At 64.4% G+C, this 115,343-nt stretch carries 93 protein-coding genes (2 of these 93 cut by a window edge); 41 read left to right on the plus strand and 52 right to left on the minus strand.

The features are described from left to right. The 3 genes from RAD04_RS26890 to RAD04_RS26900 form a co-directional block, all read right to left on the minus strand. A protein-coding gene (locus RAD04_RS26890) for a Na+/H+ antiporter (RefSeq protein ID WP_461616233.1) crosses the window boundary here: on the minus strand, positions 1-1,430 show its 5' portion. It extends 178 nt beyond the left edge of the window; 1,430 of the gene's 1,608 nt are visible here — the first part of the coding sequence; its start codon is at positions 1,428-1,430; its stop codon lies off the left edge, out of view. 48 nt (positions 1,431-1,478) lie between these two features. Continuing rightward, complete coding sequence (gene bla, locus RAD04_RS26895) at positions 1,479-2,336, minus strand: class A beta-lactamase (protein ID WP_461626198.1); 858 nt, start codon at positions 2,334-2,336, stop codon at positions 1,479-1,481. Positions 2,337-2,522: 186 nt separating this feature from the next. Further along, on the minus strand, positions 2,523-2,897 hold the full coding sequence (locus RAD04_RS26900) for a nuclear transport factor 2 family protein (RefSeq protein ID WP_461626199.1): 375 nt from the start codon (positions 2,895-2,897) through the stop codon (positions 2,523-2,525). Between the two features lie 95 nt (positions 2,898-2,992). On the opposite strand from RAD04_RS26900, the gene RAD04_RS26905 reads away from it, so the two are divergent. Both RAD04_RS26905 and RAD04_RS26910 read left to right on the plus strand, forming a co-directional pair. Beyond that, positions 2,993-3,421 carry a GFA family protein gene (locus tag RAD04_RS26905; RefSeq protein WP_461626200.1) on the plus strand — a complete coding sequence of 143 codons (429 nt, stop codon included), beginning with the start codon at positions 2,993-2,995 and terminating at the stop codon, positions 3,419-3,421. Between the two features lie 183 nt (positions 3,422-3,604). Beyond that, the gene (locus RAD04_RS26910; RefSeq protein ID WP_461626201.1) at positions 3,605-5,419 is read left to right on the plus strand and encodes a caspase family protein; all 1,815 of its coding nucleotides are present in this window, start codon (positions 3,605-3,607) and stop codon (positions 5,417-5,419) included. 148 nt (positions 5,420-5,567) lie between these two features. On the opposite strand, the gene RAD04_RS26915 is transcribed toward RAD04_RS26910, so the two are convergent. After that, positions 5,568-6,260, minus strand: a complete 693-nt coding sequence (locus tag RAD04_RS26915) for a DUF1345 domain-containing protein (RefSeq protein WP_461626202.1) — start codon at positions 6,258-6,260, stop codon at positions 5,568-5,570. Between the two features lie 9 nt (positions 6,261-6,269). Beyond that, entirely contained in the window at positions 6,270-7,193 is a 924-nt protein-coding gene (locus RAD04_RS26920) for a polyprenyl synthetase family protein (RefSeq protein WP_461626203.1), read from the minus strand. Between the two features lie 161 nt (positions 7,194-7,354). Here RAD04_RS26920 and mtgA point away from each other — a divergent pair, with 161 nt between their 5' ends. The 3 genes from mtgA to RAD04_RS26935 all read left to right on the plus strand — a co-directional run bounded on the left by mtgA (position 7,355) and on the right by RAD04_RS26935 (position 9,177). After that, complete coding sequence (gene mtgA / locus RAD04_RS26925) at positions 7,355-8,029, plus strand: monofunctional biosynthetic peptidoglycan transglycosylase (protein ID WP_461626204.1); 675 nt, start codon at positions 7,355-7,357, stop codon at positions 8,027-8,029. Positions 8,030-8,197: 168 nt separating this feature from the next. Then, positions 8,198-8,380, plus strand: coding sequence for a 50S ribosomal protein L32 (gene rpmF / locus RAD04_RS26930; protein WP_007598106.1), 183 nt, complete (start codon positions 8,198-8,200; stop codon positions 8,378-8,380). A 143-nt stretch (positions 8,381-8,523) separates the two neighbouring features. Continuing rightward, the gene (locus RAD04_RS26935; protein WP_461626205.1) at positions 8,524-9,177 is read left to right on the plus strand and encodes a hypothetical protein; all 654 of its coding nucleotides are present in this window, start codon (positions 8,524-8,526) and stop codon (positions 9,175-9,177) included. A gap of 6 nt (positions 9,178-9,183) precedes the next feature. On the opposite strand, the gene RAD04_RS26940 is transcribed toward RAD04_RS26935, so the two are convergent. After that, positions 9,184-9,444 (minus strand): hypothetical protein, encoded by a 261-nt coding sequence (locus RAD04_RS26940; RefSeq protein ID WP_271593997.1) that lies wholly within the window; start codon positions 9,442-9,444, stop codon positions 9,184-9,186. Between the two features lie 223 nt (positions 9,445-9,667). Here RAD04_RS26940 and RAD04_RS26945 point away from each other — a divergent pair, with 223 nt between their 5' ends. After that, entirely contained in the window at positions 9,668-11,362 is a 1,695-nt protein-coding gene (locus tag RAD04_RS26945) for an EAL domain-containing protein (RefSeq protein WP_461626206.1), read from the plus strand. Between the two features lie 135 nt (positions 11,363-11,497). Here the strand turns inward: RAD04_RS26945 and RAD04_RS26950 are convergent, their stop codons facing one another. The 7 genes from RAD04_RS26950 to RAD04_RS26980 all read right to left on the minus strand — a co-directional run bounded on the left by RAD04_RS26950 (position 11,498) and on the right by RAD04_RS26980 (position 21,284). Beyond that, positions 11,498-13,006, minus strand: a complete 1,509-nt coding sequence (locus RAD04_RS26950; protein WP_092251593.1) for a tripartite tricarboxylate transporter permease — start codon at positions 13,004-13,006, stop codon at positions 11,498-11,500. A gap of 4 nt (positions 13,007-13,010) precedes the next feature. Further along, positions 13,011-13,496 (minus strand): tripartite tricarboxylate transporter TctB family protein, encoded by a 486-nt coding sequence (locus tag RAD04_RS26955; protein ID WP_461616223.1) that lies wholly within the window; start codon positions 13,494-13,496, stop codon positions 13,011-13,013. 156 nt (positions 13,497-13,652) lie between these two features. Beyond that, complete coding sequence (locus RAD04_RS26960) at positions 13,653-14,630, minus strand: tripartite tricarboxylate transporter substrate binding protein (protein WP_461626207.1); 978 nt, start codon at positions 14,628-14,630, stop codon at positions 13,653-13,655. 208 nt (positions 14,631-14,838) lie between these two features. Continuing rightward, a complete protein-coding gene (locus RAD04_RS26965) occupies positions 14,839-17,706 on the minus strand; it encodes a PAS-domain containing protein (RefSeq protein WP_461626208.1) in 2,868 nt (955 codons plus the stop codon). A 348-nt stretch (positions 17,707-18,054) separates the two neighbouring features. Next, the gene (locus RAD04_RS26970; protein ID WP_461626209.1) at positions 18,055-18,930 is read right to left on the minus strand and encodes an acyl-CoA acyltransferase; all 876 of its coding nucleotides are present in this window, start codon (positions 18,928-18,930) and stop codon (positions 18,055-18,057) included. Positions 18,931-19,046: 116 nt separating this feature from the next. Then, on the minus strand, positions 19,047-20,027 hold the full coding sequence (locus RAD04_RS26975) for an amino acid--[acyl-carrier-protein] ligase (protein ID WP_461626210.1): 981 nt from the start codon (positions 20,025-20,027) through the stop codon (positions 19,047-19,049). Between the two features lie 39 nt (positions 20,028-20,066). Next, positions 20,067-21,284, minus strand: coding sequence for an acyl-CoA dehydrogenase family protein (locus RAD04_RS26980; protein ID WP_461626211.1), 1,218 nt, complete (start codon positions 21,282-21,284; stop codon positions 20,067-20,069). A gap of 356 nt (positions 21,285-21,640) precedes the next feature. On the opposite strand from RAD04_RS26980, the gene RAD04_RS26985 reads away from it, so the two are divergent. From RAD04_RS26985 to mtnA, 3 genes are all read left to right on the plus strand, one after another. Next, positions 21,641-21,913, plus strand: coding sequence for a phosphopantetheine-binding protein (locus RAD04_RS26985; protein WP_461626212.1), 273 nt, complete (start codon positions 21,641-21,643; stop codon positions 21,911-21,913). Positions 21,914-22,089: 176 nt separating this feature from the next. Beyond that, entirely contained in the window at positions 22,090-22,968 is an 879-nt protein-coding gene (locus RAD04_RS26990; RefSeq protein WP_461626213.1) for an S-methyl-5'-thioadenosine phosphorylase, read from the plus strand. Between the two features lie 13 nt (positions 22,969-22,981). Beyond that, positions 22,982-24,085, plus strand: coding sequence for an S-methyl-5-thioribose-1-phosphate isomerase (gene mtnA, locus RAD04_RS26995; RefSeq protein WP_461626214.1), 1,104 nt, complete (start codon positions 22,982-22,984; stop codon positions 24,083-24,085). A gap of 130 nt (positions 24,086-24,215) precedes the next feature. Here the strand turns inward: mtnA and RAD04_RS27000 are convergent, their stop codons facing one another. Next, the gene (locus tag RAD04_RS27000; protein ID WP_018316768.1) at positions 24,216-24,851 is read right to left on the minus strand and encodes an HAD-IA family hydrolase; all 636 of its coding nucleotides are present in this window, start codon (positions 24,849-24,851) and stop codon (positions 24,216-24,218) included. A gap of 110 nt (positions 24,852-24,961) precedes the next feature. Between RAD04_RS27000 and RAD04_RS27005 the strand changes: the two genes are divergently transcribed. Together RAD04_RS27005 and RAD04_RS27010 are read left to right on the plus strand one after the other, a co-directional pair. Continuing rightward, positions 24,962-25,708 (plus strand): S1 family peptidase, encoded by a 747-nt coding sequence (locus RAD04_RS27005; protein WP_461626215.1) that lies wholly within the window; start codon positions 24,962-24,964, stop codon positions 25,706-25,708. Positions 25,709-25,832: 124 nt separating this feature from the next. Then, on the plus strand, positions 25,833-27,335 hold the full coding sequence (locus tag RAD04_RS27010) for a flavin-containing monooxygenase (RefSeq protein ID WP_461626216.1): 1,503 nt from the start codon (positions 25,833-25,835) through the stop codon (positions 27,333-27,335). A gap of 243 nt (positions 27,336-27,578) precedes the next feature. Here RAD04_RS27010 and RAD04_RS27015 read toward each other — a convergent pair whose 3' ends face one another. Beyond that, the gene (locus RAD04_RS27015; RefSeq protein WP_461626217.1) at positions 27,579-28,505 is read right to left on the minus strand and encodes a response regulator; all 927 of its coding nucleotides are present in this window, start codon (positions 28,503-28,505) and stop codon (positions 27,579-27,581) included. Beyond that, entirely contained in the window at positions 28,489-31,860 is a 3,372-nt protein-coding gene (locus RAD04_RS27020) for a hybrid sensor histidine kinase/response regulator (protein WP_461626218.1), read from the minus strand. Before RAD04_RS27020 ends, RAD04_RS27015 begins: the two co-directional genes overlap by 17 nt. Before the next feature lie 170 nt (positions 31,861-32,030). Here RAD04_RS27020 and urtA point away from each other — a divergent pair, with 170 nt between their 5' ends. The 9 genes from urtA (at position 32,031) to RAD04_RS27065 (ending at position 43,373) form a co-directional block, all read left to right on the plus strand. Further along, a complete protein-coding gene (urtA, locus tag RAD04_RS27025; protein ID WP_271593985.1) occupies positions 32,031-33,290 on the plus strand; it encodes an urea ABC transporter substrate-binding protein in 1,260 nt (419 codons plus the stop codon). 130 nt (positions 33,291-33,420) lie between these two features. Beyond that, positions 33,421-34,347 carry an urea ABC transporter permease subunit UrtB gene (urtB, locus tag RAD04_RS27030; RefSeq protein ID WP_018316774.1) on the plus strand — a complete coding sequence of 309 codons (927 nt, stop codon included), beginning with the start codon at positions 33,421-33,423 and terminating at the stop codon, positions 34,345-34,347. Between the two features lie 17 nt (positions 34,348-34,364). Beyond that, entirely contained in the window at positions 34,365-35,504 is a 1,140-nt protein-coding gene (urtC, locus tag RAD04_RS27035; RefSeq protein ID WP_461626219.1) for an urea ABC transporter permease subunit UrtC, read from the plus strand. 65 nt (positions 35,505-35,569) lie between these two features. Next, positions 35,570-36,325 carry an urea ABC transporter ATP-binding protein UrtD gene (gene urtD, locus RAD04_RS27040; RefSeq protein ID WP_461616210.1) on the plus strand — a complete coding sequence of 252 codons (756 nt, stop codon included), beginning with the start codon at positions 35,570-35,572 and terminating at the stop codon, positions 36,323-36,325. A 227-nt stretch (positions 36,326-36,552) separates the two neighbouring features. Further along, a complete protein-coding gene (gene urtE, locus RAD04_RS27045; protein WP_018316777.1) occupies positions 36,553-37,242 on the plus strand; it encodes an urea ABC transporter ATP-binding subunit UrtE in 690 nt (229 codons plus the stop codon). Positions 37,243-37,269: 27 nt separating this feature from the next. Then, a complete protein-coding gene (gene fmdA / locus RAD04_RS27050) occupies positions 37,270-38,499 on the plus strand; it encodes a formamidase (RefSeq protein WP_461626220.1) in 1,230 nt (409 codons plus the stop codon). Positions 38,500-38,610: 111 nt separating this feature from the next. Continuing rightward, entirely contained in the window at positions 38,611-38,988 is a 378-nt protein-coding gene (locus RAD04_RS27055) for an FmdB family zinc ribbon protein (protein ID WP_461626221.1), read from the plus strand. 42 nt (positions 38,989-39,030) lie between these two features. After that, positions 39,031-40,071, plus strand: coding sequence for an aliphatic amidase (locus RAD04_RS27060; protein WP_461626222.1), 1,041 nt, complete (start codon positions 39,031-39,033; stop codon positions 40,069-40,071). A gap of 311 nt (positions 40,072-40,382) precedes the next feature. Continuing rightward, complete coding sequence (locus RAD04_RS27065; protein ID WP_461626223.1) at positions 40,383-43,373, plus strand: autotransporter outer membrane beta-barrel domain-containing protein; 2,991 nt, start codon at positions 40,383-40,385, stop codon at positions 43,371-43,373. 40 nt (positions 43,374-43,413) lie between these two features. Here RAD04_RS27065 and RAD04_RS27070 read toward each other — a convergent pair whose 3' ends face one another. After that, the gene (locus RAD04_RS27070; protein ID WP_461626224.1) at positions 43,414-44,244 is read right to left on the minus strand and encodes an MlaD family protein; all 831 of its coding nucleotides are present in this window, start codon (positions 44,242-44,244) and stop codon (positions 43,414-43,416) included. Between the two features lie 144 nt (positions 44,245-44,388). Continuing rightward, complete coding sequence (locus RAD04_RS27075; protein WP_461626225.1) at positions 44,389-46,608, minus strand: acetate--CoA ligase family protein; 2,220 nt, start codon at positions 46,606-46,608, stop codon at positions 44,389-44,391. A 199-nt stretch (positions 46,609-46,807) separates the two neighbouring features. Between RAD04_RS27075 and RAD04_RS27080 the strand changes: the two genes are divergently transcribed. Beyond that, on the plus strand, positions 46,808-48,454 hold the full coding sequence (locus RAD04_RS27080; RefSeq protein ID WP_461626226.1) for a glycosyltransferase family 2 protein: 1,647 nt from the start codon (positions 46,808-46,810) through the stop codon (positions 48,452-48,454). A gap of 11 nt (positions 48,455-48,465) precedes the next feature. Here RAD04_RS27080 and RAD04_RS27085 read toward each other — a convergent pair whose 3' ends face one another. The 3 genes from RAD04_RS27085 to RAD04_RS27095 all read right to left on the minus strand — a co-directional run bounded on the left by RAD04_RS27085 (position 48,466) and on the right by RAD04_RS27095 (position 52,580). Then, entirely contained in the window at positions 48,466-49,458 is a 993-nt protein-coding gene (locus RAD04_RS27085) for a glycosyltransferase (protein ID WP_461626227.1), read from the minus strand. Positions 49,459-49,621: 163 nt separating this feature from the next. Then, positions 49,622-50,191: a class GN sortase gene (locus tag RAD04_RS27090; RefSeq protein ID WP_461626228.1), complete on the minus strand. Its 570-nt coding sequence runs from the start codon at positions 50,189-50,191 to the stop codon at positions 49,622-49,624. A gap of 127 nt (positions 50,192-50,318) precedes the next feature. Then, positions 50,319-52,580 carry a marine proteobacterial sortase target protein gene (locus RAD04_RS27095; RefSeq protein WP_461626229.1) on the minus strand — a complete coding sequence of 754 codons (2,262 nt, stop codon included), beginning with the start codon at positions 52,578-52,580 and terminating at the stop codon, positions 50,319-50,321. Positions 52,581-52,765: 185 nt separating this feature from the next. Here RAD04_RS27095 and RAD04_RS27100 point away from each other — a divergent pair, with 185 nt between their 5' ends. Both RAD04_RS27100 and RAD04_RS27105 read left to right on the plus strand, forming a co-directional pair. Further along, positions 52,766-53,536 carry a helix-turn-helix domain-containing protein gene (locus tag RAD04_RS27100; RefSeq protein ID WP_091964371.1) on the plus strand — a complete coding sequence of 257 codons (771 nt, stop codon included), beginning with the start codon at positions 52,766-52,768 and terminating at the stop codon, positions 53,534-53,536. A 48-nt stretch (positions 53,537-53,584) separates the two neighbouring features. Continuing rightward, positions 53,585-55,090, plus strand: coding sequence for a glycosyltransferase family 2 protein (locus RAD04_RS27105; protein ID WP_461626230.1), 1,506 nt, complete (start codon positions 53,585-53,587; stop codon positions 55,088-55,090). A gap of 45 nt (positions 55,091-55,135) precedes the next feature. Here the strand turns inward: RAD04_RS27105 and RAD04_RS27110 are convergent, their stop codons facing one another. Both RAD04_RS27110 and RAD04_RS27115 read right to left on the minus strand, forming a co-directional pair. Beyond that, complete coding sequence (locus RAD04_RS27110; protein ID WP_461626231.1) at positions 55,136-56,359, minus strand: ABC transporter substrate-binding protein; 1,224 nt, start codon at positions 56,357-56,359, stop codon at positions 55,136-55,138. A gap of 75 nt (positions 56,360-56,434) precedes the next feature. After that, complete coding sequence (locus tag RAD04_RS27115) at positions 56,435-57,985, minus strand: acyl-CoA synthetase (RefSeq protein ID WP_461626232.1); 1,551 nt, start codon at positions 57,983-57,985, stop codon at positions 56,435-56,437. Positions 57,986-58,251: 266 nt separating this feature from the next. Between RAD04_RS27115 and RAD04_RS27120 the strand changes: the two genes are divergently transcribed. The 8 genes from RAD04_RS27120 (at position 58,252) to RAD04_RS27155 (ending at position 68,122) form a co-directional block, all read left to right on the plus strand. Continuing rightward, positions 58,252-59,388 carry an acyl-CoA dehydrogenase family protein gene (locus RAD04_RS27120; protein WP_461626233.1) on the plus strand — a complete coding sequence of 379 codons (1,137 nt, stop codon included), beginning with the start codon at positions 58,252-58,254 and terminating at the stop codon, positions 59,386-59,388. Between the two features lie 118 nt (positions 59,389-59,506). Beyond that, positions 59,507-60,670, plus strand: a complete 1,164-nt coding sequence (locus tag RAD04_RS27125; RefSeq protein WP_461626234.1) for an acyl-CoA dehydrogenase family protein — start codon at positions 59,507-59,509, stop codon at positions 60,668-60,670. Next, positions 60,670-61,326 carry a glutathione S-transferase family protein gene (locus tag RAD04_RS27130; protein ID WP_461626235.1) on the plus strand — a complete coding sequence of 219 codons (657 nt, stop codon included), beginning with the start codon at positions 60,670-60,672 and terminating at the stop codon, positions 61,324-61,326. Before RAD04_RS27125 ends, RAD04_RS27130 begins: the two co-directional genes overlap by 1 nt. 169 nt (positions 61,327-61,495) lie before the next feature. Then, entirely contained in the window at positions 61,496-62,296 is an 801-nt protein-coding gene (locus tag RAD04_RS27135) for a helix-turn-helix domain-containing protein (RefSeq protein ID WP_092251622.1), read from the plus strand. A 217-nt stretch (positions 62,297-62,513) separates the two neighbouring features. Then, the gene (locus RAD04_RS27140; protein WP_461626236.1) at positions 62,514-63,380 is read left to right on the plus strand and encodes a beta-keto acid cleavage family enzyme; all 867 of its coding nucleotides are present in this window, start codon (positions 62,514-62,516) and stop codon (positions 63,378-63,380) included. Positions 63,381-63,477: 97 nt separating this feature from the next. Next, on the plus strand, positions 63,478-65,094 hold the full coding sequence (locus RAD04_RS27145; RefSeq protein ID WP_461626237.1) for an acyl-CoA carboxylase subunit beta: 1,617 nt from the start codon (positions 63,478-63,480) through the stop codon (positions 65,092-65,094). Beyond that, entirely contained in the window at positions 65,091-67,067 is a 1,977-nt protein-coding gene (locus RAD04_RS27150; protein ID WP_461626238.1) for an acetyl-CoA carboxylase biotin carboxylase subunit, read from the plus strand. Before RAD04_RS27145 ends, RAD04_RS27150 begins: the two co-directional genes overlap by 4 nt. 242 nt (positions 67,068-67,309) lie before the next feature. Next, complete coding sequence (locus RAD04_RS27155) at positions 67,310-68,122, plus strand: hypothetical protein (RefSeq protein WP_461626239.1); 813 nt, start codon at positions 67,310-67,312, stop codon at positions 68,120-68,122. On the opposite strand, the gene RAD04_RS27160 is transcribed toward RAD04_RS27155, so the two are convergent. The 7 genes from RAD04_RS27160 to RAD04_RS27190 form a co-directional block, all read right to left on the minus strand. Next, the gene (locus RAD04_RS27160) at positions 68,079-69,080 is read right to left on the minus strand and encodes an ABC transporter ATP-binding protein (RefSeq protein ID WP_461626240.1); all 1,002 of its coding nucleotides are present in this window, start codon (positions 69,078-69,080) and stop codon (positions 68,079-68,081) included. The genes RAD04_RS27155 and RAD04_RS27160 overlap by 44 nt on opposite strands. Continuing rightward, positions 69,077-70,084: an ABC transporter ATP-binding protein gene (locus tag RAD04_RS27165; protein ID WP_461626241.1), complete on the minus strand. Its 1,008-nt coding sequence runs from the start codon at positions 70,082-70,084 to the stop codon at positions 69,077-69,079. Before RAD04_RS27165 ends, RAD04_RS27160 begins: the two co-directional genes overlap by 4 nt. Continuing rightward, the gene (locus RAD04_RS27170; protein WP_091964335.1) at positions 70,084-70,977 is read right to left on the minus strand and encodes an ABC transporter permease; all 894 of its coding nucleotides are present in this window, start codon (positions 70,975-70,977) and stop codon (positions 70,084-70,086) included. Before RAD04_RS27170 ends, RAD04_RS27165 begins: the two co-directional genes overlap by 1 nt. Before the next feature lie 9 nt (positions 70,978-70,986). After that, entirely contained in the window at positions 70,987-71,934 is a 948-nt protein-coding gene (locus tag RAD04_RS27175) for an ABC transporter permease (protein WP_028139688.1), read from the minus strand. A 40-nt stretch (positions 71,935-71,974) separates the two neighbouring features. Continuing rightward, positions 71,975-73,573, minus strand: a complete 1,599-nt coding sequence (locus tag RAD04_RS27180; RefSeq protein WP_461626242.1) for an ABC transporter substrate-binding protein — start codon at positions 73,571-73,573, stop codon at positions 71,975-71,977. A 228-nt stretch (positions 73,574-73,801) separates the two neighbouring features. Further along, on the minus strand, positions 73,802-75,352 hold the full coding sequence (locus RAD04_RS27185) for an AMP-binding protein (protein ID WP_461626243.1): 1,551 nt from the start codon (positions 75,350-75,352) through the stop codon (positions 73,802-73,804). 18 nt (positions 75,353-75,370) lie between these two features. Next, the gene (locus RAD04_RS27190) at positions 75,371-76,525 is read right to left on the minus strand and encodes an iron-containing alcohol dehydrogenase (RefSeq protein WP_461626244.1); all 1,155 of its coding nucleotides are present in this window, start codon (positions 76,523-76,525) and stop codon (positions 75,371-75,373) included. Between the two features lie 333 nt (positions 76,526-76,858). Here RAD04_RS27190 and RAD04_RS27195 point away from each other — a divergent pair, with 333 nt between their 5' ends. From RAD04_RS27195 to RAD04_RS27205, 3 genes are all read left to right on the plus strand, one after another. Beyond that, a complete protein-coding gene (locus RAD04_RS27195; protein ID WP_461616184.1) occupies positions 76,859-78,064 on the plus strand; it encodes an efflux RND transporter periplasmic adaptor subunit in 1,206 nt (401 codons plus the stop codon). Further along, on the plus strand, positions 78,061-81,228 hold the full coding sequence (locus RAD04_RS27200; protein WP_461626245.1) for an efflux RND transporter permease subunit: 3,168 nt from the start codon (positions 78,061-78,063) through the stop codon (positions 81,226-81,228). Before RAD04_RS27195 ends, RAD04_RS27200 begins: the two co-directional genes overlap by 4 nt. A 302-nt stretch (positions 81,229-81,530) precedes the next feature. Continuing rightward, positions 81,531-82,724, plus strand: a complete 1,194-nt coding sequence (locus RAD04_RS27205) for an ABC transporter substrate-binding protein (protein WP_104461980.1) — start codon at positions 81,531-81,533, stop codon at positions 82,722-82,724. Between the two features lie 250 nt (positions 82,725-82,974). Here RAD04_RS27205 and RAD04_RS27210 read toward each other — a convergent pair whose 3' ends face one another. Genes RAD04_RS27210 through RAD04_RS27225 form a run of 4 tightly spaced genes read right to left on the minus strand, consistent with a single transcriptional unit; the run spans position 82,975 to position 87,575 of the window. After that, positions 82,975-83,361, minus strand: a complete 387-nt coding sequence (locus RAD04_RS27210) for an MAPEG family protein (RefSeq protein ID WP_461626246.1) — start codon at positions 83,359-83,361, stop codon at positions 82,975-82,977. A gap of 29 nt (positions 83,362-83,390) precedes the next feature. Next, positions 83,391-84,473 (minus strand): lipocalin-like domain-containing protein, encoded by a 1,083-nt coding sequence (locus tag RAD04_RS27215; RefSeq protein ID WP_461626247.1) that lies wholly within the window; start codon positions 84,471-84,473, stop codon positions 83,391-83,393. Beyond that, positions 84,463-86,925, minus strand: coding sequence for an FtsX-like permease family protein (locus RAD04_RS27220; RefSeq protein WP_461626248.1), 2,463 nt, complete (start codon positions 86,923-86,925; stop codon positions 84,463-84,465). The genes RAD04_RS27215 and RAD04_RS27220 overlap by 11 nt, the downstream gene beginning before the upstream one ends. Beyond that, positions 86,922-87,575 (minus strand): ABC transporter ATP-binding protein, encoded by a 654-nt coding sequence (locus tag RAD04_RS27225; protein ID WP_461626249.1) that lies wholly within the window; start codon positions 87,573-87,575, stop codon positions 86,922-86,924. Before RAD04_RS27225 ends, RAD04_RS27220 begins: the two co-directional genes overlap by 4 nt. Before the next feature lie 146 nt (positions 87,576-87,721). Between RAD04_RS27225 and RAD04_RS27230 the strand changes: the two genes are divergently transcribed. Continuing rightward, complete coding sequence (locus tag RAD04_RS27230) at positions 87,722-89,056, plus strand: MFS transporter (protein WP_461626250.1); 1,335 nt, start codon at positions 87,722-87,724, stop codon at positions 89,054-89,056. A gap of 222 nt (positions 89,057-89,278) precedes the next feature. On the opposite strand, the gene RAD04_RS27235 is transcribed toward RAD04_RS27230, so the two are convergent. The 4 genes from RAD04_RS27235 to RAD04_RS27250 all read right to left on the minus strand — a co-directional run bounded on the left by RAD04_RS27235 (position 89,279) and on the right by RAD04_RS27250 (position 94,006). After that, on the minus strand, positions 89,279-90,994 hold the full coding sequence (locus RAD04_RS27235; RefSeq protein WP_461626251.1) for an N-acyl-D-amino-acid deacylase family protein: 1,716 nt from the start codon (positions 90,992-90,994) through the stop codon (positions 89,279-89,281). 223 nt (positions 90,995-91,217) lie between these two features. Further along, the gene (locus RAD04_RS27240; RefSeq protein WP_461626252.1) at positions 91,218-92,426 is read right to left on the minus strand and encodes an MFS transporter; all 1,209 of its coding nucleotides are present in this window, start codon (positions 92,424-92,426) and stop codon (positions 91,218-91,220) included. Between the two features lie 295 nt (positions 92,427-92,721). After that, a complete protein-coding gene (locus RAD04_RS27245; protein ID WP_461626253.1) occupies positions 92,722-92,889 on the minus strand; it encodes a hypothetical protein in 168 nt (55 codons plus the stop codon). Positions 92,890-92,968: 79 nt separating this feature from the next. Then, a complete protein-coding gene (locus RAD04_RS27250) occupies positions 92,969-94,006 on the minus strand; it encodes an MBL fold metallo-hydrolase (RefSeq protein ID WP_461626254.1) in 1,038 nt (345 codons plus the stop codon). Between the two features lie 589 nt (positions 94,007-94,595). On the opposite strand from RAD04_RS27250, the gene RAD04_RS27255 reads away from it, so the two are divergent. After that, positions 94,596-96,845: an ABC transporter substrate-binding protein gene (locus tag RAD04_RS27255; protein ID WP_461626255.1), complete on the plus strand. Its 2,250-nt coding sequence runs from the start codon at positions 94,596-94,598 to the stop codon at positions 96,843-96,845. Positions 96,846-97,021: 176 nt separating this feature from the next. On the opposite strand, the gene RAD04_RS27260 is transcribed toward RAD04_RS27255, so the two are convergent. Genes RAD04_RS27260 through soxX form a run of 7 tightly spaced genes read right to left on the minus strand, consistent with a single transcriptional unit; the run spans position 97,022 to position 101,615 of the window. Then, positions 97,022-97,480 carry a DsrE family protein gene (locus RAD04_RS27260; protein WP_461626256.1) on the minus strand — a complete coding sequence of 153 codons (459 nt, stop codon included), beginning with the start codon at positions 97,478-97,480 and terminating at the stop codon, positions 97,022-97,024. Then, entirely contained in the window at positions 97,477-99,228 is a 1,752-nt protein-coding gene (gene soxB, locus RAD04_RS27265) for a thiosulfohydrolase SoxB (protein ID WP_461626257.1), read from the minus strand. Before soxB ends, RAD04_RS27260 begins: the two co-directional genes overlap by 4 nt. A 53-nt stretch (positions 99,229-99,281) precedes the next feature. Beyond that, on the minus strand, positions 99,282-99,587 hold the full coding sequence (locus RAD04_RS27270) for a hypothetical protein (protein ID WP_461626258.1): 306 nt from the start codon (positions 99,585-99,587) through the stop codon (positions 99,282-99,284). Next, on the minus strand, positions 99,584-100,447 hold the full coding sequence (gene soxA, locus RAD04_RS27275) for a sulfur oxidation c-type cytochrome SoxA (protein WP_461626259.1): 864 nt from the start codon (positions 100,445-100,447) through the stop codon (positions 99,584-99,586). Before soxA ends, RAD04_RS27270 begins: the two co-directional genes overlap by 4 nt. Then, on the minus strand, positions 100,447-100,758 hold the full coding sequence (soxZ, locus tag RAD04_RS27280) for a thiosulfate oxidation carrier complex protein SoxZ (protein ID WP_461626260.1): 312 nt from the start codon (positions 100,756-100,758) through the stop codon (positions 100,447-100,449). The genes soxA and soxZ overlap by 1 nt, the downstream gene beginning before the upstream one ends. Before the next feature lie 13 nt (positions 100,759-100,771). Next, positions 100,772-101,263, minus strand: coding sequence for a thiosulfate oxidation carrier protein SoxY (gene soxY / locus RAD04_RS27285; RefSeq protein WP_461626261.1), 492 nt, complete (start codon positions 101,261-101,263; stop codon positions 100,772-100,774). 25 nt (positions 101,264-101,288) lie between these two features. Next, positions 101,289-101,615 (minus strand): sulfur oxidation c-type cytochrome SoxX, encoded by a 327-nt coding sequence (gene soxX, locus RAD04_RS27290; protein ID WP_461626334.1) that lies wholly within the window; start codon positions 101,613-101,615, stop codon positions 101,289-101,291. A 265-nt stretch (positions 101,616-101,880) separates the two neighbouring features. Here soxX and RAD04_RS27295 point away from each other — a divergent pair, with 265 nt between their 5' ends. Further along, positions 101,881-102,552 carry a DUF938 domain-containing protein gene (locus RAD04_RS27295; protein ID WP_461626262.1) on the plus strand — a complete coding sequence of 224 codons (672 nt, stop codon included), beginning with the start codon at positions 101,881-101,883 and terminating at the stop codon, positions 102,550-102,552. 180 nt (positions 102,553-102,732) lie between these two features. On the opposite strand, the gene RAD04_RS27300 is transcribed toward RAD04_RS27295, so the two are convergent. Continuing rightward, on the minus strand, positions 102,733-104,802 hold the full coding sequence (locus RAD04_RS27300) for a prolyl oligopeptidase family serine peptidase (RefSeq protein WP_461626263.1): 2,070 nt from the start codon (positions 104,800-104,802) through the stop codon (positions 102,733-102,735). Positions 104,803-104,997: 195 nt separating this feature from the next. Between RAD04_RS27300 and RAD04_RS27305 the strand changes: the two genes are divergently transcribed. Both RAD04_RS27305 and RAD04_RS27310 read left to right on the plus strand, forming a co-directional pair. Continuing rightward, on the plus strand, positions 104,998-106,245 hold the full coding sequence (locus RAD04_RS27305; protein ID WP_461616165.1) for an MFS transporter: 1,248 nt from the start codon (positions 104,998-105,000) through the stop codon (positions 106,243-106,245). Positions 106,246-106,409: 164 nt separating this feature from the next. Continuing rightward, on the plus strand, positions 106,410-107,660 hold the full coding sequence (locus RAD04_RS27310; protein WP_461626264.1) for an MFS transporter: 1,251 nt from the start codon (positions 106,410-106,412) through the stop codon (positions 107,658-107,660). A 41-nt stretch (positions 107,661-107,701) separates the two neighbouring features. Here RAD04_RS27310 and RAD04_RS27315 read toward each other — a convergent pair whose 3' ends face one another. Both RAD04_RS27315 and RAD04_RS27320 read right to left on the minus strand, forming a co-directional pair. After that, entirely contained in the window at positions 107,702-108,196 is a 495-nt protein-coding gene (locus RAD04_RS27315) for a VOC family protein (RefSeq protein ID WP_461626265.1), read from the minus strand. Positions 108,197-108,305: 109 nt separating this feature from the next. Further along, a complete protein-coding gene (locus RAD04_RS27320; protein WP_461626266.1) occupies positions 108,306-108,851 on the minus strand; it encodes a carboxymuconolactone decarboxylase family protein in 546 nt (181 codons plus the stop codon). A 136-nt stretch (positions 108,852-108,987) separates the two neighbouring features. Here RAD04_RS27320 and RAD04_RS27325 point away from each other — a divergent pair, with 136 nt between their 5' ends. Together RAD04_RS27325 and RAD04_RS27330 are read left to right on the plus strand one after the other, a co-directional pair. After that, a complete protein-coding gene (locus tag RAD04_RS27325) occupies positions 108,988-110,202 on the plus strand; it encodes an acyl-CoA dehydrogenase family protein (RefSeq protein ID WP_461626267.1) in 1,215 nt (404 codons plus the stop codon). A 98-nt stretch (positions 110,203-110,300) separates the two neighbouring features. Continuing rightward, entirely contained in the window at positions 110,301-111,440 is a 1,140-nt protein-coding gene (locus RAD04_RS27330; protein WP_461626268.1) for an acyl-CoA dehydrogenase family protein, read from the plus strand. Between the two features lie 193 nt (positions 111,441-111,633). Here the strand turns inward: RAD04_RS27330 and RAD04_RS27335 are convergent, their stop codons facing one another. The 4 genes from RAD04_RS27335 to RAD04_RS27350 all read right to left on the minus strand — a co-directional run. Next, the gene (locus RAD04_RS27335; RefSeq protein ID WP_092251959.1) at positions 111,634-112,671 is read right to left on the minus strand and encodes an amino acid ABC transporter substrate-binding protein; all 1,038 of its coding nucleotides are present in this window, start codon (positions 112,669-112,671) and stop codon (positions 111,634-111,636) included. Between the two features lie 87 nt (positions 112,672-112,758). Then, positions 112,759-113,352: a L,D-transpeptidase gene (locus RAD04_RS27340; protein ID WP_461626269.1), complete on the minus strand. Its 594-nt coding sequence runs from the start codon at positions 113,350-113,352 to the stop codon at positions 112,759-112,761. Positions 113,353-113,716: 364 nt separating this feature from the next. Continuing rightward, positions 113,717-114,691, minus strand: a complete 975-nt coding sequence (locus RAD04_RS27345) for a hypothetical protein (protein WP_461626270.1) — start codon at positions 114,689-114,691, stop codon at positions 113,717-113,719. Between the two features lie 102 nt (positions 114,692-114,793). Beyond that, positions 114,794-115,343: the 3' portion of a thioredoxin family protein gene (locus RAD04_RS27350; protein ID WP_461626271.1), read on the minus strand. The gene runs 14 nt beyond the window's last position; only the last 550 of its 564 coding nucleotides appear in the window; the start codon falls outside the window, past its right edge — the gene reads right to left on this strand; it ends in the stop codon at positions 114,794-114,796.

The raw sequence follows: 115,343 nt of genomic DNA on the forward strand, positions 1-115,343 counted from the left end.
TCGTGGCGGGTGGGATCGAGCGAATCCGGGAGCTGGTTGACCCGGATCTCGTGGCGGGCGCGCAGGAGCCGCATCACCTCGTCGGAGATTTCCTTTTCCGCCGTCAACGCATCGAGCGACTTCAGCGCGGCCTCGAGCGCCTGGCGGCGTGCGGCGATTTCGGCCTCGTGCTCGGCGACATGCTCGGTGCGGCCGGCTTCGGCGACGCCGAGCCAGCGCACCACCGGCGGCAGCGTCAGGCCGACGCCGATCAGCGTCACGAAGATGACGCCGAAGGCGACGAACAGGATCAGGTCGCGATACGGGAAGGCCTCGCCGCCCGGCAAGGTGAACGGCAGCGCCAGAGCAGCCGCCAGCGACACCGCGCCCCGCACGCCGGTGAAGGCGAGCACGAACGGCCATTGCCATGGCGGCGACGGATCGCGCTCGCGCAGCGACTTGGAGAGGATTCGCGGCAGATAGGTCGCGGGATAGAGCCACGCGAAGCGCGCGATCACGATGATGGTCAGAACCACGGCGGTCGCAATCAGGATGTCGTCGAGCGGAAAGGTCTTCGACTTCTCGTAGAGCGCGCGCATCTGGAAGCCGGTGAGCAGGAACAGCAGGCCCTCGATCAGGTAGATGATGAGGTCCCAGAAGAAGATGCCTTGCAGCCGCGTCGCCGAGGAGATCAGCAGCGGGCCGTTCCAACTGACATAGAGGCCGCAGGCGACGGTGGCGATTACGCCGGAGCCGCCGACATGCTCGGGCAGCCAGTACGAGACATAGGGCGTGATCAGCGACAGCGTCAGCTCGACCTGCGGATCCCCGGACCATTTGCGGAAGCGCAGGGAGAGCCAGCCGACGCCGATGCCGAAGGCGATCTCGCCGGCGACGATGAGAAGGAACTCGCCCGCCGCCAGCGGCAACGAGAAATGTCCGATCATGATGGCGGCCAGCGCGAAGCGGTAGAGGATCAGCGCCGTGGCGTCATTCGCGAGCCCTTCGCCTTCGAGGATGACGACGAGTCGGCGCGGCAAGTTGAGCCGGCGCGCGATCGCGAGCGGCGCCACCACGTCAGGCGGCGCGACGATGGCGCCGAGCAGGAAGCCGATGGTCCAGGGCAGGCCGATCAGATAATGCGTGGCGGCCGCTACCATTGCTGCGGTGAAGATCACCGCGCCGACCGCGAGCAGCACGATCGGGCGCAAGTTCTTCTTGAACTCGCGCCAGCTCATGGCGACGCTCGCCGAGTAGATCAGCGGCGGCAGCACCATCAGCAGCACCAGTTCCGGCGGCAGCTCAACCGGCGGCATGCCAGGCACGAAGGCGAGGCCGACGCCCGCCAGCATCAGCAGGATGGCGGGGGCGACGTTGAAGCGGCGTGCGGCCAGCGCCACGCCTGCCAGCACGGCGAGCAGGATGAGAAAGGTCTGAAACTTCGCTTCCATGATGGTGTGTCTTGACCCGGAAGCGACGGCTACGTCAATGCGCGCGGCTTACGCCAGCCGCTCGGCCACCATCCGCCCGATGCGTGCAAAGGCGGCTTCGATCTGCGCCGCATTCGGCGTGCCGCCCTGGGTATAGGCCGCGATCAGGATCGGCGTCGCGGGCTTGGGCCAGACGACCGCGATATCACCCGAGGCGTCCTTGCCGTTGTTGCCGGTCTTGTCGCCGATGGTCCAGGTCGCGGGCAGGCCGCCGCGCAACCGGTTCGCGCCGGTCTTGCAGTTCACCATCCAGTCGGTGAGCAGGGCACGCGAGGCCGGCGACAGCACCTCGGCCACCACCAGGCGCCGCAAATTTCCTGCCATCGCTGCCGGCGTCGTGGTGTCGTGGGGATCGCCCGGCGGCGAGCGGTTGAGCTCGGGTTCGTTGTGGTCGAGCCGGGATGTGGTGTCGCCGAGCGATCGCCAGAAGGCGGTGAGCGTGGCGGGGCCGCCGATCCGCGCCAGCAGCAGATTTGCGCAAGTATTGTCGCTGAGCTCGACGATCGCCTTGCACATGTCGCTGACCGACATCGCGCCGGCCGCAAGATTCTGCTTGGCGACCGGCGCGTAGTCCAAGAGGTCGGCCTTGCCGTAAGCGATCATGGCCGCAAGCTGCTCCTCGCCGCGGTCGGCCCGGGCCAGCACGCAAGCCGCAAGCGAGGCCTTGAAGGTCGAGCACATGACGAAGCGCTCGTCGGCGCGCCAGGCGAGCTTTTTGCCGGTCGCAAGGTTCTCTGCATAGACCCCGATCCGTCCACCGCTCTCGCGCTCATAGGTTTCGAGCTCAGGCGAGGCCTCAGCGGCCAAGGCAGGAGAGGCGGCGATCCAGCACAGCGAAGCGAGCAGGGAACGGCGGTCGAGTGGCATGCGGACTTTCAGACAGGTGGGGGCGAGAAATGTGGCGGATGCTGTATCCGCCTCGTCATTGCGAGGCGCGAAGCGACGAAGCAATCCAGTCTGTCTCCGCGGAGGGTCTCTGGATTGCTTCGCTTGCAACGACGGAGGATGGATATCGAGCGCGGCAGATATTGGGCAGCGGAACGTCGAGCAGCCTCACTCCCTCAGGTCGTACCGATACGATTTCGACACGATCTGCCAGCCGTCGGCGAGCTTCATCGCCACCAGATAATCGGTGAAGAAACGCGGCGGCAGCTGGCAACGGACCTTGATGAAGGCGGTCTTGTCGTCCGAACGGTCGACGGTGACGATGAAATCCTCGCGCGGCTTGCCCTCGGCCTTGGCGGAGGCGCGCTTGCGGACGCGGTCGAGCCAGTCGGGTACGGTCAGGACCTGGAGCTCGCCTTTCTCGACCCAGCGCAAGTCAGCGGAGGGATGGAAAATGGTGCCGAGCTTCTCGGCGTCGCCCTCGTAAAGCCCGTCGAAATAGGATTGCACGACGGCTTCGACACTCGAACGGTTCTGGCTCATGGGTCATCCTTTTGCATGATGGCTTGGGCGGAACTTAGTCGTACACATCGAAATGCGCTATGGGTGTCTCTCGCTAATCGCGCGAGGGTGTTGGAATGACCGGATCAGAAACTTCGAACGCTCGTATCCTGATCGGCGAATGCTACTGCCGCGCCATGCGCTTTGAGGTGGCCGATGCGTTCTCCTATGCGATGAACTGCCACTGCTCGAACTGCCGTCGCACTACCGGCTCCGCCTTCAAGCCGTTCGCCGGCATCGCACAGGATAAGCTCCGCATTGTCCGGGGGGAGGACCAGCGGATGATTTTCGGCGACGACACCACCCATGACGCCCATTGTGGGCGATGCGGCTCGCTGCTTTATTCCCGGGTGCGTGAAGGACAATGGGTCCATGTCGCCATGGGAACCCTGGTTGATGCCCCCTCGATCCGGCCTAGCGCCCACATCTTCGTGGCCTCGAAGGCGCCCTGGCACGAGATTACGGACAATCTGCCGCAATATCGGGGGCATATTGGCGATGGCTAGGGGGAATCCCGTCTGCCCGCTGTTTGGCAGCGAACCGCGACCGCGCTGGCGCGACAAACAAAGGGGGACCTTCGGGCTGTCGCCGGCGCGGCCTTGGTGACCTCCATCACAAGCGCCGGCACCGGATCCTGCTAAAGCGGTCCCAAGGGGGACCGAAACGTCCCGAACTTCGGAAGTCGTGTCATGCGCAACCTGCTCAGACTCTGCCCGCTTCTCCTCGCCGCCGTGCTGTTGTTCGGCACGGCTCCCGCCTTTGCCGGCAACCGCGTCGCGCTGGTGATCGCCAATTCGGCCTATCAGCACGCGCCGTCGCTCACCAATCCCGTCAATGACGGTGCGGTGATGGCGAAGACGCTGAAGGAGGCCGGTTTCAACAGCGTCGATTTCCGGCACGACCTGTCGGCCCTGGATACGCGGCGCGTGCTGCGCGATTTTGCCGATGCGACCCGCAATGCCGACATCGCCGTGGTCTACTATGCCGGTCACGGCATCGAGGTCGAGGGCTCGAATTATCTGATCCCCGTCGACGCCAGGCTCGAGCGCGACACCGACGTCTATGACGAGGCGCTCTCGCTCGACCGCGTCCTGGTCGCCGTCGAACCGGCAAAACAGCTTCGGCTGGTGATCCTGGATGCTTGCCGCGACAATCCGTTCGGCAAGACCATGAAGCGCACGGTGGCCGCGCGCGGCATCGGCCGGGGTCTCGCCCAAGTCGAGCCGACCAGCCCCAACACGCTGATCGCCTATTCGGCGAAGGCCGGCTTCACCGCCCAGGACGGCGATGGGGCCAACAGTCCCTTTACGGTCGCGCTGTCGAAGCATCTGACGACACCGGGCCTCGACGTCCGCCGCGCCTTCGGATTCGTGCGCGACGACGTGCTCAAGTCGACCGGTAACAAGCAGGAGCCGTTCGTCTACGGCTCGCTCGGTGGTGAGGACGTGCCGCTGGTTCCGGTCAAGGTGACGGCCGCAGCAACGGTTGCGCCCGCGCCGAACCCGCAGGCCGACATCCGCCGCGACTACGAGCTCGCGCTCCAGGTCGGCAACAAGGCGGCGTGGGCCGCCTTCCTCGCCCAGCATCCCGATGGCTTCTACGCGAGCCTCGCCAAGCTTCAAGTCGAAAAAATTGGTGCCGAGCAGGCCCATGCGGCTGCCACCGAGAAGGCGAAACAGGCCGAGGCAGAACGTGATCGTCTTGCCGCGCTTGGCGCGCAGAAGGATGCGCAGGCCAGAGCCGCGGCCGATGCGAAGGCCGCCGAGCAGGCGCAGCTCGCTGCGCAGAAGGCCAAGGAGCAGGCGCAGCAGCAGGCAGCTGCCGCCGAGCAGCAGCGCGTCAATCTCGCCGTTGCGGCGCCGAGCGCTGCGCCGGCCAGCACGGCGAGCCCCGCCGGCACCAACGTTGCCTCTCTGACACCGGCGACCGCGCCGGTCGATCTCAGCCGTTCGGTGCAGACCGAGCTCGGCCGCGTCGGCTGCTTCTCGGGCGCTGCCGACGGCAATTGGAGCACATCCTCGCAGCGCTCGCTGTCGCAGTTCAACCGCTATGCCGGCACCAAGCTCGACGTGAAGGTGGCGAGCACGGATGCGCTCGATGCGGTCAAGGCCAAGCCGTCACGCGTCTGCCCGGTGGTCTGCGAGCACGGCTTCAAGGCCGATGGCGACAAGTGCACCAAGATCGTCTGCCGTGAGGGCTATGCGGTCAACGACGACAATGAGTGCGAGAAGAAGCGCGCCGCCAAGCCGGCCAGGCCTGCAACGGCGAAGCGCGACGACGGTGATGAACGTCCCGCCCGGCAGCGTCCTCAGGCCGGCGGCGCGGCGGGCGGCTATGGTGCCGCGGCCGGCATTGCTGCTGCTGCCGGCGCCGGTCGTGCCTCCGGTGGCGGGCAAGTCATCTGCAATAGCACTGGCTGCCGCCCGGTCAGCCGCGGTTGCCACCTCGAATATCGCGGCGGCGGCGGCCCCGGCAACGATGCCAATGCCGAGGTGTGTCGTTAGGGTTGTGTCGTCCCTGCGAACGCAGGGACCCATTACCACAGGAAGCAGTTTGGCGAAGACTTCCAGTTAAGAAGCCTTCGCTCGGTACTGCTCTCGTCTCCCAGTGATAGATCACGCGGTAAGGGTCCCTGCGTCCGCCGGGACGACGTCAGGTCGCAATCGCGCTCGCCGCGATGTTGACCGTCAGTGCCAGCAAGGCTGTGTTGTAGATGAACGACACGATCCCATGCGCCGTGGCCGTGCGGCGGATCGTCTTGTCGGTGATGCCGACGTCGGAGACCTGCGCGGTCATGCCGATCACGAACGAGAAATAGACGAAGTCCCAATAGTCGGCGTGGTCTTCCTTGTCGCCGCTCGGGAACTGAAGACCACCCGGCTTGGCGTTCCGATAGTAATCATACGCGTAATGCAGCGCGAAGGTCGTGTGCACGGCGGCCCATGACAGCGCGATGGTGCTGATTGCGATGGTCAGCTCCAACACGCCCCGATGCGGTGTGCCGAGTTCTGAGACGATCGCGGCGATGCTGGCGAAGGCGCCGGTCGCCGTCACCAGCAGGATCACGAAACGGCCGTCGTCCTGCATCGCGGCGGCGCGCCGGATGTGGTGATGGTCGTTGCAAAGCATCATGGCGTAGACCAGCACGAGATAGACCGCGATCAGCGCATCCCAGCCGAACAGGAGCCTAGTCACCAGCCGGTGCGAGCCCGGCAGCAGCAGGCAGACCAGGACGCCAGTCGCGAGCGCGATGAAGGTCCGCGGCCGCGCATAAAGCAGCCGCATCGGCCGCGACATCTGGCGGAAGCGGACGAGGACAGGATCTTCTTTGCCCTCGGCCGCCATCGATGCGTGTCAGCTCTTCCGCTCGGCGACAAACCGCGCGGCGGCCTGCAGCACGGCGGCGCGATCGCCGAAGATCGAGACCGCGCTGTCGGCCCGCGCGAGCAGGTCGCGCACGCGCTGCTTGGCGCCTTCGATGCCGAGCTGGGTGACGAAGGTGGTCTTGCCGAGTGCGGCATCGGCGCCGGCCGGCTTGCCGAGCGCGGCTGCATCGCCTTCGACGTCGAGCAAATCGTCGGCAATCTGGAAGGCTTCGCCGAGCGCGCGGCCGTAATCGTCGAGCGCCTGATATTCCTTCTGCGAGGCCTGGCCGAGGATCGCGCCGGCGATGCAGCCGTAACGCAGAAGCGCGCCGGTCTTCATCTGCTGAATGCGGGCGACATTGATCGGCTCGTTGCCGCCAAAGCGGCCTTCGCCGGCGAGGTCGAGGATCTGGCCGCCGACCATGCCGCCGATGCCGGCGCAGCGCGCCAGCGCGCGCGTCAGCAGCAGCCGCACATTGGCGTCGCGATGGATCTCGTCGCGGGTGACGATGTCGAAGGCGAGCGTCAGCAGACCGTCGCCGGCGAGGATCGCGGTCGCGTCATCGGTCTGCTTGTGCAGGGTCGGGCGGCCGCGGCGCAGGTCCGAATTGTCCATGGCGGGCAGATCGTCGTGGATCAGCGAATAGCAGTGGATGCATTCGAGCGCGGCGCCGACGAGCAGCGCGGCTTCACGGGGAACACCGAACACAGCCGCGCTCTCGACCACCAGGAACGGGCGCAGACGCTTGCCGCCGTTCAGGCTCGAATAGCGCATTGCGTCCATCAGTCGCTTGGGCCGGGCGATCTCATCGTGCAGGATGTCGTCCGACAACAGGCGCCCGAGCAGGGCCTCGGTGTCATCAGCGGTCTTGTCCAGACGCTTGGCGAAATCGGACGGGGACGTGCCGGTCATCAAGAAGGGCTCCAGAACTAAAATTCGGCGGGACAATCCTTTATGCGCCCGCCCCAGTCAATCGTTTGGAAGGCCTAAAAAGTGCTGGAAAAGGCCCGAATTATCACAGACTTAATGGGGAGAGCCGTGGCCGCGTTTCGTTCCATGCCGGAAAGGTCGATTTGCGCATCGTCAAAATCCTGCTGGTAGCGCTCGCGGCCGTCATTCTCGCGCCCTATGTGATCGCGCCCTTCTACCGCGCTGGCCATCCGGTTTCGACGCTGATGGCGTGGCGCTCGCTTCGCGGCGCGCCGATGCAGCGGGAATGGATCGATCTGGCGGCGATGTCGCCCTCGCTGCCGCGATCGGTGGTTGCAGCCGAGGATGCCCATTTCTGCAAGCATCACGGCATCGATTGGGGCGCGTTGCGCGAAGCGATCGACGACGCACAGGAGGATGGTACGCCGTTCCGGGGCGCCTCCACGATCACCCAGCAGGTTGCGAAGAACTTGTTCCTCTGGCAGGGCCGGGATTTCGTCCGCAAGGCGCTCGAATTCCCGCTGGCGCTCTGGATCGATCTCGTCCTGCCCAAGCAGCGGATCCTGGAGATTTACCTCAACATCGCCGAGCTCGGCCCGCAGGGCCAGTTCGGGGTGGGGGCGGCCAGCGCCTATGCCTTCGGCAAATCGGCCGCCGGCCTCTCCCCCCGGGAGGCGGCCCTTCTGGCCTCGATCCTGCCGAATCCGGTCAAACGCAGCGCCAAAACCCCCGGCCCGGGCGTCCGGCGGCTGGCCGGGACCTATGTGGCAAGGGCGCAGGCCGCTTCGCTTGCGACCTGCTGGCGGGAAAATCGCTGATTTTGGGCCCTTTCCGGGCGTATTTTCCGGCCCAAGAGCCTAGCTTTGCGGCCAGCCTTCCTCTATAAGCGCGGCCTTGATCGGCATTCAGCTCGCCTCGGATTGCGGGTGCTGAGCCGTCCCTCGCGGACGATGCCCTGATGACACCAATCCCTAGAGGATATTGAAATGGCCGTTCCGAGAAGAAAAACCTCGCCGTCGCGCCGTGGCATGCGCCGCTCGGCAGACGCCATCAAGAAGCCGACCTATGTGGAAGACAAGGACTCCGGCGAGCTGCGTCGTCCGCACCATCTCGACCTCAAGACCGGCATGTACAAGGGCCGTCAGGTCCTGAAGAAGAAAGAGTCCTGAGTTAAGGACCTTTCTCCAGGCAGGATAATTGGGCCTGCCTGATTTCGGCCAACCCATGAGATATGACAGTGGCGGCGGCGGAGCTAATGCTTCGCCGCCGCATTGTCCTGTCTGGATATCTTGATCGAGAAGGCATTTCGCCGATGGTCGGTTTCCCGCTGCTTTTGATTCCGCTCGCGGTCTACAACATCATCGCCTTCCTGATGCCAACCGTGTCCTTCACGGATGTGCTGTTCAAGGTGCCGATGGTGTCAGGCGAGACCTGGCCGATCACGCTTGCCGACGTGATGCTGGCGCTCGGTATCGTGCTGCTGCTGCTCGAAGTTATTAAGGGCGCGCGGCCCGGCTCGAAATTCCTGATGGATCATCTGCTGTCACTGATCCTGTTCGGCGCGGCCGCGGCCGAATTCGTGATGTGGCCCAAATTCGGCAACTCGACCTTTTTCCTGCTGGTGCTGCTCGCGATGGCCGATTTCCTCGGCGGCATTGCCCAGCGCACGCGCCGCCGCGTCACCTATGTCGCCGAGACAACGGTGCCGGCGCCACGCAAGGCCAAGCGCCAGGTGGACGCTCCGGCGGGAGATGCCGCGGCCGAGCCCAAGTTCGAGCCGGTGTCCGCGCCGATCGCAGCACCGGCGGCACCGCCCGCGCCCTCGGCACAGTCGGTCGCCGAATCCGTGTTGATGGATCCTCCCGCACCGAAGCCGGTACAGAGCACGCCTTCGCCGGAAGTCCCCTCGCCGCATTTGCAGCCGGGTGCCGGCACGTCTCCGTCCCCCGACACGCCGCCGCGCTGATCGATTTCAAGCCACCTGCCGCGTGCGCGCACTGACGCTTTGCAGCGGGCGCTTGCCGCCATAGGCCGTCTGCGCATCTTCGGAGGAGGCGCGACGCAGCCGGCTTGCCTGGGGCAGATGTTCGGCATTGGCGATCAGCTGGGCGACGAAGCTCGGATCGGGGCGCGGCAACGGCGTCTTGTGGACCCATTGCAAAATCGGCAGTACCGGCACCAGGGCCGTGCCTGTGCCGTTATCCGCCGCGTCCGTTCGATCGGTACTCAACATCGCCATCACCGTTGATCCGGCAGAGCCTGTCGCGTTTCGGGACGCTGGCGCCGGGTGCGTGTCAGTACTCGCAAGGCCTATGCCGGACGGGCCGGTTTGGTTCCCCCGGCCTGTAGAAACGTGGTTTCCAAATTGTTTATCAACTTTGCCTAGGGTTGGGGACGAATCTAGCTCTATCCTGTGTCAGCTCAGGACTTTCCCGCTGTCCCGAAACGAGGCGATTTTGATCCCCGCATTACCGCAAGCCTCCGACATCCTGGCCGCCCTCGGCCAGGCCGTGTTTGCCTGGGATATCGGCAGTGATGCGATCGTCTGGGGTGACCAGGTCGCCAGCGTCTTTCCCGGGATTCCCGCCGAGCGGCTGGCGACGGGCGCCGAGTTCGCCAAGCTGATAGAGCCCGCACCATCGCTGCGGACCGCCGCGCTGGCGCAAGCCTATGCCGTGCATGGTGCCGACGGCACGCCCTACCGGGTCGAGTACGGCGTACGCATGAGCGCCGCCGATCCCGTGATCTGGATCGAGGAGACCGGCCGCTGGTTCGCCGGCCCCGACGGCCGCCCGGTGCGCGCGATCGGCTCGGTCCGAATCAACAATGAACGCCACGCCCGCGATGAGGAGCTGACCAAGCTGGCCCGGCTCGATCCGCTGACCGGCGAGCTCAATCGCTCTCATCTGATTGCCGCGCTGGCCGAGGCGATCGAGGAGACGACCCGCTTCCGCTCGACCGCGGCCTTCATGCTGGTCGGCATCGACCATCTTGCCCGCGTCAACGACGCCTTCGGCTTCGACGTTGCCGACGCCGTGATCCTCGACGTCGCCAAGCGCATCCGCTCGCGCCTGCGTGGCGGCGACGTGCTCGGCCGCTTTTCCGGCAACAAGTTCGGCCTGATCCTGAAGAACTGCACCGTCGACGACATGAATGTCGCCGCCGAGCGCTTCCTCGCCGGCATTCGCGACGATGTGGTGCCGACCAAATCCGGTCCGGTCTCGGTCACCGCCTCGATCGGCGCGGTCAGCGTACCGCGCTATGCCCGCAACACCGACGAGGCCGTCAACCGCGCCCATGAGACGCTGGATGCCGCCAAGCGCCGCCGCGTCGGCTCGTTCGCAGCATGGCGTCCGGATGCCACGCGCGACGCCCAGCGCCGCGTCAACATCCGCGTCACCGACGAAATCGTCACCGCGCTGAACGAGCGCCGCATCAAGCTCGCCTATGAGCCGGTGGTGTCGGCCGGCTCGCGCGAGCGCGCATTCCATGAATGCCTGGTGCGGATGGATCAGGGCGACGGCCAGGTGCTGCTCGCGCCCGACATCGTGCCGGTCGCCGAACGGCTCGGCCTGATCCGCCTGGTCGATCACCGTGTGCTCGAGCTCGTGGTGGCCGAGCTCGCCGCCGCGCCCGACATCTGCCTCAGCCTCAACATCTCGCCGGATACGACCATGGATCCGGACTGGTGGGCGGGCATCGAATCGCTGATGCAGGCCCATCCCGGCGTTGCCGAGCGGCTGATCGTCGAGATCACCGAGACGGTCGCGATCCAGGACATCGATGACGTCCGCGCCTTCGTCGGCCGCCTCAAGCATTTCGGCAGCCGTATCGCCATCGACGATTTTGGCGCCGGCTACACCTCATTCCGAAACTTGCGCAAGCTCGGCGTTGATATCGTGAAGATCGATGGCGCGTTCGTGCAGAACATCACCCATTCCGCCGACGACCGCGCCTTCGTGCAGACCCTGATCGATCTCGCCCGCCGCCTCGACATCAAGACCGTCGCCGAATGGGTGCAGGACGAAGAGGCCGCAAGCATGCTGCGCGACTGGGGCTGCGACTACATCCAGGGCCGCCTGATCGGGCTGGCATCTGGCGAGCGTCCGTGGGGGGCTTCAACGGATAGTGCGCTTCCTGCTGCATGCTGAGGTCTCGTAGGGTGGGCAAATGCGCACTTGCGCCGTGCCCACCATTCCTCCGTAATGGATACAGATCGTGGGCACGCTTCCGCCTTCGCTCTTCGAGCTAGGGCGGACAAGTCGCTTTGCCCACCCGACGAAACGTCACGCCCCCTCATCCAGCGCCACCAGCTCGCGCTTCTTGCGCAGCGACGGCAATAGCGGCGCGATCAGCAGCACCAGGGCAAACACGAGACACACCCCCGAGATCGGCCGCTGCACGAAGGTCCAGAGATCGCCCTGCGACAGGATCAGCGACTTGCGCAGATTGTTCTCCATCATCGGTCCCAGCACGAAGGCCAGCACCAGCGGCGCCGGTTCATAGCCGAGCTTGCGCATGAAATAGCCGATGATTCCGAACGCGATCATCACATAGACGTCGAACACATTGTTGCTGGAGCAGTAGACGCCCAGGATCGTGAACAGGATGATCAGGGGGAACAGGATGTTGTAGGGCAGCTTGAGCAGCTGCACCCACATGCCGATCATCGGCAGGTTCAGGATCAGCAGCATGACGTTGCCGATATACATGCTGGCGACGATGCCCCAGAACAGGCCGGGGTTTTGCGTGATCAGCAGCGGCCCCGGCTGCAGGCCGTGAATGACGAACGCGCCGAGCAGCAGCGCCATCACCACATTCGGCGGAATGCCGAGCGTCATCAGCGGAATGAAGGCGCCGCCCGCCGCGGCATTGTTCGCCGATTCCGGCCCGGCGACGCCTTCGATCGCGCCATGGCCGAAACGCTCCGGCGTCTTCGATAGCCGCTTCTCCAGCGCGTAGGAGGCGAAGGACGCCACGACGGCGCCGCCGCCCGGCAGGATGCCGAGGAAAAAGCCGAGGATGGTGCCGCGCCCGACCGGACCTGCGCTGGCCTTCCAGTCCTCCCTGGTGGGCAGCAGATGGGTGATCTTGGTGTTGATGATGTCGCGCTTGATTGCCTGCTCGGTGTTGAGCAGCACCTCGGCAACGCCGAACAGGCCCATCACGACAGGCACGAGCCCGATGCCGTCGATCAGCTCCATGCGGCCGAAGGTCAGGCGCGGCTGCGCCGTGATGCTGTCGAGCCCGATCAGTCCGAGCACGACGCCGATGCACGCCATCAGCAATGCCTTCGGCATCGAGCCCTGGGTCAGGAAGGTGAGCACGACGAGGCCGAGCACCATCAGGCTGAAATATTCGGCCGGGCCGAACGCGATGGCGACGCTGGCAAGCTTCGGCGCCACCAGCATCAAGGCGATCAGCGCGAACGTGCCGGCAATGAAGGAGCCGAAGGCGGAAATGCCGAGTGCAGGGCCAGCGCGTCCCTGCTTCGCCATCTGGTGGCCGTCGATGCAGGTGACGACGGAAGCTGCCTCGCCGGGGATGTTGACCAGGATCGAGGTGGTCGAGCCGCCATACATCGAGCCGTAATAGATCCCAGCCATCATGATGATGCCGGATTCCGGCGTGCCCGACAGCGTCACGGGCAGCAGCAGCGACATCGCCGAGATCGGCCCGATACCCGGCAGCACGCCGACCAGCGTTCCGATGAAGACACCGATGAAGCAGTAGAGCAGGTTGACCGGCAGCAGTGCGACGCCGAACCCATGCGCGACATTGACAAGCGTATCCATAGGGTCAGCCGATCCCGAACAGGCCCGAGGGCAGCTGGATCAACAGCAGCCGCTTGAGCACCCACCACATGCCTGATGGCACCAGCACGGCGATCGGGATCGCCAGCGTCCAACGAACGGGATCGATCAGCCGCAACAGCAGCAGCACCAGGGGGATCGACGACAGCAGGAAGCCGAGTGGTTCCAGCGCAATAGAGAATGCCACGAGACAGGCAATCAGCAGGAGCGGCTTGCTCCAGCGCACATTCTCCCAGCGCGAGGCCAGCGTCGGCGCGCCCTCGGTGACCGCCGAGACGATGATGGCGCCTGCGAACACGCACATCAGGATGCCCGTGTAGAACAGCACGTAGCCGGAGCCGGGATCGTTGATGGTGCCGAGCTTGAGCTTCATGCCGGACCAGATCACGAAGCCGCCGAGCGCGAACCCGATCAGTCCGCCCCAGAGCTCGGAATTGCTGAGGCGGAGTTTGACGTTGGTTGGATTGTTCATCGGCGCTCTCTCGGCCGTTCCCCGGACGCTGCGCAGCGCGAAGCGGTGCGCTGCAGAGCCGGGGCCCATGGGTTCGTGGCAAAGGTGGGTCCCGGCTCTGCGGTGCACCGCTGAAGAAGCGCTGCACCGCGTCCGGGACACGGAAGCGGCTCAGCCCTACTTCTTCGCGAGCCCGAGCGTATCGATCACCTTGCGCTCGGACTCCGTGACCTCGACCACGAACTTCTTGTAGTCCTCGGTGTTCTTGTAGTTCGGCACCATGTCGTATTTTGCGAGCGTAGCCACGACCGCCGGATCCTCGACCGCCTTCTTGAAGGCATCGTGCAGCTTGGCGACGATCTTTGGATCCATGCCTTTCGGGCCGGCGATGCCGAAGGGGGAATCATAGACCATGGGATAGCCGAGCTCCTTCAGCGTCGGCGCATCGGGATAGTTCGGCGAGCGTGCGCCGGTCCACACCATCAGCAGCCGCAGTTTGCCGGCGTCGACCAGCGGCCGCCATCCCGTGGAGTCCGCCTGAAGCATGGTGTGCTGTCCCAGCACCGCGGCGTTGGTCTCCGCGCCGCCCTTGAATGGGACTTGCGTCAACTTGATGCCGGACATTCCGGCGATCTGCTCCATGCCGATGTGCAGCGAGGTGCCGGCGCCCGGCGTGGCATAGGTCACCTTGCCCGGATTTGCCTTGGCGAACTCCACCACGTCCTTCCAGCTCTTGAACTGCGACTCCGCGCTGGTGGTCACGCCGAAGGTGTAGCCGGTGAGATGGATGATGTAGGTGAAATCCTTCGCCGGATCCCACGACACTTCCTGCATCAAGGGCAGGCGGAACACGGTGATCGGAATCTGCGAGATGGTGTAGCCATCCGGCTTCGCGGCCGCCGCCATGGTCGCAGGTCCCACCGTGCCGCCGCCGCCGGCCTTGTTGTCGATCACGATCGGCTGCCCCAGCACCTTCGAGGCGCTGTCGGCGATGGCGCGCATGGAGATATCGGTCGATCCGCCGGCCGGCCATGGCACGATCAGCGTGATCGGCTTGCTGGGATAGTCTTGCGCGCTGGCGGCAGTCGAGAGCAATGCGCCCATGACAGCACGCATCGCGGCAAATGCGATCGTCTTCAGCCCGTATCGCGGCATCGAAACTCCTCCCCTCGCGGCGGCCTCTTTGCGGGCCGCCGTTTCTCGTTCTTGCGCGGCGATTGTTCCTGAAATCGAGGGAGAAGAAAAGCGCATTGCGCGGATCGCGGGTGCCGGGCGGTGGGGGGAGCCCGGTCGAGGCGGCACATGCGACAATTCGTCGTTTGGTCGTGTGCCGAGAGACGGAATTTGAGGAAGCAGAAAGCCGCTACGCCACGCGCCGGACCCTGTTCAGCGTCTCGATGGTGCGGCTGACCTCCGATGCGGGGCACGGCCTGCCGAAATAATAGCCCTGCACGGCGGTGCAGCCGCATTCGCGGACGAAGTCGAGTTGCTCCTCGGTCTCCACGCCCTCCGCGGTCGTTTCGACGCCGAGCACGGAGCCGAGGCTCGCGATGGTGCGGACGATGGCAACGCTCTCCGGACTTTCGCCGAGCGTGCCGACAAAGGAGCGATCGATCTTGATGCGATCGAATGGAAATTTGCGTAAATAGCTCAGCGAGGAATAGCCGACGCCGAAATCGTCGAGGCTGACGCGGACCCCTAACGCGCGAAGCTGGTGCAGGATCTCGATCGTCGCGTCGCTGTCGTCGAGCAGCGCCGTCTCGGTGACCTCGAGCTCGAGCCGTTGCGGCGGCAGGCCGGCTTCGGCAAGTGCGCTCGTGACCATCGCCACCAGCCCGCGCGAGCGGAACTGCACCGGCGACAGATTTACCGCGACGGTGACATCGGGCCAGGACGCGGCGGTCGCACAGGCGCTGCGCAGCACCCATTCGCCGATCGGAACGATCAATCCGGTCTCTTCAGCGATCGGAATGAACTCGGCCGGCGAGACGAAGCCGCGCGAGGGATGTTTCCAGCGCAGCAGCGCCTCGAACCCGGTGAGCTCGGACGAATCGAGCCGCAGCTGCGGCTGGAATACCAGATGGAACTCACTCGCCTCGAGCGCGCCGCGCAGATCGTGCTCCAGCGCGTGCCGACTGCGCGCCTCTTCCTCCATCTCGGGCTCGAACAGCTGATAGGCGCCGCGCCCCTTGGCCTTGGCCTGGTACAGCGCGAGATCGGCGCATTTCATCAGCTCGTCGGCATCGAGCCCGTGATCGGGCGCGATCGCGATGCCGACGGAGACGCCGACATGGATCGACTGGCTTTCCAGCGGCGGCGGATGACCGATGACCTCGACCAGGCGCCGGGCCAGCTTTTCCGCCGATTGCGGCTGCGGTCCGCGCTGGAGGACGGCGAACTCGTCGCCGCCAAGGCGCGCAACGGTGTCGTGCTCGCCGACATTCTCCTTCAGTCGCGCCGCGACCCAGCGCAGCAGCCGGTCGCCGGCGGCGTGGCCGAGGCGGTCGTTGACGGTCTTGAAATTGTCGAGGTCGAAGCACAGCACGGCCATGGCGCCGCCGGCGATCGCGACCTGGTTCAGTCCCTCGCCCATCTTTTCGCGGAACAGCATGCGGTTGGGCAGGTCGGTCAACGAATCGTGCCGCGCCATGTGCGCGACGCGCGCCTGGGCCTTGTGGCGCTCGGTGACGTCCTCGTAGGTGACGACCCAACCGCCATGCTCCATCCGCTTGTGATTGAGCTTGATGATGCGGCCGTCGCTCAAATGGCGATGCAGCGTATGCTCGCCCTCGCGCAGCCGCTCGACGTAATCGGCATAGAGCCGCGCGGCTGTGGTGTTCTGATGGATGCCGAGCTCGCAGCTGTGCTCCATGATTTCGCGCATCGAGATGCCGGGCTTCACGATGTCAGGCGACAGGCCGTACATCTCGATGTAGCGACGATTGCACACGATGACGCGCAGGCTCGCATCGAGCATGCACAGGCCCTGGCCCATGTTGTTCAGCGCCGCGTCGAAGCGGCGATACTGCTCGCTCAGCTCCTCGATCGCGTGCTCGCGTTCGGTGATGTCCTCGTAAGTGGCGACGAAGCCGCCCTGGGCCAGAGCGCAGTACCTGACCGAAATCACGGTGTCGTTCGACATCCGTCGGCGCATCGGGGAGGCGTCGTGATTGGCGATCCTCGCACTGGCGGCTTCCAGCAGCTGTTGCGGGCTGTATTCAGAAGAGAACGCGCCGTTCGCCATCGAGCGCTCGATCAACTCGGCGAGATGCGTGCCGGGCCTGGTCTCCTCCGGCGACAGCAGGTAGATCTTGCGGTAGGTGGCGTTGCAGACGCGAAGGCGCATGTCGCTGTCGTAGAAGGCGAGCCCGTGCGCCATGTTCTCCATCGCGGCATCGAGGATGAAGTTCTGCTGCCGCAGCGTCTCTTCGTATTGCAGCCGCTCGGTGACGTCCTCGTGCACGGTGACCCAGCCGCCGTCGGGCAGGAAGCGGGAGACCGTCTGCACCATGCGTCCGTCATAACGCATCACCAGCAGGGATTTCGCCTTTCTGGTGCGCACGTCCTCCAGCCTGGATTTATGGAATTCGTCTGTCGGCATGCCCGGCAAATTGCCGCGCGATACCCAATGATCGAGCACCTCGCGATGCGAGGCGCCCGGCTTCATGATCTCGGGGTCGAGATTGTAGAGCTTCAGGAGACGTTCGTTGCAGACGACGACACGGCTGTCGGCATCGTACATGATGAGCCCGTGCGACATGTTAGAGAGCGCGTGCTGGCTGCGCTCGGTCTGCACGCGCAACTCCGTCTCGAGCCGGGCGAGGCGCGTGACATCGTCGCAGATCGTCATCCAGCCGCCGCCGGGAAGCGGCTTGAGCTCAAGCGACATGACGAGGCCGGTCGCAAGCTGCTGCTCGGCCCGGAACGGCTTTCCCCCCGCGATCTGCGCGATCCGCGCCGAGTAGAGCGTGTCGAGCTGGTCTTGGGGAAAGTTGCCGCGCATCGCACTATGCGCAAGCACCTCGCGGTAGCTCGTGCCCACGCGCACGACGTCGGCCGACATGTCGAACAGCGACAGGTAACGCTGGTTGACCAGCACGATCCGGTTGTCAGCATCGTAGACGCAGACGCCTTGTTCCATGTGGTCGAGCGCAAGCTGGCTCAGCGCGACCAGGGCCTCCGGGCCCTGCTCGCGGCGTGCACCAAGCTCGTTGTCGCGGGTCGACGTCATGGGATCGGCGGGATCTCGGCGGGCAATAGACTTAACGCAACCTAATTCAGCCGCCGAGGGTAGCGAAGAGGCCGGAAAATTCCCTTAAGCGCAGTAGTTTACGGAGGGTGACTGGCGATGGAGCGCGCGTTCAGATTGCTGAGGTGCCTGCAAGAGTTGGCCGCGAGGGAGCAACATATCAGGTGTCGTCCCTGCAAAAGCAGGGACCCATAACCACAGGGAGATGTTTGGCGAAGGCTCGAAGTAAAGGAGCCCGCGGTACAACTATCGGGGCTTAGAGACAGATCACGCGGTATGGGTCCCTGCGTTCGCAGGGACGACAGCGGTGGTCTGGTCCGACGGCCTTCCCTACGGCCCGTACAACACCAGTTCCGTATCGGTGAGATCGCCGAGCTGCGGCCGATCCGGGCCCTTGAAGTATTTGCGACCGCGCCGCTCGGTATAAATACCGACCAGGCCGGGAATCGGGCCATTGGAATCGATCGCCACCGCGATCTTGCCGAGGCGAAGCAGCAGCCGGCCGATGCGGCCTGCGCAGGCGGCGTATTCCGAGGCGCTGCGGCAATAGATCAGCTTCATCGCAGGAGGCGCGATGAAGCCGCGGCGGATGCGCACCGGTTGCAGGATGAAGGGGAACGTTCCCTTCGGCGTGCGGCAAACCAGGCTGAGGCAATTGTAGCGCGCATGCCGCGTCAGCAGCTCGGTTTCGGCTTCGGAAAGTCCCTCGATCGTCTTGGCGTGAGGCGAGATGACCTCGATCTCGCTCCAGCGCGGGGGCCGTGCCAGGGCGGGAACCGAGAAGAATATGCCGCGGCAATAGGCGCGAAAGCCCTGCGTCTCGATGATCGGCCAGGTCCACGGCGCCGGGCTGATGTTGAAATAGGTCACGTCCTTGTGCCGCTGCGCAATCTTGGTCAGCAGCGGGGCATAGTTGCGGTAGGCCGGATCGACATACCAGCTCGACAGATTGCACTGGATGGCGGTCTCTTCGCCGTTCTTCCGCGCCGTGTAGATCAGCAGCAGCACGCCGACCGGCGTGCCGTCACTCTCGAGCATGTAGCCGAAGCGCGGATAGCCCTCCGGCACGGACCGGAAGGCCTGCCGGCGCAGGCCCTGGATCCAATAGTTCCGCGAGCGGCCGACGAAGCCGCGCGTCAGCAGGTCCGCGACCGCTTCGGCGTCGGACTCGGCGATCTCGCGGCATCGCACCTTGGTGTGAATCACGCTTGTCTTACCCGTGGAAATGACAGGCCTCGTTTGGTCTATTGTTTCAGCATGGTCTTTTCGGAAGACCGCTTCGCACTTTCGCCGACGCGGTCCTTCGGATCCGGATCATGCCGTTAGCGCCAGCCCTCGACATGGGCGTCGGCCGTGCCCCGCGGCTGCAGGCCCAGGACGTCCCGCACCTTGGCGGGCCAGGCGGAAAGGTCGGTGCCGTGGGTGTGGAACATGGCGACCGCCAGCCGGTCCATGCCGAAGGCGACGCAGCCGGTGTGGGCCGGTTCGCCGCCGGCATCCTGGATTCCCCAGGTCGTGCCGAAATGCTCGCGGTGATAGTTGAAGCTCATGCAGGCCGTCGGCTGCTCTTCCGAGCGCAGCGGAATGAGCAGCTCGAACTTGAGCTGTTGCTGCTTCTGGCTCACCGCCTTCATCTGGCCGACGCGACCGAAGAAAGGATCGCTGGCATAGTCGACACGGAAGGTGAGGCCGAGGTCGGTCGCGATCGCCTGCGCGCGCACCATCCAGCGCTCACGGAAATCGGCGACGTCATCGGGGCTGCCGATGCAGACATATTCGCGCATCCGGAACGATTGCAGCCGGTCGAGATGCTTCGACGGCTCGCGGCGGAAGCAATCCGCGGCAACGTCGAAACGCAGACCGCCCTTCGGCAAGGGGCCGCGGCTCGCCGCGATCGGATAGACCGGATAGCAGGCGGCGGGCGACAGCACGAGATCGGCGGGAGACAGCGAGGTGGTCCAGTCGCCGCCGGCGTCGAAGCGGCTCACCGCGGCGTTGATCTCGCGCTCGGTCCCGTGCAGACCGCAAACGCAGCCGAGCAGGTTCGGAAAGCTCTTGAGGTAGCCGGATTTCTCCAGCTGGGCCCGGCTCATCACCGGCGGGAAACGCATCACCTCGGTGCCGCTCTCGCGATGGTTCGTGATCAGCGCGGCGAGCTTCTCGACGATGCCTTCATAGAGTGCGGTGCGGGCGTAGACGCCGTCGGCGCCCATGCGGTGGAACAGCTTGTCGGCGAGGTGATCGAGCGGATCGATCATCTGCGGCGCGGTCGCGGGCGAGTCGGGGAGAATGGCAATATTCATGGCGCGATGTCCTGCTATCTCAAAATTGTTGTTGTTGATTCAATCGTGGAGGCTTGTCGGCACGCCACTCATCAGCGTCGATGTCGCGGCATTGGCCAGAATACGGTCGTTGTTGATCATGATCGGGGACGACAGCACGTCGCGGAGGTGCCGGCCCATGGTGAACTCGCCGTCGTTGCGGTAGCCGGAGAGGCCGGCTGTGCGCATCGCATGCATCACGGTCTCGACCGCGAGTTCGGAAGCCTGCACCTTCAGCAGCGTGATCGAGGACTGGAAATCGAGCGAGCCGAGGGCGCGCTCGTCATGTTCGGCGCGGGCAAAGGCATCGATATTGGCCGACAGCAGCGCACGCAGCTTTGCCAGCGACATCTTGGCGGCGGTGAAATGTGCCGCGGCCGGCGGCATCTGGCCGCCGGAGGTGCGGGCCGCCTTGCGGACGAAGGCTTGCGCGCGGGTCACGGCTGCGGCGGCGATGCCGGCCCAGGCCGACGACCAGCACAGATGTGCGAACGGCGTCATGGTCTGGGCGTGGATCTTGTCATAGGATTCCGGGAAGACGCGATCGGCGGGACAGTCGACCTTCAGCTCGAAGCCAGTCGAGCAGGTGCCGCGCATGCCGAGCGTTTCCCAGCCCAGCGTCCGCTTCAGCGAATAATCGTCCTTGGCGAGCGCCAGCAGAACCTGGTCGGAGGCAGCGGCCTCGGTGGCGCGGCGGGCGATGGTGACGAGGCCGTCGGCTTCCGCGCCGTAGGAGATCACGGTGGCGTCGCGCACCAGCGAGACGGTGTCGCCGGCGTGATCGACGGCAGCGGCGCTGGCCCTGATGTTGCCGCCGTTCTGGCCTTCGGTGGTGGAGGAGGCGAGCAACCACTGGTCGCGGGCGACCCGGCGCATCATGGTCTCCATCCAGGGGATGCCGTGGCCGTGCCTGACGACGCAGGCGACCTTGGTCTGGTGCATCGCGTAGATCATCGCGGTCGAGGCGCAGGCGCGTCCGAGCGTGTAGCAGATGTCGGTGACGTCGTAGATGGAGGCACCGAAGCCGCCGAACTCGACCGGGATCATGACGCCGAGCAGTTTCTGCTCGCGCGCGACCTCGAAAGCCCTGTGCGGGAAACGAGCGTCGCGATCGACCCCGTCTGCGTCGGCCGCGGCAGCTGCGGCGGTTCGGGCGGCGCGCTCGATCAGGGAGGGACCCTGCTCGAGGAAGCCCGTCTGCGTTTCGTCGACAGTGAGGACTGCTTCACGCACGTTCATACTCGTCCGCCTCCGGTTTGCCGTTCGAGATCGCCGGCATCATTCGCGATGCGCGTAAGCGATCCTCCGGCCATCTTTGCTTGTGAGATGAGGCTACGGATTTAATTCAAATTCGTCGATGAAATAGAGGGTAAACAAAGCCCAATTCCGAACGAACAGTTAAGGTCCGGTTGTTTGCATCACCCGTTTTTCCAGCATCGCGTTAGGACTCTGGAAGAAGCCTGAATTTCAGACAATCTGAGTCATCGTTTACTAAGAAACGCGAAGTATTGGTGTCGCCCATTGCGGGACCAGCAGGCCGTGCCCATCGTAGCGGCAAGCGGTCCGACCTTTGACAGACAGACGGGAATTTGCCGATGCAATCCTTTGATACCGACGTACGCAATCGCATCATCAAGCTGGTGAAGGGCATCCTCGAGCAGAATTCGCTCACGGCCGATGTCGCGCCGTCTGCCAAGCTCGTCGATGTCGGCCTGACCTCGATGGACATGGTCAATCTGATGCTCGGCGTCGAAGCTGAGTTCGACTTCACCATCCCGCAAGCCGAGATCACGCCTGAGAACTTCCAGTCCGTCGAGACGCTGGAGCGGATGGTGGCGACCCAGCTGCAGCTGGCGGCCGCGGCTTAGGTCGCGCGCGCCTCTTTCTCCGGGTCGTCCCTGCGTGCGCAGGGACGACATCGAGCGTGAGGCGAACGCCGTCGCTCTTCACGCCACCGGCATCCCCCCACCACCCCAGTTCCAAAACCGCCGCAAAACTGGCATAGCTTAACCATGTCGCACGTGGCGAACAGGGTGGAGCGGGCATGACGCAGGCGGTATTGGGCATCATCGGCGGCTCGGGCATTTATGATTTGCCGGGCCTCGAGGGCGCGCGCGAAGAGGTGATCAGGAGCCCCTGGGGCGAGCCGTCGGCGCCCGTGCGCCGCGGCACCATCGCAGGGTTGCCGATTGTATTCCTGCCGCGGCACGACAAGGGGCACCGGCTGTCGCCCTCTGACATCAACTACCGCGCCAATATCGACGTTCTGAAGCGGGCCGGTGTCACCGATTTGATCTCGCTGTCGGCCTGCGGTTCCTTCAGGGAGGAACTGCCGCCGGGCACCTTCGTTCTCGTCGATCAGTTCGTCGACCGCACCCATAAGCGCGAGAGCTCGTTCTTCGGCCGGGGCTGTGTCGCCCATGTGTCGATGGCGCATCCGGTTTCTCCACGTCTGCGCATTCATCTTGCTGCGGCCGCGGAAGCCGAAAGCATCGCGATCGCGCGTGGCGGCACTTATGTCTGCATGGAAGGGCCGCAATTCTCCACCCATGCGGAGAGCATGACCTATAAGACGCTGGGCTATTCCGTGATCGGCATGACCAACATGCCGGAGGCGAAGCTCGCGCGTGAGGCGGAGATCTGTTACGCCACGGTGGCGATGGTGACGGATTTCGACTGTTGGCATCCCGATCACGATGCCGTCACCGTGCAGGATATCATCCGCGTGCTGACGTCGAACGCCGACAAGGCGAAAGCGCTGGTGGCGCGGCTGGCAAAGGATTTTCCGCGCGAGCACGAGCCCTGTCCGATCGGCTCGGATCGCGCGCTCGACACCGCGCTGATCACCGCACCCGAGGCGCGCGATCCCGAGCTTCTGAAGAAGCTCGACGCGGTGGCCGGGCGCATCCTGCGCGTGAAGTGAGAGGCAGAATGCCATGAAGGTCGACGGCAAGCATTTCCGCAGCATCTGGCGCGAGCATGACGGCTGGTCAATCGGTGCGATCGACCAGCGCCGGCTGCCGCATGAGTTCGTCGTCGCGAAGCTGACATCTTGCGAAGACGCAGCCGTCGCCATCCGCGACATGCTGGTGCGGGGCGCGCCGCTGATCGGTGCCACCGCGGCCTACGGCATGGCGCTCGCCATGCGCGAGGACGCCTCCGACGCCGGCCTGAAGCGCGCTTACGACACCCTCGTAGTGGCGCGGCCGACCGCGATCAATCTGAAATGGGCGCTGGACGAGATGCGCATGGCGCTCGCGCCGATCGATCCGCTGGAGCGCGCCGAGGCAGCCTATGCGCGTGCCGACGAGATCGTCGAGCAGGATGTCGAGATCAATCGCGGTATCGCCGGCAACGGCTTGAAGCTGATCGAGGCAATCGCATCGAAGAAGCGGGGCGAGATCGTCAACGTGCTGACCCATTGCAACGCCGGTTGGCTCGCCACCGTCGACTGGGGCACGGCGACGGCGCCGATCTATCTTGCACACGAACGCGGCATCAAGATCCATGTCTGGGTCGACGAAACACGTCCGCGCAACCAGGGCGCCTCGCTCACCGCCTGGGAGCTCGGCCATCACGGCGTGCCGCACACCGTGATCCCCGACAACACCGGCGGGCACCTGATGCAGCACGGCATGGTCGATCTCGCCATCGTCGGCACCGACCGTGTCGCCGCCAATGGCGATGTCTGCAACAAGATCGGCACCTACCTGAAGGCGCTCGCCGCCCACGACAACGGCGTGCCGTTCTATGTCGCGCTGCCGTCGCCGACGATCGATTTTGCCGTCCATGACGGCATCCGCGATATTCCGATCGAGCAGCGCAGCGGCGTTGAAGTCACCGACATGACTGGCCGCACCGCGGATGGAAGGCTGGAGACGGTGCGCATCGTGCCCGAGGGATCGCCGGTCGCGAATTATGCCTTCGATGTGACGCCGGCACGGCTCGTGACGGGCTTGATCACCGAGCGCGGCGTGCTGAAGCCGGATCGCAACGAGCTGGCGGCCGCGTTTCCGGAGCGGATCGCGGCGGCGGAGTAGGCTCCGCCCTCATTGCGAGCTCTCGTAGGGTGGGCAAAGGCGCGGAAGCGCCGTGCCCACCATCTGATTGTGGTGGGCACGCTTTCGCTTTGGCCACCCTACGGCTTCGTGCCTCGCAACGACGAGGTGCCTACCCGAGCTTCAACCCCGTCGCCGCCTCAAGCTCCGCGATCGCCTGGGCGCCGCTCGTCACCTTGATCGTGGTCATGCCCATCTCGCGCGCGGGCTTCAGATTGACGCCGAGATCGTCGAGATAGACGCAATTGTTCGGATCGACCTTCAGCGTCTCGACCATCAGCCTGTAGATTCGCGGATCAGGCTTGCGCAGGCCGATCTTGGCGGATTCGATCACGTGGTCGAACAACACCATGACTTCGGCGATGTAGAGGGAGCGCCCGGTCATGCTGCCGATGGCATTGGCAGGCAGATTGTTGGTGATGCAGCCGGTCTTGAATTGCGCCTTGATGCGCTTCAATGCCTCGACCATCTCGGGGCGCAGATCGCCCTGCAGCAGCGGCAGCACGTCGCGGCCGCGCACCTCCGCACCGAGTGCGAGCGATTCCGTCGCGAACAATTCGTCGAAGGTGTCGATATCGACTTCGGCCCGCTCGAACTTGGCCCAGGCGTTTTCCAAATGGTTGGCGGCGTTGGTCCTGCGTATGATGTCGACGGGCAAGCCGCGCTCGGTCTCGAACCGCGCGAATGCCTCGAACGGCGAACTCGTCAGCACGCCGCCAAAATCAAAGATCACAGCTTCGATCGCCAATGTCCTGCCCTCGTCAATTCCTTTCCAAGAGGGCTAGCATGCGCTATCGGCAAGGACCAGTCCGAAGCAAATCAGGCGCTCCCCGAACCGACTGACGAGACATGTTCCCTATGAAGACAATCGCGACATTCGCCGCGGTCACTCTGCTGCTCGCCACGCCCGCCCATGCCATCGTTGGCGGCGGCACGCCGCAGGCCGATGGCGTGGCGCGCGCCGTCGTCACCATCGTCGGCTCGCGCGGCAATTCCTGCACCGGCACTCTGATCGCGCCGAAGATCGTATTGACTGGCGCTCACTGCGTGCCGCCGGGCGCGGACTACAAGATCGTCGATCGCAGCGGTGGGGCACCGCAATTGCTGAACGTGCGCACCATCGCGATCCATCCGGGCTACAAAGCGCAGGCGCACCGCGCCGGTGCAGACGTGGCGCTGTTGCAACTGGAAATTCCACTCAAGGGAAAATCGGCGGTGCCGGTCGGCGCGCCGAATATTCCGATCCAGGTCGGTAGCCGTTTCGTCATTGCCGGTACCGGTGTCACCGTGCGCGGTGATGGTAGGAGCGGCGGGGCCACGCGCGTCGCGGGCCTTGTCGTCACGGGCCAGCCCGGCACGCTTCAGATCCGCCTGGTCGATCCCGTAACCAACGGTGTTCGCGACGGAATTGGCGCTTGTACCGGCGATTCCGGTGGTCCTGTGTTCGAGGACAAGCCGAACGGCGCCGTGCTTGTCGGTGTCATCAGCTGGGCGACGGGACCGAACGCCGGCGATGGCTGTGGCGGATTGACGGGGGTCACGCCGCTCACGCTCTACCGCGACTGGATCTTGCAGACCGCGCGGAGCTGGGGTGCGGCACTGTGATTTGACCGCGACTTGATCTATGTCATTTTGAAGCGGAAGCGCGGCGGGTGATCATGCCGGCCGCGGAGGAAACGCGTCGTCCGTCAAGGGCGGCCACAAAAACAAGCAAGGCATAGAAGCAACAATGAATGTCGCTGTTCGCAGTCACGCCACGGCCAAACAAGCTTCTGAACATTTCGACGTGCTGATCGTCGGCGCCGGCATTTCCGGCATCGGCAGCGCCTATCACATCAACAAGCAACTTCCGGGCACGAGCTACGTCATCCTGGAAACGCAGGCGACATTCGGCGGCACCTGGAGCACGCATCGTTATCCCGGCATCCGCTCGGACAGCGATCTCCATACGTTCGGCTATAGCTTCAAGCCCTGGGTCGGGCCGCCGATCGCGACCGCTGAAGAAATCCTCGCCTACATGAACGAGGTGATCGACGACAACGATATCGCGCGGCATATCCGCTACAAGCACAAGATCAATTCCGCGAGCTGGTCGAGCGAGAAGAATCTCTGGACCATCGACGCCGTGACGACCGACACAGGTGAGGCAAAGACCTTCACGGCGAACTTCCTCTGGATGTGCCAGGGCTATTACCGTCATTCGGAAGGCTACACGCCGGAATGGAAGGGCACCGATCGCTTCAAAGGCCGCATCGTCCATCCGCAGACCTGGCCTGATGATCTCGATCTTACGAACAAGAAGGTCGTGGTGATTGGCTCGGGCGCCACCGCGGCAACGCTGGTGCCGAACATCGCGGATCAGTGTGCGCATGTCACCATGCTGCAGCGTTCGCCGACCTATTTTCGCCTCGGCCGCAACGCCATCGAGATCGCGGAGGAGCTGCGCCGGCTTCAGGTCGACGAGGCCTGGATCCACGAGATCGTTCGGCGCAAGATTTTGTTCGAACAGGATGCCTTCACGAAACTCTGCGTGTCCAAGCCCGAGCAGGTCAAGAAGGACCTGATCGGCCAGATCAGTGCGGTGCTCGGTCCCGACTACGACGTCGAGACGCACTTCACGCCGACCTACCGGCCGTGGCGGCAGCGCATCGCCTTCGTGCCCGATGCCGATCTGTTCAAGGGCATCGCCAGCGGCAAGGCCTCCGTCGTCACCGACGAGATCGAATGCTTCGTCGAGAACGGCATCCAGCTCAAATCCGGCAAGCTGCTGGAAGCCGATGTCATCGTCACCGCGACCGGCTTCAATCTCGCCGCGCTCGGCGACATCGCCTTCGAAATCGACGGCAAGCCGCTGGCGTTCGGCGACACCGTCACCTATCGCGGCATCATGTTCACGGGCGTTCCGAACATGGTCTGGGTGTTCGGCTATTTCCGCGCCAGCTGGACGCTGCGCGTCGATCTCGTCGCCGACTTCGTCTGCCGGCTTCTCGGTCATATGAAGACCAAGGGCGCGAAGAAGGTCGAGGTGCGCTTGCGCGCCGAAGACCACAACATGCCGATCCTGCCCTGGATCGATCCGGAGAACTTCAACCCCGGCTATATGATGCGCAACATGGACCTGTTGCCCAAGCGCGGCGACAAGCCGGAATGGCAGCACAGCCAGGATTACTGGACCGAAAAGGACGAGATCCCGAAGACGGATCTGGATGACAAGGCGTTTGTGTATAGGTGAGGGCGCTGCTTGTGTGAGGGGCGGATGTGATCGCCACACACTCCGCTGTCGTCCCGGGGCGCGAAGCGAACCCGGGACCCATAGCTACAGGGAGAAGTGGTTCCGGGCACTCGGAGTTGCCGACTCGCGGAAGATTGCTTCCTGTGGTTATGGGTCCCGGATCGGCGCTTCGCTTCGCTACGCTTGTCCGGGACGACACTGTCGGTTGGGTGAGCGGCGTACCAACTCATCCACACCGCAGCCCTACGAATTCCTTCGCGTCGCGTTCGCCGCAATCGCCGCCGCCGCCGTCCGGTTCTCCACGCCGAGCTTGGCGTAGATCTGCTCGAGATGCTTGTCGACCGTGCGCGGGCTGAGGCCCAGGATTTGCGCGATGTCGCGGTTGGTCTTGCCCTTGCTGAGCCAGGCCAGCACCTCGCCCTCGCGGGTGGTGAGCCCGAGTTCGCTGGTGAATTCCGGCGGCAGCGCGGTGCCGGACTCCCTGGAGAGCCGCAGCAGGAATTCGTTCGGTGCGGTTTCGCCCATGTAATAGAGCCGAAGCTGCGGATTGTCGGGCAAGGAGGCTCCTTGCGACTTCGAGCTGCCCTTGGCCCTGGCCTGCTCCAGCCATAGCAGCAGCGATGGCGGCAGGACGAAGTCGTCGGCCTGTGCGCCGTGATGATCGGACAGCAGCTTCTGCGCCTGCGGCGTCGCCCACAGCACATGGCCCTGGCGATCGACCGCGAACAGGAACCGGCCGGAGACGTCAAGCGCTGCGCGCGCGCTCTGGGTCAGGCGGGCATTGCCGAGATGGACGCGGATGCGCGCCAGCATTTCCTCGATCACGATCGGCTTTGTCACGTAATCGACGCCGCCGGCCTCTAGCCCACGAACGATATGCTCGGTTTCGGCGAGCCCCGTCATGAAGATCACGGGGACATTGGCAAGACCGGCATCGCGCTTGAGCCGGCGGCAAGTCTCGAAGCCATCGATGCCGGGCATCACGGCATCGAGCAGCACGATGTCGGGCGTGATCTGGTCGATGATGCGGATCGCCGCCGCGCCGTCGAGTGCCACCATCACCGTCATGCCGGCGCCGTCCAGCGCGTCGGTGAGCAGCCGCAGCGTCTCGGGAGAGTCATCCACGACGAGCGCGACGTCACGCTTTTTCGACTCAATGTTCATGCGCATGCAACGTCTTCAATGTGGCCATGTACTGCTCGAGATCGAAGCGGTCGACCAGCGACCGCATCTGTGCGACGAAGTCGGCATGTTCCGGATGCTCGCTGCCGATCTCGTCCAGCTTCAATTGGATGCCCTTGACGTAGCCGATCCGGCCGAGCCCGATCAGCGCCTCGATGTGCCGCGCCGGCGGCCTTGATCCGCTTTCGGGGCGCCAGAACGGCACCGCGATCTCGTCCGAGCCGTATTGCCATTCGATCTTGAGGAGCTGGCGGATCGTCTCCAGGAGCCTGGGGATGTCGATCGGCTTCATTAAATAGCCGTCGTGGAAAGGCTGCGCCAGCGGCGCGCCGTGGGCCTCGATCGCGCTGGCCGACACCATCAGGATGCGCGCCTGGTGATGGCCGTTCGCGCGCAAGGCCTCCGCGACGGCCCAGCCGTCCATGGCGGGCATCGAGATGTCGAGCAGGAACAGATCGGGCCGGCAATGCTGCGCCAATGCGAGGCAGCCGGGGCCATCCGGCGCGCTGAGCAGGATGAAGCCGAGCGGGGTCAGCACCTCGCGCAGGAGGTCGCGATGGACGGGGTCGTCGTCGGTGATGAGGATGGTTTTGCGCGCGCCGTGATAGCCGGAGATCGGGGCCTCCACCGGCGCGATGCGCTGGGGATTGATGACCTCCGAGAGCAGGATCTTGACCTTGAACGTTGAGCCGGTGCCGACCGTGCTCATGACCTTGATATCGCCGCCCATCACACCGGCGAGCAGACGGCTGATGGTCAGGCCGAGGCCGGTGCCGGTTTGCGGCTGCGAGATGCCGAGCGCACCGCGCTCGAACGGCGCGAAGATGCGTTCGAGATCGTCGCCCTGGATGCCGGGACCGGTGTCGATCACCTCGAACTCGGCAACGGGGCTGCGATAGTGTACGACGAACTGCACGCTGCCGGTCTGGGTGAACTTGATGGCGTTCGAGAGCAAATTGATCAACACCTGGCGCAGCCGCTTCTCATCGGCATAGACCACCAGCGGCAAATACGCCGGCCGCCTGAACACGAAGTCGATGCCCTTGGCAGCGGCCTGAAGGCGGAACATGCCCACCAGCTGATCGAGGAACTCGCTGAAGCGCACCTCGTCGCGCGACAGATACAGCCGTCCGGCCTCGATCTTGGAGATGTCCAGAATGCCGTCGATCAGGCCGGAGAGGTGGTCGGCACTGCGGCGAACGACGCGGACCTGATCGCGCGGCTTGGTGTTGAGCGTCGTGTCCTGCTCCAGGAGTTGGGCATAGCCGCTGATCGCGTTCAGCGGTGAGCGCAGCTCGTGGCTCAGGCCCACCACGTAGCGGCTCTTGGCGAGGTTGGCGGATTCGGCAACCTCCTTGGCGCGCTGCAGCTCGGCGTCGGTGCGCTTGTGGGCGTCGATCTCCTGGATCAGCAGCGCGGTCTGTCGCCGGGTCTCCTCCTCGGCGGCCCGGCGGCTCTGCTGCGCCAGCACGAACAGCCACGCCACCACACCGATGATGATGCTGAGGGAGAAGAACACCTTCCAGAGCACGTCGGAGACGAGACTATTCTCGCCATGCACGCTCGCCGAGGTCTGCAGATAGATCAGGCCCAGCACCAGCGCGACGAGGCCGGCGGAGACCACGAACACGCCGACATAATGGCCGAGTTGCGAATTGATGCGCGCGTAGATCGGCTGCGGCAGCAGCTTGCCCAGCGTCTCCGATACCTGCGCCTGGATCCGCGCGTGCGGCTTGCAGAGATCGTGGCAGCGGGCATCCAGCGAGCAGCACAAGGAGCAAATCGGTCCGGCGTAAGCGGGGCAGGAGGCCATGTCCTCCGGCTCGAACGCGTGCTCGCAGATGCAGCACTGGATCGCCTCAATGTCCTGCCAGCTCCGCTTCGGCTTGCGCGCGATGTAATATTTGCCGTCCGTGGCCCACGCAATCAATGGCGCGGCGACGAAGGCAACGGCCAGCGCTATGAAGGCTGACAGCGCCTTCGCGGTAGGTCCGAACAGGCCGTAAAAGGCGCTGATGGAAACAATGGTCGCGATCGTCATCGCACCCACGCCGACCGGATTGACGTCGTAGAGATGCGCGCGTTTGAATTCGATCTGCTGTGGCCGCAATCCAAGCGGCTTGTTGACGACGAGGTCAGCGACCAGCGCACCGACCCAGGCGATCGCGACGTTCGAATAGAGCGCGAGCGTCTGCTCAAGGGCCTTGTAGACGCCGATCTCCATCAATAGCAGCGCCACGATGACGTTGAAGACCAGCCAGACGACGCGGCCGGGATGGCTGTGGGTCAAGCGCGAGAAGAAGTTCGACCAGGCGATCGAGCCGGCATAGGCGTTGGTGACGTTGATCTTCACCTGGGACAGGATCACGAACGTGCCGGTCAACGCCAGCGCGAGGTCAGGCTGCGACAGCACATAGCGGAACGCTTCGAGATACATATGGGCGGGCTCGGCGGCCTCCTCGGGCGGCACCCCGTGGCTGAGCGCGAAGAAGGCGAGGAACGAACCCGCCAGGAGTTTCAGCGCGCCCAGCACGATCCAGCCCGGTCCTGCGCTCATCAGCGCCACCCACCAGGAGGTTTTGGACGCGCGGCGGTCGCGCGGCAAAAATCGCAGGAAGTCGACCTGCTCGCCGATCTGCGCCACCAGCGAAAACACCACCGAGGCCGCGACCCCGAACAGCAGCAAGTCGAAATGCCCGTTGAGGTCGCCGTGCTCGCCCGAGAACTTGCGCCACTCCGTAAAGGAGTGCGGGTTGTGCCAGGCGATCGCCGCGAACGGAATGATGTGGAGCACGATCCATAGGGGCTGCGTCCACAATTGGAAGCGGCTGATCAGCGTGATGCCGTAGGCCACCAGCGGGATGATGACGACGGCGCTGATGAGGTAGCCGATCGGCCGCGGAATCCCGAAGCACATCTCGAGCGCGGACGCCAGGATCACGGCTTCGATCGCAAAGAAGATGAAGGTGAAGGACGCGTAGATCAGCGAGGTGACGGTGGAGCCGATATAGCCGAAGCCGGCGCCCCGCGTGAGCAGGTCGATGTCGATGCCGCATTTAGCGGCATAATAGGCGATTGGCACGCCACAGCAGAAGATGATGGTCGAGACCACCAGGATGGCGGCGGCGGCGTTGGTGACGCCATAGTTCAGCGTGATGGTGCCGCCGATCGCCTCCATCGCCAGGAACGAAATCGCGCCCAGCGCCGTGTTGGCGACCCGGGCGGCGGACCAGCGGCGCGCGCTCTTGGCCGTGAAGCGCAGCGCGTAGTCCTCCAGCGTCTGGTTGGCGACCCATTGGTTGTACTGGCGCCTGACGCGGTCTATTCGCTGCCGCCCTGCCACGCTTTACCCCACTCTCGATACGAACCCGGATCCCTCGCAAATTCCGTACCAAAAGCCTACGTCGGCATTTTGCGGTGCAGTATACGCGATCTTGCGTATGCTGGCGCTGCATAGATCCGAGCCATCCTCACGGCACCAATCGCGTGTCCTCGAACAAAAGTGGGGTGCTCATGTCAGACGAACCAAACAAGGGCCTTTTGTCGCCGCTCCGGCGCAAACTATTGATGGGAATGGCCGCCGTGCCGGCCATCACGATGCTGCCGCGGGCATCCTTTGCGCAGGCTCCCGCGACCTCGGCGGTCAACACCACCGGCCTTGCGGTCACCGACACCGAGGTCACGGTCGGCATCCTGCATTCGGCGACCGGCACCATGGCCATCTCCGAGACCGGGTCGATTGAGGCCGAAAAGCTCGCCATCGAGCAGATCAATGCCGCCGGCGGCGTGCTCGGGCGCAAGATCAAGTTCATCCAGGAGGACGGCGCCAGCGATTGGCCGACCTTTGCGGAAAAGGCCAAGAAGCTGCTGGTCAACGACAAGGTCGCGGCGATCATGGGATGCTGGACCTCGGCCTCGCGCAAGGCCGTGCTGCCGGTCATGGAGCAGTATAACGGCATGCTCTATTACCCCACCTTCTACGAAGGCCTCGAGCAGTCCAAGAACGTCATCTACACCGGCCAGGAGGCGACCCAGCAGATTCTCGCCGGCCTGAACTGGATCGCCAAGGAAAAGGGCGCGAAATCGTTCTTCTTCATCGGCTCCGACTACATCTGGCCGCGCACCTCGAACAAGATCGCGCGCAAGCACGTCGAGAACGTGCTGAAGGGCAAGGTGGTCGGCGAGGAGTACTATCCGCTCGGCAACACCCAGTTCAACTCGGTCATCAACAAGATCAAGCTGACCAAGCCCGACGTGATCTTCACCGACGTCGTGGGCGGCTCGAACGTCGCCTTCTACAAGCAGCTCAAGGCCGCCGGCATCGACCTCTCCAAGCAGGCGCTGCTGACGATCTCGGTGACCGAAGACGAGATCGACGGCATCGGCGGCGAGAACATCGCGGGTGCCTATGCCTGCATGAAGTACTTCCAGTCGCTCGACAATCCGAACAACAAGACCTTCGTGCCGGCGTTCAAGAAGGCGTGGGGCGAGAAGACGGTCATTGGAGACGTCACCCAGGCTGCCTATCTCGGCCCGTGGCTGTGGAAGTTGACGGTGGAGAAGGCGGGTTCCTTCGACGTCGACAAGATCGCAGCGGCTTCGCCCGGCGTCGAGTTCAAGGGCGCGCCGGAAGGCTATGTGCGCATCCACGAGAATCATCACCTCTGGTCGAAGACCCGGGTGGGACGCGCCAAGCTCGATGGCCAGTTCGAGCTGATCTACGAGACCGCCGATCTCGTCGAGCCGGATCCGTTCCCGAAGGGCTACCAGTAAGCCGCGGCGCCCGTCGCGCTTTTCCTCAAGTCCAACCGCTCCCTGGCGTGGACCGCAAATCCATGCCCAAGACCCCCGCGTCGCGAGCCTGCTCGCGACGCGGGACCCTTATCCCCGACGGAGGACATCGATGTTCGGCGACTACTCGCTTGGTGATCTCGGCTCCATCTTCGTCATGCAGGGCTTTGCGGGACTGATCCTGTTCTCGGTCTACGTCCTGATGGCGCTCGGGCTTGCCATCATCTTCGGCCAGATGGGCGTCATCAACATGGCCCATGGCGAGTTCATGATCCTCGGGGCCTATGTCACCTGGATGACCTCGAATGTCTTCCAGTCCTATTTGCCGGGCTTGTTCAGCGGCTATTTCTTCCTTGCGATGATCCTGGCCTTTGTCGCGTCCGGTGCGTTGGGGATGCTGGTGGAGTGGGTGCTGATACGGCATCTCTACAAGCGCCCGCTGGATACGCTGCTTGCCACCTGGGGCCTCAGCCTGATGCTGCAGCAGGCCTATCGCTCCGTGTTCGGCGCGCGTGAGGTCGGCGTCGAGCTGCCGCAATGGATGCTGGGCTCGCTGCACGTCACCGACAGCATCGAAGTGCCCATCAACGGCGTCTTCGTGATGTGTCTCACCGTGCTGATCACTCTCTCGGTCGCCTACGTCATGTACATGTCGCGCTGGGGCCGCCAGGTCCGTGCGGTGGTGCAGAACCGCATCATGGCCGGCGCGGTCGGCATCAACACCGAGAAGGTCGACCGCTACACGTTCGGGCTCGGTTGCGGCATCGCCGGAATCGCCGGAAGCGCCTTCACCATGATCGGCTCGACCGGGCCGACCTCCGGACAGCTCTACATCGTGGACACGTTCCTGGTCGTCGTGTTCGGCGGCGCCGCGAGCCTGCTCGGCACCATCGCCTCCGCGTTCTCGATCTCGCAGACGCAATCGACGCTCGAATTCTTCATGTCGGGCTCGATGGCCAAGGTCCTGACGCTGCTCGCTGTCGTCGGCATCCTGATGCTGCGGCCGCAGGGTCTCTTCGCCCTCAAAGTCCGCAAGTAACGAGAAGCAGGCAAGTCATGATCAACTCACGCTTCTTCAATCGGTCCGAGCTCATCGGCTTCATTGTCCTGGCCGCCGTGCTGTTCGTGATCCTGCCGCTGTCGCTGGATGTGTTCCGCCTCAACCTGGTCGCGAAATACCTCACCTACGCCTTCGTCGCGCTTGGCCTCGTGCTGTGCTGGGGCTATGGCGGCATCCTGAGCCTCGGGCAGGGCGTGTTCTTCGGTCTCGGCGGCTACTGCATGGCGATGTTTCTCAAGCTGGAGGCGTCCAGCGTCGAGAACACGAAGATCCAGTCGACGCCCGGCATCCCCGATTTCATGGACTGGAATCAGATCACGTCGCTGCCGTTGTTCTGGCAACCATTCCACAGCCTCACCTTCACCATCCTCGCCATCATCCTGGTCCCCGGCCTGTTCGCGCTGATCATCGGCACCGCGATGTTCAAGCGCCGTGTCGGCGGCACCTATTTCGCGATCATCACCCAGGCCGTCGCCGCCATCCTGACCATCCTGATCGTCGGGCAGCAGGGCTATACCGGCGGCATCAACGGCATGACGGATCTGCGTACCCTCAAGGGATGGGACATCCGGCCCGACCACGCCAAGGTCATCCTGTACTTCGTCGAGGTGGTGCTGCTGTTCGCCTGCATCGGCATCGCGCAGTTCATCCGCCTGACCAAGCTCGGCCGCATCCTGGTGGCGATGCGCGAACAGGAGGACCGCGTCCGCTTCTCCGGCTACAGCGTCGCCAACTTCAAGATCTTCGCCTTCTGCATGGCCGCGGTCTTCGCCGCGATCGGCGGCGCCATGTTCGCGCTCAATGTCGGTTTCATGTCGCCCTCCTTCGTCGGCATCGTGCCGTCGATCGAGATGGTGATCTACACCGCGGTCGGCGGGCGCATGTCGATCTTCGGTGCGATCTGGGGCGCCATCCTGGTGAATTTCGCCAAGACCAGCCTGTCGGAATCCTTCCCGCAACTGTGGTTGTTCGGCCTCGGCGCGCTGTTCATCGCCGTCGTGCTCGCGTTCCCAAATGGTTTGTCCGGGCTCTGGGCCGATTACGTGCAGCCGCGGATTGATCGGCTGTTCGCCTCGCGCAAGCGGAAGCCGGGCTGGAGCGACAATTCGGTCGCCGACGGCGCACCGGCAGAGTGAGGAGGCCATCATGCTCGTTGGACACCACGATGCCGATGCCACGCTGGCAGTGAGGAGATAGATCCATGCTCGTCGGTCATCAACCCAAGGAATTCCTGCTCGCTGTCTCCGGATTGACCGTCTCGTTCGACGGGTTCAAGGCGGTCAACGATCTCTCCTTCTATGTCGAGGAGAACGAGATCCGCGTCATCATCGGTCCCAACGGCGCCGGCAAGACCACGGTGCTCGACCTGATCTGCGGCAAGACCAAGGCGACCTCGGGCTCGATCCAGTTTCGTGGCAAGGAGCTCACGAAGATGAGGGAGAACGAGATCGTGCAGACCGGCGTCGGACGCAAATTCCAGACGCCATCGGTGTTCGAGGATCTCACCGTGTTCGAGAACCTCGAGATCTCGTTCCCGCGTGGCCGCACCGTTTTCGGCTCGTTGACCTTTCAGCGCGACCAGCTCGTGAAGGATCGGGTCGAGGAGGTCGCCGAGATGATCTTCCTCAAGGACAAGCTCAACACCTATGCCGACGAGCTCAGCCATGGCCAGAAGCAGTGGCTGGAGATCGGCATGCTGCTGATCCAGGACCCGGACTTGCTGATGCTCGACGAGCCGGTCGCCGGCATGAGCGTGTCCGAGCGCGCCAAGACCGCCGAGCTGCTCAACCGCATCATCAAGAACCGCTCGGTGCTGGTGATCGAGCACGACATGAAGTTCGTCGAAGACATCGCCCACAAGGTCACCGTGCTGCACCAGGGCCAGATCCTCTCCGAAGGGACGATGGAGAAGGTCAAGAACGATCCCAAGGTCATCGAAGTCTATCTGGGGCACTGACGTGGTGAGAGCCAGCGAGTCCGCAGCGGCATTGACGGTGCACCTCTCCCCTTGTGGGAGAGGTCGGATCGCATCGTCAGATGCGATCCGGGTGAGGGGTCTCTCTCCGCGCGTCGAACTGCCTGTCGCATCCGCGGATGCAAACCCCTCATCCGTCGCGGACTTCGTCCGCGCCACCTTCTCCCACAAGGGGAGAAGGAAGGCATACCGAGTCTAGGAGCACGCTGATGCTGGCAATTTCAGATCTTCACGTCGCCTACGGCCAGAGCGAGGTGCTGCACGGGCTCAACGTCAAGGTCGCGCCCAACGAGATCGTGGCGATCATGGGCCGCAACGGCATGGGCAAGACCACGCTGATGAAGTCGCTGATGGGCATCCTTCCGGCCAGGAGCGGTTCGGTGACCATGGACGGTGCCGAGCTCGGTAACCTCAAGAGCTACGAGCGCGTCGCCAAAGGCCTCGCCTATGTGCCGCAGGGCCGCATGATCTTCTCCACCATGACGGTGAAGGAGAACATCGAGACCGGCCTCGTCGTCGCGGGCGAATCCGAGGTGCCCGGCGACATCTACGAATTGTTTCCGGTCCTGCTCGAGATGAAGGGCCGCCGCGGCGGCAATCTCTCCGGCGGCCAGCAGCAGCAGCTCGCCATTGCGCGTGCGCTCGCAACCAAGCCGAAGGTGTTGCTGCTGGATGAGCCGACCGAAGGCATCCAGCCCTCCATCATCAAGGAGATGGCGCGCACCCTGAAACGCATCCGCGACGAGAAGGGGCTCTCGATCGTCGTCTCCGAGCAGGTCCTGAGCTTCGCGCTCGACATTGCCGACCGCGTGCTGGTGATCGAGAACGGCGAGATCGTGCGTGACGATCCGCGCGATGCCGTCGATGCCGCACAGGTCTCGAAATATCTGTCCGTCTAACCAACCATGTAAAAGGGGAGCATCTCGATGCCAGAGACACTGATCAAGGTCGATCTCACCAAGTCGGCTTACGAAAATGACATGGTGCACAACCGCTGGCACCCCGACATTCCGATCGTAGCCTGGGTCAATCCCGGCGACGATTTCATCATCGAGACCTATGACTGGACCGGCGGCTTCATCAAGAACAACGATTCCGCCGACGACGTGCGCGATATCGACCTGTCGATCGTGCACTTCCTGTCCGGCCCGATCGGCGTCAAGGGCGCCGAGCCCGGCGATCTCCTCGTCGTCGACCTGCTCGACGTCGGTCCGATGAAGGAGAGCCTGTGGGGCTTCAACGGCTTCTTCTCCAAGCAGAATGGCGGCGGCTTCCTCACCGACCATTTCCCGCTGGCGCAGAAATCGATCTGGGACATCAAGGGCCTCTATACGTCGTCACGCCACGTGCCCGGCGTGAATTTCGCCGGCCTGATCCATCCCGGCCTGATCGGCTGTTTGCCCGATCCGAAGATGCTGGAGACCTGGAACAAGCGCGAGGCCGAGCTGATCTCGACCAATCCGACCCGCGTCCCGGGCCTTGCCAACCCGCCGTTCGCGCCGACCGCCCATGGTGGCCGCGCCAAGGGCGACGTCAAGGCCAAGATCGGCGCCGAGGGGGCGCGCACGGTGCCGCCGCGCGAGCATGGCGGCAATTGCGACATCAAGGATCTCTCCCGCGGCTCGAAGATCTACTTCCCGGTCTATGTGCCGGGCGCGGGTCTTTCGATGGGCGATCTGCACTTCAGCCAGGGTGACGGCGAGATCACCTTCTGCGGCGCCATCGAGATGGCCGGATGGCTGCATCTGAAGGTCGAGGTGATCAAGGACGGCATGTCGAAATACGGCATCAAGAACCCGATCTTCAAGCCGTCGCCGATCACGCCGAACTACAAGGACTATCTGATCTTCGAGGGCATCTCGGTCGACGAGGCCGGCAAGCAGCATTATCTCGACGTCCATATCGCCTATCGCCAGGCGTGCTTGAATGCGATCGAGTATCTGAAGAAGTTCGGCTATTCCGGCGCCCAGGCCTATTCGATCCTCGGCACCGCGCCGTGCCAGGGCCACATCTCCGGTGTGGTCGACGTGCCCAATGCCTGCGCCACGCTGTGGCTGCCGACCGAGATCTTCGACTTCGACGTGATGCCGTCGGCGGCAGGTCCCATCAAGCACATCACCGGCGATATCCAGATGCCGATCTCGCCCGACAAGTAGCCGATGCGCTCCCTCTCCCCGTTCTTACGGGGAGAGGGTTGGGGTGAGGGGCTGTCTCCACACGAATGGTGGCAGCGAGTTGTATGAACAGGCAAGAGCTTAGGTGATGCGATGCCGGTCTACGAATATCTCTGTGACGACTGCGGACCTTTTACGGACCTGCGCCCGATGGCCGAGTGCGACGATCCGCAAAGCTGCCCGCGCTGCGAGACGTCGGCGCCGCGCGTGATTCTGACCGCGCCGAACTTCTTCTGCATGCCGGCCGAGAAGCGCAAGGCGCATGCCGTCAACGAGCGCAGCACCCACGCGCCGCAGACGCTCGCGCAATACAAGGCCTCGCACGCTCCCGGCTGCAGCTGCTGCTCCACAGGCAAAACCGTGAAGGACAAGAACGCGTCAGACAAGAAGAAGCCGGCGCGGCCGATGACCAAGACCGGGAGCGGCGCCAAGGGTTTCCCGATGGCACGGCCCTGGATGATCAGCCATTAGCGCGCGATGACCTCAAACCAATAAACGACAGGAGCGCTCAACATGCTTCACGGTGACATTTCGAGCAGTAACGATACCGTCGGCGTCGCCGTGGTGAACTACAAGATGCCCCGCCTGCACACCAAGGCCGAGGTGCTCGACAATGCCCGCAAGATCGCCGACATGGTGGTGGGCATGAAGACCGGCCTGCCCGGCATGGACCTCGTGATCTTCCCCGAATATTCCACGCAAGGCATCATGTACGACTCCAAGGAGATGTACGAGACGGCGTGCGCCGTGCCCGGCGAGGAGACCGCGATCTTCGCCGAGGCCTGCCGCAAGGCCAAGGTGTGGGGCGTGTTCTCGCTGACCGGTGAACGACATGAGGAGCACCCGAACAAGGCGCCCTACAACACCTTGATCTTGATGAACGACAAGGGCGAGATCGTGCAGAAGTACCGCAAGATCATGCCATGGGTGCCGATTGAAGGTTGGTATCCAGGCAATTGCACCTATGTCTCCGATGGTCCGAAGGGGATGAAGGTCAGCCTGATCATCTGCGACGACGGCAATTTTCCGGAGATCTGGCGCGACTGCGCCATGAAGGGTGCCGAGCTGATCGTGCGCTGCCAGGGCTACATGTATCCGGCCAAGGAGCAGCAGGTTCTGATCTCGAAGGCCATGGCGTGGGCCAACAACGTCTATGTCGCCGTCGCCAATGCCGCCGGTTTCGACGGCGTCTATTCCTATTTCGGCCACTCCGCGATCATCGGCTTCGACGGCCGTACGCTCGGCGAATGCGGCGAGGAGGATTACGGCATCCAGTACGCACAGCTGTCGAAACACCTGATCCGCGATGCGCGCCGCAACGGCCAGTCGCAGAACCATCTCTACAAGCTGGTCCACCGCGGCTACACCGGCATGATCAATTCCGGCGAAAGCCCGCGCGGTGTCGCGGCGTGCCCGTATGATTTCTACAAGAACTGGATCAAGGATCCCGAAGGGACGAGGGACATGGTCGAGGCGATGACCCGCTCGACCCCCGGTACGGACGAATGTCCGATTGACGGCATCCCGAATGGGTCGTCTCCGAGCAATTACTGAGCCCATGAGGTGGACGGTCAACCCTTGATGTGAATGGCCGTCCACAAGTGTGGACGTACTCGTGCGTCCGTATGTGCGCGAATTGGGAATGGCGCCCGGCAAAACCGTGGCGCGGTTACAACATGGACTGTTGAATCTGCCCGAATTGGGGGGCCCGTTGGCAGATTTTCGATGCCCCGTAGTTCTACCGCCCCTCCTCTTCGCCTAAGTTCCCCGCGGCGCCGCTGGGGAGCGCCGCGGGGTGAGGAACGAGCGTGGGGGCTTGGTTGCGATCGAGCGGGGGGAGTTGCTCGCGCCGGAGTGCCGCGGCAATGCGCGTGGCATTCGGGGCCGGCTTCGTCTCGAGCGCAATCGTTATGGCGAGCCCAGTCGGGGCCCAGCAGGTCTTCAACGGATCACAGACCACGCCGAACGGCATCGTCAACGGCGGGGGCGGCGTCTGGGACAACACGACGACCAACTGGACCGACTTCTTTGGAGCGACCAGCACGGCCTATGATCCCGCATCAGCCGGCACGCTGTTCGGAAGCAGCGCTCCCTCGACGCCGGCGACGGGCGGCACGGTGACGGTTACGCCGGGCGGCGTGCAGCTCACCAGCCTCGTGGGCTTCGACCTCACCGCCGACGGCTCGATCTACACCATTCAGGGCGGCGACCTCAGGCTGGCTGCGGGCGGCACCACGTTCGTCACCAACGATGTGACCGGCACCAGCGATCCCTCGGCCGCGATCGTTTCGCGCATTGTCGGCAGCGACGGCATCAATGTTCAGGGACCAGGTACCCTGGCGCTGCTCGGCGCGAACTCCTATACCGGCGGCACCTTCATCTGCAATTGCGGATCCCTGCAGCTCGGTGACGCGACCCACACCGCGAGCATGGTCGGCGCCGTCACCAACGAGGGCCTCTTCAGCATCGTCAATGCCGACACGTCGGGAATCACGTCGATCCTGAACGCCTTCTCCGGCACGACGATGTTCCTCAACGCAACCTCCGCCAGCTCGATCGTGATCACCAACAACGGGCAGGTGTATTTCGGCGATCCGCTCGGGGGTGGAGCCGACACCGCGACGGCCGGTCGGGCCACCATCATCAATGACGGCGGCCTGATCGGCTTCTTCGGACGGACTAATGCAGGCGCGGCCAACATCACCAACCAGAATGGCGGCGGCACGATATTCATCGAGCAATCTTCGGCGGGCTCGGCGACGATCGTGAACAAGGATTTTGGCGGTACCGTGTTTGGGACGTTCGCCGGCTCCGACACGGCGACCGCCGGCAATGCAACCATCATCAATGAAGCGGATGGTCTCACCGATTTCGGCGCATTCACCACGGCCGGCAATGCCACGATCATCACCAAGGACGGCGGCAGGACCGAATTCTTCGACAACTCCACCGGCGGCAACGCACGCTTCATCACCACCGGGACCGGCGTCGTCGATTTCGGTGGAGGCACCGGTCCGGCCGGCGATGGTCGCATCACCGCAGGATCGATCGAAGGCAGCGGCTTCTACTATATCGGCGGCGGCAATACCCTCGTCGTCGGCGGTAACAACCTCTCGACCGAGGTCAGCGGCGTCATCGGTGATACCTGCGGTTGCGGTCCCGTCGGCCCCGGCTCGCTGGAAAAGGTCGGCAGCGGCACGTTGATCCTCTCGGGCGCGAATACCTACACCGGCACGACCACGGTGAACGGCGGCATCCTGCGGGTCGATGGTGACATCTCGCAGTCGAGCCTGACCACCGTGAATGCAGGTGGTGCGTTGTTCGGCGCCGGAATCGTTGGCAATACCCTCATCGCCAACGGCGGCATCTATGCGCCCGGCGACGGCGGCCCGGGCTCGAGCATGCAGGTTCAGGGCGATCTCACGCTTCAGTCCGGCTCGGTCTATGTGGTGCAGGTCGGTAGCGGATCCAGCACGAGCCACGCGCTCGTCACCGGCAATGTCGCGCTGGACGGCACTGTCGGCGTCGCGCTGTATCCGGGCGCCGCGGTGATGAAGCACTATTCGATCATGAACTTCTTCGGCACCTCCGTCGGGAATTTTTCGGGCGTTGCCGCGCCGGGCGGCCTCATCGGCACGACGAGCGTCGGATCGAACGAGGTCTTCCTCGATTTCACGCTAAACTACGGCGCGAAATACGCGCTCAACGTCAACCAGCAGAACGTCGCGACGACCCTTCAGAACTTCTTCAACACCAATGGCTTCCTGCAGGCCGAACTCGCGGGTCTTGGTCCCGGAGGCCTGACGCAGGCCTCGGGTGAATCCGCAACGGGATCGCAGCAGGCGACTTTCAATGCGATGAACCTGTTCATGAGCCTGTTGACCGACGTCTTCAGCTCAGGACGCAGCGGCACGCCTGGCGCGTCGCCATTTGCCGCGGACGCGAATGCGCGCGGCAAGAGCGCGCGCGACGCCTTCGCCTCGATCTACCGCAAGGCACCGGCGGCAACCTTCGAGCAGCGCTGGGATGTGTGGACGGCCGGCTATGGCGGCTCGCAGACCACGGACGGCAATGCCGGCCTCGGCTCGAACAACACGAGCAGCAGTATATACGGCACAGCCGTGGGCCTCGATTACCGCTTCTCGCCGTCGACGATTGCGGGCTTTGCACTCGCAGGCGGTGGGACCGCTTTCAACGTCAACGGGCTCGGCTGGGGTCGCTCCGACCTGTTCCAGGCCGGTGCCTTCGTGCGTCATACGGCCGGACCGGCCTACATCACGGCGGCGCTCGCCTATGGCTGGCAGGACGTCACGACCAACCGCGTCGTGACGGCTGCCGGTTACGACCAGTTGCGGGCGCAGTTCAACGCCAACGCGATCTCGGGCCGCATCGAGGGCGGCTATCGCTATGCCATGCAGTGGGCCGGCGTCACGCCCTATGCCGCGCTCCAGGCCACCTTATTCAGCCTTCCGACCTATGCAGAGGCAGCCGTGGTCGGCAGCAATGTCTTCGCGCTCAACTATGCCGCCAAGGACGTGACCAGCACCCGTACCGAGCTCGGCCTGCGCGCGGACAGGTCGTTTGCCGCGGCCGGTGGCCTCATGACCCTGCGCGGCCGCCTCGCCTGGGCGCATGACTACAATCCGGACCGCACTGTGGGCGCGGTGTTCCAGACCCTGCCGGGATCGGCTTTCGTCGTGAACGGTGCCGCCCAGGCGCGCGACTCGGCTCTGACCACCGCATCAGCGCAGATGAACTGGATGAACGGCTGGTCTGCATCGGCGACGTTCGAGGGAGAGTTCTCGAACCTCACCCGCTCCTACGCCGGCAAGGGCGTCGTGCGCTACGCGTGGTGAGGCATGGTCGCCTCCCTTGAGAGGGAGGACAGGGGAGGCGTCACTGCTTCTTCTGCGGCGGCTTGCGCGGCGGGCGCGGGGCGGCAGCGGGGGCCGGCGTCCCACTCATCTTGTTGGCGGCCTCGCTGACGTCGAGCAGCGAGCGACGGATGTCCTCGAGGTAGCCGGCCGATTTCTTCCTCATCGTGTCGGCGAGCTCGTGCAGCCCCTGTATCTTTTCGAACAGCTCGTCGGCCTTGCCGTCAACGAAGCCGGGCACCACGCCCTCGATCTTCGTGACCGCCTTGTCGAAGCCCGCGAAGGCGGTGTCGACCTTGGCCATGACGGAGTCGATTTCGCCACCCTTGCTCCGGAGGTCGGCGGTGTAGTCCTCGAACGTGCGCAGGCCCTCCTTGATCGCGGGGGCGTTGCTGACGATGGTGCGGTCGACACTGTGCAGGGTGTCGACGATGGACTCGGCGTCGCTGAGATCGGCGGTCAGCACGGGGACGCCGTCCGAGTCCAGCGGCACCGGCGGCGCGGAAGGCGCGCCCCCGATCAGCGAGATCGCGGCAACGCCGGTGAGGCCCTGGAACTCGATGCCCGCCACGGTGTCCTTGCGGATCGGCGCGGTGTTGTCGAGCATCACCAGCGCCACGATCCTGCGCGGATTGTCCAGCTTGATCGACAGGATCTGGCCCGCGGGCACGCCGTCGAAATTGACCGGCCCGCCGCGGCGCAGTCCGCTGGCCGAGCCGCCTTCGAATACCACGCGCAACTGGCTGCGGCTCTGGATGGTGCGCCATTTCTGCACGCCGAGCAGGCCGCCGAACGCCACGGCGATCACCGCCAGCGTCGCCGTTCCGATCACCAGATTACTCGCGCGTGCCATCAGGCGATTCTACGGCCAAAGCGGGGAAGTTGGAAGGAGCCCCCCATGGTAGGTAGGGCGGGTTAGCGAAGCGTAACCCGCCGTTTTCGCCGCAGCAGTCGTGTGAATTGGCGGATTACGCTGGCGCTAATCCTCCCTACGGCCTCAATGCCCGGCAACCCGCCTGGCCGCAGCATTGTTCAGCACGATCAGCGCATCGACCGCTACGCCCGTCCTGGTGTTGATCAGGAACGGGTTGATGTCGATCGAGGCGATCCGGTCGCCGGCATCCGCGATCAAATTGGACAGGCCGACCAGCGCCTTCACCGCGGAGGCCTCGTGCAGGGCCGGCTTGCCGCGATAGCCGCGCAGCTTGATGCCGGCCTTGGTGCGGCCGATCAGGACCCGCGCCTCAGCCTCGTCCAGCGGCGCGCCGGCGAGCGCGACGTCCTTCATCAGCTCGATGTCGATGCCGCCAGTGCCGAACAGCACGACCGGTCCCATCTCGGCATCGAGCGAGGCGCCGACCACGAGCTCGAGCTCGGCCTTGACCTGCTGCGCGATCAGGATGCCGTCCAGCTTCGGCTTGCCCTTCAGCTTCGCGACCCGTGCGGTGATGTCGGCGAACGCCGTTTTCACCTCGGCGGCGCTGTTGAGGTTCAACACCACGCCGCCGATATCGGACTTGTGCAGGATCTCCGCGCTGACGAGTTTTGCCACGACCGGAAAGCCGATCCGCTTGGCGATCTTCACCGCCTCGGCCGCAGTCTGTGCGATCGCCTCCTTTGAGGTCGGAATGCCATAGGCCTTCAGGAGCTTCTTCGAGGCGACCTCGTCGAGCGCGGCACCGTTCGCTGACTTCAGCGCCTTCTCCAGCACGGCGCGCGCGGTGGGTTTCGAGCTCGAGACGATATCGGGCACCTCCTTGCGCAGCCTGGCGTAGTCGAGCAGCGACTTGATCGCGGTCACCGCCCGGTCCATGCCCTGCATGACCGCGAGATGCGGCAGCGATTTTCGCAAGGTCTTGGTGAACTCGGTGAAGCCGATCGACATCGCGCTGATATAGATCACGGGCTTGCCGCCCTGGCGCGCCATGTCGTTGACGATGCGCAAGTTGCGCTCGCGCAGCTCGTGCGGGGCTTTCGGTAGCTCGGCATCGACGATGACGATGTCGATATCGGGATCGTCGATCATGAGCTTGATCGACTTCATGTAGACGGAGGGATCGACCACCGCGGCAAAGCCGGCGTCGAGCGGATTGCCGACGATAGACCCCGGCCCGAGCATCTTTGCCAGCTCGGAGCCGACGTGCGGGCTGAGCGGCGCAAAGTCCAGGCCCTCGGCATAGAAGGCGTCAAGCAGCATGCCGCGCTTGCCGCCCGACAGCGTGACGGCCGCGAGCCGGTCGCCCTTGGGCACGCCACAATGAACGAAGCATTCGGTGGTCTCGATCAGCTCGTCGAGGCCTTTCACGCGGATCACGCCTTCGCGCGTCGCGACGGCGTCGAACGTCTCGATCGAGCCCGCGAGCGCGCCGGTATGCGCCATCGCCGCGGCGCGGCCGCCTTCGGATGCGCCGAGCTTGAGCGCGATCACCGGCTTGCTGGCGGCGCGCGCCGCCTTGCAGGCCTCGCGGAACGCCTTGGTGTTGCGCACGCCTTCGAGGTAGACGACGATCACCTTGATGCTCGGGTCCTCGGCGAAATAGCGCATCAGGTCCGGCGTCTCGAGCCCGGCCTCATTGCCGGTCGTGACCATGTAGCCGACACCGACACCTCGATCCTCCAGCGCCTGGCGGATCGCCATGACGATGGCGCCGGACTGCCCGGCGATCGCCACCGCGCCCTGTTCCATCGTGACGACACGATCGTCGATGTTGGTGAAGAGCTTCTCGCCGGCGCTCAGATTGCCGAGGCAATTCGGGCCGGTGACGGCAAGTCCCGTCTCACGTATCGCCGCTTGCAATTCGGCCGCGAGCTTCTGGCTTTCCTCGTCCTGCAACTCGCTGAAACCCGAGGTGACGATGGTGGCCGACCGCGCGCCGGCGGCCGCGGCATCGCGGATCACCTGGACGGCAAAGCGCGCTGGCACCAGCACCAGAACGTGATCCGGCTTTTCCGGGAGGCTCGCAAAGTCCTTGTAGCAGGGGACGCCCCAGATGGTTTCCCGCTTGGCGTTGACCGGATAGAGGCCGCCCTCGTAACCGTACTTGATCAGGTTATTCCAGATGCGTTCGGCATAATTGCCGGGCTTGTCGGTTGCGCCCACCAGCACGATGTTGTGCGGGTGCAGCATGGCATGGATGCCCTTGACGATCTCTCCGGCATCGGGCGACGGAGACCATGGGCGCGGAGAGACCGATGCGGCGGGCACTTGAGCTTCCATGCGCTTCCCTCACTTCTTGTTCTTGTTGCAACGCGCGCCCGCGCGCTGGCTTCGGGGGCTGATCGTGGCCGCTCCATGCCGCGAGACGGAATGGGCAGGATCTGACGATGAGGCTAGCATCACGAGACTTTTGGCGAAAGTGCGAACGGTCCGGCAAGATGCTAGGAAACCGTGACCCTCATTCTCTCAAATGGTGATCATGCCGCTGCTGTCCATCGTGGTGCCGACCCTCGATCGTCCCGACACGCTTCGCCACGCGCTCGCGACCATGGCGTGCCAGCCTGCGCATGCAGATTGCGAGTTCATCGTTCAGAACAATGGCGGCAATCCCGAGATTGCGAAGATGGTCACAGACCTCCAGGACGATCGCTTCAGACATTTTGCCAGCGAGACCGTTCTGACCATGACCGACAATTGGGAGGCGGCGCTCGGCCACGCCTCGGGCGAGTACGTCGCCTTCATCGGCGACGACGACGGGCTGATGCCCTATGCATGTGCCACGGCATCGGAGATGCTCTCCGGCCGAAACATCGATCTCCTGAGCTGGAGCGCCTACACCTATCACTGGCCGAGCTACTACCATCCGGCCTTCCGCAACCGGCTGCTCGCCGAGATCGACCTGACCTCGTCCGCACAGCGAGTTTCGTCGCGCGACGAACTGAGGCGCATCTTCGGTTTCCAGGCGAACTATACGCATCTGCCGATGATCTACAATTCGTTCGTCCGCCGCAGCATCATCGATCGGATGCGTGCGATCTGTGGCCGCTACTTCATCGGTCTATCGCCCGACGTGGCCTCCGGTATCGCCAACGCTGCACTGACCGACAGTTTCATCCGACTGTCGCGGCCTCTGAGCATGGCCGGGTTCTCGCAGCACAGCACCGGTCACGCGCTGTTCTTCGAGACCACTGATCTGCTCGAGACGCCGCGAGGGGCGCGCGATTTCGGACCCATCGACGAGGATCCCCAACTCCCCGATCTCAATGCCCTCCAGCTCTTCATCGCCAAGGACATGCTTGTCCTCAAGCGTCTGCTGCTGGCGGACGACGACGATGTGCGGCTCGACTTCAAGGCGCTGGCACAGGCGCTCGCGACCGACATCAACCATCGGCCGCCCCTGTATGATCGGACCGTTCAGACCATCGGCGAACTCGCCCGCAGGCATGGGTTCGACGTTGCTGACATCATCATTCCTGCCCGCCTTGCGGATCGGCCGCCACCCCGCGGGGGTGTTCGCGTGACCGGACCGAACCGTGTGGTTTACGAGCTGGATGGCTCCGCGCTTGGGCTCAATTCGATTGCGGATGCAGTGCGCGTGATCGCGCAGTTCGTTCCGGATCAGGGGCCGTTCGATCCGGCCGCTCTGAAGGCTCCCGTGTCCGCGCCGGTCCTCGGCGTAAAGGAGCTGGAATTCGCGCATGGCGGAGCGGGCGTCGCCGCGTTGATCGAGGGGTGGAGCGAGCCGGAGCAATGGGGCACCTGGTCCATTGCCAGGAATTGCGTGCTCCAATTCGAGGTCCATCCCATTCCGTCACGGCCAGTCGAGCTCGTGCTGGCGTGCCGGGCTTTCGTTTCCGATAGAAATCCGCAATTGCGGGCGGCCTGCCGCGTCGGCAACGGAGCGCCGCAGCAACTGACATTCTCGAGAGAGGCGTTCGCGGGCTTGCGCAGGTTGATGCTCGATCCCGCCGCGATTGCCGCCGACGGGACGTTGACGATCAGCCTGTCGCTATCCGATCCACGCTCGCCCGCGGATCTCGGACTGAGCTCCGACGCGCGGCCCCTCGGCGTCGGGCTCGAGCGGATCTGGCTCGATCACGATGTCCGTGCGGCAGGAGGTGAGTGATCGCCGCCCGCTCAGTACCCCAGCAGGCTCAGCTTGTGGGCGTAGTGAAAGACGACCTGCCTCGCGAGATAGGGGGCGATGGCGCGGCGAATCTGAATCTGTGTCGGATCGAAGCCGAGAGCGCGGCGCCGCAGGATGCCCATCTCCCGGACGCCGATCGCGTAGGTCGATGCCGTCTTCTGGGCATCATGGATTCGGAAGCAGGCGAGAAATCGCGGCAGGCGCACGAATTTGAATCCCGCGGCCTGCGCCCGCAGGATGAAGTCCCAATCCATCGCGTAGTGGAAGCTCTCGTCGATCGGACCGATTCTGTCCCACACGCGCCTGCGCCAGAACATCGTCTCCTGCGGGATATAGTCGGCATATTGCAGCGCGCGCCCGTCGTGGGGCGGCAGCACGGCACGGCCGACCTCGAGCCCCTCGCGATCGACGAAGACGCGATGGCCATAGACGATGTCGACATGCGGATGCGACGTGAAGTAGTTGGCGACATAGGCCAGCGTCCCCGGCAGCAGCATGTCGTCGCTGTTGAGATAGGCCATGATCTCGCTGTCGACGCCGGCGAAGCCGAGATTGATGGCGTTCGATTGTCCGCTGTCAGGTTCGCTCTTCCAGCTGATGCTCTCGCCGCGGCTCTTCAGGAGATCAGCCGTGCCGTCGATCGAGGCGCCGTCCTGCACGTGGTAATACAGGTTCGGATAGTTCTGGCTCACGATGCTGTCGATCGTGGCGCCGAGATATTGCGCCTGGTTGTAGCTCGGCGTGACCATCGCGATCCGCGGTGCATTCTCGTGGGTCGAGGGCGCTGGCGGGAAAGCCGTCAGGTTGAGCAAGCGCGGTGGATATTGCTCGAAGGTCCACATCGGCGGACGCCGCCAGAGGCTCCGGAGCGAGGAACGCCTTTGCCCGGCGGCGATGAGATCCTGATTCCTTTCCAGCAGCGCGACGCGATTTTCGAGCTGCTCCATTCGCTGTTCGAGGCGCTGCCTGAACTCGTCGTCCATCTATCGAGCTTTCGCAAATTACAACGTCCAAAAATCAATTGGACCTTCTTACAGGTCTCTGGTCGGCGGCGCCAGTTCACGGTCGCGTCAAACGCGATGGACCGGCGTGTCCGGCGCGGTTTGAGAGGGCTCGATCGTTCCCGGACGGGCCGATTGCGAACCGCTATTCACGTGTTTCGATCAAGGTGGCATGCAGGACATAGCGCTCCGGGCCGGACGTAACGGCGTCGAACGGCCAGCAGGTCGCGAGCACGAGTTCCGCGCCCTGGGCTGAGGGATCGATGCCCGACGCGTCGAAACGGACAACGGCTGCAGAACCGGCCCGATAGCGAAAATGCTTGCCGTCGCGGCGGGTGATCTCAACGACGTCTCCGACGGCAACATTTCGCAAGAAGCGGAAATGAGTGTCACGATGTGCTGCGTATACGGCAACACCGCGCTCGCCCGCATCAGCCGTTCGGCTGATATGGCCCGGCCCGAAGGCAAGCGCCTGGCCGCTCGTACCTTCCAGCACGATCGCGCTGGCGCCTATCCGCTTCACCTCGATCCGCGCGACCGGCCAGGTGTCGGCCCATGCCCACGGCTTGATCACCTCGCCCGTCGCAAGGCTCTTGTCGAACGCGCGCCCCAGCAGCAACTGCGCCAGCCACGCCTTGGCATGGATGTAGGCGCCGTCGCCGAACAGGATGAGGCCGATCAGCGCCAGAACCAGGGGAGATAAGAGGCGGGGCATGACATCTACTCTCGTCATTGCTTCGTCGCTTCGCTCTTCGCAATGACAGGAAAAAAGACGCGCGCGGCCATTGGTATGGGACGGGCAGCCGCGCGCGCTAACAGAGGAGTTCGGGGAGGCTCCTCTCTCAAGCGGCGTCGGTGAGCAAGAGCCGACGCCGGTTGAACACGAACAGGGTCAGGGCGAGCACGATCAGGATCAGGCCTGCGGTCATCTTCAGCTCGGCTGAAGTTGCCGTCTTGGGCAGACGGATCGCGTCAGGCGCTGCGGGTGTCGGACGCCGCGCGGCGGGTGAGGTGCGCGCATCGGCGTGGCGTTCACGCAACTGCGAGGGGATCTGCGGCCGTTCGCCGAACACCTTCTCGAACTCCCAGCCGGCGGGCAGGTTGATCGGCAATTCGCTGAGCTTGAGCGGCGCGCCATCGGGGCGGCTCGGCGTCTTGTCGATGGCGACAAGGCTGGTCAGGCGCGTGACGATCTGATGGTCGAGCGCCAGCGCCAGGATCGCCTTGTCGGCCTCCTCGGGCGCGAGCTCCCGCATGGCGCGCGCCACTTCGGCGTCACCGATCTTGCGCTTGGCCCAGAGTTTCGACAGGCCGTTGCCCTCGGCTGCATTTTGCAGTGGCAGCGTCACCGACCATGGACGGTCGCCGATGCGCCCTTTGATCTCGAGCGAGCCTGCGAGCTTGTCGAGCTTTGCCGCCAGCACCAGCGGCTCGTCGCGATAGACGTCGGGGATGATCGCCGGGGTGATGTCGGCGTTGGCCTCGGAGAATTTCGCGGTAAGGCCGGTCACGGCCGGATTTTCCAGCTTGGCGAACAAGCCGCGCATGCGCTCCTCGACCTGCTCGACGGAACCGATATGGGTGAAGGCCCCGCGGCCGAGCTCGGCGGCGCGGGTCATCAGATAGGTGTTGGGCGCCGACCCGATGCCGACCATGAAGACGCGCGAGCGGCCGCGCATCGCCGTGATCGTTTCGAACAATTGCTGCTCGTTGCCGATTGCGCCGTCGGTGAGGAAGACGACCTGGCGAACCGTGCCGGTGTCGCCGAGTTCGTCGGCCAGCGCGGCGCGCATTGCCGGCACCATCTCGGTGCCGCCGCGTGCCTGCAACGCGCTCACGAACGAGGTCGCATCACCGACATGGGCCGCGTCTGCCGGCACGGAGGCAGGAAACAGCACGTCCATGGTATCGTCAAAGCGGATGACGTTGAAACGGTCGGTCGGCTGGAGCCGGGACAGAGCATAGGCGAGGCTGGCCTTGGCCTGGACGATCGACGTGCCGCCCATCGACCCCGAATTATCGATCACGAACACGACTTCACGCGGCAGCGGCTTTTGCGTGGTCTGCTCGGCGCTGGGCGGAGTGACGAAGGCGAGCAGGTAGTCGGCATCACCGACATGTTCGCGGAACAGGCCGACCGACGGCGCCTTCTCGGCGGCGGGCTTCCAGGTCAGCTCGAAGTCGCGGTCGGCGGGGACGGCACCGTCGGCGAGCGTAATGACGCGATCCGTGTTGTCCGGACTTTCGATCTTGACCTTATGGTGATGGCTCTTGACCTCACCGAGCGCGAAGCCGGCCTTCAGGCGCACCGTGATGCTGGTCGGATTGACCGGTGCATTCCTGGCGGGATCCACCACAGGCGGCGAGATGCGGTCGCGGTCCGGGACCGGGTCCGAGGTCGCCGTGCCCCAGCCCGATCCGTCCTTGCGGAAGTCGACGCTCTGGACGATCGGCGCCGGATTGTAACGCGGTCCGACCACCAGCGGCAGGCGCAGTGAATATTCATTGCCGGATTGATGCACGGGTTCCTGATATTCGATCTGCACCAGCACGGTTTCGCCGGGGCCGATATTGGCGACCGAGTTGGTGAAGATGTTCGGCCGCTCCTGCTCGGTGAGCGCCGCCCTCTGACCGGTGCGGCGCGCCTCTTCGTAGATCACGCGGGCCTGCTGCCGCTCCTTGATGTCTCCGACGATGACGCGGTCGCCGACCACCATCTTCAGCGTATCGACGGCGCCGCCGGTCGCGAGCGGATAGACATAGGTTGCTTCGACCCAGTCCTTGGTCGGATTGCGGAAGATTTGGGTGACGCGCGCGCGCAGCGTCGGGCCCGAAACCGTGATGTCGACGTCGGTGCCGAGGCGGATCGCTTCGGTGGTGGCGCCATCCTCCTTCAGGAGGAGGGAGCCGGACTTGGCGTCGCCGGGCTGGAGCAGGCTGGCCTGCTCGGTCGTGGCCGACCAACTGGTCCCGAAGCTGACGAGCAGGGCCACGAAGGCCATCAGCATCACCGCGATGCCCTGCGCGAGAAGAAACAATCCGAGCTTGATCAGCCCCTTCAACATGGGGTGCTCGTCGTTGTCGGCTGTGTCGTAGGTGTCCATTGGCCTGCTCCGGAAGGACGTTTGCTGGCTCCGAGCATTCGCCGGGAGGGGCCGATTTCGCGAGCAGAATGATCGGTCATGTTCCGCCGCGGCCGGCCCGGGCAGGCCGCCGTGGGGCGCCCATGTGCGGTTTTGTGCTGGTTTGTCCGCCCTGCTAGAATGGCCGTGCTGGAGCAGGGTTAGCGATGCAGATGCAGGATAAACTCACCGACAAGCAGCTTTCGGACGAGCAGAGCCGCGAGATCGCCGAGACCATTCGCGAGGAGCTCGCCAGACGCCGGATCTCCCGGCAGACGCTGGCCGAGCAGGCCAAGCTCAGCCTGTCGACGCTGGAGAAGGTGCTCGGCGGCCGGCGGCCGTTTACGCTGGCGACCACGGTCCGGCTGGAGCAGGCGCTGGGCGTCTCCTTGCGCAAGAGCCCCGTCGTGGCGGCGCCTCAGGCCGCCAACGATGTCGCTCCCGACAGTCTTGGCTCCTATGCGCATCGCGCCGTGACCTGGCTCGAGGACGTCTACATCACGCTGCGGCCGTCGTTCGGCGACAAGGACGCGATCTTCGCGTACCGCACCGAGATCGTCTGGGAGCCGAAGGTGTCTTCGCTGGTCTTTCGGGAGGGCGATCGCACCGACACCGCCTACGAGCATACCGGCGAGGTCGCCGTCCCGCATCAGTCAGGCTTCATCTACCTCGTCATCATCAAGCACGGCCAGCATCGCGTGATCACGGTGTCGCGGCCGACGGTCGCCGGCGAGATGTACGGCATTATCTCGACGCTCCGCGCCGGGCCCGGTTCACAGCTCACGCCGATCGCAGCGCCGATCGCCTACGTACCGCTCCGGAACGTCCCGAAGCCGTCGCTGGGGAGGGTCGGGCCCGGCGACGCCAACCATGCGTTGTACGGAAAGCATCTGCGCCGCACGGTGGAAGAATCCTTCGCACTGTTTCTGTCGGTATAGTCCGCAAGAAAGAATCCGGAATGGCGTTACCTGCGTCTATAAGGGGGTATGCAGAACGCGCGCGCCCCATGCCTCGGCGAATCTCCGCTGTTCTCCATCATCATCCCGCTCGACGACCATCGCGGGCAGTGGCGGCAATCCTGGCTCGGCTGGACATCACAGAGTTTAGACAGATCTCTGTATGAGATCATCCTCGCCGTACCGCCGGACGCTCAACTCCGCGCGGATATCGAGGCGCTCGTCGGCGACGATGCGCATCTCGAATACAGCGAATCCAATCACGACATCGAGTTGAGTGCGCTGGGCGCGGCGAAGGCCCGCGGCTCCTACCTTTTCTTCACGGAATCACACTGCCGTCCCGAACCCGACGTACTCGAACTCTGCTTGCGCGCCATTGAAGATCATCCCGATTGGTCGGGATTCTCCTGCCGTTCGATCCCGGTTTGCCACAATGCCTTGTCGGAGGCAGAAGCTGCGATGTACCAAGCCGACATCGAGTTCGGCATGAAGGTGCATCCTTGGCTCAAGGTGCTCGACCAGTGTTTCGTGACACGACGCGACGTCTACGAGGAGTGCGGCGGCCTGCGCACGGATCTGGGTCACTTTGCCGAATGGGTGCTCGCCGCCAGCTATTATGCGCGCGGTCACGTCATCGGTTATCTGGATGGGGCCTGCGTCCATCACTACTACGTCGGCAGGCTCGACGAGCTCGAGACCTTTACGCTCGATTTTGTGCAGGGCCAGATACGCTATCTCAGTGAGGCGCGCGACGATCCCGGCAGCGAGCTGCTGGAAATTCCGCTCGACTGGAGCAAGCAGGGCGAGTTCGATGCCTCGCTCGCCCGCCATGCATTGAAAGCCCTCGTGCGCGACAGCCTCGCGGGGCGGGGCTGGAAGCGGCCCGATGAGATGCTTCGTGCCTTTTTGCGTTGGCTCGCACCGGCTCTGTTCGGCGGCCTCGGCACGCGTGCGGCAGCCCGTCTGGGGGTCATACGTGCACGCACGGTCTTGACGGGGTTGGAGCGCATCGGGTCGAGCGAGGCGATCGGCCGATGGATGAAGCGCTACATCGCCGCACTGATAAGGCTTCAGAGACTCGATTGCATTTCCCACCTGTACCGGCAGGGCAGATCCGCTTCCGGGCTCATGGGCAAGCACGTTCTTGCGCAGATCGGCTTCCATGCCGAAGAGTCTTCCGCCGGTCACACTTTCCGGTGGAGCGAGCCGCAGGCTGCCCTACGGATCGAGGGGCCGCCCGGCCGCAACATCGTCCGCATTCGAAGCCCGGCACTTCGCGCGCCGCTGGACGCGATCGGCACGCATTTCTATCTCGACGGCGCGCCTGTCGATCCCGCCGCGATCGTGATCGGCTGCGACAGCTATACGCTTAGCCTCGATCTGCCGCCATCAGGTATCGCCACCCTTGCGTGGTTATGCCCGGTGCTCAGGGGCGTCGGCGATTCGCGTCCTCTCGGCCTGTCCATCGTGGCGATCGACGTCGGCGGCGAGGCCGAAACCGCCGGCAGGGCAGCGCTGCTCGCTGAACAAGAATAGCGGCCTTTCGGCCGCTATTCGGTGTGTTTCAGTAGGTCGGTCGAGCTAGCCTCCGGTCTCCGCGCTGATGATGTCGCCGAACAGCTCCCACTGGCCCTTCTTGAAGCGCCACATTTTGAGCTGCTCGATCGGCGCAAAGTCCGTGGCGGAGGTGTTGATCTTGATTCCCGGGATCAGCGTGTCGGGGACGAAGTCCTTGAGACTGGCGGCCTGCTTCATCACGTTCTCTCGGGTCAGGTTGTCGCCCGACTGCTTCAGCACCTGGACCATCGTCTGGGCCGCGGCATAGCCGTAAACGAGATTGGCGTCCGAAATATTCGCGCCGGGCATGTACTTGTCGATGAAGGTCATGAACTTCTTCATGCCCTCGTCGTCCTTCCATTGCGGATCCGACGCATCCTTCAGGTAGTGTGCCGACAGCACGCCCTCGGATGCCTCGAGACCGGCCGGCTTCATCACCGCGCCGATCGACACCGATACGTCGGTCATCAGGTGCATCGGCCTCCACTCCAGCTCGGCGATCTTCTTGATGGCCTGCGCCGCGAATTTCGGGGTGGCGATGTTCACGAAAACGTCGGCGCCGGTGCCCTTGAGTTTGACGATATGGGCGTCGATCGACGGCTCCGACGTCTCGTAGCTTTCTTCGGCCACGATCAGCTTGGATGCCTTTTCACCGAACACGTCCTTGATGCCGGCGAGGTAATCCTTGCCGAAATCGTCGTTGGCATAGAAGATCGCGACCTTCGCGTCAGGCTTCTCTTTCAGGATGTATTTGGCGAAGATCCGGGCCTCGACCCGGTAGCTGGGCTGGAAGCCCATGGTCCAGGGAAAATTCTTCGGGTCGTTCCACTTGCTGGCGCCGGTGGCGAGGAACAGCTGCGGCACCTTCTTGGCATTGTGATATTTCTGCACGGCGGTCTGGGTCGGGGTGCCCAGCGCGTTGAAGATCAGGAACACTTCGTCGCTCTCGATCAGCTTGCGGACCTGCTCCACGGTCTTGGGCGGCGAATAGCCGTCATCGTAAGAGATCCAGTTGATCTTGCGGCCGTTGATGCCGCCCTGATCGTTGACCATCTTGAAATAGGCTTCCTCGGTCTTGCCGATGATGCCGTAGGCGGAAGCGGGACCGGAATAGGCCTCGACATTGCCGATCTTGATCTCGGTGTCGCTGGCGCCGGTGTCGTATTTCTTCTGCGCGAAAGCACCCTGGGTGGAGAGTAGCGTCAGGGCAGTTGCCGCGGCGAGCAGGACGAGTTTCTTGTTCTTCATGGAAATTCCTTGGGGTTTCTTGTTGGGTGGAGCAGGCACTTAAAAAAAGAAAAGCGCCCGTGAGGGGCGCTTGGGTCAGGCGTTGGCGGCTTTCTTGTCGACTTCGGAGGCCACCGAGAACTCCTTGCGCAAGGTCGGCTTGTGGATCTTGCCCGTGGCGTTGCGGGGCAGCGCGTCGACGAAGCGGATCTGGCGCGGACATTTGAAGCGCGCCAGATTGGCCACGCAATGCGCGAAGACATCGGCCTCGGTCAGCTTCTGGCCCGACTTGACCGCGACGATGGCAAGGCCCACTTCGCCCCATTGGGGATCGGAAATGCCGATCACGGCAGCTTCGGCAACGGCCGCGAGCTGGTGCAGCACGTTCTCGACCTCGGCCGGATAGACGTTCTCGCCGCCGGAAATGTACATGTCCTTCCAGCGGTCGACGATGTAGTAGAAGCCTTCCTCGTCGACACGCGTCGCGTCACCGGTGTGCAGCCAGCCGTCGGTGAAGGAGGTCTTGTTCGCCTCCGGCCTGTTCCAATAGCCCGGCGTGATGTTCGGCCGCTTGACCCAGAGCTCACCGAGCTCGCCGACATCGGCGTCGCTGCCGTCTGGGCGCACGATGCGCACTTCGGTGTGCAGCACGGGCTTGCCGGCGGAGCCGGCTTTGCGCGCCGCATCCTCGCGGTCGAGTACCAGCACGGCCGGCGAGGTCTCGGTCATGCCGTAGCCCTGCTGAAGCGCGACACCGCGCGCCTCCCACACCTTCAGCAGCGGCACCGGCATCGGCGCGCCGCCGACGCCGCCGACGATCAGCCGGCCGAGATCGGTCGTCGCGAAGGCCGGATGCTGCGCCATGAATTGATAGATCGCAGGCACGCCAAAGAACACGTTGATGCCCTGTGCGGGATCGTTGATCAGGCCGAGCGCGATGCCGGGATCGAACGCGCGCATGATCATCACGGTGCCGCCGGCATGCAGCACCGGATTGGTGTAGCAGTTCAGCCCGCCGGTGTGGAACAGCGGCAGCACGGTGAGCAGCACCGAGGACGGTCCGATACAGGCGGGGCCGCCGAGATTGACGCAATTCCAGAAGGTCATGCCATGGGTGATGGTCGCGCCCTTCGGATGTCCCGTCGTGCCCGACGTGTACATGATGGTCGAGACGTCATCGAGCGTGACCTGCTCGATCGCCTCGAGCGGCTTTGCGCCGGCAATGCCGGCCTCATAGGACCCGCCGGGGCCGAGCAGCAGGCTGGTCGCGATGCCGCACAGCTTTGCGAGGGCAAGCGCGGTCTCGGCGAGGTCGGTGTCGTGGATCATCACCTTCGGTGCGCAGTCGCCGGTGATGAACTGAAGCTCGGGAACGGTGAGCCGGGTGTTCAGCGGCACGAAGATCGCGCCGAGGCGGCCGCAGGCGAACTGCACCTCCAGCGTATCGGTCGTGTTCAGCGCCAGCACCGCGACACGGTCGCCACGTGAGACGTTCAGCGTGTGGCGCAGGAATGAGGCGAGGCGCGAGACGCGGGCGTCCAGCTGCGAATAGGTGAAGCGGCGCTCGCTCGCGAGGTCGATCACCGCAACCTTGTCAGGCGTGCGGCGGCCATGATGAACGATCCAATCGTAGTAACGAACGGCCAAGAATTCCTCCCTCGGCGGTCTTACCGCCTGCATCCCTATTGCCGTGCACCATGCCCGGCGTGGCCCTGGGGACCAGCCGGAGTTGGTGCATCGACGTCTTTTTTTTGATTTGGAGTTGGCGCGCGAGGGGTCAAAATCGTCTTGCGTTGAGTTGCTAGGCCATGGCCCGCGCCGCAGTGGTTCTCGGTCAGCCACTCTGCGCAAGTGAGCCGCCGATGTTCCGGCCATGGTGAACGAGACGAATCCGTCCGCGAGGCGAGACTGCGATGAAGAGCCCGTTCTATACCGCCGAGCACGATGCCTTCCGCGAAATGATGCGCCGCTTCGTCGAGAAGGAGATCTCCCCGTTCGCCCATGAGTGGGACGAGGCCGGCGAATTCCCCCGCGCGCTCTATCGCAAGGCGGCCGAGATCGGCCTGTTGGGGCTGGGATTCCCTGAGGAATATGGCGGGATCGCCGCCGACCAGTTCATGAAGATCGTGGCGAGCCAGGAATTGGCGCGGGCGGGCGCCGGAGGCGTCAGCGCCAGCCTGATGAGTCACACCATCGGCTCGCCTCCGATTGCGCGGGCGGCACGGCCGGAGGTTAAAGCACGCGTGCTGCCGCAGGTGCTGTCAGGCGATAAGATCTCCGCGCTCGCGATCACCGAGCCGGGCGGCGGCTCCGATGTCGCGAACCTCGCCACAAGGGCGCGACGCGAGGGCGATCACTACGTCGTGAGCGGTGAGAAGACCTTCATCACCTCAGGCGTGCGCGCCGACTATCTGACCGTTGCTGTGCGCACGGGCGGCGAAGGCGCCGGCGGGGTCAGCCTGCTCCTGATCGAGGGCGACACGCCTGGCCTGTCCAGGACGAAACTGAAGAAGATGGGCTGGTGGGCCTCCGACACCGCGACGCTGCATTTCGACCAATGCCGCGTGCCGGCCGAAAATCTGATCGGCGAGGAAGGCCAGGGCTTCAAGATCATCATGCAGAATTTCAACAGCGAGCGCATGGGCATGGCGGCAGGCTGCACCGCCTTCGCGCGCGTTTGCCTGGACGAGGCGATCGCCTACGCCAAGGAGCGCAAGACTTTTGGCAAGCCGCTCGCCCAGCACCAGGTCATCAGGCACAAGATCGTCGACATGGCGCAGAAGGTGGCAGCCTCGCAAGCGATGCTGGAGATGCTGGCCTGGCGGCTCGAGCAGGGCGAAAGCCCGGTCGCCGAAATCTGCATGATGAAGAACCAGGCGACGCAGACCATGGCGTTCTGCGCCTCGGAAGCCGTGCAGATCTTCGGCGGCGCCGGCTTCATGCGCGGCATCAAGGCCGAGCGCATCTACCGCGAAGTCAAGGTCAACGCCATCGGCGGCGGCACCGAGGAGATCATGAAGGATCTGGCCAGCCGGCAGATGGGGTTGTGATAACCGTCGTCTCGGGGCGCGCAGTGCGAACCCGGGACCTGGAGATGAGTCCAACAATTTCGAGATTCCGGGGTCACCCGCGTTGCGGGCCCCTGGAATGACGAGGTTGAGAGAGAAAATGCTATTCACCGCCGACCATGACGACATCCGCCGCTCCTTACAAAAGTTCATCGCCAATGAGATCAACCCTCATGTCGATGAATGGGAGAAGGCCGACATCTTCCCGGCGCATGAGCTGTTCAAGAAGATGGGCAGCCTCGGCTTCCTCGGCCTGAACAAGCCGGTCGAGTTCGGCGGCTCCGGCCTCGACTACTCCTATGCGCTGATGATGGCGGAGGAGCTGGGCGCCATCACCTGCGGCGGCGTGCCGATGGCGATCGGGGTGCAGACCGACATGGCGACCCCGGCGCTGGCGCGGTTCGGCTCCGACGAGGTGCGGCGCGAATTTCTGGCGCCCTCGGTCTCGGGAGACTTCGTCGCCTGCATCGGCGTCTCCGAGCCCGGCGCGGGCTCCGATGTCGCCTCGATCAAGACCCAGGCACGCTCCGACGGCGACGATTACGTCGTCACCGGCGGCAAGATGTGGATCACCAACGGCACCCAGGCCGACTGGATCTGCCTGCTCGCCAACACAGGCGACGGGCCCGTTCACCGCAACAAGTCGCTGATCTGCGTGCCCATGAAGAGCAAAGGCGTCACCGTCGCCCGCAAGCTCGACAAGATGGGCATGCGCTCCTCCGACACCGCGCAGATCTTCTTCGACAATGTCCGCGTGCCCAAGCGCAACCGGATCGGCGAGGAGGGCAAGGGCTTTATCTACCAGATGGTCCAATTCCAGGAGGAGCGGCTCTGGGGTGCGGCGGCTTGTCTTAAAGCGCATGAATACATTATCGATCAGACCATCGAATATACCCGCAACCGCAAGGCCTTCGGGAAGTCGATCCTCGACAACCAGGTGGTGCACTTCAAGCTTGCGGAGATGCAGACCGAGGTCGAGCTGCTGCGCGCGCTGATCTATCGTGCCGCCGAGCAGCTGGTGGCCGGCGAGGACGTGACGAAGCTCGCGACCATGGCCAAGCTGAAGGCTGGTCGGCTCGGCCGCGAGCTCACCGACGCCTGCTTGCAATATTGGGGCGGAATGGGCTTTACCAACGAGACGCCGGTCAGCCGTGCCTATCGCGACAGCCGCCTGACCTCCATCGGCGGCGGTGCCGACGAGGTCATGCTGATGGTCCTGTGCAAGATGATGGGCACGCTGCCCGGCAGTAAAGGAAACGCCTGATGATCACGCTCTATCATTGCGACGCTGCGCGCTCGTTTCGCCCGCTCTGGATGCTGGAAGAGATGGGGCTGCCGTATGAACTGAAGATGCTGCCGTTCCCGCCGCGGGTCTTCGCCAAGGAATATCTGGCGCTCAATCCGCTCGGCACGATTCCCTTCATGGTGGACGGCGAGACGAAGATGACCGAATCCTCCGGCATCTGCCACTATCTCGGCATCAAGCATGGCCCGACGCCGCTGATGGTCGGGCCGGAAGATCCCGCCTATGGCACGTTCCTGAACTGGATGTATTTCAGCGACGCCACGTTAACCTTCCCGCAGACGCTGGTGCTCCGATACACCCAGCTCGAGCCGGAGGAGCGCCGCAATCCGCAGGTCGCCGGCGATTATGCGAAATGGTTCCTGGGGCGGTTGCGCGCCGTCGAGGCAGCGACGGCCAATGCCGAAGCATTGTGCGCCGGCCGCTTCACCGCCGCTGACATTGTCATCGGTTATGCGCTTCGGCTGGCCGACAATATCGGGCTCGCCAAGGATTTTGGGCCAAATGTCGCAGCCTATTGGGCGCGCCTGCAGCAGCGGGACGGTTTCAAGCGTGCGGTTGCTGCGGAACAGAAGGCTGGCGCCGAGCAGAATGTTGCACCGCGCGTGAGGGCGTAAACCTCCGCACGTTGGGAGTCTCACGGTGGTTCCGGACCGGCGCATCGCCGTCCCGGAATGCCAACGCTTTGCGCTCGATGACAGCGCTATCCCGTCGTGACAGCGCCCAAATTTCCGCTAAGGTGACCTCCGTCCGCAGCGGCCAGAGAGCCGCGCGAGGAGGACCCCAATGGAAGATAAAGGTCGCGAATCCGACCATCTGATGCTGATCACGCCGGAGCGGGTATTCTATGCTGGCCTGCTCGGGCGCCCTCGCAAGCGGACCCCCGGCTGCTGCCATATCTACGTCGCGGTGAAAGGCAGCCTGCACCTGACGATCGACGACGTCCACACATCGGACGAACTGATCGTGACCCTGCCGAACCAGCGGCATTCCATCGCCAGCGACTACCGCACTGCAATCAGCGTGACCCTCGAGCCGGAAAGCATGCCGGATGGCGTGATCGAGGCTTTGGCCGAGCGGCTGCGCGGGCCGGACAAGGCTCTCTATGCCCGCAAGATCCTCGCCGCCTACGCGCTGCTCCGCCAGCGCCGCTACGGCGACATCACCACCGCCGAGTTCGACGAGATGTGCTTTGGCGAGGCGCTTGCTCGCCGCGAGCTCGATCCGCGCGTGACCCGCGCCGTCGCCCGCATCGAGCGGTTCTCCGGCGAGCCGGTGACGGCCGACACCTGCGCGGCGGAAGCAGGGCTCTCGGCCTCGCGCTTCCTGCATCTGTTCAAGGAAGAGACCGGCATCTCGTTCCGCTCCTTCCGCGCCTGGAAGCGCGCACGGCATCTGCTGCACTTCGCCAACCAGGACCTCAACCTCGCCCATCTCGCGCAGGACATCGGCTATCCCGACTCCACGCATTTCAGCCATTCGATCCGCCGCTTCTACGGATTGAAGCCGCGCGCGATCTTCGTCGGCTCGCGCGACCTTGCGATCTATCGCAGCACGGAGACGGTGCGGCTCGCGGAGGCTTCGTAGCTTCGTAGGGTGGATTAGCCGAAGGCGTAATCCACCGCTTCTGTATCTGTGGTGAGAGACCTTGGTGGGTTACGCTAGCGGACTGCGCTTCGCGCAGCCGCGAGCTTACCCTCCCTACGAATTCGTCGTGTTTTCCAGCTTCTCCGCGCAAGAAGCCGCATGCCGCCCATCACATGATCGCAAGCGTTGAATTCTCAACGTGCGAGACATCCAAGGCATGAGCGACAAGGCCGTCATCACCTGCGCGCTGAACGGCGTGCTCACCGACCCCAAGCAGCACAACGTGCCGGTTACGCCCGAGCAGATGGCGCGCGAGGCCAAGGCTGCGTTCGATGCCGGTGCGTCCGTCATGCACATCCACCTGCGTCAGCAGGCGCCAGGCAAGGGACATCTGCCGTCCTGGAAGGTCGCCGTCAGCAAGGAGATCCAGCAGGCGATCCGTGAAGCCTGTCCCGGCGTGATCATCAATCACACCTCGGGCGTGTCAGGTCCGAACTACTCTGGCGCGCTCGACTGCATTCGTGAGACCAGGCCGGAGATCGCCGCCTGCAACGCCGGCTCGCTGAATTATCTGAAGGTGAAGGCCGACAACACTTGGGCCTGGCCGCCGATGATGTTCGACAACGCGGTCGAGAAGGTGAAGGACTATCTCGACGTCATGAACGCGGTTGGCACTATCCCCGAGTTCGAATGTTTCGACGTCGGCATCGTCCGCTGCGTCGGAATGTACACCCAGGTCGGCATGTACAAGGGACCGCTCGAATATAATTTTGTGATGGGCGTCGCTTCTGGAATGCCTTCGGATCCGGAGCTGCTGCCGATCCTGATCAAGCTGAAACGTCCCGAGGCGCATTTTCAGGTCACCGCGATCGGTCGCGAGGAAATCTGGCCGCTGCACCAGCGCTGCGCCGAGCTCGGCGGCCACCTGCGCACCGGTCTCGAGGACACTTTCTATCTCGCCGACGGCAAGAAGGTGACGTCGAACGGCCAGCTGATCGAGGCCGTCGCTGCCTGCGCGCGCCGTGCCGGCCGCGAGATCGCGAGCCCTGCCGAGGCGCGGAAGATCTTTGGGACGAATCGCTAGCCAAACATGGTCGTTCCGGGGCGCGCGAAGCGAGAACCCGGAACCTCGAGATTCCGGGTTCGATGCTGCGCATCGCCCCGGAATGACGGAGTAAACTGTGTCCATTCTCGAAAACACCATCTCCCCCGGCGGCGCCGCCTACCACGCCAACCGCGACGGCATGCTCGGCCTGATCGACCGCATGCGCGCGCTGGAAGAGCGCACCCGCGCGGCGTCGGCGGCGGCGAAGGATCGCTTTCACAAGCGCGGGCAGCTGTTGCCGCGCGAGCGCGTCGCGCTGGTGCTTGACCCCGGAGCGCCTTTCATCGAGCTGTCGACGCTCGCCGGCTACATGTTCGATGTACCGGACGCGACCAAGAGCGTGCCCGGCGGCGGCGTCATCGGTGGCATCGGTTTCGTCTCGGGCATCCGCTGCATGGTCAGCGCCAGCGATTCCGGCATCGATGCCGGCGCGCTGCAGCCTTACGGCCTCGACAAGACGTTGCGGGTGCAGGAGCTCGCGCTGGAGAACAAGCTGCCTTACGTTCAACTGGTCGAAAGCGCCGGTGCCAACCTGTTGCGCTACCGCGTCGAGGATTTTGTCCGCGGCGGCAACATCTTTCGCAATCTCGCGCGGCTGTCGGCTGCGGGCTTGCCCGTCGTCACCGTCACGCACGGCTCCTCGACTGCCGGTGGCGCCTATCAGACGGGTCTCTCCGACTACATCGTCATGGTGCGCGGTCGTACCCGCGCCTTCCTCGCCGGGCCGCCGCTGCTGAAGGCCGCGACCGGTGAGATCGCTACGGAAGAAGAGCTCGGCGGCGCCGAGATGCACACCCAGGTCTCCGGTCTCGGCGATTATCTTGCCGAGGACGACCGCGATGCGCTGCGCATCGCGCGCGAGATCATGGCTGCGTTGGAATGGGAACGGCCGGGCAGGACGGCGTCGGAATTCAAGCCGCCACGCTACGACCAGGACGAGCTGCTCGGCATCATGCCGATGGATCACAAGCGGTCCGTCGACATGAAGCAGGTGATCGCACGCATCGTCGACGATTCCGATTTCACCGAGATGGCGCCGAATTACGGCCCCGCCACCGTCTGCGGCCACGCCCGCATCGAAGGACAGGCGATCGGCATCATCACCAACAACGGGCCGCTCGATCCCGCCGGCGCCAACAAGGCGACGCATTTCATTCAGGCGTGCTGCCAGACGCGCACGCCGATCCTCTATCTCAACAACACCACCGGCTACATGGTCGGCAAAGCCTATGAAGAAGCCGGCATGATCAAGCACGGCTCGAAGATGATCCAGGCGGTGACCTCGGCGACGGTGCCGCAGATCACCATCTATTGCGGCGCCTCGTTCGGCGCTGGCAATTACGGCATGTGCGGCCGCGGCTTCCATCCGCGCTTCTGCTTCTCCTGGCCCAACGCCAAGACCGCCGTGATGGGCGGCGAGCAGGCGGCCGAGACCATGGCCATCGTGACGGAAGCCGCTGCCGCGAGGCGCGGCAAGCCGGTCGAAAAGGAAAAACTCGACGCGATGAAGGCGCAAATCATCGGCGTGTTCGACGGCCAAATGGACGTGTTCTCCACCAGTGCCCGGGTGCTCGACGACGGCGTGATCGACCCGCGCGACACCCGCGCGGTGCTCTCCGAAGTACTCTCGATCTGCCGCGAGGGCGACGCGCGGAATCCCCAGCGCATGCAGTTCTCGGTGGCCCGCCCATGAGGAACGGATCAGTGCAGCATCGGCCGTTCTTCAAGGTCCTGGTCGCCAATCGCGGCGAGATCGCTCTGCGCGTGATGCGCAGCGCTCGGCAGCTGGGCCTTGGCGTCGTCGCGGTCTATTCGGACGCGGACCGCGATGCGCTCCACGTGCAGCAGGCGGATCAGGCCGTGCGCATCGGCGAAGCCTTGCCGGCGCAATCCTATCTCAACATCCCCGCGATCATCGCCGCGGCGAAAGCGAGCGGCGCGGATGCGGTTCATCCCGGCTACGGCTTCCTCGCCGAGAACGAGGATTTTGCGCAAGCCTGCAAGGATGCGGGTCTCGTCTTCATCGGTCCCTCGCCGCAGGCGATCGAGGCGATGGGCAACAAGGCGGGCGCCAAGGAGATCATGAAGAAGGCCGGCGTGCCCGTCGTGCCCGGCTATCAGGGCGCCGATCAGGGTGACGAAGTCATGCTCGCGGAGGCCCAAAAGGTCGGCTTCCCCGTGATGATCAAGGCGGTCGCCGGCGGCGGCGGCCGTGGCATGCGGCTCGTGACGGACGCGGCCTCGTTCCCTGATGCCCTGCGCAGCGCGCGGTCGGAGGCGAAGGCGGCATTCGGCGATCCCACTGTTATCCTCGAACGCGCGATCCAGAATCCACGCCACATCGAGATCCAGGTGTTCGGCGACAGCCATGGTAACGCAATCCATCTCGGCGAGCGCGACTGCTCGGTGCAGCGGCGACATCAGAAGCTGATCGAGGAGGCGCCGTCGCCTGCGGTGACGCCGGAGCTGCGCGCGAAGATGGGTGACGTCGCGGTCGCCGCGGTGAAAGCGCTGCGCTACGAGGGCGCAGGCACGCTGGAATTCCTGCTCGATGCGAGCGGCGCGTTCTACTTCATGGAGATGAATACCCGCCTCCAAGTCGAGCATCCCGTGACCGAGGCGATCACCGGGCTCGATCTCGTCGAACTCCAGCTGCGCGTCGCGCGCGGCGAGCCGTTGCCGGTGAAGCAGCAGGATATCAGGTTCGCCGGCCATGCCATCGAGGTGCGGCTCTGCTCGGAGGATGCCGGGCACGACTTCATGCCGCAGTCCGGCCGCATGGCGCGCTGGCAGGTGCCCGACGGCGTCCGCGTCGAGCACGCGCTGCAATCGGGCTCGGAGATTCCGCCGTTCTACGATTCCATGATCGCCAAGGTCATCAGTCACGGCGCGACGCGCGAGGAAGCGCGGGGGCGGCTGATCGTCGGCCTTGAGCAGCTCACGGCTTTCGGGGTGACCACCAACCAGGCGTTCCTGATGTCGTGCCTGCGCCACACCGGCTTCGCCAAGGGTGAGGCGACGACGGCCTTCATCGGCGCGCATCGCGATGAGCTATTGGCGCCGCGTGCGGACGAGGCCTTCGATACGGCGTTGGCGGGGCTGCTGCTCTACGTCACCAACCTGCGCGCGCCGTCTTGGCAGGGCGGGCGGAGCCTCGCCGCCACCTTTCCGTTGCCAGCGAAGATCGAGATCGCCGGTCAGACATACGAACTCGAAGTCACGCGCAAGCGCGATGGTAGTTACACTGTCGCCACCGACGGCCGGCAAGACAAGTTCGAGATCGACCAACTCGATTCCGATGCCGTCCGCTTCAGCCACAATGGCGTGATGGACAGCGCAAAGTTCCTGCGCGACGGCGACCGGCTCTACCTCCAGCATCGCGGCATCCCGCTCGCGGTCACCGATCTCACGCTCGCCGCGCCGAAGGCCACTGCTGCCAACGGCGGTGACGGCAAGGTGCGCGCCGCCATGAACGGGCGCGTCGTCGCCGTGCTGGTCAAGCCGGGCGACCGCGTCGCCGCCGGTCAGCCGGTGCTGACGCTGGAAGCGATGAAGATGGAGCACGTCCACAAGGCCGGCATCGACGGCGTGGTGGCGGCTATCGACGTCGCCGAAGGCGAGCAGGTGACGACGGGCAGGATCGTCGCCGAGATCGGGGCAGGATAGTGCGGCGAACGCGATGCCGTAGGGCGGGCAAAGGCGCAAAGCGCCGTGCCCACCATCTCGCGCTAATCGCAGAAAAGTCGTGGGCACGGTTCGCTTTGCCTACCCTACGGCATCTCGATTACGGAAATAAATTCTAATAATTTCAATTATTTAGATGTATCTCCGCAAGAGTTGAAATTCAATTTGAACGCCGTTCATTTTTCGGTTACAAATATTGAACGATGTTCAATTTTGGAGCCGGCATGTTGCGCGTCAATGATCCCGCCCAGGCGACCAATCCGACGCTCCCGTCGGTATCCCGCCGCTTCTCGTTCGCCGCCCCACAACTCCGCGAGAGATACCTGATTGGGGCCCTCTGCGTTCTGACGCTGTCGGCGCTCCTCGCCCCCGCGCTGCCCGCCGCCGCTTGGCACATCCCGCACTTCGTCGACAATCGCACCTGGCTCGGTGTGCCCAACGCCGGCGATGTGCTGAGCAATCTCGCCTTTCTCGCGATGGGCGTCTGGGGTTCGGAGCGGATCCGCGCCCGCCCTGATGCGCCCGTGGGTGCAAGCTGGTTCTTCGTCGGACTGATCCTCACCTGCCTGGGATCTGGCTTCTATCACCTCGACCCCGACATGCCGCAACGGCTCGTGGCCGACCGCCTCGGCATGGCGGTGGCATTCGCGGGCTTTCTGGGCATCGCGGCCAGTGAGCGCATTAGCGTGCGTGCCGGCGAGGCGGTGTTGGTGCTGATGATGGTTGCGGGCTTGCTTGCTGCCTGGGTGGCACGCGAGAATCTCACGCCATGGGTGGTTGTGCAGTTCGGCGGCATGGCACTTGCCGTGGGACTGGCGTTGACGCGGCCGCGGCCTGGCGTGCTCGGCGTGCAGCTGGGCGGCGTGATCTTCTTTTATGTGCTGGCGAAGCTTTTCGAACTCGGTGACGCGCTCATTTTCGAAGCGACAGGGCATATCGTCTCGGGCCACACGCTCAAGCATGTCGCTGCTGCCTTGGCGGCGTGGCCGGTGATCAGGTCGTTGGCGCCAGCTGGCTCCGCCCAGTTCCGTCATTGAGCAGACACGCGACCTGATGACCGTCGCCCGCGTCCAGCAGCGCCGGCCGCTCCGTCTTGCAACGCTCCATCGCAAATCGGCAGCGGGTGTGAAACGCGCAGCCTGACGGCGGATTGACCGGGCTCGGCACGTCGCCGTCGACCAGCGGCGCGAGCCTCTTCGCGAGCGGATTCGCCACGGGCACGGAGGCGAGCAGCGCCTGCGTGTAGGGATGCCTGGGATTGCGAAACAGCTCGTCCTTGCCTGCGATCTCGACGATGCGGCCGAGATACATCACGGCGACGCGATGGCTGATGTGCGCGACCACGGCGAGGTCGTGCGCGATGAAGAGATAGGAGAAGCCGTGCCGCCGCTGCAGGTCGATCAGCAGGTTGATCACCTGCGCCTGGATCGAGACGTCGAGCGCGGACACCGGCTCGTCGCAGACGATCAGGCGCGGCTCGAGTGCGAGCGCGCGCGCGATGCAGATGCGCTGGCGCTGGCCGCCGGAGAATTGATGCGGGAAGTTGTGCATCTGGTCGGCTCGCAAGCCCACCTGCTCGAACAGCGTTGCGACCCGCGCATCCAGCGCCTTGCCGCTGGCGAGCCCGTGCACCGCAAGCGGCTCGCCGACGATGTCGCCGGCGGTCATGCGTGGATTGAGCGAGGCGAACGGGTCCTGGAAGACGATCTGCATCGAGCGCCGGTGCGGGCGCAGTGCCGCCTTGGACAAATGGGTGATATCCTCGCCTTCGAGCTGAATCTGGCCCGAGGTCGGCTCAACCAGCCGCAACACGCTGCGCGCCACCGTCGACTTGCCGCAACCGGATTCGCCGACGAGCCCGAGCGTCTCGCCGGCATGAACCGAGAACGAGACTCCATCGACCGAGTGCACGGTGCCAACTTGCCTGCGCAATACGCCGGCCCGCACCGGATAGTGCTTCTTGAGGTTGGTGACTTCGAGCAGAACTTCGCTCATGCCACCTCCGCGACTTCCGCCGCACGCCAGCAGGCTGCAAGATGTCCGCCGCCCCAATCCGCCAGCGGCGGATATTCAGCCTCGCAGCGCTTGATCGCGAGCTTGCAGCGCGGCGCGAAGGCGCAACCCTTCGGCAGCCGCACCAGCGACGGCACGGTGCCGGGAATTTCGTTCAGCCGTGCCTGCGCCGGGACGCCGGCGGCCGGCACGGCCGGGATCGAAGCCATCAGCCCGCGCGTATAGGGGTGCTTTGGGGCGGCGAACAGCGCTTCGACGCTGGCTTCCTCGACCTTTCGCCCCGCATACATCACGATCACGCGCTGCGCCGTCTGCGCGACGACGCCGAGATCGTGCGTGATCAGCACGAGCCCGGTGCCGAGCTCCTTCTGAAGGTCGAGGATCAGCGCCAGGATCTGCGCCTGAATGGTGACGTCGAGCGCAGTGGTCGGCTCGTCCGCGATCAGCAGCGCCGGCCGGCAGGCCAGCGCCATCGCGATCATCGCGCGCTGACGCATGCCGCCGGAGAGTTGATGCGGATATTCCTTCGCGCGCCGCGCCGGCTCGGGAATGCGAACCAGGCGCAGCATCTCGACGGCGATATTCCGGGCCTCTTTGGCCGGGATGTTCCGGTGCAGCCGCACCGCCTCGACGATCTGGTCGCCAATCCGCATCACCGGATTGAGCGAAGTCATCGGCTCCTGGAAGATCATCGAGATGCGGTTGCCCCTGACTGCGCGCATCTCCGCCTCATCCAGCGCCAGCAGTTCGGTGCCTTCGAGCGAAATCGAGCCGCCGACGATGCGGCCGGGCGGATCGGGCACCAGCCGCATCAGCGACAGCGCCGTGACGCTCTTGCCGCAGCCGGATTCGCCGACGATCGCCAGTGTCTCGCCGCGCTTGACGGTAAAGGAGAGGTCGTCGACCGCCTTGAACAAACCGGAATTGGTGAAGAACACCGTTTTCAGGTTCTTCACTTCGAGCACAAGGTGGGATTTGTCCGTCATCAGCCGCGCTGCCTCGGATCCAGGATGTCGCGCAGGGCGTCGCCGAACAGATTGGCGCCGAACACGGCGAGGCTGATCGCGATGCCCGGGAAGATCACCAGCCACGGCGCGGTGCGGACATACTCGGCGGCGGACTCGGAAAGCATGCGGCCCCAAGACGGATAAGGCTCGGGAATGCCGAGGCCGAGGAAGGAGAGGGAAGCTTCGGTCAGGATGGTCGAGCCGAGCTGCGCGGTCGCGAGTACGATCAGCGGCGCCAGCGTGTTCGGCAGCACGTGGCGGAGCGCGATGCGCACTTCGCTCATGCCGATCGATTTGGCGGCTTCGATAAAGGGGAGTTCGCGCAGCGCCAGCGTGTTGGCACGGATGACGCGCGCAACGGTCGGGATCAGCGGAATGGCAATCGCAATGATCACGTTCGGCAGCGACGGGCCGAGTGCCGCCGTCATCACCAGCGCCAGCACCAGCAGCGGCAGCGCCTGGAGGACGTCGGAGACGCGCTGGAATACGAGATCGACCCAGCCGGAGAGATAGCCGGAGGTGAGGCCGACGATGACGCCGATCGTGCCGCCGAGCGCGGTCGAACCGATTCCGACCGCAAGCGAGATCCGCGCGCCGTGGATGATGCGGCTGAACACGTCGCGGCCGAAGGAGTCTGTTCCCATCCAGTGCGCCAGGCTCGGGCGGGCCAGAGCGCGGGCCGAATCGATCGACAGGGGATCATAGCGCGCGATGAAATCGGCGAAGATGGCCGTGAACACGAACACGGTCATGATGACGAGGCCGGCGGCGCCCAGCACATGTCGCTGTGCCAGAAACAGCACGCGGCGCCAGCCTCCGGTCGCATGCGCGCCGGCCCGCCTCAGTTCAACGTCGAAGTCGATCGCGGCCAAATTGATCTCCTAATCCGTGTACCTGATGCGCGGATCGAACACGGCATAGAGCATGTCGACGATGAAATTCGCGCTCACCACCACGACGGCGATCAGCATCACGAGGTTCTGCACGATCGGATAGTCGCGCCAGCGGATCGCCTCGACCAGGAAGCGGGCGACGCCGGGGATGTTGAACACCGTCTCGGTGACGATCAGGCCGCCGATCAGGAACGCCGCCTCGATGCCGATCACGGTGATGACGGGCAGGATCGCGTTCTTCAGCGCATGCTGATAGTTCACGGCGGCATCGGAGGCGCCCTTGGCGCGCGCGGTGCGGATGTAGTCCTGACGCAGCACCTCCAGCATCGAGGACCGCGTGATGCGCATGGTCAGTGCGGCGCTGCGGAAGCCGACCGCGGCGGCCGGCACGGCATAGGTTGCGAATGCCTCGAGCCAGGTCTGCGGATTCGGGTTGAAGATCGGCATCTGGCCGAACATCGCCACCGACGCCGTGAGAATGAGCAGGCCGAGCCAGAACGAGGGCAGCGACAAGCCGCTGAGGCTGACGACACGCAAGGCGTAATCCAGCCGTGTGCCCTGCTTCACGGCGCTGATGACGCCGAGCGGAATGCCAATCGAGACCGAGAACAACAGCGCGAGGCCGGCGAGCCGCGCCGTGATCGGGATCCGCGGCAATATCTCCTGGAGCGCCGGCTTCTCGGAGACGTAGGAGTAACCGAAATCGCCGCGCAGAAAACCGCTGATCCAGTGCCAATATTGCACGATCAGCGGCTGGTCGATGCCGAGCTCCTTCTCCAGATTGGCCTTGTCGGCGGGATCGACATAGCCGGCCGCGGCGAACAGGATGTCGACGATGTTGCCGGGCACGATGCGCAGCAGGAGGAAGATGACGATCGAGATCCCGAACAGGGTCACGAGCATCAGGAACAGGCGTCGCACCAGATAGGCAAACATCCTTCGCCCTCCGCGAGCCGCTAATCTTCAGCCTGACGTACTACTTGTCGAGCCACACATCCTCGTAGCGGAAGCCGTTATAGGAGCTGTTCGACATGATCGTGATGCCCTTGACATAGGGCTGCCAGCACGTGCCGGCCCGTGCATGGAAGATGATCGGACGGGCGACATCCTCCTGTAGCTTCTTGTCGATATCCCAGACCAGCGGCTTGCGCTTGCTGGTGTCGGTCTCCTGCGATTGCACGTCGAACAGCTTCTCGATCTCCTTGTTGCAGTAATTGGTGTAGTTCCGCTCCGAGCCGCAGGAATAGTTTTCGTAGAAGGACTGGTCGGGATCGTCGACGGAATTGCCGGTCAGATTGAGGCCGAGCATGTAGTCCTTGCGCGCGACTTTCGGGAACCAGTTCGCGGTTTCGACGACGTCGAGCTCGCCGTCGATATAGATGCTCTTGAGCTGGTCGATCAGGATCACGGCGGGGTCGCGATATTCCGCGAGATTGCGCGTCGAGACCTTTACCGCGAGGTGCTTGTCGGGGCCGTAGCCCGCCTTCTGCATCAGCTTCTTCGCGTCCTCGCGGTTCGCGTTCACGTCCCTTCCATAGCCCGGAATGGTCTCGAGCTTGTCCTTGGGCATGCCCCAGACGCCTTGGGGCTGTGGCAGCATGGTGCCGCCGATATCGGCCTGGCCTTCGAACAGGATATCGACGAAGGCCTTGCGGTCCAGCGCAAGCGCCACCGCCCGGCGAATATCGATGTTGTCGAACGGGGCCGAGGTCGAATTGACGATGATGTTGGTCGAAACGTTGGTCGGCTCGACGACGCAGGTCGCGTTCGGCGCCTGCGACTTGATGTCCTTCAGGAGCGGGATCGTGATGTGCGTCGGGAAGGTCATGTCGAACTTGCCGGCGACGAACGCCAGGATCGCGGTCGAGCGGTTCGTGATGATCGTGTACTCGATGCCGTCGAGATAGGGCAGGCCCTTCTTCCAATAGTCCGGATTTCGCGTCAGCTTGATCGATTCATTGGCCTTGAACTCGACGAATTTAAACGGACCGGTCCCGATCGGATGGGTGCGCATGTCCGCCGGCGAGACGTGACAGGGATAGACCGGCGTATAGCCGGACGCGAGCATCGCCAGCAGTGACGGCTGTGGCCGCTTCAGGTCGAAGGAGACCTCGAAATCGCCACTCGTCGTGATCTCGTTGACTTCGTTGTACCAGGCCTTGCGCGGATTCTGCCGAAGCTTCTGCTGCGATTTGCCCATCAGCAGATCGAAGCTGCATTTGACGTCGGCCGATGTGAACGGCTTGCCGTCGTGCCATTTGACGCCCTGGCGTAGCTTGAACGTCAGCTTCTTGTTGTCGCTGCTCCAGGACCAGCTTTCGGCGAGCTCAGGCCGCAGGGTCTCAGGACTATTCTGCGCGATGTGCTGGTCGTAAATGACGAGGTTATTGAAGACGCCCATGAACGGCACGTTGACCGAATAGGTCGCGCCCTCGAGGATCGATGCGTTGGCCGGGCTGTCGCGGTGATACATTCGCAGGACGCCGCCCTGCTTGGGCTCGCCGGCGAGCGTGGTGGTTGAGGCCGTCAGCACAGATAGCGCCGCCATTGCGGCGAGCGCCCACACGCTCCGCATGCTCATCCTCCCTGGACGTCAGTCTTTTGGGCCTTTGCGGCCTGTTTGTCGCGACGATAGCACGCGAATTGAGGGAGGCAACCGGTAAGGCCGCATGCCGCCTCGACAATTCGGATGACCGAAGGCCGCAGGTCTTCATGCTCTCACGATGTGAGAGTGCAGGTGCGAAGAGATGGTTCCGGTGCTGGTGTTGCGCGCAGTCGTATCAACAAGCTTGCCGCCGCGCCCTCACACGATCCGCGACGCCTTGTTCCCCCAATACCGGTCCCGCAGCAGGCGCTTATACAACTTCCCCGTCGGCAGCCGCGGCAATTCCTTCTCGAAATCGACCGAGCGCGGCACCTTCTGCCGCGACAGCGATTCTGCGCAGAATGCGATCAGCTCTTCGGCGAACGCCTCGCCCGGCACGACATCAGGCATCGGCTGTACCACCGCCTTCACCTCTTCGCCGAGATCGGGATTGGGCACGCCGAACACCGCGGCATCGGCGACCTTGGGATGGGTGATCAGCAAATTCTCGCATTCCTGTGGGTAGATGTTCACGCCACCGGAGATGATCATGAAGGTGGCGCGATCGGTGAGGTAGAGAAACCGGTCGGTATCGACATAGCCGACGTCGCCGACCGTGCTCATGCTGCCGTCGGCCGAGCGCGCCTCCTTGGTCTTCTCCGGATCGTTGAAATATTCGAATGGCGAGGCGGTCTTGAACCAGACTTGGCCCGGGGTTCCGGTCGGGCATTCCCGCATGTTCTCGTCGAGGATGTGGAGGTCGCCGAGCAGCACCTTGCCGACGGTGCCGCGGTGGCTAAGCCATTCCTCGCTGTTGCAGGCGGTAAAGCCGAGGCCTTCGGTGGCGCCGTAATATTCGTGGATGATCGGCCCCCACCATTTGATGATGTCGTCCTTGACCAGAGCCGGGCAGGGCGCAGCGGCGTGGATCGCGATCTCCAGTGAGGACAGGTCGTAGCGGCCGCGCACCTCCTCCGGCAATTTCAGCATGCGCGAGAACATGGTCGGCACCAGCTGGGTGTGGGTGATGCCCCACCGCTGGACGAGCTCGAGGTAACGCTCGGGATCGAAACTCTCCATGATGATCACGGTGCCGCCCATGCGGATCGTGAGGTTCACGGCCGCCTGCGGCGCCGAGTGATAGAGCGGGGCCGGCGAGAGGTAGACCATGCCCTCGCGGTAGTGCCAGAGCTTGGTCAGAAAATCGAACAGCGGCAGATTATGCTTCGGCGGCTCCTCCGGCAGCGGCCGCAGAATGCCTTTCGGCCGTCCCGTCGTGCCGGACGAATAGAGCATGGCGGTGCCGAGCCATTCATCCGCGATCGGTGTTGCCGGCATATCGGCGGTGACGTCCGCAAGACCGACGATGCGCTCGCTTTCGCCCGGGCCGTCGGCGACGATGCAGAGCTTGATGTCGGGGCAGGCCTGGATCGCCTCGCGCGCGATGCCGAGCTTGGCCATCGACGTGATCAGGATCTTCGACTGGCTGTTGACCAGCAGATAAGCGAGCTCGCCCGGCGTCAGGAACGAGTTGATGCAGGTGTAGTACAGCCCGGAGCGTTCGCCGGCGCCGCAGGCCTCCAGGTAGCGCGAATTGTTCTCCATGAAGATCGAATAGTGGTCGAGCCGCTTCAAGCCGTGCTTGCGGAACAGATGGGCCAGCCGGTTGCTGCGCGCATCGAGCTCGCGATAGGTGACGGCCTCGCCCGTGGCCGCCATGATGAAGGCGGGCTGCAGCGGGCGTAGGCGGGCATGCTGACCTGGGTACATCTATCCTCCGGCTTTGGATTATGCGGCGAGAAGCAGGATTTCGCGCACCTGCGCCGGGCCTTCGATCTTGCGCGGGTTACGCGGGATCCAGTTGGTGCGCATCGCCTGCTCGGCGATTGTCTCGAAATGCTCAGGCGAGACGCGTACCTCAGTGAGGCTGCGCGGCATGCCGAGCGAGCGGATGAAGGCATCGAGCACGTCGGCGGCGTTGTGGCCGGGAAAGCCCATGGCGGCCGCGACGATCATCTGCCGCTCGGCATTGGCGCTCGCATTCCAGCGCATCACCGCCGGCAGCATGATGCAGGAGGTGTAGCCGTGCGGCACGTCGAAGGCCGCGCCCAGCACGTAGCCGATGCCGTGGCTCGCGCCCATGGGAACGCCGGCCGCAAGCGCGCCCATCGACAGCCATGTGCCGATCTGCGCGTCCATCCGCGCGTCGAGATCGGCGGGGTCGGCTTTCACCCGCGGCAGCGCGTCGGCGAGCATGGCGAGGCCCTTCACCGCTTGCGCGTCGGCATAGGGATGCGTCTCGCGCGAGCAGATCGCCTCGACGCAATGGTCGATGGCGCGGATGCCGGTCGACAGGAACAGCCATTCCGGCGTGTGCACGGTGATCGCGGGATCGAGGATGGTCGCGCGCGGCACGGCGAGCGGATGCCGCAGCATCTGCTTCACATGCGCAGCTCGGTCGGTCACGCCCGCAATGGATGAGAACTCGCCGCCCGCGATCGTGGTGGGCACGCTGACCTGGCGCACGGTCGGCGCCGTCATCTCCGGTGCGACGCCCTTGTGCACGCGGATCCGCTCGATGCCTTCGATATCGTCGATGCCGTTGGCGAGGCAAAGCTGCACCGCCTTGGCGCCGTCGGTGATCGAGCCGCCGCCCACCGTGACGATCAGATCGGCGCCGGCCTCGCGCGCCGCGTTAGTTGCCGCGATCACCGCCTCGCGCGGCGTGTGCGCCGGCATGGCATCGAACAGGCCAGCGCAGCGTGGTCCCAGAGCTTCCTTGATCTTGCTGATTTCGCCGGTCTGCCGGTTCAGTGTGCCCGAAACCATCAGGAAGGCGCGGCGCGTTCCCAGCCGGTCCATCTGCGCGACGATGGCCTCAGTTGCAGGATGGCCGAACACGACCTCCTCGATCGCGCCGAAAACGACACGTCCCTGGTGCACGCCTGTCCTCCCCGGACAATTCGTCTTGTTTTTGTGGAAGTAATCTAGCCGAGCCGCCGGCTCCCGTCATGTGCGAAGGCGCTGGCTAGTTTCCTTACCCTCCCCCTCCAGGGGAGGTGTGGCATCGTGCCTTCGTCACCAGTCTCGCATCGCGTGAGAGAGCTCCACTCACCCCCTGTCAACCCGCCATCCGGTCAGGGCGCGCTTGGAAGCCCTGCACGCGCTTTGGTCTTGAAGTGGTCATCAACTCCACCCATCTTGGGACGCCCGCGGGGAAATGCCTACCCTGCCTTTTCCGCGGCTTTTGACATGCGGACGATGCGAGGACCTGGGATGGCTGGACCGGATGGAAGCGAGCGACTTGTCAAAAAGCACGAATTCGTCCAGCCGCGGCATTACGCACTAGCGGGTCTGCTCGTTGCTTCGTTCGCGCTCACCGGTTGCGGGCAGCCCACCTCGCAAGCGTCTGCGCCGCCGCCGGCGCCCGTGACGGTCGCCCAGCCGGTCAAGCGCACCGTTACCGATTGGGACGAGTTCACCGGCCGCTTCGAAGCGGTGGAGGAGGTGCAGGTGCGCCCGCGCGTCGGCGGCTTCGTCAACTCGGTCGAATTCCAGGACGGCGCCATCGTGCATCAGGGCGACCTGCTCTACGTGATCGACCCGCGTCCGTTCGAAGCGGTGGCCACGCAGGCGGAGGGGCAGCTGTCGGATGCCCGCGCCAAGGTGGAACTTGCCAAGCGCGAGCTCGACCGCGGCCTCAGCCTGGTGCAGACCAGCGCGGTCTCCGAGCAGGTCGTCGATCAGCGCCGTCAGGCCCTGCAAGCTGCGCATGCCGCGGAGGTGCAGGCTGAAGGTGCGCTCAAAGCCGCCAGACTGAACATCGAATTCACCCATGTGACGGCACCGTTGACCGGCCGCGTCAGCCGCCATCTCGTCAGCCCCGGCAATCTCGTGCAGGGCAGCGACACCGGCACCTCGACGCTGCTCACCTCGATCGTCGCGCTCGATCCGATCTACGTCTATTTCGACATGGATGAGGCGACCTTCATCAAATACAGCAAGCTGTGGTTCGAAGGCCGCCGCCCGAGCTCGCGCGACACGGCCAATCCGGTGCAGGTGACGCTGGCCGGCGAAACCAAGCCGTCGCATGAAGGCACCATCAACTTCCTGGACAACCGGCTCGACGTTTCGACCGGCACGCTGCGTAGCCGCGCCGTAGTCAAGAATACCGATCTGTCGATCCTGCCCGGCCAGTTCGGGCGCGTACGGCTGATCGGCAGCGCACCTTATGAAGCATTGCTGATCCCGGATGTCGCGGTTGCGACCGACCAGTCCCGCAAGATCGTGTTCGTGGTGAAACCCGACGACACCGTCGAGGCGCGTCCCGTGGTGCTCGGACCGTTGGATGACGGCCTGCGTGTGATCCGCGAAGGATTGAAGGCCGAGGATCGCGTCATCGTCAACGGCATCCAGCGTGCCCGTGTCGGCGCCAAGGTTGCCCCGCAGACCGCGCAAGCCCCGGCCGGTGGCAAGTCATGAATCTTGGCCGTCTCTCCATCAACCAGCCCATCCTGGCGATGGTGCTGTCGATCGTGCTCCTGATCGTCGGCGCGATCGCCTACACCACGCTGCCGGTCTCCGAATATCCGCAAGTGGTGCCGCCGACCGTCGTCGTCACCACGCAATATCCCGGCGCCTCCGCGCAGACCGTGTCCGACACGGTCGCAGCTCCGATCGAGCAGGAGATCAACGGCGTCGAGGACATGCTGTATCTCTACAGCCAGGCGACCTCGAACGGCCAGCTCACCATCACCGTCACCTTCAAGCTCGGCACCGATCTCGACAAGGCCCAGGTGCTGGTGCAGAACCGCGTCGCGATCGCGCAGCCACGCCTGCCCGAGGAGGTCCAGCGCAACGGCGTCACCACCCGCAAGAACTCGCCCGACATCCTGATGGTCGTGTTCATGCTGTCGCCGGACGACACGTTCGACCAGCTCTACATCTCCAACTACGCGCTGCTGCAGGTCCGCGACCAGCTGCTGCGTCTCGACGGCGTCGGCGACATCCAGATCTTCGGCGCGCGCGACTATTCGATGCGGCTGTGGCTCGACCCTGACCGGATCGCCAATCTCGGCCTGACCTCGGCCGAAGTCCTGGCGGCGATCCGCGCCCAGAATGTGCAGATCGCGGGCGGCCAGATCGCCGAGCCGCCGATCGCCGACCGCGCCTTCCAGCCTAACCTCACCTTCACAGGCCGCCTGAAGGACCAGAAGCAGTTCGAGGACATCCTGATCAAGGCCGGCTCGGACGGCCGCGTGGTGCGGCTGCGTGACGTCGCCCGCATCGAGCTCGGGGCGCTCGCCTACAGCACCAACAGCTTCCTGCTGCGCAAATCTGCGGTCGCCATGCTGGTGACGCAGCGGCCCGGGTCCAACGCTCTCGCCACCGCAAAGAACATTACCGACACCATGACGAGGCTCAAGGAGAGCTTCCCGAAAGGCCTCGACTACAATATCGGCTATAACCCCACCGAGTTCATCGCACAGTCCGTCCACGAGCTGATCAAGACCATCTATGAGGCCATGCTGCTCGTGGTCATCGTCGTGCTGGTGTTCCTGCAGGGCTGGCGGCCCGCGATCATTCCGATCATCGCGATCCCGGTGTCGCTGGTCGGCACCTTCGCGGTGATGGCGGCGCTGGGCTTCTCGATAAACAATCTCACTTTGTTCGGTCTCGTCCTCGCGGTCGGCATCGTCGTCGATGATGCCATCGTGGTGGTCGAGAATGTCGAGCGGCATCTCGAGCATGGCATGAGCCGGCGCGATGCTGCGCTCAAGACCATGGAGGAGGTCGGCGGCGCGCTGGTCTCGATCGCGCTGGTGCTCTGCGCGGTGTTCGTCCCGACCGCGTTTCTGGGCGGTATTTCCGGGCAGTTCTTCCAGCAATTCGCCGTCACCATTGCGGTTGCGACCGCGATCTCCTGCTTCTGCTCGCTGACGCTGTCGCCGGCGCTGGCCTCGCAGATCCTGGTGCCGCACCAGGAGAAGCGGCCGCCGGCAAGCTGGAATGTCATCGCGCGGGCGTGGGGTGCCTTCACCGGGGTCTTCAACCGCGTGTTCGACCGGCTGGCGCATGGCTATGCCGGCCTCGCCAATTTCGTCATCCGGCATGCGGTGGTGATGATCCTGATCTACGTCGCGCTGATCGGAAGCGCCGGCTGGCTGATCGCGACCACGCCGCAAGGCTTCATCCCCGCGCAGGACCGCGGCTACGTCATCGTCTCCGTGCAATTACCCGGAGCGGCTTCGCTGGCGCGCACCACCGAGGTCGTGCGCGAGATCGAGCGGATCGCGCTGGATACGCCGGGCATCGTCCGCGTCGCCGCTTTCGCCGGCTTCTCCGGCGCCACCCGCACCCAGGCCGGCAATGCGGCGGCGCTGTTCCCGGTGTTCGACGAGCCCGAGGCGCGGATCAAGAAAGGATTGACGGCCAACGCCATCACGGGCGAGCTGCGCAAGCGCCTGTCCGCGATCCAGGGCGCCTTCATCATCGTGATCCCGCCGCCGGCCGTGCCTGGCATCGGCACCGGCGGCGGCTTCACCATCCGAATCCAGGACCGTCAGGGCCGCGGGCCTGAGTTGCTCGCCGCGGCCACCGACGAGCTTGTCGCCGCGGCGCGCAAATCGCCCTCGCTGCTCGGCCCCTCGGTGTTCTCGCCGTTCTCGGCCAATACGCCGCAGCTCTTCGTCGACATCGACCGCACCAAGGCGCAGAAGCTCGGCGTTCCCATCTCCAATATCAACGACACGATCCAGAGCTATTTCGGATCGACCTATGTCAACGACTTCAACCTGTTCGGCCGCACCTATCACGTCACCGCGCAGGCCGACTTCCCGTTCCGGAAAGAGCCCAGCGACCTCGCACGCCTGCGCACGCGCAACGCCTCCGGCGACATGGTGATGCTCGGCAGCGTGGTCGAGTTCAGGGATGTCTCGGGTCCCGATCGCGTCGCGCGCTACAATCTCTACGCGGCCTCCGAGCTGCAGGGTGAGCCGGCGCCGGGCACCAGCTCGACCACTGCGCTCAACACCATCAAGAAGCTCGCCGACGACACCCTGCCGAGCGGCTTCACCTTCGAATGGACGGATCTGTCGTATCAGCAGATCACCGGCGGCAATGCCGGCCTCTACGTGTTCCCGATCTGCGTGCTGTTCGTCTACCTCGTGCTCGCTGCGCAATATGGCAGCTGGACCTTGCCGTTCGCGGTGATCCTGATCGTGCCGATGTGCCTGCTCGCGGCCACCATCGGCGTCCGCATCATGGGCCAGGACGTCAACATCCTCACCCAGATCGGCTTCGTCGTGCTGGTGGGGTTGGCGGCCAAGAACGCGATCCTGATCGTCGAGTTCGCGCGCGACATCGAGAACGAGGGCAAGCCGCGGCTCGAGGCGGTCATCGACGCCTGCCGCTTGCGCCTGCGGCCGATCCTGATGACGTCGTTCGCCTTCATCCTCGGCGTGCTGCCATTGGTGATATCGAGCGGCTCCGGCTCGGAGATGCGGCAGGCCGTCGGCGTCGCCGTGTTCTTCGGCATGATCGGCGTCACCCTGTTCGGCCTGTTGTTCACGCCGATCTTCTACGTGGTGGTGCGGAACCTGGCCGAAGGGCGGAATGAGGGGAAGAAGCCGCAGGTGGCGGCCTGACGCTGTCTCTATGGCCATCGACGCCTCCACACCCTCTGCCGTCATCCCCGCGAACGCGGGGATCCATAACCACAGGGAGGAGTTTGGCGCGACACCGGTAACTCCGAGTCTTCGCCAAACCTCTCCCTGTGGCTATGGGTCCCGGATCTGCGCGCGCTTGAGGCGCGCTTGTCCGGGACGACAGCGGCTATTTGGCGCGCAGAATCCCATACTAACGACCAACTTGAAATGGATGGGCAGGCGCGGGGTTCTTCACTAGTATCCGCGCGATTTCAAAACAGAAAACTGCTGGGAGCTAACAGATGAAATCAGCACTTTTGGCCGCCGTCGCAACCTCCGCCCTGGTGCTGGCGGCGCCGGCCTCCGCGCAAGGCGTCAAGATCGGCATCCTCAACGACCAATCCGGCGTCTATGCCGATTACGGCGGCAAATGGTCGGTCGAGGCGGCCAAGATGGCGATCGAGGATTTTGGCGGCGAGGTGCTGGGTCAGAAGGTCGAGCTCGTCACCGCCGATCACCAGAACAAGCCTGACCTCGCGACCTCGATCGCGCGGCGCTGGTACGATGTCGAGAACGTCGACATGATCACGGAGCTGACGACCTCCTCGGTCGCGCTCGCGATCCACGAGCTCTCCAAGGAAAAGAAGAAGATCGACATCGTCGTCGGCGCCGCCACCTCGCGGCTGACCGGCGATGCCTGCCAGCCCTACGGCTTCCACTGGGCCTACGACACCCGCGCGCTCGGTGTCGGCACCGGCGGTGCGCTGACCAAGGCCGGCGGCGACACCTGGTTCTTCCTCACCGCGGACTACGCCTTCGGCTACGCGCTGGAGAAGGACACCAGCGAGATCGTCACCGCCAATGGCGGCAAGGTGGTCGGCTCGGTGCGCGTGCCGCTCAACTCCTCGGACTTCTCCTCGTTCCTGCTGCAGGCGCAGAGCTCGAAGGCGAAGATCGTCGGCCTTGCCAATGCCGGCCTCGACACCACCAACTCGATCAAGCAGGCGTCCGAGTTCGGCATTGTCGCCAGCGGCCAGAAGCTCGCGGGCCTCTTGATGACGCTTGCCGAAGTGAACGGCCTCGGCCTCCAGGCTGCACAGGGCCTGGTGCTGACCGAAGGCTATTACTGGGACGTCAACGACAAGTCCCGCAATCTCGGCGAACGCTTCCTCAAGCGCACCGGCCGGATGCCGAACATGATTCAGGCCGGCACCTATTCGGCGACGCTGAGCTATCTGAAGGCAGTCAAGGCGGCAGGCACCAAGGATCCGGATGCGGTTGCCAAGAAGCTGAAGGAGCTGCCGGTCGACGACGATTTCGCGCAAGGCGGCAAGGTGCTCGAGAACGGCCGCATGATCCACGACATGTATCTGTTCGAGGTCAAGAAGCCCTCGGAATCGAAGAAGCCCTGGGACTATTACAAGCTGCTCGCCACCGTCCCCGGCGACAAGGCCTTCTTCACCGCCAAGGACAGCGGCTGCCCGCTGACGAAGTGAGGCTCTCGTGTCCCAGACGCGCTGCAGCGTGAAACGCTGCTGCGCAGAGCCGGGACCCCCGCTCGTACCACAAACTCTCTGTCGTCCCCGCGAACGCGGGGACCCATAACCCCAGGGGGAAGTTGTCGCGCGGGCTGATAACTCCGAGTCTTCGCCAAACCTCTCCCTGTGAGTATGGGTCCCGGATCAGCGCTCCGCTTCGCTACGCTTGTCCGGGACGACAGCGAAACGTGGGACCGCAGATCATCCCTCACACCAGCCGCAACACCACCGCCCCCAGCGCGCCGGCCCACAGCGCAATGGCGGCGATACCCTGGATCATGAAGCCGGTGCCGCGCTTGGCTGCCGCCTTCGTATAGCCGATGAAATAGACGATGCGGCCGACGATCCAGACCGCGCCGATCCCTGCCGCGATGCTGTCGCCGATATAGATCGCGAACAGCCAGAGCGCCGGCAGGACGATCGGCATCCATTCCAGCGTGTTCATCTGGATGCGGAAGGCGCGTTCGAAATCCGGATGGCCCGACATCGCCGGCACCTTGACGCCGGTCTTGGTGCGCGAGCGCGACACGTTGATGGCGGTGAAGAAATAAAATGCGATCGCCAGCAACGTGACGAGGGCGGTGAGGTGATACATCGCGGAATCCCTTTGAAGAGGTCGCCGCTTCAATACCCGGTCAGCTCGAGATAGCCAACGCCGTCATGCGTCCCGGCAAAGCTGATCGGCCCCTCCCAATAGGAGAAGCCGGTCCCCATCCAGGCCCTGGGATTGAGCGGCTTGCAGTGGATCGAGAACGATCGCGACGGGATCGCGATCTGCCATTCCACCGGCAGCTTGCGTCCCGCAACCTCCGCCGTCGCCTTCGGCGTCATCTGAATGTCGCCGCCCGCGATCATCTGCGTTTCGCCGGCGGCGCTGATCCAGTTGCCGAACGGATAGTCTTTGCCGTCCTTCTGCCGCAGCCGGTACAGCATCAGCTTGTCGCCGGACGACAGATGCAGCGACAGCCAGTCCCAGCCGGTCTGGTCGGCGTCGAGCGGCTGGCTGCCCCATTCGCGGTCCATCCAGGCCTGGCCCGTCACGTCCACCGGTTTGTCGTCGATGGTGAGCGTGCCGCGGGCGCGGTAGAACGGCTGGCTGTAATAATAGGATGCCTGGCCACGCTCCGACTTGCGGCTGAAGCCGCGATCGCCTTGCAGCACCACAGCGCGATCGGCCTCCAGCGTCAGCGCGTAGCTGAACTCCGTGCTGGACGCCTTCAGCGCCAGCGGCGCCAAAGTGCGGTCATCGGTTCGCTCAAGAGCCTTCATCTCCCAATCGTCGATCCAGGCATCGAACGGCTTGGCCGTGACGCCAGCCTGCCCGACCCCGCCGCGTGAAAAGACCTCGTTGAAGCGGTGGGTGTCGGCGCGCGTCACTGCGGCATGCGCCATCCAGATTTGCTGATTGGCCCAGCCTTCGCCTTGCGAACCCGGCTGCGCCGCTTGACGGAACAGCGTCCATTGCAGGCCGCAAGCCGCGCCGCTGCCGTCGATGAGGTTTGCCGTCAGATACCACCACTCGATGCGAAACTCCGGATGCGGCCCGTGATCGCCAGGAAAAGCAAACAGCTTTCCCGGCGTCACCTTCCCAAAGCCGTCCGCGGTCTCACCGAGCCCCGCATAGCCTTGCGCGCTGGCGCGGTGTGCGAGCGCCAGCGCGGCGATGCCGCCGGCGAAGGCGCGGCGCGACATGCGATCAGCGCTCATTGGCAAACACCTTGACGAGATTTTCCGGCTGCATCCGCGCCAGCCGTGCCACGGGCAACAGTGCCGCAAGCAGCGACGCCAGCAGCGCGACTGCGACCAGCTCGACCAGCTGCAGTGGGAACACGTGGAACGGCAGCCGCCAGCCGAACGCCTTCACGTTCACGATCGCGATCAGGCACCAGGCCACCAGGAGCCCGAGCGGTACGGCGAGCAGCGCCGTGAACAGCGCCACCGACAGAGTCTTGGTCAATTCGATCGCGGCAAGGCGCGGCCGCGTGATGCCGATCGCCCATAGCGGCGCGAGGTGCGGCAAACGGGAATTCGCCAGCGTCAACAGGCTCGTGAATAGCGCGATCCCGGCGACACCGAGTGTGAACGCATTCAGCGCCGAGGTCACCGCAAAGGTGCGGTTGAAGATGCGGATCGATTCCGCCTTCACCGTCGCCTGGTCGGCGACACTGCGGTCGTCGAGCGCGAATTGCTTCTGCAAGGCCGCGATCAGGCCGGGGATATTCTCCTTCGCGACGATCAGGCCGATCCGCGTCTGCGGCGTCTGCGGAAACTGCCGGATCAGCGCGGCGACGTTGACGGTCAGCTGCCCCTTGGGGTTGCCGTAATCGGCATAGATGCCGACGATGTCGAGCTGCCATGTCCCGCCCGGCGCCGGCACCTCGACGACGTCGCCGATGCCGACGTTGAGGCGGCGGCTGAGCTGCTCGCTGATGAAGGCGGCATTGCCCGGCACGAGCCGGCTCCAGCCGCGCGGCGCGGTTTCCAGCAGCGGCCAGCGCTCGCGATAGAGCGCGTGATCGGGCAGGCCGAGCAATTCCACCGGCTGGCCCTGAAGCTGCGCCTCCGCGCGGCCGCCCGACAGGATCGCCTGCACGTCGCTGCGCTCGCGCAGCCAGTTGCGGATGGCAACACCTTGCGCATTGTCGGAGGCGCTGACGTAGACGTCGGCTGCGAGCCGTCCATTGAGCCAGCCGAGGAAGGTGCGGCTGAACGTCTCCACCATGGTGGACACGCCGACATTGACGGCGAGCGCGAGCAGCAGCGCCATCAGCGCCAGCGACAATCCGGAAAGCTGCTGCCGGCTGTCCGCCCAGAACCACAGCGCAAGCGGTTTTCTCGCGGCGCGCTGACCCGCGAGCAGGATGATCTCGAGCAGCGCCGGCAGGATCAGGGCCGCGCCGAACATCAGCGCCGCCAGCACGCCAAAGCCCGCGATCAGCGATTGCCCGTACTGAAGCAGCAGCAGCGCGACCGCGAACACGGCGCAGGCCGCACAGCTCTGCAGGATCAGCCAGCGGCGCTGCCGCTGCTGCCAGGCGTGCGGCTGCGCGGTCGCCAGCACCGGCATCCTGATCGCCTTGATCAGGCTGGTCGCCGCCGCAACAAGCGCGCCCGCAATGCTGATGCCGATGCCGGCGAGCCACCATTCAGGCTGTAGGGTCAGCTGCCCCGGGATCTGTGCGCCATAGAGCCCGCGCAGTGACGCCGCGACGTCGGGCAGCAGCACTGCCGCGATGAAATAGCCGCAGACGAGCCCGATCAGGCCGGCGATCAGCGCCAGCGCCACGAGCTCGACCACCAGCACGGCGTTGACCAGCCGCGCCGAGGCGCCGCAGGCGCGCAGCGTTCGCAACATCGGCAGCCGCTGCTCGAAAGCGAGGCCGACGGCCGAGTTGACGATGAACAGGCCGACGAAGAACGACAACAGGCCGAACGCCGTGAGGTTGAGGTGAAAGCTGTCGGTGAGGCGTTCCAGCTCGGTCTCTGCAGTCGGCTCGACCAGCTGCAATCGGTCGCCGACCACGCTTGCCAGCGGCGCAGGCTTGCTCTTGGGCTTGCCGATCAGAAGCCGCGACAACTGATCCGGCTTGTTCAGCAGACGCTGCGCCACGCCGATATCGACCACCAGCACCCCGGGCGCGAGCTGCGGCAGCACGCGCAGCGGCGGCAATTTCGCGCCGTTGCTGATCGGGGGCGCCGCGCCTTCCGTTTCCTGCAAGTCGCTCAGCGTCTCCCGCGCCACCAATGTCTGGCCCGGCGGTGCAACAAAACTGCCTAAATCCGCAGCGCCGAGACGCGGTGCGTTGCCGATTTCGACCGGCAGCGTGACCGGCTCGATCCCGAGCAGCCGCACCGAGCGTCCGTTGATCTGAACCCGACCCTCCAGCGCCGGCGACACCGGCCAGCCGGCGCGGCGGAGTTTGATGAACAGCTCCTGGGGAAATGTCGGGCTAGCAGGCGCGACCAGCATGGCCGTGCGGGTGCCGCCAAAGGTCGCCGCGGCGCGGTCATAGGCGTTGCGGGCCTGCTGGTTGATGGCCTGCACGCCGCTCCACAGCGCGGTCGCCGCGATCAGCCCGACCAGCAGCGTCGCGAACTGCATCTTGTGACGCCGCCAATGGCTGAGCAGAACTGCGAGCACCCATAGCGCGCGTCTCATGCGATCCGCCCCGCATGCAGGGTGAGATGGCGGTCGAGCGTGCCGGCCAGATGCAGGCTATGGGTCACCATCAGGAAGCCGCAGCCGGTGCGCGCGACGAGGTCGCGCGTCAGCGCCAGCACGTTCTCGGCGGTGGTCTCATCGAGATTGCCGGTCGGCTCGTCCGCCAGCAGCAGCGATGGCCTTGTCGCCAGCGCCCGGCCGATCGCGACCCGTTGCTGCTGGCCGCCGGACAATTGCTCGGGATAGCGCTTCAGCAGAGCGCCGAGACCAAGCCGTTCGACCAGCTCTTTGGTCCAGGCCGCATCGTGACGGTCGGCGATCCGCGCCTGAAAGGCCAGATTGTCCGCGACCGACAGGCTCGGGATCAGGTTGAATTGCTGAAAAACCAGGCCGATCCGGTCGCGCCGCAAGCTGGCGCGCCCTGCATCGGACAGCGCGGTGACCTCTTTGTCCTCCAGCCGGATCGTGCCGCCATCGGCGGCGTCGAGTCCCGCGATCAGGTGCAACAATGTGCTCTTGCCGCTGCCGGACTCGCCGGTCAGCGCGACGCGTTCGCCGGCCCTGAGGTCGAGATCGACGCCACGCAGCACATGGACCGGCTCGCCGGCCGAGGAGAAGGTCTTGGAGAGATTCTTGATGCTCAACACGATGAATGGCGCCGGGCGGAATTAGCGGAATTGCTGCGTAGCACACTTGCTGCGGAAATGCCGGGTTGCGTTGGTCTCGAAGCCGTTGTTAGCTCCCAAGACAGCCAAATCAAAAAAGTGCCAAAAGACATCGACGGGGGAGAATGATGAGCGTTGAGGGAACGACGGAGGTAGCCGGCAAGACGATCGGGACCAAGGGAACGCCAAAGGGCGCCTGGACCGTCACCTTTCTCCTCTTCCTCTTCATGGTCGTGAACTTCGCCGACAAGATCGTCGTCGGTCTCGCCGGCGTGCCGATCATGACCGATCTGAAGCTCACCCCGGAGCAGTTCGGCCTGCTCGGCTCCTCGTTCTTCTTCCTGTTCTCGATCGCCGCCATCGTGGTCGGCTTCATCGTCAACAAGGTGCCGACGCGCTGGGTGCTGCTCGTGCTCGCAGTGATCTGGGCGCTGGCGCAGTTTCCGATGGTTGGCACCGTCTCCTTCACCACGCTGCTGATCTGTCGCATCGTGCTGGGTGCCGGCGAAGGCCCGGCCTTTTCGGTCGCCGCGCACGCGATCTACAAATGGTTCCCCGACGAGAAGCGCACGCTGCCGACCGCGATCCTGTCGCAGGGCTCGGCCTTCGGCGTGATCCTGGCGGTGCCGGCGCTGAACTGGGTCATCGTCAATCATTCCTGGCACTATGCCTTCGGCGCGCTCGGCGTCGTCGGCCTGATCTGGGTTTGTGCCTGGCTCGCGCTCGGCAAGGAGGGCCCGCTGGAGGACACGCAGGTCCTGGCCGCGACCGAGCAGAAGATCCCTTACTTGCAGCTTCTCACCTCTCGCACCTTCATCGGCTGCGTCGCCGCGACCTTCGGTGCCTATTGGGCGCTGTCGCTGGGCCTGACCTGGTTCACGCCGTTCATCGTCAAGGGGCTCGGCTTCTCGCAGAGCCAGGCCGGCTTCATCTCGATCCTGCCCTGGGTGTTCGGCGCCACCATCGTCATTCTCACCGGGTGGATCTCGCAGGTGATGATGGCGCGCGGCTACAACACCCGCGTGGCTCGCGGCGTGCTCGGCTCGGTGCCGCTGGTGATCGGCGGGCTGATTCTGGCGATGATGCCGCATGTTCAGGGCGCGGGCTTGCAGATCGCGCTGCTCGTGGTCGGCTCTGGCCTGTGCGGGGCGATCTATGTGGTCTGCCCGCCGATGCTCGGCGAGTTCACGCCGTCGTCGCAGCGCGGCGCGATCCTCGCGATCTACGGTGCGCTCTACACGCTCGCCGGCATCATCGCGCCCGCCGTGATGGGGGCGATGATCCAGCGTGCCGGCAGCACGGTCGATGGCTACATGGCCGGCTTCACCATCAACGCCGTGATCATGGTCGGCTCCGGCTTGCTCGGCCTGCTGCTGCTGTGGCCGAACTCGGAAAAGGCCAGGCTGACGCGCGGTGCGGCCCCGCAGGCCGCTGCGTTAAAGGGCGTGGTGTCGCCGACGTAAGGGGGCTGTTCTCTTACCCTCCCCAACTACCGCTGTCGTCCCGGACAAGCGCGCCCAAAGCGCGCGCAGATCCGGGACCCATAGCCACAGGAAGGCAATTGGCGAAGACTCGGAGTTGCCAGTTTAGCCCCATAACCGCTCCCTGTGGTTATGGGTCCCTGCGTTCGCAGGGACGACACAGAGAATGAGGCGCGGACTTCGCGCCTCACTCACCGTCAGCTGCTAATTCACCCCCTGCGCGCCGCGAATCAGCTTCCCCGGCCGCCTGCCCGTGGCCTCGCCATGCCGCCGCGTCACCACGCCTGAGACGATCGTGGCGTCGTAGCCGTCGACGTCCTGCAACAGCCGCCGCCCGCCGACCGGCAGATCGTAATGCACCTTCGGCGGATGCAGGTGCAGCCGGTCATAGTCGATCACATTGACGTCGGCCTTGTAGCCGGGCGCAATCAGCCCGCGATCGGTGAGGCCGACCGAGAGTGCGGTCTTGCGCGACTGTGCCGCGACCACGAACGGGATCGACAGCTTTTCGCCGCGCGTGCGGTCGCGCGTCCAGTGCGTCAGCAGATAGGTTGGGAAGCTGGCATCGCAGATGATGCCGCAATGCGCGCCGCCGTCGGACAGGCCCGGCACCGATTGCGGATCGATCAGCATCTCGCGGGTCGCGTCGAGATTGCCGTCGGCATAGTTGAGGAACGGCACGTAGAGCATGCCGCGGCCCTCGTCCGACAGCATCGCGTCATAGGCGAGCTCTTCCGGCTGACGGCCCTGCTTGCGCGCCTGCGGCCCCAGCGCGTTCTCCGGCGGCTGCTCGTAATCGGGGGGATCGCCGAGCAGGAACATCTTGTCGTAGTTCGGACGGAAGAACAGCGGATCGTCGGTGGCGGTCGCCGTCTCGCTCAAAATGGCCTTGCGCACATCGCTCTGATGCAGCCGCGCCAGCCGCTCCTTCAAGGGAAGATGCGCGATCGCCCTGTAGCTCGGATGGGTCTGGAATGGATTGCGCGACAGCTCGAGCCCGAGCAGCAGGCCGACCGGGCGCGCCGCGATCTGCGCGGTGATGGAAAGACCGCGCCGTGCGGCCGCATTGATCTCGTCCAGCGTCTGCCGCCAGCGGTTTGGCGATCTGTCGTTCTGCGTGATCGAGAACGAGATCGGACACTTCGTCGTGTCGGCGACCCGCAACATCATCGGCAAATCTTCGTGGATGGTGGAGAGATCGAGCACGAATTGCAGCACGCTGCGGCCCTGGCTGTGCATCGCCCCGGCGATCGCGGTGAGCTCGTCCTCGCCGGCCTTCAGCGTCGGCGTGAAGTCGCCGGTGGAGGTGCGGTGGTTGAGCGTGCGCGAGGTCGAGAAGCCGAGCGCGCCGGAGCGCACCGCTTCGCCCGCGAGCTTCGCCATCGCGGCATTGTCCTCCGCGGTCGAGGGATCGCGGCGTGCGCCGCGCTCGCCCATGACATAGACCCGCAGCGCCGCATGCGGCAGTTGCGCGCCGACATCGATGTCGAAATCGCGCTTGGAGAGCCAGTTCATGTAGTCCGGAAAGCTCTCCCACGCCCAGGGAATGCCGGCGCTCAGGACAGGCTCGGGAATATCCTCGACGCCTTCCATCAGCTGGATCAGGCGGGTGTGGTCGGCGGGCTTGCACGGCGCGAAGCCGACGCCGCAATTGCCCATGATCGCGGTGGTGACGCCGTTCTGCGAGGACGGCGTGATGTCCTGGCTCCAGGTGACCTGGCCGTCGTAATGGGTGTGCACGTCGACGAAACCCGGCGTCACCAGTTTTCCGCGCGCGTCGATTTCCTCGGCGCTTTTGCCAGAGAGCTTGCCGACCTCGCTGATCCTGCCGCCGGTGATGGCGACGTCGGCCTCGAACAGCTCGCCGCCGCGACCATCCGCAACGGTGCCGCCGCGGATCACCAGATCAGGATTGCTCATGTGTTTCTTCCCGTTTGTTTCTTGTTTCTCGTCGTCGTCCCGGACAAGCGCGCCCTAAGCGCGCGCAGATCCGGGACCCATAACCACAGGGAGCAACTTGGCGAAGACTCGGAGTGACCAGCTTCGCGCGACAATAACTCCCTGTGGTTATGGGTCCCCGCGCCCCGTGCGCAATTGCGCACTAGGCGGGGACGACAGCTCAATTTGTGGCGATACCGGCGACTCAATTTGCCTTGGCCCGCTTCCGCTCCGTGAATGGCGACAGCGCCACCGTCGCCACCATGAAGATCACCGAAGCTCCGAACACCCAGTGCGGCGCGCTCTGATCCATGATCCAGCCGAACAGCAGCGGTGAGATGATGCCGCCGAGATTGAAGCCAGTGGAGACGATGCCGAAGGCGCGCCCCGCCGCGCCGGGAGGTGCCGCATTGCGCACCAGCATGTCGCGCGAGGGAGCGATCACGCCGGAGAGGAAGCCTGCGAGCGTCATCGCCGCGGTCAAAGCCCAGCCGGGCAGCGTCACCAGCGCGATCAGCAGCACGATCGCCGCGTTCACGGCAAAGCAGGCCGCTGCGACATAGCCATGGCGTTCGGTGTGATCGGCGAGGAAACCGCCGGCCAGCACGCCGGCGGCGCTGGCGCCAAGGAATGCCGTCAGCATGACGTTGGCGGCCGAGTAGGACGTGCCATAGCCGCTCATCAGCGCGACGACGCCGAAATTGTTGATACCCGCGACCGAGAGGCTGAGCAGCATGAACAGCGCCGTCAGCGTGATCAGCGCCGGCGTGATGACAGCCTGCTTCGGCGCGTTCTCCGCGCCCGGCTTCTTCTTGCTGGCGCCGGCGTCGGGAATGTTCATGACGAGCAGGAGCAACGCCACCAGAATGCCGATCGCACCCGAGGCGATCAGCGCGCCGACGCCGCCCGACAGGGTGACGAGTGCAGCCACGATCGCCGGCGCCACCGCGCCTCCGAGAAAACCGGCAAAGGTATGGATCGAGAAGGCGCGGCCCATCCGTGCCTCGTCCATGTGCTCGGCCAGGATCGCGTAGTCGGCGGGGTGATAGACGCTATTGGCGAGACCCAGCAGCACGGCGCAGGCGATCAGCGAGGCGTAGCTGAGGTGCAGGCCGAGCAGGATCAGCGCGAAGCCGCCGAGCGTGAGGCCAGCCAGCAGAATTCGCCGCGCGCCAAAATGGTCGACGAGATAGCCGGTCGGCGCCTGCGTCAGTCCGGACACCACCGCGAACACGGTGAGCGCGAAGCCGAGCTCGATATAGCCGACGCCGAGCTGCGCCTTGAGGAACGGGAACAGCATCGGCAGGACCAGCAGATGGAAATGGCTGACCCAATGCGCGATCGAGATTCCGGTCAGCGTGCGTAGCGCGCTGTCCGCCTTGCCTTGCTGCGGTGCGGCGAGAACGTCGACCATTGCAATTCCGGTTTCACTCCCTGGAAGGCGCGCAAACTATCGGGGAGAGCGGTTATTTGTCCATGAACGCAGGCGCATGGCAGGTAGTGCGGGTGGGGGAAGTGAGGGGCGTTGGGGTGCCTCCACGTCGTCGTCCCTGCGAAAGCAGGGATCCATACTGCGTGATGTCTCGATTGTGATCGGTTGCAGTCCCGAACGACGATCTCCCGCAAAACTCCTCCCTGTGGCTATGGCTCCCTGCGCCCGTGCTCAATTGCGCACTAGGCCGGGACGACAGCGGAGTTTGGGGCCACCCTCACAACGACTCGTCATCCGGACCGTAGCGGTCGCGTTTTGGCGTCGCGATGTCGCCGTCCTCGTAATCATCGTCATCGAGAGGAGGCGGCGGTATCTTCACCTTGTCTTCCGCCCGCTTTTTGTCAGCGATTTTGGGCGGCTCGCTTGGCTTGCCGATCTTGGCCATGGCTGTTCCCGGATGGTGATGCTGCATCCGATCCTATCCGGAACATATGTGTAGTTTCTGACCTATCGCAAGCAGGCCGTCAGTGCACCAGCGGCCCGCCCGCCTTCTTCCAGGCATCCATGCCGCCGGCGATATGGGCGGTGTTGGAAAGGCCGGCCGCCTTGGCGGCGGCCACCGCCATCGCCGAGCGCTCGCCGAAGGCGCAGAAGAACACGATGCGGCGGCCGGTGGCGGCGGCGACCTCGCGCAGCATACCGCCGGGCTTGAGGCTCTCCTCGACGGACGGATAGGGCGTATGCAGCGCGCCTTCGAGCATGCCGTGCTTCATCCGCTCGTTGGTCTCGCGCAGATCGACCAGCAGCATGTCGGGCCGGCCGAGAATGCGGATCGCCTCGACCGCGCTGAGCGCGCGGCCTTCCTTCTCCAGTTCCTCCTGATGCAGGCCGACATGCATGTTGGCGGGCACCGCCACGTCCATCATCTTCGGATTGGGCAGCTTCAGGTTGGCCATCAGCTCGATATATTCGTCGACCGACCGCACCTGGAGCCGCGGGTTGTAGCGCTTCTCCTCGCCGATGGTGGAGACGGTGTCACCCTTGTAGTCGTGCGCCGGAAACACCATCGTCTCGTCCGGCAGCTTGAGCAGCCGGTTGAAGATCGAATCGTATTGCGCGCGCGAGGAGCCGTTCTGGAAATCGGTGCGGCCGGTGCCGCGGATCAGCAGCGTGTCGCCGGTGAAGACGCGATCGCCCATCAGATAGGAATAGGAATCGTCGGTGTGGCCGGGCGTGTACATCACGTCGAGCGACAGGCCCTCGATCGTCACCTTGTCGCCGTCGGCGACCCGCATCGCCACCACGTCGGCCTTGGTCTGGTCGCCCATCACGGTCATGCAATGGGTGCGGTCGCGCAGCTCGCCGAGGCCGGTGACGTGGTCGGCATGCAGATGAGTGTCGACCGCCTTGACCAGCTTGAGGTCGAGCTCGCGCAGCAATTGGCAGTAGCGGTCGACCTTCTCAAGCACGGGATCGAGGATCAGCGCCTCGCCGCCGGGGCGGCTGGCCAGGACGTAGCTGTAGGTGCCCGAAACGCTGTCGAAGAGCTGGCGGAAGATCATGGCAAGACCCCGGCGTGGTGTGATTTATAGATTCTACTACGTCGAGAGGCAAAAAGAGAAGTAATTCACTGCGCGAAGAAGAAAATTTGGAAGATTTTTATTCCGCGTGATGTGGGCGAGAGGGCGGGCGGTCCACAAATTCGGTGTCGTCCCTGCCTGGTGCGCGATTGCGCACTAGGCTCATAAATCTGCGACGCCCGCTTTCAGGAGCGAAGCGGACACGCGACCCGGCCTGAGGGATAACGCCTTGTGACCCATTGCCGACATGATCCGTGTCCGACATTTTGGTCGCATGCTTGGGGATGAGAGCTATCTTGAAAGAATTGCTGATCTTGCACCTCAATTGAGAGAAGTGCTCGCTGAGCTAAAGGCCGAATGGTCGACTGAAGTGGTGCCCGTAACCCTCGTGGGTGCCGGATTGGCGGAAGCTCTTGTCGAGCATCTGTCCTTCATCCGCCTTGAGTGGTCTTGATTCTGCCGGTGGCGATGGGGCGGGCTTGAAAAACGCTGTCAGCGGCGGCAATCTCGGCCTGATTGAGACTTCGATCTGACGAATCTCGGCTTATGCCGATCGATGCGAGGATCGACGATGAAGCAGCGGCCGATAGTGTGGCTTGCCGTTGTTGCAGGCGTGGTCCTGGTGCTTGCTGTCGCCTGGGCCGCCGTCCTCTGGACGCGCCCAGAGCCTATTCGCATCGCGTTCGCCAATTCGCTCTCTGGCCCGTCCGCCCCGATCGGGGCGGAAAGCCTGGTCGCGACGCAGCTTGCAATCGACGAGGTGAACGCCAAAGGGGGTGTCAACGGACGGCTGATTGAGCTCGTTCTGTTCGACGACGCAAGCAATCCAGCCGTGGCGCGCGCGAATGCGCAGGCGATTGCCGACAGCCCGTGCGTCGCTGTGCTCGGACATTATCTCAGCTCCGCGTCGCTCGCGGCGGCGCCGATATACAAGGATGCGCGGATACCGGCACTCACGGGAAGCTCGGCTGCCGACGATCTGACAAACAACAGTGAATATTATTTTCGTGCGCTGTCGCCGGTCTCCGTGCAGGCGCGCTCGATCGCGGAGCATCTGCGCGCCGTGATGAGGGAGCCAAAAGTCCGTCTCGTTCACACGCGCGATTCCTACGGCAAGAGTTTTGAGCATGGATTTGCGACGGCCTATCCGGCGGAGCAGCTGCGTGTGTTCGGACTGGACGTCGCAGCCGGTCAGATCGGATCGACGGATGAGGCGCTGGACGCTGCCGCGCAGGAGCCCGGGCCCGGTGTTATTGTCGTCGGCGCGGCAACCGATTTTAGCGCAGACATCGTCAAGGCGCTCCGCCGCCGCGGTATCAAGGGAATGATCATTGCATCCCAAGCCGCGGCCCGCGAAAGCTATTTGCAGAATTTCGCCAATGAGCCCGAGGAAAAAGCGCAGCCGGGTTTCTTCAGCGAGAATCTGTATGCTGCTTCCTCGCTGATGTTCGACAGTGCCGGCGTGGCAGCGCAGGTCTTTGCCGCCGACTACAAAGCGAAAGCGGGAACCCTGCCAAGCTGGGTTGCCGGCGGCTCGTATGACGCTGCGCGCCTGATGATCGATGCGCTAAAACGAGCTGCCGTACATCCCCGGTTTATGGGGCAGGGGATTCAGAAACGATCCGACAGCAAGGTTGCAGATCGCGACCGTGTGCGCGTCGCGCTTGCCGCGATCAACGATCCGAAATCGGCGGTCGTCGGGCTGACTGGGCGGCTCTATTTCAACGCGAACCGCGACATTCCGCGCCCGATTCGACTGGGTTTCTTCCGTTACGGTTTGTTCGTCACTGCGCCGCTGCAACTCGTACGCATCGATCAGCCCAAAGGAATCGATCTCGCCGCGGAACGAGAGGAGGGCCATGTCGTCACGTTCGGCGACCGACACTACTGGATACAGCGCGTCGTTTATACCGGCATCGACATCATTCGCGTCAACCGGATCGACGTGAAGCAAAATTCGTTCAACGTCGACTTCTATCTCTGGATGCGGTTCGCCGGGGACGATGAAGCGCAGGCGCACGTCGAGTTCCCCGCCTTGCTGGATCGCGGGGCGTTCGATCCGGCTCGGCCGATTCAGATTGGACAGGAAGACGGCCTGAGCTATCGGCTCTATCGAATCAACGGCGATTTCAAAGCCCGTTTCGATCTCCATGATTATCCGTTCGACACGCAGGAATTGCGTCTACGTTTCCAGAACACGGAGCAGCGGCGGGAACTCATCACCTATGTCATCGATCGGTTCGGCTTGCGCCTCGCCGACGACGGAAGCTCGCGGGCCGAGGATGGGGCCTATTCCGGACTTCAGCTCTGGCGATTTCTCGGACTGAACTATTTCGTCGAATCTCAGTCCAGCGGATCGACGCTCGGAAAGGCGTCCTCGTTTGGTGCCGAGGCAATGACGGAATTCGCAGGCTTCGATGCGACCATCATGCTGCGCCGCAGCTCCGCCATCTACATGCTGAAGAACCTGTTGCCGCTGTTTCTGCTCGTGCTCGTCGTGTTCGCGACGCTGTTCTTTCCCGAAACCATGTTTCGTGAACGCGTGACGATTCCAGTGACCTCGATCCTGGCGAGCGCGGTGCTGCTCGTGACGGTCGCCAGTCAGGTCGGCGATGTCGGATACACGGTGGTAGTCGAAGAGATGTTCTACATTTTCTTCATACTATGCCTGATGACGATCTTGGCGGGCTACAAACATGAAAAACTTCGAGACGCCGGCCGAAAGCGCGCCGCTATTATCTTGGATCACGCCGCTCGGGTCATTTATGCCGGGACGGTACTCGCTGTAATCGTCGTGCTCTACCGGCGTTATGCCGTGTGAGGCAAGCGTGGATACCTCGCCGGTCCACCACACCTTCTTGAAATTCGCAGCATGAGTCCGGATCTGGCCCTTGGCCGACATGACCAAGCGCGCCTCTTTTGTCCGTTCCCGATGGTCATGCGGACGTCGTCCGCCGGGCGGATTGGGTACACGCGTGTTCGGCGGGACAACGCCCCCTACGGCCGCACCACCGTATACCCGTTCTCCGCCAGGAACAGGATCTGACCCGCGCCCACCTGCACCGGTGTCGCGGCCTGGATGAACTCAGGCCGCTTGCCCGTCTCGCGCTCGATCGTATCGACCGTGTTGAGACAGATGTCGAAGCGCACGCCCTGCGCGATCAGGCTCTCGACCTGCTTGCGACGCTCGCTACCGGACAACAGGAGATCGACGCCGGGGCCGAACGCGACGACCTCGATCGCGATCTTGTCGGGGTCGTACGCCTTCAGAAGATTATTGGCGACGCTTAGCACCAGCGCCTGCTTCCTTGCATCGCCGTCGGAGAGTTGCAGCACGATCTTGTGCTCGGCGAACGGCTTGTCCTGAAGCGGCACCTGCTGCGCAAATGCTGGCGGCACCGCCGCCCAGGCCAGCAGCGTCAGCAGCATCGCGCGAAACAGTTGCGCCCGCATCATCCTTGTCCCGCAATACCCGGATTGTCCTCGACGCCCTTCAGCGTCACGCCGGAGCCGAGCCGCTCCTGAAACATCCGGCCCGAGCGCAGATATTTTCCGACGACGTCCCACACCGGCACGCCTTGCTGGCCGTTGACCGAAGCCCAGCCTGCGACCTTGTAGCGGTGGCTGGCGCTGAGCGCCTTGCCGCCATGGAGCTTTACTTCCGAGATGCGGCCGCCGATCGCGGCGGTCGGCGTACAGGTGTAGCTGAGCCCGCCGGCGCGCACCATGTCGCCGCCCTGCTGATAATAGGGATCGGCGTTGAAGAGGTTGTCGCAGACGTCTTCCAGCACGTCCTTGATCTGGGCTCCCGTCATCTCCTGCACATAGGTCTCGGGATAGGTGATCGCAGTCTCCGCGAGCAGGTCCTCCATGGTCAACGCCTGGCCTGACAACGCGCTGACGCCCCAGCGGAACCCCGGCGACAGCGCGATCTCGGCATCGAGCTCGGTGCGCAGCGCGGTGCAGATCAGCTCGTCGACCGGCCCGGAGAAATTGCCGCGCCGATAGAGCAGGCGGTCGGGCGTTGCGATCTTTGCCGACCAATCGGTCACGTGCGGCGCGCGCAGCCGGCCGATCAGCTCGGCCATGGCAGGATCGGGCTTCAGCAGCTCGGAATAGACAGGCAGCAGATGATAATGAATGTCGCTGACCTTGCCCTTGTCGATCGCGAGATCGACCACGGCGAGGAATTTTCCGTTGGAGCCGGCATTGGTGACGAGCGTGGTCCCGCCGGCGTTCTTCACGGCGATCGGCTGCGGCACGGCGTCATGGGTATGGCCGCCGAGAATGATGTCGATGCCGGTGACGCGGCTTGCGAGCTTGAGGTCGACGTCCATGCCGTTGTGCGACAGCAGGACGACGGCATCGACCTTGTCGGTGCCGCGCAAGGCATCGACATGCTTCTGCAACTCCTCCTCGCGGATGCCGAAGGTCCAGTCCGGCGTGAACCGCTTGGGGTGCGCGATCGGCACGTAAGGGAAGGCCTGGCCGACGATCGCGACCCGATGACCGCCGATCTCCTTGATCATCGAAGGCTTGAACACGCGTCCCGTGGCCTTGTCGAAGGCGGGGGCGTCGTTGAACGCGGCTTCCTCGGTCAGGAACACGTTCTGCGCCAGGAACTCGCCCTTGAAGCGCTCGAGATTGTCGCGCAGCGTCTGCTCGCCATAGGTGAATTCCCAATGCCCGGTCATCGCTTCGATGCCGAGCAGATTGGCGACCTCGACCATGTCGCGGCCCTGCATGACGTTGGCAAGCCCGGTGCCCTGCCAGAGATCGCCGCCATCGACCAGCAGCGAACGCTTCTCGCCGACATCGCCACGCAAGCGATCGACCAGCGTCTTCAGATGGGCAAAGCCGCCGAGCTTGCCGAAGCGGCCTGCGGACTTCTCGAACTCGACGCAGGTGAAGGCATAGGCATCGGCGCTGTCGGGACGGATGCCGAAACGATCGAGGAAGGCGCGGCCGACCAGATGCGGCGGCCGCCCGGCCATCTCGCCGATGCCGATATTGATGCTGGGCTCGCGGAAATAAACCGGGTTGAGCTGCGCATGCGTGTCGGTGATGTGCAGGATGCGCGCGTTGCCGAAGCGCTCGAGGTCGTAAATGCTCGCGGACTCAGTGCCCCGCGCAAGCCGCGGCAGACTGAGCGATGCAGCGGCAAGGCCTGCGCTCTTCAGGAAATCGCGGCGGCGGATCGCCATACCAAAATTCTCCGCGCCCTCAATGTCGCAAGACTGTTTCAGTTGAGGCCAGTCTAGCGGATTTCCATCGCCTTCCAGGCTTCTTTTTCGGACGCCGCCTGGAAGATCGACGCCTTTGCCAGCGCCTCGGCCTCCTTGGCCGCGGCGGTGGCGCGGTCGAAATCGCCGCCATCCGCTGCTTTCTTGGCCGTGGCCAGCGTCGAGACGGTCACGGTCCACTGGTTACGCAAGCCGGCAGCCTCCTTCGAGGCGGTTTCGGCGGCGGCGTAGGCCGCCTTGTAATCTGCTTCATTTGCCGCGCGCGCCACTGACGCGAGGCCGAGCGCCAGCAGCATGGCGAGGGGAAGTGACCGCTTCATGGCCGCGCTCCCGGGCCAGATATCGGCAGGCCATTGGCGACATAGGACAGGAAATACTCGACGTCGCGATATTCGTCCGATTGCGGCTCCAGCGGAACCGCGCGGGTCTGGCTGTTGCAGGTGACGAAGCGGCGGCTGGTCGTGCCCATGCCGCTCCATTCGGAGCGGTAGATCGGCATCGCGTTCACGATGCCAAGTGCCGGCGCCAGGATCTCGGCGCGGATGCGCTCGCCCGGGCTCTGCACATGGCAGCTGGCGCAGGAGAAATTCATCTGGCCGCGCCGCGTGTAGAAATAGCGCTTGCCGTTCTCGAATGCGGCGAGCGCACGGGGATCGTCGGGAATCTTGATGTCCATCGGCTTGCCGCGCGAGGTGAAGGCCATGTAGGCGGTGAGCGAGGCCATCTCGTCCTTGACGTAGGAGTAGGGCGCCTCGCCATTGGCCTCGCGGCAGCGGTTGAGCGCGAGCTCCAGCGTGACGACCTTGCCCTCCTTCTCGTCGAAATAAGGATAGTTCTGGCGGATGCCGACGCCGCCGTTGGGGAAGCAATCGGCGTAGGTCTTGCCGTTCTTGAACGGGGTGGCGAACATCTCCTTGCCGGCATCGAGCGCGAACTCATAAGGAGGGAATTCCTCCTTCTCCTGCCACTGCCGCTTCATGTCCGCGTTCATGGAATACGGACCGTTGACGAAGTCCTCGTGCTTCACATCGGGAAACTTCTGGAAGAAGAAGTTCTGGAACGCCTTGGCGTCGGCAACGGGATCGACCTTGTCGGCCGCGACGACGCGCGGAGAGGTGAGGGCGAACGCCACCAGCGCGGCGCTGAGCGAGCCAAGCAGCAGGGCAGACCGGGTCTTCATCACGCGATCTTCGCGGTGGTCGTATCCGACGCACCCTTGTTGTCGGTCCAGGAGATCTTGAGGTCGTCGCCCTTCTTGGCGCCCTTGAAGCTGAACTTCACATAGGGGTCCTTGGAGACTGCAGTGCCCCAATCGGCGACGAAGATGTCCTTGCCGTTACATTCGAACTTCAGCTCCTGGATGTAGTGCGCGGGGATCGGCTCGCCCTTGGAATCCTTGACCAGGCCGGTGTCCATGGGGTGCTGGATCAGCGCCTGCACCTCGGTGATGTCGCCATTGGATGTTGCGCGCACGCGAATGCTTGATGCCATCGGACCGATCCTCCTAGCCGCCGCAGCCGCCGACGGTGACCTTCACTTCCTTGATCGCGCTGTAGAGTTTGCCGTCAGCCTCGACGATGGCGACCAGTTTGGTGGTCTTGGCCATTTTCAGCCGGTTGGCGACGCCCGGAATGGTGCCGTCGGCGATCTTGTAGGATGCTGCGAGCGCGTACGGGTTCTCGGTCACGAAGAACGAGATCGAGCTCACCTTGTCGAGCGTCGTCGTCACCGACACCGGCACCACGCCGCCGTTCTCGGCGATCTCGGGCGCATCCAGCTTGACCTTGTCGGAGGGCTCGGCGGTCTTGCCATAGAGCGCCTTGATCGCGTCGGCCTCGTTCTTCTGCTTGAAGGCCTCTTCCGGATATTTGTCGTTGGCCGCGGCGCGCGCGGGCGCCGCCGCGAACGGCAGATTGCCAAGGCCGAGCAGGGCGACAGAGGCCGCGCCCTGAAGGATCAGGCGCCTTGTCGCAAGCGGGCCGGTGGTCGTGGTCATTTCAAGTCTCCTGGGCAGCCTGCCGTTACAGGGTCTGCAGAAAATCAACGATCGCGCTGATCTCCTGTTCGGTCAAAATCCGGTTCCGGCCGAACGGCGGCATCATGGTCTGCGGATTGCGCTTGGTCTCGTCGAAGATGATCGCCACCAGCTCGTTGCGATCGGGGTATTTGGCTTTGAGGTCCTTCAGTTCCGGCCCGATTGTTCCCGGCAGGTCGCCGCCCTTGATGACGTGGCAGGTCAGGCAATTGCCCTTGCCGCGATCGAAAGCGAGCTTCCGGCCGTCGGCGACAGCGGATTGTGCCCGCGCCGGAGCCACAGCCGCGCCGGTGGAGAGGACCAGCGCCGCCAGGACGGCGAGCTTGCAAGGAAAGGCGGTCAAGGCATCGTCCCAAGCGTTATGTCGATGATCTCGTTTGCGGAAATATAAGCGTTCCAAAGCACAAAGGGCATCGTCTGACAATCAAGACTATGCACGCGGCAAAATGGAGTTAATATCCTGCGCATTGCAACCGATGAGATGGTTTGTTCATCTAAAAGGTCGGCACTAGCAAATTATTCTAGGGCGTTTGGCCCTTACGGCCGTCTTTGCTGTTTCACATTCATTGGGGACTGACTTGGCTGAATATGTCGTCGAATTTGGCAGGGATGGCGGACGGGTCGAGCCGGATGGGCGGCTCGATGCACCCGCGTTCCATCGCAACCATGTGCCGATCTGGGCGGCGCTGGAAAAGCACCTCACTGGCCTGACCGGCAACGTGGTCGAGCTCGGCAGCGGAACCGGCCAGCACGTGGTCCATTTCGCCCGCCACACGCCCGGCCTGATCTGGTGGCCGAGCGACCTCAACCAGCGCCACCTCAAGAGCATCGAAGCCTGGCGCGTCCATACGGGCCTCGCAAACATCCGCAGCCCCCTGCGGATCGATCTCACCGATCCCGACTGGTGTCCGGAGATGAAAAGCGGACAGGCGCCGACGAGCCTTGCGGCGGTGTTCTGCGCCAATGTCATCCACATCGCGCCCTGGGCCGTGGCCGAGGGCCTGTTCGCCGGCGCCGGCCGCTACTTACGCCCCGACGGCAAGCTGTTCCTCTATGGCCCGTTCAAGCGCGACGGCAAGCACACCGCGCTCAGCAATGCGGTGTTCGACACCTCTCTGCGTGAAGGCAATCCCGACTGGGGTGTGCGCGACATCAGCGATGTCGAGACGCTCGCGAAGGCCGCGGGTCTTCGCCTCGTCGAGACGATCGACATGCCCGCGAACAATCTGACGCTGGTGTTTGAGCGGTAAGCCGCGCTGACGGTGCGCTCCCTCTCCCGCTTGCGGGGGAGGGTTGGGGTGGGGGTATCTCCGCAACGGGACATCCTCCAGAGGAGAAAGCCCTCACCCGCCGCGCTCTTCGAGCGCGTCGGCCTCTCCCGCAAGCGGGAGAGGCAAGGACCGCCCGTGGCTATCACCTTGCAAGACGCCTCACGCCTCCCCATCCCTCCACCCGATTTTCTCCTTCAAGAACCGGAAGCCGAGCACCTCGAAGCCGGCTCGCTCCTTGTTGTCCTTGCCATAGCCGTGGCCGCCGGCTTCCGGCTCGTAGAACCAGGCCTCGTAGCCCATGGCCTGCAGCTTGGCCGTCATCTTGCGGGCGTGGCCCGGATGGACGCGGTCGTCGCGCCGCGTGGTGGCGATCAGGATCGGCGGATAGGTCTGGCCAGCCTTCACGTTGTGATAGGCCGAGTAGGTTTGCAACCACTCCCATTCTTCGGCCTTGTCGGGATCGCCATATTCCGCGATCCAGCTCGCGCCCGCGAGCAGCTTCGTGTAGCGGCGCATGTCGATCAGCGGGATGGTGCAGAACAGCGCGCCGAAACGCTCGGGGTAGCGCACCAGCATGTTGGTGATGAGGATGCCGCCGTTCGAGCCGCCTTGTGCCGCAATGCGCTTCGGCTGCGTCACGCCGCGGCGGACGAGATCGGCCGCAACCGCGGCGAAATCATCGTGCGAGAGTTTCTTGCCGGCGAGCCGGCCGGCATCGTGCCAGCGCGTGCCGAACTCGCCGCCGCCGCGCAGATTCGCCTGCACAATGGTGCCGCCGCGCTCCAGCCAGAGCTTGCCGAGCGAGGCGTTGTAGTACGGCTTCACCGAATGGGCGAAGCCGCCATAGGCGCTCATATAGACCGGCGCATCGCCGGTCTCGCCTACCGGACCTGTCTGCACATAGGGAATGCGCTCGCCGTCAACAGAGACCGCCTCGTGCTGGGTCACCACAAGGCCGTCGGCGGTGAACGTCTTCGGCGCTTGTTTCAGGACGATCGGGCCGGCGACGCCGCGCTCCATCAAGAGCAGCGAGGGCGGGGTGAGCGGATCCTGCACATTGGCGAGCAGATCGCCGTTGCTCTCGCTGGGATGACGATCGAGCGGCCAGACGTCGACGACGCCGATCTCAGGCAGGCCGGGAAGCGTCTCGCGGCTCCAGCCGGCGGCCGACGGCGTGTAGATCTCGAAGCGTGGGCGCAGCTCGTCGAGGATCGACAGCACGAGCTTGCCCGCCGCCCAGAACAGGCCTTGCAAAGCGCGCCGCGGCGCCGGCTCGAACAGCACCGCAAAATCGCGGCTGCCGTTCAGGAATGCCGACAGTGAGATGCCGAGCACGGTGTCGGTGGCGTAGGTCCGTCCGCCGGCCGTCCAGTCCTTGCGCAGCTTCATCGCGAACCAGTCGCCATGGGCCTGCAACCAGATCCCGGTCGGCAGGTCGAGCTTCGTCATGCGACCGGCCGCATCGCGCAGCCAGACCGCGTGATTGAAGAAGTCGATCTGCTCGACGATCCAGACCCGCGGCTCAGGTCCGGTGTCGTCGGCGCCGCCATAGATCATCATGCGATCGGCGGTGGTCTCGATGATCACCTCGGCCTGATCGACCGGCTGGCCGCGCCGCCACAGGCGAACCGTCCGCGAGTATCCGGAGTCCGTCACCATGCCCTCGCCATGCGCGCTCGACAGCAGCAGCGTGTCGGCATCAAGCCAGTCCGCGCCGCCCTTGGCTTCCGGCAGTGTAAAGCCGTCCGCCACGAAGCTCTTCGTGACGAGGTCGAATTCCCGCAACGTCACGGCGTCGCTGCCGCCGCGCGACAGGCTCAAAATGGCGCGCGAGCTTCCCGGCGTCGTGGCGATCCCGCTCAGCAGCCAATCCTCGCCTTCGCGCGCTGCGAGCTTGTCGATATCCAGCATGGTCTCCCACGCGGGAGCAGCTTTGCGAAACTCCGTCAGCGTGGTCCGCCGCCACAGGCCGCGCGGGTTGGCGGCGTCCTTCCAGAGATTGTGCAGGTCGCTGCCGCGCCGACTGACATAGGGAATGTTGTCGGGGCGATCGTAGATCGCTGCGAGGATGTCGCGGTCGTGCTCGAAGACCTTGCCGCCGAACGCCTGCAGCGTCAGGCTGTTCTGCCGCTCGACGAAATCGAGCGCCTGCGTGCCCTCGATCTCCTCCAGCCACAGCCAGGGATCGTCGTCGGGAGCGCTGAGCGTGGGCCTGTCGTCGACGGTCATGAACGAAACTCCGAAAAATAGCGGCGGATAGGATTTGATCGAGCGCAAGCCGTCAAGCGCGCGGCCCGCTATCATCGCATCGATTGCGTCAGAGGCATGGCCTGCGCCCGTTTGCGCCGGTTGCCCGGCCACGCGCGTCCCTCCATAGTGCCGGGAATCAACAAGCCCTTGAGCCCGTTCGGGCAGAAAAAGCCGATGCTTGACGTGACTTCTGCCCATGAGATCGCCGACGACGCCCGCGTGCGCGCCAATGTGGTGCGCCTGGCCGCAGCCCAGGCGCTGACCGGCGCGAACTCGGCCGTGATCTTCGCCACCGGCGCCATCGTCGGCGCCACGCTCGCGCCCGACATGTCGTTCGCGACCGTGCCGATCTCGATGTATGTGGTCGGACTTGCCGCCGGCACGCTGCCGACCGGCGCGATCTCGCGCCGCTTCGGCCGCCGCGTGGCCTTCGTCATCGGCACGGGCCTCGGCACGCTCACCGGCGTGCTCGGCTCGGTCGCGATCCTGCACGGTTCGTTCGCGCTGTTCTGCATCGCGACCTTCCTCGGCGGCCTCTATGGCTCCGTGGCGCAGTCCTATCGCTTCGCCGCTGCCGACGGCGCCAGCGCGGCCTACCGGCCCAAGGCGGTGTCCTGGGTGATGGCCGGCGGCGTGTTCGCCGGCGTGCTCGGTCCGCAGCTCGTGCAATGGACCATGGACGTCTGGCAGCCTTATCTGTTCGCTTTCAGCTTCCTGGTGCAGGCCGCGGTGGCGCTGATCGCGATGGGCATCGTCGCCGGCGTCGACATGCCCAAGCCCGCGCCGGCCGATTTGCACGGCGGCCGGCCACTGCGCGCGATCGTGACCCAGCCGCGCTTCATCGCGGCGGCGCTGTGCGGCGTCATCTCCTATCCCATGATGAACCTCGTCATGACCTCGGCGCCGCTCGCCATGAAGATGTGCGGTCTGTCCGTTTCCGATTCCAATTTCGGCATTCAATGGCACATCGTCGCGATGTACGGGCCGAGCTTCTTCACCGGCACGCTGATCGCCCGCTTCGGCGCACCGAAGGTCGTGGCCGCCGGCCTGCTGCTGGAAGCCGGCGCCGCCGGCATCGGCCTCTCCGGTCTCACCGCGATGCACTTCTGGGCCACGCTGATCGTGCTCGGTGTCGGCTGGAATTTCTCCTTCATCGGTGCGTCCGCGCTGGTGCTGGAGACGCACCGGCCGCAGGAGCGTAACAAGGTGCAGGCCTTCAACGATTTCCTGGTGTTCGGCATGATGGCGATCGGCTCGTTCTCCTCCGGGCAATTGCTTGCCAGTTACGGCTGGTCGGCGGTGAACCTGGTGGTGTTCCCGCCGGTGGTGCTAGGCCTTGCCGTGCTCTCGCTGGTCTCCTGGGCCCGCCGCCGCAAGGCGCGGCTGGAGGCGGCGATGGGCGAGTTCCCGGACGCGATCTGACTGGCAGGAGATTGTCAGCAGCGTTGATACTTCGATCCAGGTCGAAATGATTTTAAGGCGAGGGCTATTTAGATGTCGTCATGGCCGGGCCTGCCCCGGCCATCCACGTCTTAGGTGCTGGGATCGAACAACGTGGATGCCCGGGCATGACGGAGTAAGCGGCGATGCTCGACAATCCCCAAGCCCCAGCGATCGATGAATCCTCCCTTCGTTACGAAGGCTGGCGCATCGTCGCGGTCTGCTTCCTGCTCGCGACCTTCGGCTGGGGGCTCGGCTTCTACGGCCAGAGCGTCTATGTCGCCGAGCTGCAGCGCGCGCGGGGCTGGCCGACCACGCTGATCTCATCGGGCACCACGTTCTTCTATCTGTTCGGCGCGCTGCTCGTCGTGTTCGTCGGCGAAGCCGTGAGGAGATACGGCCCGCGCCTCTGCCTGATCGCCGGCACGCTGGCGATGGCGGCAGCTAGCGTTGCGATCGGCGCGGTGCGCGAGCCCTGGCAGCTTTATCTCGCCGACGCCGTGCTCGCCTTCGGCTGGGCCGGCACGAGCCTCGCCATGATCACCAACACGATCAGCCTGTGGTTCGACCACAAGCGCGGCATGGCGATCAGCCTGGCGCTGAACGGCGCCAGCTTCGGCGGCATCGTCGGCGTGCCGCTGCTGGTGACGTTGATCGGCCATGTCGGCTTCGCCAGCGCGATGTACGCCGCCGCCGGCGCCATGCTGGTGCTGCTGCTGCCGGTGATCCTTCTTGTCGTCGGCCGGCCGCCCGATCACCATGGCTGGCACGCGGCGGCGAAGGCGAAGCCGCAATCATCGACGCAGATTCGCGCATGGGCGCTACGCGACGTCGGCTTCCTCACGGTGACGATTGCGTTTGCGCTGGTGCTGTTCGCGCAGGTCGGCTTCATCGTGCATCTGATCTCGTTCCTCGACCCCGTGATCGGCCGCGAGCGCGCCGCGGTCGCCGTCGCGGTGCTGACTGCGATGGCGGTGGTCGGCCGCGTGCTGTTCTCCCTGGTGATCGATCGTCTCAACCAGCGGCTGGCCTCCGCGCTGTCGTTCCTCAGCCAGGCCGCGGCGCTTCTGGTCGTCATCAACCTGCACAACGACTACGTGCTGATCGCGGCCTGCGCGGTGTTCGGCTTCTCCGTCGGCAACCTGATCACGCTGCCATCGCTGATCGTGCAGCAGGAGTTCGATTCGGCCTCGTTCGGCGTGCTGATCAGCCTCAACACCGCGATCAACCAGGTGACCTACGCGTTTGGTCCGGGCGTGGTCGGCTTTCTGCGCGATTGGTCCGGCGGTTATTCGCTGCCGTTCTATCTCTGCATCGCGCTGGAGTTGGCTGCGGCCGCGCTGATCATGGTAAGATTAGCGAAGCGTAATCCGCCAACTTCACTCCGCATTCGCTGAGACATGGTGGGTTACGGCTTCGCCTAACCCACCCTACGGCATCACGTTTGCCGCTCCCTCAGCAGCCCCTCCACATCCAGCCGCTTCGTGAACATCGCGAGCTTGCCATCCGGCCCGAACGGCCATTGCTCCCTCGGCTTGTCCCAATACAGCTCGACGCCATTCTCGTCCGGATCGCGCAGATACAGCGCCTCGCTGACGCCGTGGTCGCTGGCGCCGTCCAGCGCAATGCCGGCCGAGCGCACGCGGTGCAGCGCATCGGCGAGCGCGGCGCGCGTCGGATAGAGGATGGCGGTGTGATAGAGCCCGGTGGTGCCCGGCGGCGGCGGCGAGCCGCCCTTGCTTTCCCAGGTGTTGAGCCCGATGTGGTGATGATAGCCGCCGGCCGAGATGAAGGCCGCGCCCGAGCCCATGCGCTGCATCAGCTCGAAGCCGAGCACGCCGCAATAGAAACCGAGCGCACGATCGAGATCGGCGACCTTGAGGTGAACGTGGCCGATCCTTGTGCCGGCGGCGACAGCTGGGCTTTGCGACATGGGACTGCTCCGTTGAAAGCATGCACATAGGGCGGGCTCCGGGGCGGTGCTACGGCCCTTCCCGAAACCCAGCGTTTCCTGATGCGCAATTGCGCATCAGGATCGGAAACTAAGCCAGTTCCGGCACCTCGCCCTCCGGCAGGCCGAACTCGAACGTGTTCAGCGTCATCGACACCATCGCGTAATAGCCGCACAGCCCGATCACCTCGACCACGCCGCGCTCACCGAGAAGCTTCACCGCCTCATCATAGAGGCGCTTCTCGACGCCGTGGCCCTCGTGCAGCGATTTCGCCATATCGTAGATCATCCGGCCCTTGGGATCGTCGAACTCGGGCGTGCGGCGGTCGCGGATCGCCTCGATGATCTTGGGATCCATGCCGCCGGCGAGCGCCAGGCGCTTATGCGCATACCATTCGTAATGCGCGGTCCAGTGCCGCGCCGTCACCAGGATCGCGATCTCCGAGAGCTTTGCCGGGAATATCGTGTCATAGCGCAGCACCTCGCCGAGCCGCGTGGCGTGACGGGCCATGTCGGGGCTGTTGAGCCAGGCCATCATCGGCGCGGGCGGCTTGCCGCGCTTGCCGGCAATCGACTCGTCATAGGTCTGCCGCTGGCTCTCGTTCATTTCGCCAGGCGAAAGAAGTTTCAGGCGCATCGTCGTTTCCTCTTTGTTTTCAGGCACCGTCTTGGTCGTGACTATAGCGGAATGCGGGTCGCGGAAGTGGTTGAATTCCGCGGGAGCTTGGCCCAGAGTCGCGCCCAACAAGTCGATTGATTGATGGAAACGACCAATGACTGACTCCAAAACCAGCGAATCTGAAAACGCCGATCTCGAATCATTCCGCAACGAGACGCGCGCCTGGCTGGAAGCCAATTGCCCGCCGGAGATGCGCAAGCCCGCGACGTCGGATGCCGACGTGTTCTGGGGCGGGCGCAATGCAAAATTCTCGTCCGAGCCGCAGCGCATCTGGTTCGAGCGCATGCGCGACAAGGGCTGGACCGTGCCTGACTGGCCGAAGGAGTATGGCGGCGGGGGTTTGAGCGCCGCCGAGCACAAGGTGCTGCGCGCCGAGATGGGAAAAATCGGCGCGCGTCCGCCGCTGTCGAGCTTCGGCATCTGGATGCTCGGGCCGGCGCTGCTGAAATACGGCAATGATTCCCAGAAGAAGGAGCACCTGCCGAAGATCGCGGCGGGCGAGATCCGCTGGTGCCAGGGCTATTCCGAGCCGAACGCCGGCTCCGACCTTGCTTCGCTGCAGACCCGCGCCGAGAGCGATGGCGACGATTTCGTCATCACGGGTTCGAAGATCTGGACCTCCTACGCCAACTATGCCGACTGGATCTTCTGCCTCGTGCGTACCGATCCCGCCGCCAAGAAGCATGACGGCATCAGCTTCATCCTGTTCGACATGACCTCGAAGGGAGTGACGACCAAGCCGATCCTGCTGATCTCCGGCTATTCGCCGTTCTGCGAGACCTTCTTCGACGGCGTCCGCGTGCCGAAATCGCATGTGGTCGGCACTGTCAACCGCGGCTGGGACGTCGCGAAATACCTGCTGCAGCATGAGCGCGCGATGATCTCGGGCATGGGCGAGCGCGGCGTCGGCCGTCCGCTCGGCCAGATCGCGGCAGACTCCGTCGGCACCGATGCGCAGGGGCGGCTCGATGATTCCATGCTGCGCGGCAAGATAGCGACGTTCGACGTCGATGAAGCCGCACTTGCGGCCTGCGCCGAGCGCGCGGTCGATCTCGCCAAGGCGGGACAGGCGCATCCGGCGTTCTCGTCGGCGATGAAATATTACGGCACCGAACTCAACAAGCGCCGCTACGAGATCCTGATGTCGGCCGGCGGCGTCGATGCGCTGGAATGGGAGAGCGAGCGCTCCAAGCAGGGCGCCCGCCCGCGCGCCTGGCTGCGCACCAAGGCCAATTCGATCGAGGGCGGCACGACCGAGGTGATGCTCGGCATCGTCGCCAAGCGCATCCTGGATTTGCCCGGGGCGTAACTCCACCGTCGTTCCGGGCGGTCCGTAGGACCGGGCTCGCGCTATCGCACGCCCCGGAATGACACCAACAGATTTGCAAGACTTAGAGACTCAAGCACATGGCCCTCGTCCTCACCGAAGAACAATCAATGCTCCGCGATAGCGCGCGCGGGCTGATCAGCGACAAGGCGCCGGTGTCGCACCTGCGCCATTTGCGCGACAGCAAAGACCCCACCGGCTTCTCCAAGGAATTTTGGCATTCCTTCGCCGAGATGGGCTTTGCCGGCCTTTTGGTGCCGGAAGAATTCGGCGGCAGCGGGCTCGGCTATGTCGAGGCCGGTGTCGTGATGGAGGAGATCGGCCGCACCTTGATGCCGTCGCCCTTCCTCGCCACCAGCGTGGTTGCGGCCTCGGCGCTGAACCGCGGCGGCAATGCTGCGCAGAAGTCGGAATATCTGCCGAAGATCGCGAGCGGTTCGCTGCTCGCGACGCTCGCGATCGACGAAGGCGCGAAGCATCGCCCGCTCCAGACCAATCTGCAGGCCGTGCGCGCGGGCAACGGCTTCAAGCTCTCGGGCGCCAAGGCGCTGGTCGTCGATGGCCACGTTGCTGATTTGCTCATCGTCGCCGCGCGCACGGCCGGTTCCGCCGGCGAGCGCGAAGGCTTGACGCTGTTCCTGGTCAATCCCAAAGCCAAGGGCGTTGCGATCGAGCGCACCATCATGGTCGACGCGCACAACGCGGCGCGGATCGAGCTCACCAATGTCGAGGTCAATGCCGACAGCGTGCTCGGCGAGGTCGATCAGGGCGCCGCGCTGCTCGACGGCGTGCTCGACATCGGCCGCGGCGCGGTCGCCGCCGAAATGGTCGGCCTCAGCGAAGAGGTCTTCAACCGTACCGTCGAATACCTCAAGAACAGAAAGCAGTTCGGCAAGCTGATCGGCGAATTCCAGGCGCTGCAGCATCGCGCCGCCGAGCTCTATGTCGACATCGAGATCACCCGCGCCGCCACGATGAAGGCGCTGCAGGCGCTGGATACCGATGTTGCCAAAGCCGCGTCAGCCGTCGCCGTGGCAAAGGCGCGCGCCGGCACCACCGCCACCCGCGCGGTGCAGGAGGGCGTGCAGATGCATGGCGGCATGGGCATGACCGACCAGTTCGACATCGGCTTCTTCATGAAGCGCGCGCGGGTGTGCGAGGAATTGTTCGGCGACGCCAATTACCACGCCGAGCAGCTGGCGCGGGCGCGGGGGTATTGAGGCGGTAGACGTGAGACGCGAGCGCGCGCCTCACCCCTGGTGTCGTCCCGGCGAACGCCGGGACCCATAACCCCAGGGAGTAGTTTGGCGAAGGCTCGTAGTTAAAGAGCCTTCCCCCGGTACTGTCACCTGTGCTTATCGATAGATCACGCGGTATGGGTCCCGGCGTTCGCCGGGACGACACGCGTGAGGCCTACCGCATCGGCGGCGCGTACTGCACGCCACCCGCGTTCCACAGCTGGTTCATGCCGCGCGGGATCTTCAGCTTCGACTTCTCGCCGATGTTGCGCTCGTACATCTCGCCGTAATTGCCGACGTGGCGGATGATGCGAACGGCCCAGTCCTTGGTGAGGCCGAGCTGCTCGCCGTAATTGCCTTCGGTGCCGACGAGCCGCATCACTTCCGGCTTCTTCGACTTCAGCGCCTCGTCGATGTTCTCCGAGGTGACGCCGAGCTCTTCGGCGTTGATCATCGCATAGAGCGTCCACTTCACGATCATCATCCAGTCGTCGTCGCGCTGGCGCACCACGGGGGCGAGCGGCTCCTTGGAGATCATGTCCGGCAGGATCATGTGGTCGCCGGGCTTCGCCAGGTTGATCCGCAGCGCGTAGAGTTGGGAGACGTCGGCGGAGAGCGTGTCGCACTTGCCGGTGTCGTAGGCCTTCACGACCTCGTCGAGCTTGTCGAACTTCACCTCGTCATACTTCATGTTGTTGGCACGGAAGTAATCGGTGACGTTGAGTGCCGTCGTGGTGCCGGCCTGGACGCAGACCTTGCTGCCGGTCAGGTCAAGCGAGGTCTCCTTGTTGCGCGAACGCGGCAGCATGAAGCCCGCGCCGTCGTAATAGGCGACCGCGGGGAAATAGAGGTCGTAGTCGAGCTCGCGCGCCATGCTCCAGGTCGAGTTACGCGAGAGGATGTCCACCTTCCGGCTCTGCAATTCCTTGAAGCGCTCGCCGGCATCGAGCGGGATGAACTTCGCCTTGCCCGGATCGTTGAAGATCGCCGCCGCCACCGCGCGGCAGAAATCGACGTCGAAGCCGGTCCAGTTCTTGTTGTCCTCGGAGTACGAGAAGCCCGGCAGGCCCTTGTTGACGCCGCACAGCACCTCGCCGCGGCGCACGGTGCGCTTCAGCGTACGGGTGTCGTAGAACTCGTAGATGATGGCCAGAACGGCGACCAGCACGGCGACCGCGAGCCCGATCAGCAGGCCGCCTCGAAAAGTGCGCATCATGTTGCTCTCTCGAAAAATCGGGAAAAGGAATCAGGAGGGAAGGCGACGAGCATGGTCCGGAGGACCATGCCCGGATCAAAAAACTCAGAGCTCGGGCTTCTGCCGGATCACCACTTTGGTGCCGACGGGGACGCGCTCATAGAGATCGGCGACGTCGTTGTTGACGAGACGGAAGCAGCCCGAGGACACCTTGGTGCCGATCGTGTCGGGGCGGTTGGTGCCATGGATGCGATAGACCGTGGTGCCGAGATACATGGCGCGGGCCCCGAGCGGATTGCCGGGGCCGCCGGCCATGAAGCGCGGCAGATAGGGCTGACGCTGGATCATCTCCGGCGGCGGCGTCCAGTCCGGCCACTCCTTCTTGTTGGTGATGGTCACGAGGCCTTGCCACTGGAAGCCGTCGCGGCCGACGCCGATGCCGTAGCGGATCGCCCGCCCGCCCGGCTGCACCAGATAGAGGTGCCGTTCGGCGGTCGAGACGATGATGGTGCCCGGTGCTTCGGTGGTGCGGAAGTAGACGACCTGCTTCTGCCATTCCGGTTCGAGCTGGTAGCCGTCGTCGGCGACCAGACCCGGCTCGTCGCCGCGATCAGGCTGCTGCGCGATGGCATGTGGTGCGGACAGGATCAGGCCGATCGCGGCCACGAACATCCCGGTCAGGCGACGAAAATCCGTCATTTCAAGCTCTCCCCACTGCCACGGCGCAAATCATTCGGAACCATCAAACCTGAGGGGCATGTTCATGGCAAGTTGATGGCGCGCCGCCCTGATATGTCACGAGAATGCTTTGGTTTTTTGACGCCCGCCTGGCAATGCCACAAACAGGGGATGGCGCGAAAAGCCTAGGATGCTGCGGCTGGGCGGGATGCGCTCCCTCCCCCGCTTGCGGGGGAGGGCTGGGGAGAGGGTGTTTCCGCGATGGGACAGTCCCCAAGAGGAAAGAACCCTCACCCGCGCCTTCGGCGCGCCTCTCCCGCAAGCGGGAGAGGCGCAGACCGAGTTCGCGGAAAGACCACCTCCGACGATGAGCGCTGTGCGCCAATCAGATCTTGTTGCTCTCCGGCGCGATCCCGAGCCGCCTTACAATCTCCGTCCCCACCGCGCGCGCCTCCACCCGCGAGCCGATCCGCGGGCTGCGAAACCGTCGTCCCGAGTGCAGGCGGATCGTGACAATGCAGTGCTCGTCCTCGGACCGGCCGCGGCGCTCGACGGTGATCGTCTTCACGTCGCGCCCCTCGATCTGGTCGGCGCGCGGCGTGCCGTCGCCCCACAGGCGTTCGACGCGGATGTCGTCCTCGCGGATGATCCAGAACGCGCCGGTGACGAGGTTGGCATAGCGATGCACGGCGAACGCCGCGATCACGCCAAGCGGAAGCAGCAGGATATCGACATGGGTGGGCGGCCATCCGCGCCACAACTTGTAGGCATAGGGCAGGGCGGACAATGCGACGGCGATCAGGGACACGATGCGGATGTCCCGCGCGGAAAATGCCTCGAGCGGCTCGCCGAGATGCATCTCGGGATTGCTGGCATCGAGCGGGTTGACGGGCTCCTCGACATTGGGAACCTCGAACTGCGTCGCGATCCGGGCCACGGTATCGCGAACATGGGTGACGTCGGAGATCGGCGGGGACGTCAGTCGCTCTCCCGAACTCAGCGTGAAGACGAGCTGAAAGCGGGCCTTCACCCGCTTGCTGCCGGGAACCTGCAGCCTCGTGATGACGTCCTTTGCGACGATGCGCGTACGCAGCTTTCCGAACGGGCTTTGCCGCCCGATCAGGATCTCGCCAGGCGTGATGATCCACACCACCGCCGGCGCCATCATGATGCCGACGACGAACCCGGCTCCCACCAGCAGCGCCGCCACCGATATGACGATTTCCAGCGTGTCGTGCGTGAACAGGCCCGGCGTGAAGCAAAGCGCGACGGCGGCCGCAAAGCCGGACATCACCAGCCGCTGCGCGATCGAGGCGCCTTCACGAAGGCGGATGTCGTTATTGGGGGGCGTGTCGTCCATTGCGGGCGGCTGATTGCGTTGCCGCGAAACTCCACGGACGGGTCCATGGAGTCAAGCAACAAGGGCGACAGTTGAAACCCGCCGCACCATGCCCGTGCCGCATCAGTTGCTGGCGTTCAGCAGCCGCGCCACGGTGCGGTCGATCTCGTCGTAGCGGCCCTCGCCGGCGTGCTGGAACACGATCTTGCCGCTCTGGTCGATGATGTACTGCGCCGGCCAATATTGGTTGCGGTAGGCGTTCCAGGTCTTCGAATCGTTATCCTGCGCCACCGGATAGGTGATGCCGTGGCGCTTCAGCGCGGCCTGCACGTTCGAGGCCGAGCGCTCGAACGGGAATTCCGGCGTGTGCACGCCGACCACGACCAGGCCCTTGTCCCTGTATTTGGCGTAGAGTTCGGTGACGTGCGGCAGCGTGTTGACGCAGTTGACGCAGCCATAGGTCCAGAAATCGACCAGCACGACCTTGCCGCGCAGTTCGGCCATGCTCAGTGGTTTCGAGTTAAACCAATTGTTGATGCCGGCGAAGTCGGGCGCGGTCTGCTGGCCTGCGGCGGCGGTGACGATTGGCGCGGCGCGCGCGGCCTCCTCGCAGATGCCGGGGATGACAGCGCCGGTAACGGTGAAGCCGATCAGGGCGGCGGAGACGGCAAGC

The sequence above is a fragment of the Bradyrhizobium sp. 25ACV genome, assembly GCF_054863005.1.

Coding starts and splice junctions, on each gene's coding strand:
- RAD04_RS27100 (WP_091964371.1), top strand. CDS start 52,766: ATGCAGATGCAGGATAAACTCACCGACAAGCAGCTTTCGGACGAGCAG.
- RAD04_RS27060 (WP_461626222.1), top strand. CDS start 39,031: ATGCTTCACGGTGACATTTCGAGCAGTAACGATACCGTCGGCGTCGCC.
- urtE (WP_018316777.1), top strand. CDS start 36,553: ATGCTGGCAATTTCAGATCTTCACGTCGCCTACGGCCAGAGCGAGGTG.
- rpmF (WP_007598106.1), top strand. CDS start 8,198: ATGGCCGTTCCGAGAAGAAAAACCTCGCCGTCGCGCCGTGGCATGCGC.
- RAD04_RS27315 (WP_461626265.1), bottom strand. CDS start 108,196: ATGTCGCAAAGCCCAGCTGTCGCCGCCGGCACAAGGATCGGCCACGTT.
- RAD04_RS26920 (WP_461626203.1), bottom strand. CDS start 7,193: ATGACCGGCACGTCCCCGTCCGATTTCGCCAAGCGTCTGGACAAGACC.
- urtA (WP_271593985.1), top strand. CDS start 32,031: ATGTCAGACGAACCAAACAAGGGCCTTTTGTCGCCGCTCCGGCGCAAA.
- RAD04_RS27130 (WP_461626235.1), top strand. CDS start 60,670: ATGATCACGCTCTATCATTGCGACGCTGCGCGCTCGTTTCGCCCGCTC.
- soxZ (WP_461626260.1), bottom strand. CDS start 100,758: ATGGCATCAAGCATTCGCGTGCGCGCAACATCCAATGGCGACATCACC.
- RAD04_RS27300 (WP_461626263.1), bottom strand. CDS start 104,802: ATGACCGTCGACGACAGGCCCACGCTCAGCGCTCCCGACGACGATCCC.
- RAD04_RS27065 (WP_461626223.1), top strand. CDS start 40,383: ATGCGCGTGGCATTCGGGGCCGGCTTCGTCTCGAGCGCAATCGTTATG.
- RAD04_RS27175 (WP_028139688.1), bottom strand. CDS start 71,934: ATGTTTGCCTATCTGGTGCGACGCCTGTTCCTGATGCTCGTGACCCTG.
- soxA (WP_461626259.1), bottom strand. CDS start 100,447: ATGAAGACCCGGTCTGCCCTGCTGCTTGGCTCGCTCAGCGCCGCGCTG.
- bla (WP_461626198.1), bottom strand. CDS start 2,336: ATGCCACTCGACCGCCGTTCCCTGCTCGCTTCGCTGTGCTGGATCGCC.
- RAD04_RS27010 (WP_461626216.1), top strand. CDS start 25,833: ATGAATGTCGCTGTTCGCAGTCACGCCACGGCCAAACAAGCTTCTGAA.
- urtB (WP_018316774.1), top strand. CDS start 33,421: ATGTTCGGCGACTACTCGCTTGGTGATCTCGGCTCCATCTTCGTCATG.
- RAD04_RS26950 (WP_092251593.1), bottom strand. CDS start 13,006: ATGGATACGCTTGTCAATGTCGCGCATGGGTTCGGCGTCGCACTGCTG.
- urtC (WP_461626219.1), top strand. CDS start 34,365: ATGATCAACTCACGCTTCTTCAATCGGTCCGAGCTCATCGGCTTCATT.
- urtD (WP_461616210.1), top strand. CDS start 35,570: ATGCTCGTCGGTCATCAACCCAAGGAATTCCTGCTCGCTGTCTCCGGA.
- RAD04_RS27005 (WP_461626215.1), top strand. CDS start 24,962: ATGAAGACAATCGCGACATTCGCCGCGGTCACTCTGCTGCTCGCCACG.
- RAD04_RS27230 (WP_461626250.1), top strand. CDS start 87,722: ATGAGCGTTGAGGGAACGACGGAGGTAGCCGGCAAGACGATCGGGACC.
- RAD04_RS27110 (WP_461626231.1), bottom strand. CDS start 56,359: ATGAAGAACAAGAAACTCGTCCTGCTCGCCGCGGCAACTGCCCTGACG.
- RAD04_RS27220 (WP_461626248.1), bottom strand. CDS start 86,925: ATGAGACGCGCGCTATGGGTGCTCGCAGTTCTGCTCAGCCATTGGCGG.
- RAD04_RS27210 (WP_461626246.1), bottom strand. CDS start 83,361: ATGTATCACCTCACCGCCCTCGTCACGTTGCTGGCGATCGCATTTTAT.
- RAD04_RS27125 (WP_461626234.1), top strand. CDS start 59,507: ATGCTATTCACCGCCGACCATGACGACATCCGCCGCTCCTTACAAAAG.
- RAD04_RS26940 (WP_271593997.1), bottom strand. CDS start 9,444: ATGTTGAGTACCGATCGAACGGACGCGGCGGATAACGGCACAGGCACG.
- RAD04_RS27180 (WP_461626242.1), bottom strand. CDS start 73,573: ATGCGGAGCGTGTGGGCGCTCGCCGCAATGGCGGCGCTATCTGTGCTG.
- RAD04_RS26990 (WP_461626213.1), top strand. CDS start 22,090: ATGACGCAGGCGGTATTGGGCATCATCGGCGGCTCGGGCATTTATGAT.
- RAD04_RS26915 (WP_461626202.1), bottom strand. CDS start 6,260: ATGGCGGCCGAGGGCAAAGAAGATCCTGTCCTCGTCCGCTTCCGCCAG.
- RAD04_RS27270 (WP_461626258.1), bottom strand. CDS start 99,587: ATGAAGCGGTCACTTCCCCTCGCCATGCTGCTGGCGCTCGGCCTCGCG.
- RAD04_RS26955 (WP_461616223.1), bottom strand. CDS start 13,496: ATGAACAATCCAACCAACGTCAAACTCCGCCTCAGCAATTCCGAGCTC.
- RAD04_RS27260 (WP_461626256.1), bottom strand. CDS start 97,480: ATGATGCGGGCGCAACTGTTTCGCGCGATGCTGCTGACGCTGCTGGCC.
- RAD04_RS26975 (WP_461626210.1), bottom strand. CDS start 20,027: ATGAATATTGCCATTCTCCCCGACTCGCCCGCGACCGCGCCGCAGATG.
- RAD04_RS27235 (WP_461626251.1), bottom strand. CDS start 90,994: ATGAGCAATCCTGATCTGGTGATCCGCGGCGGCACCGTTGCGGATGGT.
- RAD04_RS27075 (WP_461626225.1), bottom strand. CDS start 46,608: ATGGAAGCTCAAGTGCCCGCCGCATCGGTCTCTCCGCGCCCATGGTCT.
- RAD04_RS27140 (WP_461626236.1), top strand. CDS start 62,514: ATGAGCGACAAGGCCGTCATCACCTGCGCGCTGAACGGCGTGCTCACC.
- RAD04_RS27105 (WP_461626230.1), top strand. CDS start 53,585: ATGCAGAACGCGCGCGCCCCATGCCTCGGCGAATCTCCGCTGTTCTCC.
- RAD04_RS27080 (WP_461626226.1), top strand. CDS start 46,808: ATGCCGCTGCTGTCCATCGTGGTGCCGACCCTCGATCGTCCCGACACG.
- RAD04_RS27160 (WP_461626240.1), bottom strand. CDS start 69,080: ATGAGCGAAGTTCTGCTCGAAGTCACCAACCTCAAGAAGCACTATCCG.
- soxB (WP_461626257.1), bottom strand. CDS start 99,228: ATGGCGATCCGCCGCCGCGATTTCCTGAAGAGCGCAGGCCTTGCCGCT.
- RAD04_RS27340 (WP_461626269.1), bottom strand. CDS start 113,352: ATGACGGATTTTCGTCGCCTGACCGGGATGTTCGTGGCCGCGATCGGC.
- RAD04_RS27195 (WP_461616184.1), top strand. CDS start 76,859: ATGGCTGGACCGGATGGAAGCGAGCGACTTGTCAAAAAGCACGAATTC.
- RAD04_RS27305 (WP_461616165.1), top strand. CDS start 104,998: ATGCTTGACGTGACTTCTGCCCATGAGATCGCCGACGACGCCCGCGTG.
- RAD04_RS27165 (WP_461626241.1), bottom strand. CDS start 70,084: ATGACGGACAAATCCCACCTTGTGCTCGAAGTGAAGAACCTGAAAACG.
- RAD04_RS27135 (WP_092251622.1), top strand. CDS start 61,496: ATGGAAGATAAAGGTCGCGAATCCGACCATCTGATGCTGATCACGCCG.
- RAD04_RS26900 (WP_461626199.1), bottom strand. CDS start 2,897: ATGAGCCAGAACCGTTCGAGTGTCGAAGCCGTCGTGCAATCCTATTTC.
- RAD04_RS27150 (WP_461626238.1), top strand. CDS start 65,091: ATGAGGAACGGATCAGTGCAGCATCGGCCGTTCTTCAAGGTCCTGGTC.
- RAD04_RS27055 (WP_461626221.1), top strand. CDS start 38,611: ATGCCGGTCTACGAATATCTCTGTGACGACTGCGGACCTTTTACGGAC.
- mtnA (WP_461626214.1), top strand. CDS start 22,982: ATGAAGGTCGACGGCAAGCATTTCCGCAGCATCTGGCGCGAGCATGAC.
- RAD04_RS26960 (WP_461626207.1), bottom strand. CDS start 14,630: ATGCCGCGATACGGGCTGAAGACGATCGCATTTGCCGCGATGCGTGCT.
- RAD04_RS27245 (WP_461626253.1), bottom strand. CDS start 92,889: ATGGCCAAGATCGGCAAGCCAAGCGAGCCGCCCAAAATCGCTGACAAA.
- RAD04_RS27320 (WP_461626266.1), bottom strand. CDS start 108,851: ATGCGCCTGAAACTTCTTTCGCCTGGCGAAATGAACGAGAGCCAGCGG.
- RAD04_RS27155 (WP_461626239.1), top strand. CDS start 67,310: ATGTTGCGCGTCAATGATCCCGCCCAGGCGACCAATCCGACGCTCCCG.
- RAD04_RS27200 (WP_461626245.1), top strand. CDS start 78,061: ATGAATCTTGGCCGTCTCTCCATCAACCAGCCCATCCTGGCGATGGTG.
- RAD04_RS26985 (WP_461626212.1), top strand. CDS start 21,641: ATGCAATCCTTTGATACCGACGTACGCAATCGCATCATCAAGCTGGTG.
- RAD04_RS26965 (WP_461626208.1), bottom strand. CDS start 17,706: ATGACGTCGACCCGCGACAACGAGCTTGGTGCACGCCGCGAGCAGGGC.
- RAD04_RS27310 (WP_461626264.1), top strand. CDS start 106,410: ATGCTCGACAATCCCCAAGCCCCAGCGATCGATGAATCCTCCCTTCGT.
- RAD04_RS26905 (WP_461626200.1), top strand. CDS start 2,993: ATGACCGGATCAGAAACTTCGAACGCTCGTATCCTGATCGGCGAATGC.
- RAD04_RS27120 (WP_461626233.1), top strand. CDS start 58,252: ATGAAGAGCCCGTTCTATACCGCCGAGCACGATGCCTTCCGCGAAATG.
- RAD04_RS27240 (WP_461626252.1), bottom strand. CDS start 92,426: ATGGTCGACGTTCTCGCCGCACCGCAGCAAGGCAAGGCGGACAGCGCG.
- soxY (WP_461626261.1), bottom strand. CDS start 101,263: ATGACCACGACCACCGGCCCGCTTGCGACAAGGCGCCTGATCCTTCAG.
- RAD04_RS27325 (WP_461626267.1), top strand. CDS start 108,988: ATGACTGACTCCAAAACCAGCGAATCTGAAAACGCCGATCTCGAATCA.
- RAD04_RS27345 (WP_461626270.1), bottom strand. CDS start 114,691: ATGGACGACACGCCCCCCAATAACGACATCCGCCTTCGTGAAGGCGCC.
- RAD04_RS26910 (WP_461626201.1), top strand. CDS start 3,605: ATGCGCAACCTGCTCAGACTCTGCCCGCTTCTCCTCGCCGCCGTGCTG.
- RAD04_RS27335 (WP_092251959.1), bottom strand. CDS start 112,671: ATGCGCACTTTTCGAGGCGGCCTGCTGATCGGGCTCGCGGTCGCCGTG.
- RAD04_RS27255 (WP_461626255.1), top strand. CDS start 94,596: ATGAAGCAGCGGCCGATAGTGTGGCTTGCCGTTGTTGCAGGCGTGGTC.
- RAD04_RS27085 (WP_461626227.1), bottom strand. CDS start 49,458: ATGGACGACGAGTTCAGGCAGCGCCTCGAACAGCGAATGGAGCAGCTC.
- RAD04_RS27095 (WP_461626229.1), bottom strand. CDS start 52,580: ATGGACACCTACGACACAGCCGACAACGACGAGCACCCCATGTTGAAG.
- RAD04_RS27185 (WP_461626243.1), bottom strand. CDS start 75,352: ATGTACCCAGGTCAGCATGCCCGCCTACGCCCGCTGCAGCCCGCCTTC.
- RAD04_RS27215 (WP_461626247.1), bottom strand. CDS start 84,473: ATGAGCGCTGATCGCATGTCGCGCCGCGCCTTCGCCGGCGGCATCGCC.
- RAD04_RS27070 (WP_461626224.1), bottom strand. CDS start 44,244: ATGGCACGCGCGAGTAATCTGGTGATCGGAACGGCGACGCTGGCGGTG.
- RAD04_RS27250 (WP_461626254.1), bottom strand. CDS start 94,006: ATGATCTTCCGCCAGCTCTTCGACAGCGTTTCGGGCACCTACAGCTAC.
- RAD04_RS27205 (WP_104461980.1), top strand. CDS start 81,531: ATGAAATCAGCACTTTTGGCCGCCGTCGCAACCTCCGCCCTGGTGCTG.
- fmdA (WP_461626220.1), top strand. CDS start 37,270: ATGCCAGAGACACTGATCAAGGTCGATCTCACCAAGTCGGCTTACGAA.
- RAD04_RS26935 (WP_461626205.1), top strand. CDS start 8,524: ATGGTCGGTTTCCCGCTGCTTTTGATTCCGCTCGCGGTCTACAACATC.
- RAD04_RS26980 (WP_461626211.1), bottom strand. CDS start 21,284: ATGAACGTGCGTGAAGCAGTCCTCACTGTCGACGAAACGCAGACGGGC.
- RAD04_RS27330 (WP_461626268.1), top strand. CDS start 110,301: ATGGCCCTCGTCCTCACCGAAGAACAATCAATGCTCCGCGATAGCGCG.
- RAD04_RS27015 (WP_461626217.1), bottom strand. CDS start 28,505: ATGCGCATGAACATTGAGTCGAAAAAGCGTGACGTCGCGCTCGTCGTG.
- RAD04_RS27090 (WP_461626228.1), bottom strand. CDS start 50,191: ATGCCCCGCCTCTTATCTCCCCTGGTTCTGGCGCTGATCGGCCTCATC.